Raw genomic sequence first — 115,343 nt, forward strand, 5'->3', positions numbered from 1 at the left:
CCTAAGCATCATCGTCTTGGTGAGCCGTTACCTCACCAACTAACTAATGCTACGCATGCCCATCTTGTACCCCCAAAGGTTTAAATCATCTCCCATGCGAAAAATGATTGTTATGCGGTATTAATCCGGATTTCTCCGGGCTATCCCCCTGTACAAGGCAGGTTGCATACGCGTTACTCACCCGTGCGCCGGTCGTCGCCTGGTGCAAGCACCATCGTTACCCCTCGACTTGCATGTGTTAGGCCTGTCGCTAGCGTTCATCCTGAGCCAGGATCAAACTCTTCGTTGTATAAAAGTTTTTATAAATTCTGTCTCATTCAGATTATCAAAGTTTAATGGTAATTTTTAATTGACAAGGTTTTATTCTTGTATTTACCTAACTTCTTGTTTTCAATATTTTCAAAGAACGTATCGTTCTGTTTTTCCTTAGTTATTCACCCGAAAAAATCAGGCGGAAAAGCGAGTGCAAAGATAAATAAAACTACATCCAAATTCCAAATAAAATTTGAAATATTTTTGAAGTTTTTTTTCAAGTCGTGATTTCCATCAAATCATCAACTACACTCCCAAAACTCTTTCTAACTCCTCCCGTTGAAGAAGCGGCTGCAAAGATAAATACTTTTTATTTAATTTTGCAAATCATTTTTAAAACTTTTTTAAGATTTAAATCCTTTCGAAAGCCTCATAGATACTAGTGCTCCAAAGAATCGCTATCCCTGTCAAAAGCGGCTGCAAAGATAAATAAATTACTTCTACAATTCCAAATGCTTTTGAAAAAAAATTAAAAAATAAAAAATTAAAATTGGATGCTTAGTAGGTGTAAATAATCAATTAAAAAAAGATTCCTACGACCACCCTACCGCTGCCTATAAAATACTACTAAACAACCATTTTATAAATCCACTCTCCGTTGAAAGTGGATGCAAATATAATAGACAGAAGTCCAAAGTTCCAAACATTTTTAAAAGAAAAAGTAAAGAAAAATCACAAAGGCCTGATTTACAAATACAAAAAAATCACAATAAGATTGTGATTTTACAATAGGCTTATTCTATGATGTAATTTCTAAATTCCATTCAATAAAAGTTCCTTTAAACTATTTACCTGGTCTTTATTCCCAAGAACAAACAAATGATAGTTTTTCTCTAGCATCAATTCGGGAGATGGATTGTAAATATACCCCCCCTCTCCATCTTTCAATCCTATGATATTAGCACCTGATCTATTTCGTACATTTAATTCCTTTATTGATTTTCCGACAAAACAACCAGACAAATCCTGACAACTTACCTCTTCCAGCTTTACACCTTTGGTAGATTGCAATAGGATATTATCCAAAAATTCAACCACATCAGGTTGGGCAACCAACTTTGCCATTTGCTGACCTCCCAAACGATCAGGCATTATTACATTATTAGCTCCAGCTCTTTTTAGCTTACTGTCAGATTGACTATTGGAAGAACGAGATATAATTTTTAAACCAGGATTCATTTCACGAGCGGTTAAAACCACATAAACATTTTCTGCATCATTGGGAATTGCAGTAATCAATGCTTTAGCTTCAGAGATATTAGCCATATCAAGCACCTCTTCCATGGTAGCATCACCTTGGATAAAAAGAAGATCAGAAAAAGCTCGGACTCTCTCAATCGCAGATTCATTTGAATCTACAACAACAACATCCTCACCATGCTCTATCAACTCCAAGCTTGCTTGCTTACCATTTCGGCCAAAACCACAAACAATTACATGACCATTTAATTTTTCAATTTTCCTCACAATCCTATAATCTTTTAAGTTTCTACGAAATACGCCATCTAAAATAAACCTGGTTATTGCAGAAGCCAAATAACCAAAAATTCCAAAGCTTATAAATATTAAAAATACGGTAAATATTTTTCCTGTTTCAGACAAAGGATGAACTTCTTGAAAACCAACAGTAGAAATGGTTATAACCGTCATATACAAGGCATCAACAATGCTGTAAGCCTCATTTATATACATATAACCAGCTGTACCAACCAAAACAGTTAGTACAAGAAAAAACATGGCAATACTTAAAGTTCGGATATTCTCTTCCCAAATTTTTTGTCTATTCATAGGAGCAAGTCAATAATAATCTAAGATAATCAATATCCTTAAATAGAATGTAGCTGTGTAAACTTATTTGGTATGTGTCTGATAATTTTTTATTCGAATAATTCGATTACCGAATTCACACTGCAAACATCTGTGCTCATCGCAATAGTTCACCTTCAACTGCAATAAAGCTTGAGAATACCAAGATGATTTTACCTCTACTCCACATTCTTTCCACCTATCAATTATAGAATTCTTTTCTTCCGGGATTTCTTCCAAAAACTTTAAAGCTTTTTCTTTCATCAACTCATCACCATTAATATCACCATAGCAAAACAAGATGGGAACAATCGAATTGATTACAATTGAATTGATTGTCATTTTTCCAATTTGCTTGCTTTTGTTTTTTGATTCACCCCCAAATTGATAATGAGTCTCCCAATAGCTAGAAACCTGAATTTCGAACAAATGCTGAATATCTTTATAAGATCCACAATCCAGAATTTTTGAAAATAAAGAGGAAGATTTATGAATAAGAGCTGCCAACTGTGCAATTCGGATTGTTGGAAAATTACCTGGCCTTAACCTCAACCATTTCCATCGATGCAAAGGCAAAGGTTTTAACTCATATTTAATTGCAAGAAACAAGTATTCCTGCTGTAGGTTTTTATAATAAGCATCATCAATAGAATCATTCAGCAATCCAGCCTGACCAAACAATAAAGCTTCCAATTGTAATAGTGAATTCTTTTGTCGAGCCAAAATCTTTAATGGCAACACTTGCGCCAACTGCTGAAAAGGATCAGCGTTGACCTTCATCCCAAAATATCTAGCAATAATCTGATAAAATGTTTCTTCCCATGAATTCTTATTCAGTTTCAGCATTTTCTTCACATCAGCAGATTTTCTCTCCAAGCGCTCCAATATCATTCTATCCAACCAGTTTCGCACAAAGAATTTTTCAACCGAACTGATTTCATCATAACAAGGAATCCACTGAGTGGAATACATAAGTTGATTGTAATTCTGCAGCAAACCTGAATCGAATTTTAGAATCAAACAAGGCAATTTTCTAGTTTCATCTATAAATACATCTGCATCATCTTCATAAACTACATGCAAAATCACATTATTATAGGCTGAATCTTGTTGATGCTTGTGCTGATACCAGAATGATGATTTGATATGAACCTCTATATTTCCAGCCCACATCACATCATTAATCTTAACCCGAGCATCAAAAAAGTCCGGACCAGCATCTTTATTTTGCTTCCCAATATTTATAACTTCTATTTTATCTCCTCCAGTAGAGAACAGGTTTTGACCATCAAAAAGCTTGTGCTTCCAAATAAACTGCAGAAATTCCTCATTCATACCATAATATTTTTACAGTAAGTATTCGAAATTTAATAATTCGCTCAGTAAAAGACAATAAAAAAGCGACGTTTAATCAAACGTCGCTTCAATATCTTTAAGGAGTGCTTACTACAATACCGATTTCTCCTTCAATAGATCTTCCATTTCCAATTGTAACTCTTTAGCTTTTTCACCAGCTACTTTTGCAAAATTCTCAGAAGCATCAGCAAAAATAACTCCTCTCGAAGAGTTTACAAGCAAGCCACATGATTGGTTCATTCCATACTTTGCAACTTCCTGAAGGCTTCCTCCTTGAGCACCAACCCCTGGAACCAACAAGAAATGATCAGGAGCAATCTTGCGAATATCACCCAACATTTCAGCTTTTGTAGCTCCAACAACATACATCATGTTTTCTTTAGTTCCCCAATCTTGAGATTTTTCAAGGACTTTCTCGAACAACTTTTGTTCTCCTTCCTGGAAAAACTGAAGATCGAAAGCTCCTTTATTCGAAGTTAACGCCAATAGAATAACCCATTTGTTTTTATACTCCAAAAATGGAGTTACAGAATCCTCTCCCATGTATGGTGCAACTGTAATTGAATCGAATGGCATATTTTCCAAAAATGCACTTGCATACATTTTCGATGTATTTCCAATATCTCCTCTTTTCGCATCAGCAATCAAGAAAATCTCTGGATATTTTTCTTTGATATAGTTTACTGTTTTTTCAAGACTATTCCATCCTTGAGCTCCTCGGCACTCATAAAAAGCAATGTTTGGCTTGTAAGCAACGGTAAATTCTGCAGTTGCATCAACAATTTCTTTGTTAAACTCAAATACAGGATCCTCAGAATCTAATAGGTGAGAAGGAATTTTTTTGATATCGCTATCTAAACCTACACATAGGAAACTTTTTTTCTTTTTGATTTGCTCAAATAATGCCTGATAATTCATATTGAATAAAATTGGTTGTTTAGTAATATTTTAACAAAAAAAAGGCAGTGGAAAAACCACTGCCAATATCTTTATAAACCACTTTCTTTAAGTCGCTCTGCGTTTTCTTCAATTTGAAGTTTGTCGATAATTTCCTGAACATCGCCATCCATAACTGCCGACAAATTATATAACGTAAGGTTGATACGGTGATCAGTAACACGTCCTTGCGGATAGTTGTAAGTTCTAATCTTAGCCGAACGGTCACCTGTAGAAACCATAGTTTTACGTTTCGATGAAATTTCATCCAAGTATTTTTGATGCTCCATTGCATAAATACGCGAACGAAGCTCTACCATTGCCTTTGCCAAGTTCTTCAACTGCGATTTCTGATCCTGACAAGTTACTACAATATTTGTAGGAATGTGAGTCAATCGGATTGCAGAATAGGTAGTATTTACCGACTGTCCACCAGGACCAGAAGAACAGTAAGTATCTTTACGGATATCGCTTTCTTTGATATCAACATCAAACTCTTCAGCTTCTGGCAATACTGCTACTGAAGCAGCACTGGTATGAACTCGTCCTTGAGTTTCTGTTTGTGGAACACGCTGCACACGGTGAACTCCCGACTCATACTTCAATACTCCATAAACTCCATCACCATTTACATTCATTACAATTTCCTTGTAACCACCAGATGTACCTTCACTAAAGCTTGAAATGGAAACCTTCCAACCTTTAGATTCACAATATTTGGTATACATTCTCGCCAAGTCACCAGCAAAAATACTTGCCTCATCACCTCCAGTACCAGCTCTGATCTCAAGAATTGCATTTTTAGAATCCTCTGGATCGGCTGGAACCAGCAACAACTTAATGTTTTGCTCCATATCCGGAAGTTTCACTTCTAAATCTTCCAATTCCATCTTTGCCATTTCTCTCAATTCCTCATCTGATTCATTTGCAATGATATCTTTCGACTCAGCAATTGTATCAACGGCATTCTTATATTGCTTAGCAGCCTCGGTAACTGCTTCCAATTCTTTATATTCCTTGCTAAGCTTTACAAAGCGCTTCATGTCTCCCATCACTTCTGGATCGGTGATCAACTGACCAACCTCCTTAAATCTGATAAAGACACCTTCTAATTTATCTAGGATCAAATTATTGCTCATGCTACAATATTCTAAATTTTGCACAAAATTAGAAAAATAAAACGACTTTAATACTGAAGTATGAAATTATAGTTCATCAGCTGTTTAATTTAGATAAAAGCAGAGCAAAATACGGCAAACAAAAAGCTTACCAAAATCAACCTATTTTAAACAAGAGTGCTTAAATTATCATGATTTTAAATTGAAAAAAAAATCATGCTACCTATTTACTTTTTAATCGTCAAAAACTATTTTTATTTAAAGAGAAGAAGCACAAATTCAATAAACCTGTTTACAAAACCAAATACCCTTTAACCAGAATGGTTTTATTGAATTTAAATTTGCAAAAACAGCAAATTGCAACTTCTAATTTTACCTGTAACAACAAATTTTTGGATTGTATTAATTAGATTAATTATCACCGCCTAATCCGATGCTTATGGTTAAAGTTAGAATACCCCGAAACGAAGATCAATTATTGGGATTGTTAGGAAAAATCAACAAAAGACACGAATGCAATAAGAAAAAAAGTCTTTTGAACGGAGCTGTCAATATGGATCGCCTAGTTGAAAAATCTAAAAAAATTAGAAATTTTAAGGATCTAGAGTCAGAACCAAGTGCAAAAAAACAATCTTTTGATCACTCAAAGAGCAATGATTTAAAGTTTATCTCAAGCGAAATTCGCAGCATCAAAAATTTATTGCTTGCTGTTTATCCTGATGAGCCCAAAGTGATTAAAGAATGGGGCTTCGAAATAAATGATTAAGTCTGCAATCAAATTACAGACACCAATAAGAAAATGCCATTCAACTCTTTGAGTGGTATTTTTTATTTGAATATCAGAAGGTCAACCTCTTCTAATTTATATATTGAAAACTGAACATTCACTCTTAAAACCTGAAGTTTTAATATCAAAAACTCAATAATTAATATTAAAAGTAGACCTTTTAACATTGAAGAGTGATGTTTCAATATTAAAACATGGCGTTTCAACGTTGAAGATTGAAGTCGCAACATTAAAAGTTAATGCGTCAACTTTTCTTACTCTCTTTTTAGCCCTACTGGACATCATTTTTCATTAAAAGTTGAAGTTTCAACGTTAAAACTTTATGTAACCACATTGACACCACAATTGTCAACGTTGAAAGCTGAGCTATTAATGTTAAAACCTGAACTTTTAACATGGAAAGTTCAGGTTTTAATATGTATTTATGAGATCACAAGTTTGAAACTTGGATCTTTAAAGATCATCTTTAGTAAACGAATTCTCCAAATTCGCTTTTGATCGTTAATTTCTTGCCTTCATAAGCCTCACATCTACCAACAATCTGAGCATCTACATTAAACTCTTTTGAGATTGCGATGATATCTTCAGCAATTTCTTGTGGAACATACAATTCAAATCTATGTCCCATATTAAAGACTTTGTACATTTCGACCCAAGCGGTTCCACTTTGCTCATGAATTAATTTGAACAATGGTGGCACATCAAACATGTTGTCTTTTACCACATGAATATTATCCACAAAGTTCATAACTTTGGTTTGAGCTCCGCCCGAACAGTGAATCATTCCATGAATTTGAGAACGATATTTATCCAAGATTTTTTTGATAATTGGAGCGTAGGTTCTGGTTGCTGACAATACCAATTTACCTGCATCAATATCTACCCCTTCAACCGAATCGGTTAATTTGCAATTGCCTGAATAAACCAAATCTTCAGGAACAGCATTATCGAAGCTTTCAGGATATTTTTCCGCCAAATATTTCGAGAATACATCGTGACGAGCAGAAGTTAATCCATTTGAACCCATACCTCCATTGTACTCCGATTCGTAAGTTGCCTTACCCGATGATGAAAGACCAACAATTACATCACCATCCTGAATTTTCTCATTGGTGATTACATCTTCACGTTTCATACGGCAAGTAACGGTAGAATCAACAATAATGGTTCTTACCAAATCACCAACATCAGCAGTTTCACCACCAGTTGAGTGAATATTTACGCCAAGCTTGGCATACTCGGCAAGCAACTCTTCGGTTCCATTAATAATTGCAGAAATTACTTCTCCCGGAATTAAATTCTTGTTTCTTCCAATTGTAGACGACAAAAGAATATTATCAACTGCACCTACACAAAGCAAATCATCAATATTCATGATTAAGGCATCCTGAGCAATACCTTTCCAAACGGAAATATCACCAGTCTCCTTCCAATACATATATGCCAAAGATGATTTTGTTCCAGCCCCATCGGCATGCATAATATTGCAATATTCATCATCACCAGTTAAATAATCGGGAACCACCTTACAAAAGGCATTCGGAAATAGGCCTTTATCAAGGTCTTTAATCGCACTATGTACATCTTCCTTCGAAGCCGAAACGCCTCTAAGATTGTATCTTTCGTCTTTTCTCATGGTTGTTTAGAATAAAAGGTAAAAGTAAAAAGGTAAAAGCAAAAAGTCATTTTTGTCCCAAACGAAACATTCACAATCATTTGCCGATCTTAAACCAAGATTACTCCTTCAATTTTTTAGCTTCGGCAAAGGTAATCTTTTTCCCTTTATAGTATGCGATTACAAATGCTTTAATTCCTTTCTTATTGATCTTTTGCGATTCCAATTTAGCTTCTTTGTAGCTATCGTAAATTCCCGTGGTATATCGAACGGCCGATTGATTAACCGGAGCTTTAAAAACCACTTTGAAATTTTGAATTACTCCGGGAACCGTTTTCTTCCCAAAAGCACCAATCTGAATGGTATAAAACACACCTTTTACTTTATTTAAATCTTTAATTTGAGTATTTCCAATCTGATTAGGATCACTTCCTGGTTTCACTTTGGAGTTGGGGCCAGGTACATAATCGGTTGATAGAACTTTAAACTCTGTTCTCCTGTTCAACTGATTGGCAATTTCTTTTTGCTTAGAGGTAAACTGCCAAATATTTTTCTCGGTAAGCACTGTTTCTTCCAACAAGAAATCATATTCATCAGCAATTTCTTTGCTCACCACCCTAGGTTGTGACTCTCCATATCCGTGTGCAACCAAACGATCCCAATATATTCCATTTTCAATTAAATAATCAACAACCGACTGTGCTCTTTTCTGAGAAAGGTCCTTATTGGTGGATTCACTCCCAACAAAATCGGTATGTGAACCCAATTCAATTGTAATTTTCGGATTATCATTTAAGGTTTCAACCAAAGCATCAAGAGCTTCTTTCGATTCTTCGCGAAGACTCCACTTTCCAAAATCGTAGAAAATATTTGGCAACTCAATTGGTTTTTCTATTGCCTTCAAGCCTATCATCGATTTAAAATTTCGACTCACTTGAATTCCCACTGTACTTACCTGCTCTTTGCCATTCAAATAACCATCTTTCGAAACCATAGCTATATATTCCAAGTCAGGTTTCAATTCAAATCGAAAGTTTCCTTTGTCATCTGTTTTCACATCCAATTGTTCTCCATCAGATGAAACCAAATTAATACTAGCTCGTTCAACAGGAGCTTTAGACTCCGAATCAACAACTTGCCCTATAAATGCAAATTGCAAAGGCACATAATCAAATCGGTAGATGTTATCATTCCCTTTTTTTCGCGAAGACGAAAACATTCCTTTCTCTTTATTGGGCTGAAAATGAATTGCAAAATCATCGGCAGTAGAATTGATCGGATATTTCATATTCTCTACTTCCCACAAACCAGACTCAGCTCTTTGTGCCATATAGATATCCAATCCACCTATTCCTCCTTTACGATCTGAGGCAAAATAAAGCTTACCGTTGTCGCGGATATGTGGAAACAATTCATCTTCTTCAGAATTGATTGGCTTACCTAAATTTTGTGGCTCTGTCCATCCACTTCCACTTTTTTTACTCATCCAAATGTCATTTCCTCCATAACCACCTGGCATATCCGAAACAAAATATAAAATTGTACCATCTGCAGAAATGGATGGGTGTGCAACAGACAAAGAATCGGGAACCAATTCCTGAAGAGCTACCCTGCCCCACTCTCCATTCTGCCTTTGTACAGCAAAAATTTTCGTTCCTTGATTGTCCTTATTTATTTTTCGTGAAGAAGTGAAGTAAAAAATATCTCCACTTGAATTAAAACAAGCTGCACCTTCGTTCCAATCTGAATTGATCGTATCGCCAATCGTAGAAGGCTTACTCCACTGATAAGTATCAGTAATTACAGTTCGAGTTGTGGCCTTTCTTCCTTTTTTCTTTCGTGATTTTCGAACCACCTCATTTGAATAGTGCGACTCTAATAAATTTGTAAAGTACTCACCAGTAACACCATCTTTTTTTACCTTATCTTTTAATTTTCGATTTGATGTAAAGAAAATCACATTGGTATCTTGTCCCATATATATTGGAGCAAAATCACTAGATGCAGAATTAAATTCTTTCAAAACTTCCACTTTATACCTTCCTGGAAATTCCTCCCAATAAGAAACTCTTTTCAGAATTTTAGCTGCATCATCGGTTTGTTCGGCCTCAGGTTTTAAATCCAAATATTCCCAGAAATTCTCTTCCGCCTCCTCAAGTCTGTAGTTTTTAAGCTCGGCATAGCCCAAGCCTTTTACTGCATCCACGAAAGTATCCCTATTCATAATAGCCTTTCGATACCATGATGATGCTTTTCGCGGTCTATTAATCTCATCAAAACAATTTGCATTCATAAATGCAATTTCTGCTTTTCGCTCCCTGTCTTTCTCTTTTTTATATGCCTTTTCATACATTTCCTGCGCATGAAAATACCTGCCGGATTTTAGCATTTTATTTCCACGATTAACGTAAGATTGCGATGAACAAGATATTAACAAGCCTATTATACAGAGTAATCCTGCGAAAGAAAGAATTTTCATTATGTGATATGTTCGATTATAAAGTATAAAAATAAATATTTTATTCTATTGTCAACCTATCAAAACAGAAAAGGATGTCCATTATATATGAACATCCTTTTTCTAAAAATATTATAGATCGAACTAGTTATTGAATAACAATTCGCGATATTTTGGCAATGGCCACATTTCATTATCTACAACAAGCTCTAACTTATCAATATGGTAACGAATATCTTCCAAATACGGACGCACTTTCTGATCATATGCAAATGCCATTTTGTGTCCATCCTCGATAACATTACATTCTTTACGAGCTTCAACCATTCCTTTCACTTTTGCTTTAATAGAAGAAATGTGACCTGAAATTTCTCGAATTAGCTCTTTTCTTGCTCCTGCTAAATTTTCAAACTCTTCAGCTGAGAAGATATCTCTTAAACCTTGAACATTCTGAATCAATTTGGTTTGATAAGCAACAGCTGTAGGAACAATGTGGTTGATTGCCAAATCACCTAATACACGTGCTTCAATCTGAATCTTCATGGTGAATTTTTCCATTTCAACCTCAACACGAGCTTCCAATTCTTTCTCTGTCATTACTCCACTCTCAATCAATGATCTTTTAGCAGGTGCTTCAAGATATTTAGAAAGAGATTCCGGCACACTTGTGATATTAGTTAGTCCTCGTTTTTTCGCCTCAATCACCCAAGCTCCTGAATAACCGTCACCGTTAAAACGGATTGGTTTAGATTCAATAATTAATTTTTTAAGAACCTGGAAAATCGCTTCATCCTTTTTAATTCCTTCATTGATTAATCTATCAACAGCAGCTTTAAAATCTTTCAACTGAACAGCCATTGCTGCATTCAAAGCTGTCATTGCTGCAGCATTATTTGCAGAAGAACCAACAGCACGGAACTCAAAACGATTACCAGTAAAGGCAAATGGAGAAGTACGGTTACGATCGGTATTATCCAAAATAATTTCAGGAATACGACCAATACCTAATTTCAATGCTGTTTTTTCGTCTGGAGTCATTTTCTTCTCACCAACTTCCTCAACAATTTTTTTCAACATCTTAGAAACCTCATCACCTAAGAATACAGAAACAATTGATGGCGGTGCTTCATTAGCTCCCAATCTATGACTATTAGATGCTGTAAGAATGGATGCGCGAAGAAGATCCTGATTCTTATATACAGCCATTAATGTATTCACAACAAAGGTAAGAAACTGCATATTTCCTTTAGGATTCTTACCTGGAGCCATTAACACAACACCAGTATCGGTACTCAACGACCAGTTATTGTGCTTACCTGATCCGTTAACACCAGCGTATGGTTTTTCGTGGAACAATACACGGAACTTGTGGTTTCGAGCAACTCTCTTCATTACATCCATCACCAACTGATTGTGGTCATTTGCCAAGTTAGCCTCTTCGAAAATTGGAGCCAACTCAAACTGAGAAGGAGCAACCTCGTTGTGACGAGTCTTCACAGGAACACCTAATTTGTGACACTCTACCTCCAAATCCATCATAAATTTAGTCACACGCTCAGGAATAGATCCAAAATAGTGATCATCTAACTGCTGATCTTTAGACGAAGAGTGTCCCATTAATGTACGACCTGTTAATGCAAGATCAGGACGAGCTTGATACAATGCCTCATCAATAAGGAAGTATTCCTGCTCCCAACCTAGGTTAGCATGAACTTTAGTAACATTTTTATCGAAATATTGACAAACATCAACAGCAGCCTCATCAACAGCAGCCAATGCCTTCAACAAAGGAGTTTTATAATCAAGAGCTTCACCTGTATATGAAATAAATACTGTTGGAATACAAAGTGTTGTTCCAATAATAAATGCTGGTGAAGAAACATCCCAAGCAGTATATCCACGAGCTTCAAAAGTCTGACGAATACCTCCCGAAGGGAATGAAGAAGCATCAGGCTCTTGCTGAGCCAGTAACTTCCCTGAAAAATTTTCTATCATGTTACCACCATCACCATAATCAATAAAGCCATCGTGTTTTTCTGCAGTACCATCGGTTAAAGGTTGAAACCAGTGAGTATAGTGAGTAGCTCCTTTTTCAATTGCCCAGGTTTTCATTCCTAAAGCAATACCATCGGACATTTTTCGATCGATAGATCCTCCCTTTTGGTTCGCAGCCTTAACAGCTTTAAAAGCATCTTTTGACAGATACTTTCTCATGGATTCTACATTAAAAACTAAATCGGCATAATAATCAGTCGCCTTATTAGAAGGTAACGTCACCGATTTTGGCTGTCTTGAAAGCAATTCACTTAACGCTTGAAATCTAATGGTGGCCATAAACTTAAAAATTTTAGTTAATAGTTAATGTTATATGCAATATTACAGGGGCTCTTTAAAAAATTAGTTGTTTTTTTCACCAAACACCCCCCTCAACTGCACAGTACAAAAATGAAGAAAAAAAACTATTTCTGCAACACTACCCATGGATTACAACAGGTATGTCACAAAAAAATCGATAAAAATCCAGGTTAAACCCTAGATTTTTATCGATTGCGCAAATATTTTAAAGTTTTTTTCGGTAGAAGTGTATTTTTTATTTCGCCTTAGGGATTTTTGGTGCTTTTTTCTCAATTACCTCTTTCACATCCTTCCTGGAATTGATTAAATGGTAAAATTCTTCGATATATCCGATGAGTTTATATCGATTTGTTTCTTTCAGGTGTTCACATTGATTCAGCAATTCTAAAAATAAAGGTTTAAGCTCATTAAAATTTGTAAAAGCCTGTTGTAACTCTTCTGAACTCCACCTCATCCCTTTGTACAATCTTTTGTATTTGGCATCTGATTCTATTTTGGGAGATAAGGTAAAGTAAGAATGGTTAATAATACCCGACCAGTCAAAATCATAGGGAACCACAACAGGAATACTGTATTCGCTAACCGACATTATATCTATATTATGCAATCTACCAACATCCCAATCGGCATTACCTATCATTAATTGAAACAAAGAGAGCATCACCATATTTTCTCTCAAAATCTCATATTGCTTCATGTTCTTGAAGTTTAAAATGTGCTTTCCGTTTCTTACGGCCACATCTTCCTTATCTTCAAGAAAAAACCCAAACTTTGTCAAGGTATCCGAAGAGTTAATATCTATAAATGATACTTGAGACAATCGAACTCGATAGCTGTGATTCGAAATCAAATTATACATTTTATAAATAAGATATTCCTCAATGGTATGCTGCTCATAATCATCCACAAAAGATTGACAATGACTCACATACTTTAATTTTGACTGCCCTTCAAACTCCGTTCCCACAGCTTCTTTTACGGTAATTTTAAAACGCAATGGTGGAAAATTGCAATTTTGCTTTCTGCGACGAAAATTACCTCTGGTTTTTACTTTCACCTCCATCACATCAGCCTTACCATTCTCTGAAAACACCTTTAATTCACTTTTATGGTATTTCCTTTTTTCTGCAATATCATTAATTAATAATGCCAAGTCTGTTTTTAACTCTATTTTTAACAGATCCTCATTTTTAAACAATGGTAAGTTTAACAAACTATCTCGGTCTTTCGCCGTTATTGGATTTGCACTTAAAATATTCCCCGTACAAACTAACAATAGTAATAATAAAGCAAGATTTTGTCCTTTTCTTATTACGCTCCCATTCTCCATTTTGCAATTATATTTATTCAATACTTTCTTTCTTCCCATCAATAAATATGCGATAATAATTATCATTTTCAATAAACAACACCTGTGGCTTTATTTCATCATATCCCATAGGAACATTCATTGCAACCAACCTTCCTTCTTTTAACAATCTAATTGCTTCCACCTCAGTATGTCCAAAAAATATCCTTTTTACCTTATAGTAATTTAACACCTTATCCAATTCTTCATCAGTAATTATTGAATAGTTACGTGTTTTCATTAAATATCCCCTGTACCAAAGTGGGTTGCCTGGAAAATAAACTTCTTTCATTAATTCGGCCTGCGTCTTTCCATGGTCAGGCTTTAAACTCATCCTTATTTCTTTATTAATCTGATTCAAAGTCATATCTTTCTCAATCATCTCAGGAGAAATTCCTCCATGAACAAAAAGAAGGTCATTAATTTTCACAACTGAATTAAGCGATCTTAACCATTTTCCTAACTCAGTATCCTCCTTAAAAAAACGCGGATAATTTATCATTAAACGTTTGCTCATTTTTTTATATTTAGGAGCTATATATCGGGCATCATTCATCAGTACCATAATTTCATGATTACCCAATAAGAAATGCAATCTACCTTTGTATGCTTTTGCCTGTCGCTGCAGTTTTTTAATCAAATAAAGGCTTTCCGTAACCTTATCTCCTCTATCGAAAATATCACCAATAAAAACCACATGTCCATCACCCCACAACCAATTTAATTCTTCATCAATAACTTTTGCTCCCCTTAATAGTTTAATCAAAGCATCATATTCCCCATGAACATCTCCAACTACCAATATTTTTTTAACATTTTCAAACTCAGCCCCCTGTACAGGGTAATCTCCTTTTCTGAGCCAATATCTATTTTTATCACCCTTAAGACCTTTTACCTGAACTGAATCAGACTTTATTTTTAATCTTTTCTCTCTGATACTAATACTATTTTCTTCATGCGAATGATCCACATACCACATCCTAACCTCTTTTGAATCAATCCAGGAAAAATGAGGGCCATCAGAGTAATCTGGCAAGTTTATGTCATCAATATTTCCTCTAAAAACTTTATCGTATTTAGAAAAAGCACCTGAACTTAATTTCTTTTTTTGTGCACTAAGTGGAAACAAAACACAAATGCATAATAAGAACAATACACATTTTACATACCGATATGAAATCATAAAATATATCTTTTAGTATCAAACCAAATACCATTTTCTTCAGCTTGCTTTAAATCAAAAACTAAACCAAAATTTTATAGAAAATAGTACATCCATAATGTTCGAAAGCAAAACACAGGCTGCCCGAAATCGAACAAGCAATGAACTTGCATGAAGTTAGTAAAAATTATTAAGAGCTAATCATACAAAAAAACAGGAGCCCTTTCGAACCCCTGTTTCACTACTACTACAATGTACCTGATTTAGTATCCAGGATTTTGATCTATTTCACCTGTTGTTTTATCAATTTCTGCTTGAGGTACAGGCCAATATTTTTTTGCTTCAGTCCAATACGGAAGGATATTTGCACGATTTGTACGAACAAGATCGTGATAACGATCATTCTCACCAGCTAATTCTAAACGACGTTCTGCATAAATCGCATCAATTAGCGCAGAACCAGAAGTCGTAATATCTCCCAGACCTACTCGATTACGAACTTCATTCAATGCTGTTCTTGCACTTCCTTCGTCAGAAGTTTTAGCACAAGCTTCAGCATACATTAACAACACCTCTGCATAACGCATAATTCTAGTATTATTAGCATTATTACGAATAGCAGCTGAACGATCTTCAGGAGCTACATAAATTTTCTCCTGATAGTACCCGGTTCTGTTAAATGTTAACTTTGCTTTCCACTGATCCAATGAATCATTTGCAACTGTCATATCAGTCTGATCATTATACCAATCCCATACTCCTTGAGGAATTTCTTTTTCATATACCTCATCAGTAGTTAGTAGAGTGGCAGCTTTTCTAACAACATCACCGGCTGCATCAAAAGCATCAGCTAAATTTTGTGTTGGTTGATTGATACCGTAACCATATGTAATATTTCTTGGTAACTGGAACAATGTCTGGAAGTTTCCATTATTACGGAATGCCGATGTTTCCGTATCCGAATTAATAAAATCAATTTCAAAAATTGATTCTATACCATTTTCTCCATCAAAAGAAAAAACATGTGCATAGTCAGGATCTAATTCGTACTCTTTTGAATCTATTACTTTTTTCGCCCAAGATTTTGCTGCATCAAAATTTTCTGCATACAAATTCACTTTTGCCAAGAATCCTTGTGTAAAACCTTTGGTTATGCGTCCTAAATCACTTGTTGAGTAAGCACTTTTTAAAGGAAGATTAGGTTCAGCTAATTCCAATTCTTTGATAATAAAAGCATACACCTCAGCAATTTCGGATTGGCTGATTTTTTCATCTGCAGTTCTTATTACGTGATCTAATACAGGAATTCTACCGAAAGCTCTAACTAACTCGAAATGATAAAAAGCTCTTAAAACTCTTGCTTCAGCAATAATTCTTGCTTTCATACCAGTCTCAAATAGCTCATCATCCATTTGTTCAGTTCCTTCAATAGTCTGACTAGACTTATTTATACCTCTGTAACAAAGTTGCCACTTGTAACGCACCTGAAAAGCATCAGCTGTTCCGTTAAACGTTTTTAATGGTTCAAAACCTGCATTATCACCATCACTACCACTATATACAGCATTATCACTTAATGTTTCACCAAATGCCCAAAAGAACCATCCAAAACGGTAATCTTTTAAATCCGAATATGCTGCAGTTAAGGATGCTAATGCTTTTTCTTGACTATTAAAATATACATCAGAAGTTTCTTCTCCCAATTTGTCCTGATCAAGAAAATCATCACTACAATTGGTCAGCAACAAACCTGCACTTACAACCAATAGTAATCTGCTTATTGATTTTATATTTATTTTCATACTATTCATTTTTACAGCTTAGAAGCTTAATTTAACACCAATAACATAAGTTTTTGCCTGTGGATAAGTACCAATATCAACACCGCGACTTAAATAATTACTTGATGAAACCATTCCAATTTCAGGATCAGCTCCTGAGTAGTCTGTTATAGTCCATAAGTTTTGACCAGAGAAATACAACTTAGCCGAAGTTAACTTCACCTTATCTAACCAACGTTTTGGGAAATTATAAGCTACCATTAAATTCTTTAGTCTCATATAAGAACCGTCTTCAACAAATCTATCTGACGTTCTATTTGTATTGTTCTTATCGTTACCATTTAATCTTGGCATGTTAGTGTTGGTATTAGATGGAGTCCAAGAGTTCAACATATCCTTGTGTTTATTCGTCTCATCAAACTTGTACAAGTGAGTTTTCATTGCATTAAAGATTTCATTTCCTTTTGATCCCTGGAAAAATGCACTGAATTCCCAATTCTTATACTCTGCTCCAATATTAAATCCATAAGTATAGTCTGGATCAGGGCTACCAATTTTGGTTCTATCATCTCCATTTACCACACCATCTCCATTTACATCCACAAATCTCATATCACCGGGTTGTAAATCTGAATTGTCACCTAATTGATCAGCATGGGCATCAATTTCTGCTTGATTTTGGAATACTCCATCAGTTTTATAACCATAAAAATAACCTATAGATTCTCCAACTTCCGTTCTGGTAGCAGATCCTCCATAATAAGAACCTCCACTAATAGGTTCTCCTGATCCAAGGCTCTTCATCTCGTTTTTATATGTAGAGATATTGAATCCAAGGTTATATGAAAAATCGGAACCGATTTGATCTCTCCAATTCAAAGAGAATTCCACACCTCTATTATTAGCCTCACCAACATTTACTACCGGACCACTTTCATATCCGTAATAATAAGGAATTGGAATACTTAACAACATATCTTTGGTGTCTTTATCGAACCAATCAAAAGAAACTTCCATTCTTGCATCAAATAATGCAGCATCTATACCAAAGTTAATAGACTCAACAGTTTCCCACTGAATGTTCTTATCTTTCATTGCATTCACAACGTATCCCTGATATATATCCTCATTTTCGCCGAAAATATAGCGGTACTGAGAATTACCACTCATTGTTGTTTGATACAGGTAATAGCTACCAACATTTTCATTACCTATTTGACCCCAACCTCCACGAAGTTTTAAAATAGAAAGCCAATCAACATCTTGTAAAAAGTCCTCTTCAGAAATTTTCCATCCCAATGCCACAGAAGGAAAATACCCCCATCTATTACCATCTGCAAACCTCGAAGATCCATCTGCCCTAAAGTTAGCAGTAAACAAATACTTATTATCATAAGCATAGTTGATACGCCCTAAGTAAGACATCATTGTTAATTCAGAAGCTCCTCCTGATGTATAATATCCATCAGCACCTGAACCAACAAATCGCATTGCCTCATCTTCATTTGGAATATTTGTAGCACTTCCAAACAAATCTTCATATCTGGTTTTTTCTTTTGTAAAACCTGCTAAAACCGTAAAATCGTGCTTATCAATCGATTTGTGATAAGTCAAGGTGTTTTCCCAGGTTTGCTTAACTGTCTTATAGTATCCTCTTGAAACTTTGTTAATCAAATTTCTCTGATTAGCATTAACAGTAAATACAGGATCAAAATCATAAGTATCTGTAACAGTTCTATTCAAACCATAACTTGTCTTAAACTTTAAGTCTTTAATTGGTTCTAATTCTGCATAAACATTTGCAAACAACCTGAAACTTTCACGCTTCGCATTATCGTAATTAATTTGGGCAACTGGATTTGGATAATCTGTGAAGTATGAATATCCATAATTTCCTGCTTCTTCGTTAAACCAAACTGGAGTTACCGGCTCTAACTTAATAGCGGTATTGATTGTACCTGTATGATAACTTCCTTCAACTACAGATTTTTTCTCATTACTTTGGATGTTCACATTGGTACCAATCTTCAAGTAATCCTTTACCTGATAATCAGACTTAATTCTTGCAGTTAATCTTTCGTATTCAGAACCAATAACCGTTCCCTCTTCATTGTAATATCCTCCAGACATAGAATAGGTTAACTTATCTGTTCCCCCATTAATATTGATATTATAATCCTGAACAGTTGCAGTTTGAGTTAACTCATCAAACCAATCAGTATCAACATCTTTATCCACCTGATCAAGATTTAAAGGAGCAGTTCTTGTTTTATTCAATTCATTTTGAACAGACAACCATTCACTAGCATTTGTTGTTTCCCAATTATTAATTACGCTCTTCGCTCCATAGTAAGCATCTACACTAACTTTTGTTGGCGTATTTTTCTTACCACTTTTAGTTGTAACCAACACAACTCCATGCGCACCTCTAGAGCCATAAATAGCTGATGCTGAAGCATCCTTTAAAATATCAAATGAAGCAATATCATTTGGATTTAAAAAAGTAATATCAGTTGTTGGAACACCATCAACAACATACAATGGATCAGATCCATTCACACTACCAACGCCTCGTACTCTAATTGAGATTGAACCTCCTGGAGCACCACTGTTAGAAACTACCTGAACACCTGCAATACGACCTTTTAATCCATCAACAGCCGAATTGACTGGCATCGCTTCCAAATCTTCATAACTAACAGTAGCTACAGAACCAGTTACATCACTTTTTTTCTGAACACCATAACCAACAACTACAACCTCATCCATGGCAACATTGTCAGCCTCAAGTTTCACATTTATTTCTGTTTGAGTGCCAACAGCTATCTCAAACGTTTTCATTCCAATATAACTGAATACTAATGTAGCATCAGTTCCAACATTGATTTGATAATTTCCATCAAAATCAGTTGTTGTTCCATTGGTTGTACCTTTTTCTACAACCGAAACACCTGGGATTGTCAGCCCATCTTCTGCACCGGTAACTATACCTTTTACCAACACATCCTGTGCCCAGGATACCTGCCAGCCAAGAAGCATAATTAACGCAAAGCATGCAATTTTTCTCATTGTGTTAAATTTAGATTAGCAAAATTATCTTAATTAGATTTAATTTATTCCAATACCAGAACGCTTAGGAAGTATCACCTTACCATTCTGAACCGTTACTCCTTTATATGGGTCATTCGAAATCAAAAGATTTCCATCCAAATCGGCCCAATCGACCATTGGTGAAAGTTGAGCTGCAGCACTTACTCCACAAGAAGTTTCTGTCATACAGCCTATCATTACTTTCATATCTAGAGCTTTGGCCAAATTCATCATTTTATGAGCTTCTCTCATTCCGGTACATTTCATCAACTTGATATTAATTCCTGAATAAGCTCCTTTTAATTTTGGAACATCAACCAAACGTTGAACTCCTTCATCGGCAATTGTTGGAAGCGGACTATGCTGAGTTAACCAAGCCATGGTATCCAAATCATACTTATCCATTGGTTGTTCAACAAAAACAACTCCTTGTTCTTTCAACCAATGAATCTTATCCAATGCTTCACGCTTGTCTTTCCATCCCTGATTTACATCTACACACAAAGGAATGTCGGTAACTTTTCTGATAGTATTAATCATTTCCTCATCAGTACCACGACCAATTTTTACCTTAAGTATTTTATATCGAGCAGCTTCTTTAACTTTCTCAGTTACTACTTCCGGTTTATCAATTCCAATAGTAAACGTGGTTAAGGGAGTATCCTCCTGATTGTATCCCCAGATCTGAAACCAAGGCTTATCTACAATCTTGCCAATCAAATCATGCAAAGCAATATCTACCGATGCTTTTGCGGCACAATTTCCTTCTGCAACACCATCAACGTAAGATAAAATCTCGTTCAAACGAAACGGGTCGGTAAATTGATCAAGCTTTAAACTGCTTAAAAACTTTGTAGCGGTCTTATGAGATTCACCCAAATATGGAGGCATAGAAGCTTCACCATATCCAACAAACCCTTCCCACTCAATCTTCACCAACATTACTGGCGTTGTAGTTCTGGAAAATGATGCTATGGTAAAAACATGTTTTAATTGTAAGTCGTATGGCTCAAAACTCAACTTAAGACCAGAACCGGAATAATTGGCTTTAACTCCTTCCTTTCCACTATTACATGCACTAAACAAAGGAAGCAAACACGCTCCTCCTGCAAGTAATCCACCACTACCTATAAATTTCCTTCTATCTAACTTCATTTCTATTTAAATCTTAATACCAAGGATGTTCAGAAACTTTAATAATTCCTTCTTCCCCTATTCTATTTAAAACTCTGCGACCACCCAACCATGAAACTGTTCTGTAGTTGCTGAAATTTTTTGCTTCAGGATCAAAACTGTTTATTTTTACTCTACCCGAGGAATGAATAAACTCTCCATCCCTAATATACATTCCTACATGAGTAACTTTTTGCTTGTGGTTTTCTGTAGCTTTTCTACCAAAAAACACCAAATCTCCTTCTGCTAAATTTTCAAACCCTTGTTCAGGAGATATGGTGTCTCCATGAAGAAACTGCAATGAAGCATCACGAGCCAATATTATTCCGTTCATGAAATACACGGATTTTACAAAACCACTACAATCAACACCTTTCGATGATGTTCCTCCCCACAAATAGGGTCTCCCCATAAATTCCTTGGCTAATTGAGTAAGCATTGACGGCTCTTTGATTTCTTTTGACTTCCATAAATCAAAATCGATACAATCTGTCTTATTTAACCTGATCTCTCTTTTATCTGGTAGGTTTAACAACAAATACTTTGAATTTTCACTCTGAACTTCCAGAATTGATCCTGCTACAATATCTGTTATTATTTCCTTGCCTTGTTCATCTTTTGCTATCTGAAAATGTGACTGAAAAATCACTCTTCTAGCATTTCTCCAATTCGTCATTTCTTCCTTGGTTCGTAGATTCAATGCAGCTTCATCCACCCAAGCTATATACTTATCAGGGGTTTGAATTTGATACCAGGAATTCTTTTTATTTAGGATCTTAACCGGAGCTCCCATAATTGCTTGCGAAACAAGCTCTGCCGAATGCTTTGGTTGAGACCTAAGATTTACAACACTTAAGTTTATCAATCCCCAAATCTTATTTCCCATTTTATCCTTTGGAAGTAAAACCAAACTATCTACCAAATGAACATTTAAGCCCTCCAAAGAAGAAAACAATGCTAACTTAGCTTCCGGCAAAGATGTTTCTCCACTAACCACCAGACTACCATTGCTGCTCATAGAAAAACTTGTAGTATAAATTGCTTCTCTACGATCTGGCGCAAAACATTTACCAATTTCCTGCGATAACTTATTTGCTTTTTGAATAGCATCATCTTTACTACCACAAGCAAATAGCATCAATATCATCAAAATATAATAGGTGTATTTCATTTTTTACTCTTAAATAATTGGTATTACATATTACATGAATCCAAATTTAAAAATGATCAGTTAATTTATTGGTTAACACACACATGTTTAAAAACACATATTTGTAATACAAGTAAACACATTGTAAGCAATCAAATTAAGAAAAGGAGCTATTCTATTACTATTTTATTACTTTCCGAACTCTCCGAATGCCCTCTATTCACTGCCACTACAGAATAATCACCCACACTTTGCGCCGCTTCCAAATTCAACTCACATAAACTTGTAATACAAAATATTTTCTTATTTGATTTTTTCTCTTTTTTATACACAACATAGTAAGCAGCATTTTGCTGTTTTGTCCATTCAAGCTTCATGTTCTCTCTTTTTAACTTGGGACGATTGGGAACCTCTCCTTCAAACAGTGGGTTCTTCATGTGCATAGCCGGATCTTTATACATTTCTTTTACCAGCGCTTCATTTATCCCCAATTTGTTTTCTAAAAAGCTTTTTGCAGAGAAAAACATACTTCCATCAACATTTTTAAGTTTTCGGTTCAATTTAACCTGACGAATAATTTCATTTGCACTATGCCATGACTTGATACTTGATTCAGAATTTAATCTATATGCTCCTTGACCTATATAGCATGGTTTACCATATGAATTTTTGTTCCACCACTTTGCTATTACTCTATAATTGGCCACTCTTTTACCAATATGCCAGTAGATTTGTGGTGCCACATAATCGATCCAATCATTCTTTAACCACAACAACACATCAGCATACAAATCATCGTAATTGGTTTGACCAGCTTGAGTTCTTGATCCAGACTTGTCAACACTTTTGTTTCGCCAAACTCCAAATGGAGAAATACCAAAAGGCATCCATGGCTTTATTGATTTAATCGTGTCGTTTATTTGTTTGATTACAAGATTTACATTCTCTCTTCTCCAATCATCAATTCGATCTGGATAAAATTTCCCACCATGATTTGTGAAACTTTCTGAATCAGGGAAAGCCTCATCTTTTATTTTGTATGGGTAGAAATAATCATCGAAATGAATGGCATCAACATCATACCTACGAACCACGTCACCAACAATTTTCGACACGTAATCTCTGGTTTCCGGCAATCCGGGGTTAAAATATTTGTGCTTTCCATAGGTCAGAAACAATTCTGGTCGAGTATTGGTAATGTGATTTGGATCTGTTTTGGCATCCTTATAAAGAAATACAGCTCTGTATGGATTCATCCATGCATGCAATTCCATAGCTCTTTTGTGACACTCTTCAATTGCAAATTGTAAAGGATCATACAATGGATCCGGAGCTTTTCCTTGCTCACCACTTAGCCATTGTGACCATGGTTCGTATGGCGAATTGTAAAAAGCATCAGCAGCTGGTCGAACCTGAAATATCACCGTATTCATTCCATATTTCTTGTGTTGATCCAAATGAGCAATCAATTCCTTTTTCTGTTCTTCCACACTTAAGCCAGGTTTCGATGGCCAATCGATATTATCAACCGTTGCGATCCAAACTGCACGCATTTCTCTTTTAGGAGATTTCTTCTTGGCAAAAACTCCACAACTCATAGAAATAAGCAATACCAATGCTATAACTTTCTTCATATTATTCATAGCTAACTTTCATTTTGTAAGACCAATCACTGAAATACAGGTTTCCACCATTCCACTCTAATTCTCCTCTCTGAAAATCGATAGGTTCACTTCTTGGCCAATTTTTCTTTGGGTAAAATTCTCTAGAGAAATCATCGTTAACAATTAACCGATGTGCATCAATACCCGTTTTATAGAAATGACGCACGCAATGATCCTCACTTTTTTGCATCTCAAATGATTGATCAAGTGGCACCCAACCAATTCCCTCATAATACACCTCGCACCAATCATGAAGATTCACCAATCCAGGATGCAACATATAGCCTGATTGCCATTTGGCAGGAATCCCTCTGTATCGTGCCATACTTATAAACAGTAAGGTTTGCATCCCACAATCTCCATGCATATTATCCAAAACGTAACCTGGAATATGAGACATGATTCCATACTCTAATGCACTTGCCCATGGAATATTGATATCAATCCAATTGTACAATAAATCAACTTGTTTTAAAGGATCAGTTTCATCACCACAAATCTCGTCAGTCAACTTTTTAATTCTGTCTGTAAATACAATTTGAGGAGCTCGTTCCTTCGTATTCTCAATATAAATTTTGGAAGTTTTATCGTACTCTTTCAATTTCATTTTTTCAGGAAAGAATACCTGTGCATAAGATGTAGTTTTAAACTTTACATTGAATCTGGTTTCTTTGCCAGCTTCTGCTATTTTTTCACAGTAAATACTTCTTTGTGGCAATGAATCTGGAGCAATCATGTAATACTCCGAATTAATCGAAATGAATTCTACATTTTGCTGTCTTGTATGATTTTCTTTAGGATATGGCATCCAACAGCGAATGATTTCACCTGCTGGCACAGCATCAGCTTTTAACTTTATGGCGTAGTCGAATATATTCTTAACCGGATTAATTAACTCTCCTTCTCCGTTTGTTTTTTTAACCAGTTCAGTTGTATGATCCAAACAATAGGCATCCAAAGGATCAACACTCTTTCCTTTTAGCTTTTCTTTTCTGGCTTTGGCAAACTCATTTACTCTAAAAAGATTCCAAACACCATTCTTAAAATACTTCTTCTGATCATTAATTAGCCTAAACTCTAAAGATTTATCTGCTTCCCATTTGAGCATATAAAGAGTCGTTGAATCTCCAAAATATTCACTCAAGCGATCAATCACATATTCCTCGGATAAAGAGAACTCTCTTTCTATTCTGCGCATCATATCCAGCTGATGCAAAAACTCTCTTCTCTGTGTTTCTGTGAGAAATTTGTCTTCTAACTTATCATTGATCATGTTAGAAGCAACGCTATAGTCACCTCTTTCAATTAAAAGACTTAACTTGCCATTTTGCTGATCCTTTGAGTTACAAGAGAAACAAAGTAACACAATGACAATAATTAAATAGCGGGGTATGGGCTTTGTCACTCTAATATCCTATTAATATGTCATACATGTTACAAAAGTAAAAATTTTATTAGTTTTGCAATGAAAAAATGTAAAAAACAACATTCTAAATTGTTAAAACCGTTATCTACACTATGAAACTGAACAACAAAAAGATGCAAACACAGAGCATACCTCTACGAGGACTTGTAATATTAATGCTGATTTTTGGACTACCCCAAGAGCATTTAAATGCTCAAAGAGTAGAAACTGGAATAGATGTACTACAAAAATCCAACTTTAGAATTTTATCTGGAAAAAGGATTGGTATTATCACAAATCCCACAGGAGTGAATAAAAATATCGTTTCAACTATCGATTTGCTTCATGAGGCTACAAATGTTGAGGTAAAAGCTTTGTACAGTCCCGAACACGGAATTAGAGGAGATCATGCTGCAGGTGCTAAAGTTGGAACATATACTGATAATAAAACTGGCCTAACCGTCTATTCTCTTTATGGCAAAAACAAAAAGCCAAATTCTGAAATGCTAAAGGAACTAGATGCCTTAGTTTACGATATTCAAGACATTGGAGTAAGATCGTACACCTATATAAGTACGATGGGGCTAGCAATGGAAGCCTGCCAAGAAAACGATATTGAATTAATTATTTTGGATCGTCCTAACCCAATTGGCGGTTTAAAAGTTGAAGGCGGTTTGGTTGAACCTGACTATATTTCCTTTGTAAGTCAGTTTCCCGTTCCTTATGTTTATGGCCTAACTTGTGGAGAGCTTGCCAATTATTTAAACGAAGAAGGCTTATTAAAAGATGGCAAAAAATGCAAGCTAACCGTTGTAGAAATGGATGGCTGGAAACGAGATATAATTTTTGCTGAAACAGGTTTACCATGGGTCCCAACATCACCTCATATCCCAAATTCGAATACTGCAATTTACTATGCAATTTCAGGAATTTTAGGAGAACTTTACACAGTATCAATTGGAGTTGGATACACGCAACCTTTTGAACTATTTGCTGCCGAATGGATCAATGCCGACAAATTAGCATCTAATTTAAATAAACTATCTCTACCTGGAGTAATATTCCGTCCGGTACATTACAAACCATACTATTCAGTTAGCAAGGGAGAAATGATTCATGGTGTACAGTTACATTTTACCGATGTGACAAAAGCGCCACTTTCTTTAATTCAATTCTACGTTCTGCAAGAACTACACAAATTAAATCCAGACAAAAATGTATTTGAAATGTGCGATAAAGCTCGTCTGAACATGTTTGATAAAGTTTGCGGAGACAAGAAAATCAGAGATGAGTTTTCGAAAAACTTCCTTGTGAAAGACATTGAGGATTTATGGAATATTCCTGCTGAAGATTTTAAAGAAAAATCGAAAAAATATTGGTTGTACTAATGCATTTATATGGTCGCTAAAAAGCGACCATTTTTTTTACGCTTCCGCAAAAACTTGCGCACCGTTGTGCAAAAAATTGTGCAAACTTCCGCAACTTTTTGCGAAAGGTACATTTTAATAAGAGGGAAATTTGCTTTGGGTTTTGCAAACAGTTTGCAGATACAATTTCGTGCTTTAGCTCACTTCAACATTAAGCCTTAAACGAACTTCTCATTAACTATAAGCAAAAAAGAAAGCTTCGGAATTCCGAAGCTTTCTTTTTATATCTTAATAAAAATGCGTTTTCGATACAGGTACAACACAATTAACCAGTATACTATGATATGAGAAAGTGCAAAAAACAAAGATCCATTTAATGGTCCTGCCCAGGATACAAATGCATTTTGATACAGCCAGGCATATCCCGTTATCGATTTTCCCGAGACATCAGAAAAGTGAACCAAATAGATAATCACCTTTACCCAAACTACAGATAGTACAAAAATGAAAAGTGGATTCATTCCGAAAACCAAAAATGGATGAGCCCATTTTTTATAATCCAGTATATCGATAAAGAAAATCATTACGGCCATTACCAATTGAGCCAATCCTGCTGTATAAAACACATAGGAACTTGACCAAATTGGTTTATTAATAGGAAATCCAATATTCCAAATCAAACCTGCAATCACTCCCAACACACCAAAAATTAGTAATCCAGGAACAATCATTTTTCTATCTGAAGAAGAAATTAAACTACCGGTAAGGTATCCTAACAAAACGGTTACAATTGCAGGCAGTGTACTAAACAGTCCTTCCGGGTCGAAAGGAATTCCAAATCCTTTAAACAAATGACTTTCGCCTAAAATTGCAGTATCGAAAGCAATTGTTGAATTTCCTTCCAGACTATAAGGCTGATCACCACCAAGGAAATAAACCAATCCCCAATAGGCAAAAAGCATTGCGCCTGAAACAATCAACAACCTGGTTTTACTTAGAGCAAGACACAACAAACTACCCAAGCCATAGGCAAGTGCAATACGTTGCAGAACTCCCATTATTCTAAGATTCTCTAACTTTAAATGATAAAAAGGGAATGCATTTAGTAACAATCCGATTCCAAAAATGATTACTGTTCTTTTCAGAATTTTTTTCCCTGCATCGGCATTTAGTTCATGATTAAATTTTCCGAATGCAAAGAACATTGCCACCCCCACTGCAAACAGGAAAAAAGGAAATACCAAATCTGTTGGTGTGCAACCATGCCACTTAGAGTGCAAGAGTGGTGCATACACATGCCTCCAACTACCTGGAGTGTTTACCGTAATCATTGCAGCAATGGTTAATCCCCGAAAGGCATCCAAAGCCATTAATCTTTGCGATTTTCCCATGATATTAAATTATACCGATTTGTTTATAAATTATATCAAATCTTCAGATTGCAAGCAGTTTTTCCAAACCTTATATCCTGCATCATTCAAATGAAGTCCGTCGTAAGTGTATTCTCTCATCAACTCATTGGAATAAGTAGAAAAAGAAGGATATAAATCCACAAAAGTGATATTTTCTTCTTCGCACAGACTTTTCAACAACTTGTTAACATCTCTGATTTTTACAGAATCAAACACATTGCTTGGAAACATTTCAAAATTAACCGGCAATAAAGACTGTATAACCAATTTGCTACCGGTTTCATTCTTTACTTTTAGGATCAGCTTCGAAAAGTTCTCAATAATTACACTTGACTCAATACCATCTCCCAAATCGTTAACGCCCATCATTAAAAAAATCAGATCGTTTTTTTGATCCAACACTGCAGGCAGTCGCATCAGTATATCATTCGATTTTTCTCCCGGAACACCATGATTGTAGACTTCATGATTGGGAAAGAAATCATCCCATCTTCCTGCGTATGTTAGACTATCTCCTAGAAATGCGATTTTCATGATTGCTATTGTAAGCCATGGGTTAAAACCCATGGCAATTCATATTTACACAAACTATTCTTGCAAGTAATTACTTCTTTTTTATCCCATATTTAGGGTCAATCTTAATGAGTTTAACCATTATAAAACTTGGAATGGTACAAAGGATTACCCAGATAAAGAAATGCTGATATCCTATCATTTCCTGAATCCACCCAGAAATCATACCTGGCACCATCATTCCCAAGGCCATAAATGCCGTGCAAAATGCAAAGTGAGCAGTTTTGTGTTTTCCTTCAGATACATAAATTTGGTACAACATGTAAGCCGTGAAACCAAACCCATAACCAAATTGCTCAACCGCAACCGATGCACAAACCAAAACAAATGATTCAGGCAATGCATAAGACAGGTACACATATACTAAATTTGGAAGATTAATAGCAATTACCATTGGCCACAACCAATATTTCAAGCCTTTTCTTGAAGCTGCATATCCCCCAAGAATTCCTCCTATGGTTAAGAATAAAACTCCAATGGTTCCATATACAATCCCCACATCACTGGTTGATAAACCTAAACCTCCTACTTCTCTTCCATCTAGTAAGAAAGGTGAAGCCATTTTTACCAATTGTGATTCACCCAATCTATAGGTTAACAATACTCCCAAAATCACCCAAATGTCTTTTTTCACAAAGAAACCAACTATCGTTTCCCCAAACTCTTGCATCACATCAGAAAAACTTTTCACGTCTTTATCTTCATCTTCCTTTGGATATGGTAATGCGAATTTGTGATAGAAAGTAAATAAGAAAAACAAGACTGCCAAAATCACAAAAATCATCGACCAGGCCATTGGGATATCTTCTCCCTTTCCAAACAAATCTGTTGTTTCAAAAATCCCGGCAAGGTATACCAATGCACCTTGTCCAACAATCATAGCCAATCGATAAAAAGTACTTCGTATTCCAATAAAATAAGCCTGTTGACTATCGTCTATTCCATACATATAAAAACCATCAGCAGCAATATCGTGAGTTGCTGAACTAAATGCCAACAACCAGAAAAATGCCAGTGTAGATTGAAAAAACAATGATGTTGGAACGGTAAAGGCTACTCCAGCCAGGCCTGCTCCAATAAACAATTGCATGGTCACAATCCACCAACGCTTGCTTTTCAGAATATCAACCAATGGACTCCAAAATGGTTTAATTACCCATGGCAAATACAACCATGATGTGTACAAAGCAATATCGGTATTCGAAATTCCCAATCGTTTGTACATGATTACAGCTACTGTCATCACTACCACATATGGAATTCCCTCAGCAAAATACAAGGATGGAATCCATGCCCAGGGCGAGCGAGTTTTTGATTTTGTTTTAGACATTTTTTATAATTTTTCAATCTGACTAATAACTTTCAATTTTATAATCTCCCCTCTTAAAAATTAGGGGCTTTTGATGTTTAGTTTTGGTGCTCTCACTTAGAGTGAGAATCTCAAATAAGCAATTAATATCTTTTCTCTAATTCTGCTCCTCTAAAATAGTGAAGCAAAATTTCATCGTGCTTATACCCTTTTGCACCCATTACTGCAGCACCAATCTGACAAAGTCCTACTCCATGTCCCCAGCCTGCGCCAATCAGTACAAATTTCGAAGGTACTCCATTAACCACATCTAGCTTGTCTACCACAAATTCTGAACTGTAAAGGTGCGATTCAGAAAGCACTTTGCGGATTTCCAATTCTTTCCCGATAGTTAATGTACGCTTGCCACCAACAATTTTCAGGCTGATTAATCTACCTGATTCTCCACGTTCGCCTGGAATCAAATCCAAAATCTGACCAAATTCTTTTCCTGTTTTTCTTTCAATCAGTTCCGCAATTTCCTCTTGGGTATATTCAACTTTCCAGCGATAAAAATCCATGGTTTCCTGATCGTAATCGTTCAATACCTGAGATAAAATTTCCTTATCAGTAGTATTACAGAATGCTTCTGGTGAAGTACGAATAAATTTGTCTGCAGCTTCCTCCCTGGTCAAATCCATATCATATCCCTTTGGAGCTTGAGGATTATCGATTACAGCTTGCAAATATTTATGGTTTTCAGGCTCCCAAACATTCTCAAAGGTTTCTGCTACACCTCCGCAACATTTTGAGAATCTCGCATCACAGATTTTTCCTTCACTGGTCAATATAAGACCGCGTGTTTCATTAATGGCATCCACCACCAATGGAGTAGACTGCTTTGTCATTCCCTGGTAACGCTGACAATGATCGTCAGCACAAACATCAAAACTCACATGATCTTCTCTGTCATACCAACGAATGAATGAATCTTCTGTTTCTACAATGCTTTGATATTGAGCGTTTGACTTCTGCAACTCTTCACCCTTTATAACCTGGGCCATTAGCCATGAACGAGAAATAACCGCATGCGCCTTTAACAACTCAAAACTACTGGTCGCACTCATTTCTGAAGAAATCACACTTACCAAATAGTCTTCAAGTGATAAAACATTGATTGCAGTTAACTTCTCATCTTCACAAATAAAATGAAGACTTCCTTTAAATCTCTGGTCTTCTTTACGCTCCCAGTGAAATTTAATTCCAATGGTAACTCCAAACAGATCAAAATTCCCTGTTTCATACTCTTTAGGATCGAAAATCAACTCCTCATCAATAATTCCATCGAAAGAGATTTTGCCATCCATGTATTTTACTTGCTGTTCTCCTGTATATTCTTTTCCATTTTGCTGTAGTACGTAGGCTCCATTCAATTGAAAGGAGATTTCCTTTTCGTACATGATTCCAACTCGTAATTGTGGTTCCATAATGTTTAGGTGTTAAACTTGCTACTCTCACTCTAAGTAAGGGTACCAATATATTCTTATAACCTCACCCTAAGTTCCTCTCCTCGGGGAGAGGAACTTTTGAGGCATCTTTGTTTTTAGTTCAATTTTTTCTCGTATCTCCAAAATATTCTTTCTACAACAGCACCGGTATGATGCGAATAGAAATCAATTGGGCCAACCCAAGGAATGATTGCTGTTTTATACCCTAGATTTTTCAAATCTTCCAAACAATGATACAATAGCACTCTTCCCATTCCTTTACCTCTTAAATCGGGGTGCGTCCCCATTGGACCAAACCAAGGCAAGCCTTTATTATTTGCTGAATGCGCCGAAAAAGCACGAATCTTACCATTTAGCTTTGCGATATGAATACCGATTGGTTCAGTTTTGTACGCCATTTCCAACTCATATTGCCACAACTTCCACTCTTCTTCAACAAAATCCATTAACTCTTGTTTGTCTTCTGGAGTAGCTCGACAAACTTCAATTTTATCTGCCTTTAAAGCTTCTATCTTTTTGCGATCATTCCAATCTCTATTATCCAGATCTACCAAAAGATTTGAGGTGTCCATGAATCTATCGAATCCCATTCGAATGGCGAAACAAAGAGATGGAGTATATCTTGGATCGATACCTGGCATGAAATAATTCATTGGCACATCCCCCAAACGCATTACATCTACTTTTCTTTGTTTCAGCTCTGTTTCCAATAACTCATACATCGATCTTGCAATTCGATTTCTTCTGTATGCATTATCTACAGCCATCATTTTTACATAGCCATAGTTCACTCCTCGAATATCCATTCGACAGGTTCCCATCAGGAATCCAACAATTTTATCCTGATCGCATGCAATCCAAACTAATTCTTGCTCATAAAATGGATCCTCGTAGATTTTCTCTCTAAGTAGATCCTTACTAATCACATCCAGATAATAGCTTTTCTGACACAATGGTAATACCTGTTCAAAATCGGAATCCTGATATTGGCGAATGGTGTAATTCATAGTTTCTTTATCCTTTCACAAAAGGTTAGGAATTTTGGGGCAAGGTTGTTGTTTTAAAATTTGATACTCTCGCTTTAAAATGAGGGTGTCAATATGTTTTTACTGAGAGCCTCACTTAGAGTGAGACCCTCAGATCATTAACTCTAACTAAGCTTTTATTTTTTCGCAAAGCAATGAGAAAACATCCTCATCAACACAAACTTGTTTGAAAATGTCTTCTATATCCTCAGCCGTTATTTTCTCGAAGTCCTCTCTTCTTGGCGTAATAAATACACCACCAAAATCAACAGATGCAGGACTAATTAGTATCTGATCATCTCCTTCTGCAAAATATTGAGTTGGGCGATGTAATTTTCTTGGGAACAAATGCATCATGTATTTTCCATCTACATAAGAGCAAATCACATTCAACATTGGCTCTTTTTCTTCTGCTTGCATTGCTGCAAATGCGTTGTAAAATTTACTTACAACAGCGATCAATTCTTCAGTATTAGTTGTCTCAACACTAATCATCTTTCTTAAATAATGATTGAATGCACAAACCTCTATCTCTTCTGATTTCACAAGCAAGTCAGCCTTGTCTTTTAATGCAAAACACTCTTCTTCAACTGGCATAAAACCTTTGTTTCCTCCCTGGAAATGCATGTGGTCTGGTGCCGAAGCTCCACATTTAGGCCCATTATAGAAAAGCGTATACCCTTGCATATCCTTCACCAAAGACAACATTCCTTCCAAATTATCCATGAATGATTGATCTACATGATCAACTTTTGGAATGGTAAAATGTTGAGGAATAATTGGAAATGGATTCACCAAAATAACATACTCTTTGCCTTGAGCAATTCCTCCCTGTTCTGCTGGTAATTTATCCAAACACAAAAAACAAGCTCGATTTTCAATGCTTTTCTTGTCAACTTTAGCTGCAGAAGAACGAATTCTTTCTGGATTAAATTGAACTTTCATTTTAAATCCATCAAAACCAAATTCTTTTTCCTCTACTTTTTCCAATCCTTTAAAATTCCCATTGGCAAGTGGCCAATCTCTTACTTGTTGATTTAAAAAACCACTTAGTATTTCAACTGAAGATTTCTCTTTCAGTAAATCTTCAATATTATCTATACTGTGTACATCCATTTCTCTGAACAAACTATTATTTATTGTACTCTGGCAACCATTATCCCCGATTGCAATTTGCTTTCCTTTAATATATCGGCTAATGGAATATCTGAAATCACAACTTCTTTTGCCAAGCTGGATGCATGCATCAAGTGCAATCTATCATTTACATGAATCGCAATGCCCACATGCGAAATATCCAAGCCTTTAATTTTTGTAGTTATGGCAATTAAATCTCCATTATGAATCTTATTCTCTACATTCTGAACATTATCCTCTGGGATATAGAACAAATCTCGCCCATTGATTGCATTTTCAGTATCCTGAATCGATACAATCAATGAAGAGTCTGCTTTTAGTGCCGAATATGAATCAACATGCTTGCTCATAAAATTGATTTCTTTCTTGTATTCAACACCACCAATTTCTGAACTAACATTCTTCACAATCCCTTTCTGCTCGTTCTCATAAATCCAGTCAGAAAAGTAGTGTAATCGGGAGGTGTAATCCTTAATTTTTCCTTTTCGATAACGCAGTTCTTCTAGCATTTTCAGAAAATCATTTTCAGAAAATTCATTTTGCTTCGAAATTGATGAAAGCACAACCACATTCTCAAGATAAGTAGTGCAGTCCAGTTCTCTTAAGTTCACCACCAACCTCTCGCCCCCTTCAGTTTCAAGAGTTCCACCAATATAAGGAGTTTGCAAAAACAACTTTCCTACTTCCAGTATTCGATCGGCATTTTCGAGCTGAGAAAAAGAATTTTCCCTCGCCAAATCCTTGATCGAATTAAAAATTGACTGATCAAGAGTATCTGTAAACTGAACTACTTTACTGTCTTCATTTTTCTGAACAGCTTTCCCTTTACAGGCCACAAGGGCAAATAAAAGGATTAACAATTGCAAACTCAATAGTTTCATAAGTCTAACTTTTACGGATAAATATTCCAAAATTCAATTTGCTTAAAAGGAACCAGGAGAATGCTCCCCCGATTCCCAGCCAAGCTTATATTTTGTTATTTCGCCAATAATTTTCTTGCTTTTAGCTCAATCGTGCGAACTCTATCTTTGTAAGTGTTGTGTGCGTTCATTTTCTCGATATCCAATGATGCATCTGAATTATCTTCCCAACGACGACATAGGTAAATCGTATTATAAATTCTACCAATTTGATAGTTACGAGAGATTGCCAAACCAAGTGCATAATCTTCACCATAGTTCACATTTGGAATAGGATTATTACGAAGAACAGGAGTGTAGAAAGCACGAGGTGCACCCAAACCGTTAATACGAAGCGCATTGTTTCTGCCATTCTCAGGTGTCCATTCTCTGTGATCAATAATTCCCGGAGGAATTTCTTCCAATTTGAAATTCACCATTTGGTAGGTTCCAACAACCATTGCACAGTTTTCTCTGTAAAATGCATCTACCACTTGTTGTACTGTTGTTTCATCAGCATACAAATCATCACTATCTAACTGAATGGCAAACTTACCACAAGCTTCATGATTTACTGCCTCGTTCCAACATCCTCCAATTCCCAGGTCTTTTCTTTCCGGAATAATATGAATCAACCTCTCATCTTGCTCTGCATATTTTTCAATGATTTCTGTAGTTCCGTCTGTTGAGTAATTATCAACGATAATCAAGTTGAAATCTACATTTGCCTTTTGAGAAAGAACTGATTTGATTGCATCTTCAATTGTTTTTACACGATCGCGAACCGGAATTACAACAGAAGCCTCTACTTTAAAGTCTCCTTCATTAAAAGCTACATCCTTAAATTTAGGCTCTAAATAAGCACCAATTCTCTTCAAATGCTCAGTACATGCTTCTTCCATCTCTATTTGTACTGAACGGTTTTTAGGATCAACATAGTCGAAAATCTTTTCACCTGATTTTCTGGTATCCATCTCTTCCTCTGTGTACAATACTTCAGGAATTCTCATGAATTCAGAACGAGCCGCTACAGCCAAACGCAATGCATACAAACCTGCATGTTCATATTTTACATCCACATCTTCTACTGCATACTTAAACATTTTGGCATCATAAAAAAGAACTGAACCAAAGTTGAAATCATCTCTCAAGCTACCTTCCTGGTAATCGATAACCGGTAGATTTTCTACTTTACCTTCTTTAATTGCACGATGGTTTGAATACACCAAACCACTATTGGTATCAGTTGCTACTTGATAAAAACGCTCAACTGCCAATTGTCCCAAAGTCAATGCACTGGTTTTAGTGTAAAGTAAAACATATTCTGAATCTGACTTCTCAGCAATTAACTGAATGGTTTTTCCATTCGTCAATGCCTCACAATTCAAAACTTCTGCACCTTCAACTTCTTCAGCATTGTTTCCAACAATAAAGATGTTAGACACCAATTCTGATTTTCTTAACTCACTTACCGTAATTGTTGTTTCTTCTTTTGTTCCAAAAGGCAGAAAACATGTAATTTTTGCACTCATTCTTTTATAATTAGGCTTTTGTTATTATTCTTATCTACATTAGTTCAACACATTAAGTAATAGATATTTTGCATCCTCCAAACCTTAAGATTCAAGCTATTGGCTCTTAACAGTTAGCTATTGGCATTTAAAAACTCAAATCTATGATTTGAAAGCTAACAGCTAAAGGCTAATTTCTTAAAGCCTTTTGAGATGAAACCTTACTTGCAATTTTTTCAGAATCTTATATCATATTGCTCAAATCGAACTTTACTTATTAAAAAATCGAAAAATCTTATTCATCAAATCATTACGATCTTCCTTTGTTTTAAGTGTTTCAAAAGGAAATCCTAAAATGATTGACTGATAGTCTCCATCGTAAACAACACCAGCACTTTTGGTATTGTTAGTGTATCGTAGAAACACCTTAGCATTCTTACCTACAGGCTCGATGGCATCCGGAGCTTCTACCTTGTATATCTGTTCATTCAATCCTGTTTCGAATTGATAATTTCCTGTAAAATTTTCTTTTACTTCATTGGGATGAGATATGGCACCAGATTTACTTGCATAATTGGTTCTGAATAAGAAATGCAGCTCTTTTTCTGCAAACTCTTTGATTAATGTATCTCCACATTCTACAACATCTGTTCCCAGGTATGCTCCCGAAAGAATCAATTTTGCTTCTTTTGATTGAATGTATTTTCTGATTGCCTTCACCATTTCCGGAGTGTAAATCGTAAAATCCTTATTCTCTTTCCCGTATAATCTTTTGGTGGTTTTCTCTTCACCAAAAATCAAATCCAGTGCTTTGTAATCAGAAGCTTCCCAATTTCCACTTTCAAAAGATTCATCACTCATTGATACAAAACCATATCCGACAGCTTTAATAGCTTCGCCATGCACATAAGGGTAATCAAAACTATTCCCGGCAATGATCTTTTCTTCCTGGTCAGCATAACTTGAACCATGACCAGAAGCATCATCATCCAACCATGGTGATTTTCTATCGAAATCGTACTGATCACCTACATAGGCGATATTTCTTTTATAAGCTACCCCTTCATCCACAGCGCTATTGAAACCAGCATATTTACCATCATCAAAACCTTGTGGCGAAGCAATTCTGTCAAAACCATTTACAATCAAAACAGGCTTTTCACCATTTTCCGATTTGCGATAAGACAAAATCTCGGATGGGAAACTTTCACCTCCTTCGTTTAAAGCTGTTATCTTAAAACTGTAAATATTTTCAGAACTTAAGTTTTTAAGCTGTAATTCCTCTTTTTCAACCAGTACGCCATTGTCAAATCCACCATCATTCAACCGGGTGTAAACTTTATATTTCTTTGCCACTGCACTTTTTTCCAAAGGATCGACAACAGCTTTCCAGCTCAGTCTGATTCCATTTTCATTTTCATCAATTCTAAAATGATCGATAGGCAATGGTTGTACCACATACTCTTTCCCTTCCTGCGAAGTCAAAAATCTCAACACTCCCTTATAATAGGCACGACTAATGTGAAATTTAAATTTCGGATCCATTCCCTGGTACATATCAGCAAAATTGTGATGCGAAAGCATTTCCGACAACATGGTTGGCACTTTAGGTCGGTAAGCTTCTGAATATTGTTTATTCCACATTCCTCTTCTTGTCCATGTTGGCTCGAACAGTTTTCTGATATCTTCTACCACCTGTGTTTGCACAATATCTGTTAAATCTCTACTAGCCCATTTCGACTGTCCATTTACAAATTTATCTGTATTATCACGAGTAGTATTATAAATTGCTAAAGTTCCAATAATGGAATCATTCGGTGTAAAGCCAGCGTCGGTATGAAATGCCAAAGCCATATCAACAGGAATTCCAAGTCCTTTTGCATTTACATGCTTTGTGGGTCCGTTAGGTGCACCAATTAAATAGTCTACCCATTCACCACGACTCATATAATCATCTTTGTAATCAGTCTTCCCACTTTCTCGTTTTTGAAACTTTACAGCATCCTTTCCTCTGTTGCTATAATCTGCCTTGTAATTTTTATTGATACTATAAACCGTTGAGTCTGGCATACCAGCATATTGCAAATAGTAACGGGCAGCTTCGTGATATCTCGGACGATTACTGGTGTATTTTTGCCACTTGGCTGAATCCATGGCAAAAGCAAGTTGATTTCTTTCCTGAACCAATTCATTCAGTTCATCTACCTTACCCCTGGCAATATTTCCCATTCCTCCGCCAAAACGAACAGCATCAGCAGAAACCCAATTTCCTTCTTCCTTACTTTCATTTGTAAGTACTACTTTACCGCTTTCCGGATTTTTGCCCTGATCAAACAAGAAAGTTCCTAGGTAAATCCATGTACTTCCACCCATACTCTGATTTACAAGAAAATCTGTTTTGCCTCCGGCATGATAAACTGAATAATGAGCATCACTTACATTATCATCATCAACTGAATAAGATACATAAACAGCATATTCTCCTTTTTCAGGAATATACGGTGTGTATTCTACTCTTGCAGTCTCCGCTGTAACAGCCTCTGTCTGCAAACTACTTCCCATTTCGAATGGATTTTCACCCTCAACATAAAACGGATACTTGTTGTTAAAACCAGATTGAGAATTGGTTTCCCAATTTCCAGATTCTTTATAATCCGACAGAATCGAACACCAGTCAGCATCCACAATTACTTCATTGGTTTGAACATCACGCTCTCTTGGAAATAAAACGTTTGCACCTGCATTTTCCAACATAGGCGCTATGTAAGGAACTACAAATTCCATGGTCCACATATCTTCAACGGTAGTATATACTCTGGCTCTTTGCCACTCCCAACGATCTAAAGTGTTTTCGTAATACCATCCATGCGAATGCCATAAGGCAATGTGTTTATTCTCTAATCCATTTGAATAGATATCATTACCAAGTTTTCTAACCAAAGGCTTCGTATTAATGTTTTCAACAGACAAACGATCTTTTGCCAAAGGAGATGATTCATCTCTGTAGTAATTAGGAATCAATTCCCCAATTTCCATTCCCATACTTTCGATACGAACATCGTATTTCTTGAACTTACGACCAAGAATCTCTCTTAATTCAGCTCGATACTGCTTTACCGTATTGGGTCTGAAAGGGATATAGGAAAAAGTTGAATTCACATATACTGTAATTTCTTTTTTGCTGGAATTCACGTTCAAACTGTCCAGTTTAAAACGATACACAAACTCATTCGAAGCTTGTTTTAAAAATTCTAAAGCAGCCTTCTCAGCTTTCTTATTCAAACGATCGGATTTCTCCGCCGCCTGAAGCGAAAAACCAATCAGTAAAAAAGCAAATAATAAAAGTAAATTCGACTTCACAAGTCTGTTTGATATAGAACTCATATTCCTAAAATTCAGTACAATATTATCAATCTATGTATGATTGGGCAGAAGAAATTCTGCCCAATAAAATGTAATGATAAATCTAAACAATAAACCTGACAAAAGCTTCGATTGCTTCATATTCTGCTAAGCCTAATTTATTAAACAAATTGGCCGTTGCTCGATTTCTGTCTTCTGATCTCTGCCAGAACAATCTTGAATCGTTCCCCATATATGGGGCACTTTCCATTTGCGATTGATGACGTAAAATTGCATTTCGTTTGTGTTGCAATTCTTCCGGGCTGATTGGCACTGCCATTTGAATTTCATCCAAATCCCACTCTTGCCAAGCTCCTCGATATAACCACACATAGCAATTCTCCATCCACTCTTCATCTTTTACAATCTGAAGTGCCTGGTAAATTCCTTCCCAACAAACTCGGTGAGTTCCGTGTGGATCAGACCAGTCTCCAGCTGCAAAAATCTGTTGTGGCTTCACCTTTCTCAGCAAATTCACAACAATTTGAACATCTTCTTTTTTTAGCGGATTTTTCTTCACTTTACCCGTTTCATAAAAAGGCATGTCAAGGAAGTGAAGATTTTTAGAACGAAGACCAACAAAACGACAAGCAGCTTTTGCTTCACCTCGGCGAATCAAAGATTTCATTCTGCGAACTTCAACAGTATCCATCTCGCCCGGAGATTTGTTCTCCAATAAGAATTTGCGAATATCTTCAATCACGCTTGGCAAATTGCCTTCATTGGTGTCGTGAGTTTGCGCAAAACTTTTCACAAACGACAAATATCGAATCGCCTCATCATCAGCTACCGCAATATTACCCGATGTTTGATAAGCAACATGTACTTCATGACTTTGATCCACCAATCTCTTTAGGGTTCCACCCATCGAAATCACATCATCATCAGGATGCGGACTAAACACCAAAACTTTTTTCTGAGCTGGTTCAGCTCTTTCCGGGCGATTCGAGTCATCAGCATTAGGCTTACCACCAGGCCAGCCAGTAATTGTATGTTGTAAATCGTTAAAAACTTTAATATTTACTTCATAAGCCGATCCATACCAGGCAAGAAGTTCGCTCAATCCATTATCATTATAATCTCTATTGGTCAACTTCAGAACTGGTTTCTCCAATTTATTACAAAGCCAAACCACAGCTTTACGAATCCAGTAACGATCCCACTCTACACTCCCTACCAACCACGGCTGTTTCACTCTTGTTAGCTCATTAGCTGCAGGCACATCTAACACAAATTGCACATCATTATGGCGTTGCAAATAACTAGCAGGAACAGAATCACACTGCCCTTCCTCTAATGCTTTTTTTACAATAGGTGCTTTACCTTCTCCCCAAGCCATCAGAATTACACGCTTTGCTTTAAATATGGTACCAACTCCCATTGTGATTGCAGCCTTAGGCACCTTGTTTAATCCGTTAAAATCCTTTGCAGCATCACGCCTGGTTAAAGCATCAAGCATGATCAAACGAGTTTTCGAATCCAATTGAGAACCCGGCTCATTAAAACCAATATGCCCTGTTCTACCAATACCTAATATTTGCATATCAAGTCCACCAAAAGAATCAATCTTTGCTTCGTATCCAGAACAGTAATTAAAAATTCCTTCTTTGCTCACTTCCCCATCTGGAACATTGATTTGATCACGAGGAATATCTATATGATTGAAAAGAACATCATCCATGTAATAATTATAGCTCTGTGCGCTTTTATTATCCATTGGATAATATTCATCAAGATTAAATGTAATTACATTTTGAAACGACATGCCCTCTTCTTTATGCAGTCGTACCAATTCGGAATACACTCCTAAAGGTGTTGCTCCCGTAGCTAATCCAAGTACACAGGGATCATTATTCTCTGCCTTCTCTTTAATAAGGTTTGCGATTTCATGAGCCACCCACTTTGCACCCTTTTCGGCCGTAGCAAAAATATCAGCAGGCATTTTCTCATATCTTGTTTTTACCGTTTTATCGAACTCATCCGATGGTTGGTAATACAACTTAGCTTCATCCAGCTCTCCTCTAAATTGTAGTATTTGATTTTCCATATTGCTAACTCCTGATTTAAATTACTTTCGCATCAAAAATAGAACAGAATTTCAAAAAATCCAAAATTGGTATTACATGTTATATAATACTTTTTGAATGGAATTTATTTTTCTATATTTGTATCATGAAAATGAAGTTCCTTTTAATACAAGACTTTTGACGAGATTAATTTTAAGAAAAGCCTCCAGAAAACAATTGTAAATCGTATATTAAATTGAAATTTCATTTTTCTTTCATACTCATCATACATGTTATAAAAGCAAAAAAGCGGATATGATTTTAATTGCCGAAAGCGGATCAACAAAAACAGACTGGGTTTTTTTAAAGGAGGGCAAAATTCAAAAGCAACAACAGACTTTAGGAATAAATCCTTTTCACATGGACATCAGTTCGATTATTGATAATATCAAATCACTTGAAAATTTTCATTTGGTTGAGCAAATCTTTTTTTATGGTGCTGGTTGTGCGACTGACGAAACAAAACAAAAGGTGAAAGATGCATTGCTGGAAGTATTTCCTTCTGCCTCTTGCGAAATTCATAGCGATGTACTTGCAGCAGCAAGATCGGTATGCGGAAGAGAAAAAGGAATTGCCTGCATTATAGGAACAGGATCAAATTCATGCTTATATGATGGTAAGGACATTACTCACAATGTTCGTCCTTTAGGATACATTCTGGGAGATGAAGGAAGCGGAGCCGTGCTGGGGAAAAGACTTATTGCCGACATATTAAAAGGTGTTGCCCCTGAAGACATTGCTACTGCTTTTTATAAAAAGCATGATCTGGAATATGCTTATATCATTAATAAGATTTACAGAGAAGAAGCTCCAAGTCGATTTTTGGCTCAGTTTACGGTTTTCCTTTCGGAAAATATTGAGCATCCATATGTATCAAACCTACTTCAGGAAGAGTTTACTAAGTTCTTTGAACGAAACATCAAACAATACAATGACCATTCTAGCCTTCCAATTCATTTTATTGGTAGCATAGCATACTATTTTAAAAAGGAATTAAATAAAGTGGCTGAAAAATTAAACTTACAGACTGGAAAAATCATCAAAAGTCCACTTGAAGGCTTGATTGAATTCCATATTGCAGAATAAAATTTGAATCATGAATAACACACCAAATAAGAAAACCGATAACAAAATAACAGAAGCACCTTCAAACTTTTCCAACCTGGAGCAAATGTCGGTGAGTGAATTATTGTATGGAATTAACCAGGAAGATGGACAAATTCACATAGCTGTTAACAAAGCCATTCCTACTATTGAAAAATTTGTAAGCCTGTTGATTGATAGAATTAAATCAGACGGACGGTTGTTTTATCTTGGAGCAGGAACAAGCGGAAGGCTAGGTGTTCTTGATGCATCCGAACTGCCTCCAACATTTGGTGTACCTGCAAATATTGTGATTGGTTTAATTGCCGGAGGAGAAAAAGCACTAAGAAGCGCCGTTGAGTCTGCCGAAGATGATCCAGAAAAAGCTTGGCAAGAACTTCAAGACTATGATATCAATGAAAATGATTCTGTTTTAGGAATTGCAGCCTCCGGAACAACTCCATATGTTATTGGCGGTGTGAAGAAAGCCAGGGAAAATGGATTACTTACCGCTTGCATTACTTGTAATCCTGATGCACCCGTTTCAAAAGAGGCAGAAATTGTAATTGAAGCTGTTGTAGGTCCTGAATTCGTAACAGGAAGTACAAGACTGAAAGCAGGAACTGCTCAAAAAATGATCTTGAACATGATTACAACCAGCTTAATGATTAAATTGGGAAGAGTAAAAGGCAACAAAATGGTAAACATGCAACTAACCAATAAAAAATTAGTTGAAAGAGGAACCTTAATGATTATGGAGGAACTAAAACTCGATAAAGAAACTTCTAAAAGTTTATTGCTTGAACATGGTTCTGTAAAAAAAGCAATTGAAGCTTATAAGAAATCTTAAATAAGTACCACACATATAAATACGAAAAGCGGAGTCTGAAAAATTATTTTCAAGCTCCGCTTTTTCATTTACCCAAACTTCTAGAGTTACTTCAAATATTGAGTATATATTTCTAAGGTACGATCAATTTGTCCAGCCATTTCCTGGTAAGCTTGCTCACCATTCTTATCACGAATGGCTTCAAAAATTGCACGATGTGCTTTTATAGTAAAATCCTTTTCACCGTCAACATTGGCATAAATTAGATTACGCATTCTTGGCAGTAATGAATAGATAGGTTCCATCGAAATAATCATCACTTTATTACCTGTTGCCTTAGCTACATTCAAGTGAAATTTATTGATTATATCCGCTTCCAACTGCGTGTTATCAGGATCACAATCTGCAAGATCCGTAATGTTTTTATTCAAGGCAGTTAAGTCTTCATCAGTTCTATTTGATGCAGCTATTCTTGCTATCTCTGGTTCAAACACACGACGCACTTCTATAATCTGAGAAATCAAATCGCTATCGAAGCTAAGATCGTAATATAGATTTAAAGATTCAATTGCATCTTCAATCTTCAGTTCACTAACGAACATTCCACTACCCTTTTTGATTTGAATTAATCCTCTTGCACTTAATCGACGTAATGCCTCACGTAAAGCTGTTCTACTTACAGCAAACATTTCGCAAAGCTCACGCTCTGATGGCAATTTGGTCCCTACAAGTAATTTTTTTTGTCGAATTGCCTCTTCAATTCTACGCTCAATTTTTTGGCTGAGAGTTTGAGCAGTACCAATTTTTCCAAATATTTCGTCCATGTATTAAAATTTACTACAACTTGTATGATCTCTGATGTTCCCTACCTGTCTTCCTGTTTAATTTACGATAAATTGAGAATCAAATCACACAAAAGATCTTACTACTAATTTAGCTATAAATATGACTAAATCCAATATTATCAACACATATCGAATCATTCAATTTATTTACATAGGAAATATAATAATTATATTCTAAATATTCTGATGAATGTCACATACTTTATAGCAGCATGCAAAGTTATCATACCAAAATGTTTTTTCCAATAAAAAAGGGTATTTCAATTAGAAATACCCTTAATTTATAGTTATTTAACGAACTATTTTTTCAACAATTCAGCATAATGCTTGTAGAACAAAGGAATTGTATTAATTCCATTAAAGAATTGCTCCAATGGATAGTTTTCATTTGGCGAGTGAATTGCATCACTTTCCAAACCGAATCCCATCAACACTGATTTAATACCTAAAATCTCTTCGAAAGAAGAAATAATTGGAATAGATCCACCTGAACGAACAGGAACCGGACGCTTACCATATACTTCTGTATACGCTTTTTCAGCAGCAATGTAAGCTGGGAAATCAATTGGACAAACATATCCTTGACCACCATGCAATGGAGTAACTTCAACTTTAACACAATCAGGAGCAATTGCTTCGAAATGCTCTTTAAAAAGAACAGAAATCTTTTCCCAGTTTTGATTAGGTACCAAACGAGTAGAAATTTTAGCATGAGCTTTTGAAGGAAGTACAGTTTTAGCACCTTCACCAATGTAACCACCCCAAATACCACAAACATCAAATGATGGACGGATACCAGTGTGTTCCGATGGAGTATATCCTTTTTCACCAGCCAAAGCTTTTACATCAATAGCTTTCTTATACTCTTCCTCATTAAAAGGAGCTTCAGCCATCATTGCTCTTTCTTCAGCAGATACTTCAATTACATCATCGTAGAATCCAGGAATGGTAATGCGACCATTCTCGTCAACCATTTGAGTAATCATTTTTGCCAATACGTTAATAGGGTTAGCAACAGCACCACCAAATAATCCTGAATGAAGATCACGGTTAGGACCAGTTACTTCAACTTCCCAATACATCAAACCACGAAGACCTGTTGTAATAGATGGTATATCCGGAGCAATCATTCCAGTATCAGATACTAAAATAACGTCTGCCTGTAACATCTCTTTGTTATCTTCACAAAACTTAGGAAGGTTTGGCGAACCAACTTCTTCTTCACCTTCAATCATGAACTTCACGTTACATGGAAGACAATCGTTCTTCACCATATATTCGAAAGCTTTCGCGTGCATGAATGCCTGACCTTTATCATCATCAGCACCACGAGCCCAAATTTTACCATCTTTAATTACTGGCTCAAATGGATCAGTATCCCAAAGATCAATAGGATCAACTGGCATCACGTCCATATGACCGTAAACCATTACAGTTGGTAAACTTGGATCGATAATTTTCTCACCATAAGTAACAGGATTTCCTTCTGTTTCCATTACTACAGCCTTATCTGCACCTGCATCAAGCATTAACTTTTTCCAGCATTCAGCAGCTCTGTACATATCTGGCTTATTAGCTTCAATCGAGCTAATAGAAGGAATACGAATTAATTCGAATAACTCCTCAAGGAATCTTTCCTTGTTCTCTTCGATATATGATTTAATATTTTCCATACTAAAGTGTGTTTATTGGATTTAAATATTTTCGGAAGGTAAATATACAATAGATCGTGATATTTTAGATATGCAAGTGCAGAATTATTTACAAATTCCAACCAAACAATTCATTACAAAAAAAAACAGCAACCAAAATGATCACTGTTTCTTTAAAATATTATCGTAAAAATTCTATTATCTCATCTTCATGATTTCGCCAATATTCTCAGCTGCATATTCCAATTCATTATACCAATCTTCACCATATTTACGAATTAATGGTTCTTTTAAAAATTTATATACAGGTGTTCCTTTTTTAAAACCAAGTTCTCTTGCTGGTTTACAAATATCCCACTTGTTATAATTTACGGCGTCAAATTCGGCATATTTATCTATTCGAATTGGATATAAAGAACATGAAATTGGCTTGCGATAAGAGATTTTTCCATCAAGATATGCCTTTTCGATACCACACAAAGCCGATCCATTTTCAAATACCGTATAAACACACTCTTTATCATTAATGATAGGAGTGACCAAATCGTCATCCGAATCAATTACCGAAGTCCCTTGTTTTTCTATCTCTTCTATTCCTTTTTTAGTAAGATATTCTTTAATATCTGGATAGATTTCTTCCAAAATAGCTTTCTCTTCCTCATCCAAAGGTGCACCTGAATCTCCTTCGATACAACATGCGCCTTTACATTTGCCAAAATCGCAAATGAATTTCTTCTCGATAACATCAAGACTAACTATGGCTTTTCCTATCTGTAACACTATTTCCTTATTTAAATTGTATCAGTTATACGGACAAAAAAATCCGTACTATCGCGCAAAGATAGTACGGAATGTTTTATATACGGTTACAATCTTTTATTTTATCAAAGATTTTCCAGTCATATCTTCAGGCTTCTCAATCCCCATGATATCCAACAAAGTTGGAGCAACATCGGCCAAAATACCATCTTCAATTTGTTTTGGATTTTCAGTAACCCAAACACATGGAACCGGATTCAAAGAGTGAGCGGTATTTGGAGAACCATCAGCATTTACCGCAAAATCAGCATTACCGTGGTCTGCAATAATAATCACATCATATCCATTTGCTTTAGCAGCTTCTACAACTTGCTCTACACAGTTGTCAACAGCTTGAACTGCCTTGGAAATTGCTTCATACACTCCTGTGTGTCCAACCATATCGCCATTAGCAAAGTTCAAACAAACAAAATCAGCCGATTGAGCATTCAACTCTGCAGTAATTTTATCAGCAACTTCAGGAGCTGACATTTCTGGTTGAAGATCGTAAGTTGCTACTTTTGGAGATGCAACCAACAAGCGACTTTCACCTTCGAATTCATCCTCACGACCACCCGAAAAGAAGAAAGTTACGTGAGCATATTTTTCAGTTTCTGCAATTCGGATTTGCTTTTTACCAGCAGCTGCTACAACTTCACCCATTGTATTCTGAACGTTCTCTTTATCGTAGATAACATTCACACCTTTAAAGTTAGCATTATAACAAGTCATTGTATACCACTCAACATCCATTGTGTGCATACCAAATTCCTTTTTGTCTTCTTGTGAGAAAACAGTAGTCATTTGACGCAAACGGTCGGTACGGAAGTTGAAACAAATCACTACATCACCTTCTTCGATTTTTGCCAAAGGAGCTCCAGCTTCATCAACCACCACAACAGGTTTGATAAATTCATCGGTTACACCCTCTGCATATGATTCTTCGATAGCAGCAACAACATCCGTAGTAGCTTTACCTTCACCTTTGGTGTAAAGATCGTAAGCCAACTTCACACGATCCCAGTTGTTATCGCGATCCATACCAAAATAACGACCAATTAAAGAAGCAAATTTTGCAGTTCCTTTGTTTGCAATATCATTTACGAAAGTCTTAACGAATTCTAATCCTGATTTTGGATCAGTATCACGTCCATCTGTTAAACCATGTACGAATACATCTTCCACTCCGAATGCTTTAGCAGCATCACAAAGAGCCAAGGCGTGCTTACTTAAAGAGTGCACTCCACCATCACCAATCAAACCGATTAGGTGAACTTTCTTTCCATTTTCTTTAGCGTGAGTAAATGCCTTAACAACTTGCTCGTTATCTTTTAAAGTATCCTGCTCAACCGCCATATTGATCTTTACCAAATCCTGATAAACAACACGCCCTGCACCAATATTCAAGTGACCTACTTCTGAGTTACCCATCTGTCCTTCTGGTAATCCAACAAATCTACCTGCAGCTTGCAATTGTGAATTTGGATATTTTTCCAATAATTCATCCATATAAGGAGTTGCAACTGAAGAAATCACATCTGAATTCGATTTGTCTCCGATCCCCCATCCATCAAGGATCATCAATAAAGCTTTTTTGCTATCTGTCATTTTAAAGTATTTTATATCTTAAATTCTGTTTTACTTGATCTTAGTCATGCAAAAATATCTTATTAATTCTAATAAAAAAAGCACTTAGACAGTTGAAAGTCTTTATTTTAGATCGAAAACGTTTGTAATTTAAAAATTGTTCAAAGACGAACAGAATAAGTGTCAGAAAGTGAGGAGAAAATACACAAACGAATATGCAAAAAGAGGAGAAGATTTTATTAATCTCCCCCTCTTTCGTGGTACCACCTGGAATCGAACCAGGGACACATGGATTTTCAGTCCATTGCTCTACCAACTGAGCTATGGTACCCTTTGTTTTCGTGCTACAAAAGTAAGGAAAAATCCTTTTCTGCAAAATAAATTATGCTGTACATTTTAAAAAGATACAGATGCAATTCCGAAAACAGTTCAAAATCAATTTTTTCTACACAATTTAGAATTATTTCAAATATTTATTTTTTTTTAAACAATACACAAGTTCATCATTCGTTTAAATAAAACCAGGTACAGTTTTTGTTATTTTTAAAATCCGTTCATTAATCACTAAATCAACAAATCGATGACTGAAAATAGATTATTAAAATCATTTAAATTTTTTCTTACTCTTTTTATCGTTTCTTCATTTTTCATTGCCTGCAGCGATGATGACAACAATAACTCTGAACGAGAAACCAAAACCATTTACGAAACCATTGATCAAACTATGAGTGAATGGTACTATTGGAATGAAGAATTACCAAATATTAATACTTCAAATTATTCTTCTGTAAATGACTATTTCAAAGCATTACTGGTGAGCCAAGACAGGTGGAGTTATATTGCCAATCTTGATGCTCTTTTGGCATATCTTGAAAACGGAACCTATAAAGGCTATGGCTTAGCATTTAAATATGATTCTGAGGGAAAACTTAGGGTAAAGTTGATTTTCGATGAATCTCCTTTAGCATCAGAAGGAATTACTCGAGGTTGGGCATTAATCAATATTAATGGTGCTGCAGTGGTTGACTTAACTGAAAATCAAGTTTTAGATGAACTGGATAAAACTACCTCTACCTTTATTTTTGAAAATAACTTGGGGGAACAAAAAGAAATTACCGCTAGTCAACAGGAAATTGATCAAAACTCAGTATTAAGTCGAAAAATTATTGATCACGAAGGAATTAAAGTAGCCTACCTGGCTTTTGATAGTTTTATAGGAAGCTCAGAAGATGCTCTGAATGAAGCATTTGATTATTTCAAAAATAATGAAGCTAAAGAATTGGTTCTAGATTTTCGTTACAACGGAGGAGGAAGTACCACCATATCAAATCAACTTTCTAGTTTAATTACTGGCAATCTATTCGAAGGAGAAATCTATTCTAAAGTATTCCACAATAATTCTAAAAGTGATGAAGACTTCACATACGCATTTAGTAGCCAATCATCTGCCCTTGGCTTTGAAAGGGTTTTCATAATAACAACAGACAGAACTGCATCTGCGAGCGAAATGGTAATAAATGGCTTAAAACCATACCTGGGTGATGATAAGGTAATTTTAATCGGTAGTAAAACACATGGCAAGCCAGTAGGAATGTACGTTTTCGAAAACCAAGATTTTAACTTGGCAATTGTTCCAATCAGTTTCTCTATTACCAATGCAGATGACGAAGGCAATTACTTTGAAGGAATTCCTGTGGATTTTGAAATTTCTGACGACTTAAGTCATGATTTTGGTGATCCAGAAGAGAGCAATCTGCAAGCAGCACTCCAATACATTAGTCAAGGTAATTTCCCAGCAATTACTGCTGCAAAATCTTTATCTACAACCGAGAGAGAATTTAAAAAGAAAGGATTCGATTTATTGATTGATGCAAACTAATAACATTAAGAGAAATATTTTTCAGAATAGAGACAACATAAATGCTGTCTTTACTGTAACCAATTAAAATATCCGATATTTATAAGTCACCGAATCAAGGTTAACAGATAAAAAAAAGCCGATCGTTTGATCGGCTTTTTTCGTGGTACCACCTGGAATCGAACCAGGGACACATGGATTTTCAGTCCATTGCTCTACCAACTGAGCTATGGTACCCCTTGGTATTCATTACTCGAAGAAAAAGATGTGGTACCACCTGGAATCGAACCAGGGACACATGGATTTTCAGTCCATTGCTCTACCAACTGAGCTATGGTACCCTCTTTACTTGAGCGATGCAAAAGTACGTAAAAAATTTACATCACCAAATAAAATCAAGAAAAATAGAAAGGAATTTTAATCGGATTCTAAACTTCTTGTTACCTTTGCAGCCTAATAAAAAAGTATATGGTATTCGAAACTTACACATTATCAAATGGTATCCGGTTAATTCATCGACCGGTTAAAGCAAATGTTGCACATTGCGGAATTATTTTGAATACCGGTTCCCGTGATGAGAAAGAGGACGAATGGGGAATTGCTCACTTTATAGAGCATGTTGTGTTTAAAGGAACAACAAAACGTAAAGCATATCACATACTTAGCCGAATGGAAGATGTAGGTGGAGAACTAAATGCCTACACTACCAAGGAAGAAACATGCGTTTACACTACTTTTTTGGATAAAGATTACAAAAGAGCTCTTGAGTTAATAAGCGATATCACATTTAATTCTGTTTTCCCGGAAAAAGAACTGGAAAAAGAGAAAGAGGTAATTCTCGACGAAATCAATTCATATAAAGATTCTCCGTCAGAACTAATTTTTGATGATTTTGAGGAATTGATTTTCAAAAAAGATCCGATTGGAAGAAATATTTTAGGTACACCAAAGCATATTAAAGCCTTCAAACGCGATGATATCTTAAACTTCATCAGAAATAATTATCACACCGATCAGATGGTAATTAGTTCTGTTGGAAATATTCCTTTCAAGAAATTGGTTAAGATGGTTGAAAAGTATTTTGGAGGAATTGCCGAAAACATACGAGTAGACAAAAGGAAAAAGCCAAATTCCTACAAACCAAGAACTCAAACATTGGTAAAAAACACTTACCAAAGACATTGTGTTTTAGGAAATGTTGCCTACGATGCAAATGATGATCGAAGAATTCCATTGTCGCTTTTAACGAATATTTTGGGTGGGCCAGGAATGAATTCGCGACTGAATCTTTCATTGCGTGAAAAGCATGGCTTAGCTTATAATATTGAAGCAAACTACACTCCTTATGCCGACACTGGAGTTTTTAGCATCTATTTTGGCACTGATAAAGGATATTTGGACAAGTGCCTTAGTCTGATCCATAAGGAAATGGATTTGCTTTGCACAAAAAAGCTAGGACCAGGACAGTTGACCAAAGCAAAAAATCAGATGATTGGACAAATTGCTATATCATCGGAAAACAACGAGAACTTGATGCTTAATGTTGGCAAAAGCTTCTTGTTGTACAATCGAGTTGATTCTTTGGAAGAGATTTACCAAAAAGTAGAATCGATAACTGCAGAGCAATTAATGGAAGTTGCCAACGAAATTTTGAATAAAGACAAATTAACCACTTTGATGTATAAATAAGTCATGTTGGAGATTAATAAAGAGCTGGAAGAATACATCCTTACACATACTGAAAACGAAGATCAGGTTTTAAAGGACCTTACCCGTGAAACTCACGTAAAAATGCTGCGCCCAAGAATGCTATCAGGACACATGCAAGGCAAATTTTTGAAGATGATTTGTCAAATGATGAATCCAAAACGAGTTTTAGAAATTGGAACTTATACCGGATATTCAGCAATTAGCATGGCCATGGGAACATCAAATGATTGTGTGATTCATACCATTGATTGCAATGATGAATTGGAATATTTCACTCGTAAATTCATCAAACAATCGGGTTGCGAAAACAAAATCGAATTCCACATTGGAGAGGCTTTAGATATCATTCCAAATATCGATGAAGAATTTGATTTGGTGTTTATAGATGCCGACAAAAGACAGTATATTGAATATTTCGAAGCGATTTATCCAAAACTAAAACAAGGTGGCTTTGTATTGGCTGATGATGTTCTGTGGGATGGAAAAGTTTTAGAAGAAGTAGAATCAAAAGACAAGCAGACGCAAGGTATTTTAGCCTTTAATGATTTTATCCAAAATGATGAAAGAGTGGAGAATTTAATGCTTCCTATTCGTCATGGTCTGATGATGATTAGAAAAAAATAAATTTCTACTTTAAGTCAACAATCTTAACAAGAACAGTTGCTCCCAGGTTGGTTTGTCCATTTTTTTGAATGACTTGCCAGCCTTGTTTTTTCAACTGTTTCTCCAATCCATGGTTCAACATGCCATGAGCAACAAGCACTGCTGTTTCTTCTTTTTCTGCAACCTTTATCAGATTTTCAACTGCATACTTTACTCTTTGCTTGGCCTCTTTATTGCTTTCAATTCCTTTGTGATTAAAACCCAACAACCAACTACCACGGCTAAAAAATTGCCAAATCGGTAAAGGCAATTTGATAATGCTAGCGGCTTTTACCATTTTTATTTCATATTCTCGAAATATGGAATCGGAAACAACAGTATAATCTTTTCCAAATATTGCCAATGCAGTTTCTTGTGAACGTGGCAAGTTGGAACAGTAAATGATATGATTCGGGTTTAAATTCACCTTCACCATTTCAGGATCGAAAGGAATAATTGGTGCTGAATTGTAATCGTAAACATACTGTTGAGCCTGTTTTGCAGAATAAAACAGTTTCTTTTTTAGGTTTGGTTTAGCATGGCGAATCAAATAAATCTGTAATTTTCTCTTGCCTTGTTTTTGCAATTCCAACTGCTCACCTGCATCTACCTCGTTAACACATGTAAATGCATCACATGTATTTACTGATTGCAGATACCTATTCTGAGTAACACATGATTGCATTACAAATCCACAAATAATCAGTAACAAATAATTTATCGGAACAAACTTTTTCAATTCTCTACTATCTAATTTCACAAACACCAAATTTACAAGATTTAAGTGATCATGAGCAAATAAATATTGTAAAAATTAGACCATAAGTTGGATGACAATCAATACTAAAAAGTGATATCTTTGCCGGATCATTTAACAGATTACAAAAACAATGGAAACAAAGAAACTGACACAGTTTAGTCCGGGAGCCGGATGTGGATGTAAAATCTCACCGAAAGATTTAGAATGCATTTTAAAAAGCAGCACACCAAGAATTCCCAATCCGAACTTGCTGGTTGGTAACGATACTAAAGATGATGCGGCTGTTTACGATTTGGGTAATGGTCAGGCGCTAATTAGTACAACTGATTTCTTTACTCCAATTGTAGATGATCCATACGACTTTGGAAGAATTGCTGCTACAAATGCCATAAGTGATATTTATGCAATGGGTGGTAAACCAATTATGGCCTTGGCTATTCTTGCCTGGCCTTTGGAAAAACTTTCTACCGATATTGCTCAGAAAGTAGTTGAAGGTGCAAGAGATGTGTGCGCAAATGCAGGCATTCAATTGGCGGGAGGACACTCTATTGACATTGGCGATCCTGTTTTTGGTTTATCGGTAAACGGAATTGTAGCCACCGAAAGAGTAAAGAAAAACAATACAGCCAGTCCAAACTGTACCTTATTCCTAACAAAACCTCTTGGTATTGGTGTTTTAACCACTGCCGAGAAAAAGAAATTAATCGCTCACGAAAACAATCAAATTGCTGTTGATTTAATGTGCAGTTTGAACAAAGTTGGAGTTGTGTTTGGCGAGCAAGAATACATCAAGTCGATGACTGATGTTACTGGTTTTGGTTTGTTGGGTCACCTAAGCGAAATCTGCGAAGGCAGTAATGTAAATGCAATAATCAATTACAATGATGTACCTAAAATTGAAGGCGTGGAAGAATTGATTCAGCAGGGAAGTACTCCTGGTGGAACCAGAAGAAACTGGGCTTCATACGGACATTTGATTGGTGAAATTACCGAAGATCAGAAAGCATTGCTTTGCGATCCGCAAACAAGTGGTGGATTATTGGTTGCTGTTGACGACAATCATATTGATGAGTTTATCAGCATGGCTAAAAATGAAGGATTTGACCTAAATCCAATTGGAGAATTGGTAGAAAGAACAAACAATAACGAACCTTATATCAGCGTAAAATAATCATGCACAGAAATACATTAATTCAAGTTACTCAAAACGGAATGGGTAACGGAAGTGAAGAATTGGGCGTAAAATTGGCAAGCAATTACTTTAAATTATTGGATGCAGAAAACAGATTACCAAAAATAATTGTATTCTACAATGCTGGTGTAAAATTGATTTGTGAAGATTCTCCAGCTTTGGAAGGATTGCAAAATCTGGCAAACAAAGGAGTAAGCTTGCTGGCTTGCAAAACCTGTCTTGATCATTACAATTTACTGGATAAAGTAAAAGTTGGTAATGTTGGTAGCATGCCAGACATTATAACGCTTCAGGCTGATGCCGATAAGGTAATTAATTTATAAACCGAGTTCAACTAAAAATATCCGAAGCTTATCACATAGTGTGGTAAGCTTTTTTTATTGTCTTGATATTCAAAACTGGCTTTTCGAAAAAATTGTGCATTTCCAATGACAATTACACATCCGTTCGAAAAGTCAGCCTCTTTCCAAGTGAAAAACTACTTTCATTCAAAAAGTTGGCCTTTTTCCAGTGGAAAATCTACTTCCAACCAAAAAGTCAAGCTTTTTCTATTGGAAACATCAATTCATTTAAGAAAATTGTTTGTGGATACCTTCCCTAAATTCAAATTCCTACTCGTTGAATAATAAAATATTCATTGGATAGAATTATCTATATGGATAATCTTTCGAAAGTTTCCAGAATGATTACATCCAAAAGATTTGTATATTTAATACATATTAGTCTGTTATTATTCCTATTGAAAAGATTATTCACATACTTACTCCTGCTTTTATTCTCATTCCAAACTTTTGAGATCGCTTTTGTAGTGTTGAATTTCAAAATTAATCAGGATTTCTTTGCCGAGATTTGTGAAAACAAAGACAAACCAGAAATGAAGTGTAATGGGAAGTGTCACCTAAAAAAGCAAATCAAAAAACAAGAAGAGCAAAAATCGAAAAAGGAAAAAATAAACATCGAAAAAGAAATTCAGAACTGCATATTAATCACTAGCAAGATACTTCCACAACCTAAAACTAAAGTTATAGATGCTTCTTCCTTGTATAAATTCAATCACAAGCCAAGAAACTGCATCTCCGATGTTTTTCATCCTCCCCGAGTTTAATCCTTTCAATTTTATCGAATAACGATGGCCTATTTTGTCCATCGTGTAATTGTATGTACCCAAAACTAAATACATACTACGATATCAATCGCTTAAAATTTTAAGGAAAAAAAATACAATCAGATGAAACACATATTACTGACCTGTTTTATACTTTTAGGTATACAGGTCTACTCACAAAAAAGCATTCAGCTTTTAGATCAGGAAACTGAACATCCCATTGCATTTGCCCACTACCTTTATCAAAACCAGAAAGGAAATACCAATGCCAATGGTGAATTTTCAATCAACTTTGTTAAAGGAGAAAAGCTTTACTTATCGCATGTAAACTATGGGAAAATTTCGTTTGCCGATAACGAAATAAAATCGGCCTTGCAATCGGGCAAGATTTATATGAGTAAAACCTATGTTAGCTTGCTGCCAACCACAATTATTGCCCGAAAAAGAACTGCAAAAGAATCGGAAACCATGCAAATTAGTTCAAACGATAAACTTTCGCATGATGCTGGCGAATTCTTAAGTCAATCAGGTTTAATTGGTGGAATCCGTAAGAGCGGCAGTTACGGATTTGATCCTGTGATGAGAGGTTTTAAGTACGATCAGTTAAACATTGTAATGGATAATGGAATGAGCGCTACGGCGGCTTGTCCCAACCGAATGGATCCCCCCATTAGTCAGGTTCCTTTAAACATGGTGGACAGGGTAGAAATCACAAAAGGACCGCATTCGCTGCGATATGGGAATTCCTTTGCAGGTAGCATCCATTTCAAATCATCTACCAATGGATTTGCTGATAAAGCCAGTGCATTTGGTCGTGCAACCGGAAGCTACGAAAGCAACGGAGAAATATTCAGAACCGAAGCTTTAGCAGGTGCAAAAGGCAAGTTCTACAATTTTGGAGTTTTTGGAGCCTACAGCGAGGGTTCGGATTATGAAGATGGCAATGGCGATAAGGTGGCTTCAGGTTTTAACAGAAGAAACATTGGACTTGCAGCCAATTTTAAACTCTCCAATTCTCAAAATATCCAAGTATCTGCCAATAGCAACTATGCCGAAGATGTTGATTTTCCAGCTTTAAATATGGATCTTCGAGAAGACGACACCAAAATGATAAGTGTGGGTCACAAAATAACTTTTAAAAATTCAGCCTTGGCTTCTATCTCAACATCGGCAAATGCATCATTCGTTGATCATGAAATGGATAATCTTACAAAGAATTTAAATCCGCGAAAAGTGAATGCCATTACAAAAGCCGAAACGAAAAATTATGCTTTTAGATCGGAAGCGGCTTTTCAATTTAAGGAAAGTTCATTGTTTGCAGGTATCGATTACAAATCGGAAGAAGCAGATGGAACCCGTTCTCGTGAAATGCTGATGGGACCAATGGCTGGAAAAACAGCTTACGATAATATTTGGCAAGACAGTAAAATTGAAAAACTGGGCTTTTTTGGTGAATATCATTTCTCTTTAAATGAGACACATTTTATTGCCTCAAGCAGATTGGAACACAATTCCGCGAAAAGCAATTTTAGTTCTGTAATAAATGATCCTTCCGACGAAATAAATTTTTCATTTAGCATTGGTGCAAGTAAAAATTTATCGGAAAATATTAGAATGGGGATTTGGTTTGGAAAAGCTGAAAGAAGTGGAAGTTTAACCGAACGATTCATCAATCATATTCCCGTTGATGTGGATCCTTATGAAAGAATTGGTAATCCTGATTTAGATCCGGAAATCAATTACCAAATTGACTACAATTTCAATTGGAACACTAAGTATTTTTCATTGGATATTAACCTGTTTAATTCTTGGTTGAGAGATTATATCAGCTCCGAAATCAGTTCGGATGTTCAGCCATTAATGGCAAGTGCTCCTGGTGTTAAACAATTTGTAAACATCAACAAAGCTGTGATGCGAGGATTCGAAATCGGTTTTAATCAATCCATCACAAATCTTTTGTATCACCGATTGAACCTGGCTTATACCTACGGTAAAAACAAGGAAATCAATCAGCCATTGCCTGAAATTCCTCCTTTGGATATCCGATACAGCCTGGGGGCTAATTTGTGCAAGCAAAAGTTTACTCCTGAATTGATGCTAAGATATGCAGCCAAACAGGGACGAATCGCGGAAAATTATGGCGAAACGGAAACGCCTGATTTTACCGTTCTAGATTTTAAAGCAAGCTATCTGTTTTCCGATCATTTTCAAATTATTGGAGGAATCAGAAATTTATTCAATGAAGCTTACTACGAACACTTGAGTCGATCGGTAAAAGGCAGTAATCAGGCAATTTATGCACCAGGCAGAAGTTTTTACCTTACACTTAGCTTAAATCTGTAAACTACTCACGAACAATCACGAATCGGCCTTGTACCTTTGGGTGCAAGGCTTTTTGTTTTTTGCAGTAATTACGCAATACTTCGTAGTCTTCTTTGGCATTTGCATCGGTTTCATCTATTAAAACATCACATTCCACATCAAGCTTTTTCAGAAAATAATTGTTCAAGGAAACAGTTAGCAATTCATCATCAGAAAGTACCTTATCTTTCCATTTTACTTGAATTGAATCTGTTTTCTGATCGTATTGATACGAAATGCCTGACACATGTAGCAATTGTCCTTTGGTATTGCCAGCAAATTTCTTTAGCAAAGATTTGAGCCCCTTTCCTTTTATCAGAATCTGGCAAATTTTATTACCAAATGGCAATAAGGATCGGGCCGACTTTAAAGTAAAATCACCTTGGGGAATATCAGCTCTAATACCACCTCCATTTATCAGGCCAATATCTGATTTGTGCCATTCTCTATAGGCATCAGTCACCAAGTTACCAGCTACACTTTCTTTGGTAATTCCATCTCTAAAATTCAATGGAACTTCCAAATAAGAAATCTTCTCTGCTAGTTTTAGTTCCATATCTTTCTTATAGTAGATTTCCATATCATGCAAATACTTCTCCGAGGCAATATTTTCATCTAGTGGAATGATATCAATCAAAGGCCTTACATCTTTTTGCAAACTGATTTTGGCAACAGAACTCATGTTGCCTGCCGTAGCCACAATGGGTTTGTTTCCTTTGTAAAATACATTGCTTTCGTATTCGTATTGCTCCTCGGTAAGCACCAAGTCGATATCGGGAAATTGCTCCAAAAGTTTTCGGTTGGTTTCCAAATCTGTTTGAGTAATGGCAATTAAGAAGTCAACATTTTGCAAGTCTTCGATAATATCAGAAATCGCAATTGATAAATCTTCCTGTATTACTCGATTGCTTTTCATGGTAGAATTCATTGCATCGGTTAAACCGATAAATGCAATTTTAATTCCTCCAATTCTCTTCATTAGATACTTTGGTAACTTGCCAAAAGGCTCCCCATCTCGGTTTTTCAGATTAGAGCTAAACCATTCCGATTTTGATTTACTTAAAAGTTCCAATATGTGATCTACACCAAAATCAAACTCGTGCTGACCAAAGTTACAGATGTCGACAGGAATTTCATTGAAGGCCTCAACCATAGGCAAACCTTTGTACATGCCTCCGAACAGAACGCCACCACACAAATCGCCACCATGAATTACCAGGGTATTTGAATTATCCGATTGGCTTTCATCTACAACGGTCTTCAAACGAGCCACTCCTCCTCGTCCACCTTCTACATCATCAACAGGAAATATACGGTGAGCATCGGTAAAGTAGAGAATGTCTACCTTTTGAGCTGATAAATTGACATTTATCAGAAGTAATAGTAGTAAAATTAAAGGTCTGTGCATTGGAGTTTATTTTTCACTAAAATTACAAAAATGATAAGCTTATTGTATTAATGAATTATCAATTTTATTTCACGATAATCATTCCCTCATCGCCAACCAAAAGAAATAATTGAAGAGAACAAGAGTCATTCAGTAGTTGTTGACAATTTTTCAAGCATTTCTGAGCTACCAAATTGTAGAATGATTCATTCTCTGAGAATGGAATGATGTCTAAAATTGCATTGCCCAATTTCAACTCCATAATTTGTTTTTGGATTATATCAGAATATCCAGCTTGTTTGGCCAAATCAGCAACAAAGTCAGCATTAAAAACCACATTCTTGCTGTGGGTATTCAAGTTTCCTTCTGCAAGCTTTACTGATTTACCGAACATGATGGCCACATTGATTTTCTCCATTCCCTCATCAACTGCCAACTTTATGGTATCACCAACCAAGTTGCCAAAGTGAATGTAAGCTACCTGTGGCAAGTGTGGAAATTTATCTTTCAGCCTGTTTTCACTTCTCTTTCCTGAGGTTAAAACAATTTCGGTGCACTGGTTTCCTTTGGCCACTTTCACCTGTTGTTTAATACTGGCCAAAAAAGCTTCATTCGATAAAGGTTTTACAATTCCCGTTGTCCCGATAATTGAAATACCACCTTCCACTCCAATTCTTGGGTTAAAGGTAAGTTTGGCCAACTCTTCTCCTTCAGGAATATATGCCTTCACATTAAAAGCCAAGTCCATTTCGTATTGATCAGACAATTTTTCCAAAACATTGGAAACCATTTTTCGGGGAACCGGATTAATGGCTGGTTCACCAACAGGAACCTGTAGACCAGGCAAAGTAACCACACCTAAACCTTTTCCTCTTACAAACTGAACTCCTGACTGATCCATAACAGACAATTCACAACCAATTTCTTTGCCATGAATCACATCCGGATCATCACCTGCATCTTTTATTACCACACAAGAAGCTGATTTACTTGATAAATTCTCTGGAAAAATAGCATACCTGGCTTTTTCTCCTCCCGGTAGCTCCACCTCAACCCATTTGGGAAATTCCTTTTCTGCCAAGGCAATAAGGCAAGCTTTTGTAGCCGCAGTTAAGCAAGTTCCGGTAGTAAATCCACTTCGCAATTGTCCATCAATTTTTAGGCTCGTTTTCTTTACCTGGTAGAATTGCTGCAGGAAAGATTTGGCATCATCCACCACATAATCGAAAGCAGGCAACTCTGGTCGCTTCACTACCCATAAAGGTATATTCAACTGTTCGGCAACGTTCTCTTTTGTTTCAAACAAACCCGATTCTCCACTCTCTTTCGAAAGTAAAATTTCAGCATTCAACTTCTTTGTTAAAATCGCCAATTCCTCTACTCCTGCCTTTGGATCCATTGGAATTACATACTGATAATCCAAATCGGTTTCCCTAGCTTTTTGGCGACTAAGGTCGGTATCTAAAATTCTAAAATGACAAATTCTTTGAGTCCAGAGCGGTTTTAATTTGTTGATCGTTTGAACACCTGTTAAGGCCAATATATTCTGATACTCTTCTTGCAAAAGTGCCTCTGTCATGCACTCGTAGGAATCGAACAAGCGCACCTGATTGGATGATTTAATTTCTGGAAACTTTCGCTCGTAACGTATGGTTGAAATTCCTAACTCCTGAGCGACCTGGTAGATGTTATCATGCAAATGAACGGCAAAAGGGTGAGCCGCATCAACAATCAATCGAATATCCTTTTTTTGACAGAACTCCTTAATTTTCGAGCTGTCCATATCTCCAAAAATACGCTCGCCTTTAATTTGTTTGTGCGAGTCGTTTTTTGTGGAATAAAAGTACTGCTGATCGATAATGTCGAATAGTTCAGCAACTCTTTTTCCTTCTGTTGTTCCGCCAAAAATCAGTATCATATCAGTAAAGTCTTGAATAGTTGAAATAGTGAAAAAGTAGAAAAGTCCTGAAATGTAAACTCAAAATAATTAGCTCAATCAAGTAATTCTCATTCCTAATTCACACAATAAGGTAAAACTTTCATGACGGCAGGTGATTCTCATTCCATCATGAAAGTATTTACAATCTATTTTCCCTCACGAAATGCGTGAGTAAATTTCTTATCGTACAGTTTTGAAAATCCCGATCGGTTGTCTATGGCTTTACCCACAACAATCATAGTAGTCATTTTCAAATTGTTTTCTTCTACTGTTTTTGCCAAAGTTTCCAGTGTACAACGATAGATTTTTTCATCCTTCCAGGTAAGTTTGTAGCAAACTGCCACAGGTGTTTCCGGTGGATAATGCTCTAAAAGTTGCGCCTGAACTTTTTCGGCAATGGAAGCACTCAGGTAAATACACATGGTACTTTGCGATCGGGCCAACTTGTTCAATTGCTCGCGATCTGGCATTGGCGTTCTTCCCTCTCCACGAGTCAAAATAATGGTTTGCACCTCTTCCGGGATAGTAAACTGAGATTCCAAAGCTGCTGCTGCTGCCTGGAATGAAGAAATTCCCGGGGTGATGTGATAGTTCCATTTCAACTGATCCATAATGGCCATTTGCTCTTGAATAGCACCATAAATACAAGGATCACCAGTATGCAAACGCACCACAAACAATCCACGATCGTAATATGGTTTCATGCTTTCAATCTGAGTGATCAAATCCATGCCTGCCGAACTTTTCACCACACATCCAGGCTTTGCATAATTGGTCAATTCTTTTGGAACCAAGCTGCCTGCATACAGAATCATATCTGCCGTTTGAAGCATTCTTTTTCCACGAACCGAAACCAGTTCCGGATCGCCGGGACCTGCCCCAACAAACTCTACAAAACCTTTACGCTCGCTATTCTTATCCATTGCCAAAGCAAACGTGAAATGCTTATCGCCAGCTTTTGCTTTTTGTTTTTCTACTAATAAAGCATTTCCTGAAAGATGCATAGATGCTGCCTCAGAAACGCTGTAACTTCCCGTTACCTCGCTTACTTTTTGCGATGGGTTTGGAATATCATATTGTGATAATACTTCTTCGCCAAACGGATTCAATGGAATGTTCCATTTTTCGGATAATTCAATCAATGCCTTTTCATCGGCTTTTAAGTCAACCGTTCCGATTGCAGCAATAGAGAGTGGAGAAATTTGCTGCTCTGCCAATTTCGAAAGCAATTCTGTTTCGAAAGCCTCAAATGGAAGATCGCGCTGACAACCTAGGCCCAATTGCAAAACTTTAGGACGGTAATAAATCACTTTGGCTCCAAAATCATGAACGAATGGAGTTACTGCCAAAACTAACTGGTACTCTTCCAACTTTATTTCATCCGCACTAAAAAACACATCTACATGATCTGGTTTTTCCGTCTCCAAAACCAAGCTTCCTTTATCGCGTACCTCAAGCAGCAAGGCAGTTTTTTGTTTGTTCACAAAGGCTGCCATCAATTGAGTAAGCTTGCCCTTGCAATCAAGAGTCCAATTGTGTTTTTCCGGCAATAAATCCAATGCCCACAAGCCTGATGTATCGCTAACAGTAGTAAGAACAGGAGTTGCTCCCAACAGGCGAGAAATATCTTCCGACAATTGATTTGCCCCACCCAAATGTCCTGAAACAACAGGCTGAACAAATTGTCCGTTGGCATCGATATTGATCACTGCAGGATCTGTTTTTTTATCATTTAAAAATGCAGCGATCTCGCGCACGCAAATGCCCAAAGCTCCAATAAAAATTAGCGCTTCGTATTTGTTCCAAAGCTCTTCGTAGTTCTTTGGCGAGCGCATAATATCAGCCTCCAAGCCATTATTGGTAATGTGCTTGGCAAGCGCCTCTCCCTTATCGGAATGTGTGATTATTATTTTTGACATGATGTATTTTGTTCTGTTTTGGTCTTTATCTAATGCTTATTCTTTCTCGTTGGTGACTGCAAAAAAGCATCTCCCGTTTCAAATTCAATTTTTCCCTCTTAGGGAAAATGTCGACAGACAAAAGGGTGAGTTTTGGAAAACAATACACCCCTCTCCCTGTCGGGATCTCCCCTATAAGGGGAGAATCTCAACATTCTGCTGCGTGCCGAATTTCAAATGGCACCCTCAAAATATATCTAATTTTCCTTCTTTTTCTCGGCTATTAATATCGTTATCGGATTAAATTCATCAACACTCACCAGCATTTCATGTGTTAGCTGATAAGATTTTATTTCGCACCATTGCTTAAATCCCAATTTGCTTTTTTCGCTCACCGAGTTAAAAGCTATGATTCCCCCTTCCAACAAGCGCAAATGAATGTCATCCAGTACCTCATCCATTTTTCCACCATAACCGCCAACAAAAACGGCATCTGGTTTTTCTATTTCTGCCTTATCGGTTTGCAAATAATCCCCAATAAAAATATCGATTCCCGGCGTTTGAAAGGTTTCTGTATTGCGCTGAATAATTCCTCTGGACTCTTCACGAATCTCGAAAGATTTTACCTTCAAATGCGGATGATTCAAGCGAGCTTCGATAGATACACTTCCCGTACATGCTCCCACATCCCAAAACACCTTTTTGTTTTGCAATTCCATTAAGGCAAGTGTTGCCAAACGAATGGGCATTTTGGTGATCATTTTTGGGCGGCCTTCCAAGGGTTCAAAATCACTTTCCTTAATTCCCTTTTTAGGAATCGCCTTATCGGTTTTTTCCAGGTAAAAGCAATTCGGGTGATTAAAATCCAAACTCAAGGCTTCTTCCAAACTCAACTCCTTCACCACTTCTCTTTCGCCACCCAAGCGTTCACCATAGTACATTTTGTAGTTCGAATATCCGTATTGTAACATTCGCTCGGCAATGCTTTTTGGCGTATTTTTTCTATCGGTAAGAACTCCCATTCTCTCCTGACCTCTAATCAATGCCTGATCGAATCGCTCGAAAGATCTGCCGGTAAGCGTAATGGTTTGAAACTCGCCGTAAGGCAATTTAAAACGATGTGCCAGCAATTGCAGGGAATTAAAATCAGGAAGAATATCAAGCTCTGCATTTGGAATCTCGCGTTTTAATGTGATGCCAATTCCATAAAACAATGGGTCGCCCGACGCAAACACAATCCAATCGCTATTGGAGTGGTTTATGGCATCGTACAATGTTGACAAAGGCACTACAATATCATGCCAATGGTGTTGCTCTGGCAGATAATCTCCCACCAATTCACGGTGACGACTTCCTCCTGCAAAATATTTTCCCGATTGAATCAGAGTCAACTCCTTCTTTGTAAAATCAGGAGTTAAATCTGATATTCCTATGATGCTTATTTTCATTTCGTTCTCGCTGATTCACGCAAATCTACACGCAGATTTATGCTGATAAATATTTTAAAGCTTATCTACTACTCATTTCATTTAGGTCTCGCTGATCTTCTCAAATTTTAATTTGATGTTCTGACTCTAAGTCTGGATATCAATAGTTCACTTTATCTACTCATTTTCAAAATGAGTGTTTCCCTTTTAGGGAAACTGTCCACAGACTAAAGGGTGAGATAAGACAAATATAATCCAAAATACACCCCTCTCCCTGTCGGGATCTCCCCTAGAAGGAGAGAATTCAAACATTTAACTGTCTACAAATTATTTATTCATAGATTCCCAACAATATTCTGCGAGACACTTACAATTCCGATTTAGGTAAAGCTTTTTTTCATTTTTTACGATGCCAGTATTGGTAAAGCTCAAAATATTCAATTTTGGCTTTTGCGAGTTTAGGCAAAGCTCTTTTTCATTTTTTTCAGTGCCAGTTTAGGCAAAGAAAAAAATGAACTTTTCCAATTACCTAAAATCTACAAACCTTCACCCGGATGCATTTGTTCCGCTTCGCTCCAGCTTAAAATGGCATTGATAATGGTTGCTGCCACATTGCTTCCTCCTTTTCTGCCATTTACAAAAACTGCAGGAACATCGGGACAACCATATTTTAACTGCCATTTGCTTTCTTTTACATTTACAAAACCAACCGGAGCTGCAATTACACCCGCAGGATTTGCTTTTCCGTTTCGGATTAATTTGATCAACTCGATTAATGCAGTTGGTGCATTTCCGAATGCAAAAATGGCATCGGGATGCTCTTCTACTGCCAACTGTATTCCGGCCTGAGTTCTTGTAATATTTTTCTGCGAAGCCATTTCAGCCACGCGCTCATCATCCAAATAGCATTTAATTTCAAGACCTAATTTGGCTGCAGTTGCTCTTCGAATTCCCCTTGTAACCATCGAAACATCGGTAACAATAACCGGTGGTTTTCCCGAATAAAATTTCTCGTGCAATTGCTCCACCACATTATTGCTCAGCTCAACCGATTCGTTCAATTTAAAATCGGCAGTCGTGTGAATACAATGCAATGCCACCCAAACATGAGCCAATGATTTGTCTGTGATATCGATATGATCCAAAATGGTTTGGAAACTTGCATTCATGATGCGGCGTCCAAGCTTGTCCTGGCTATTGTTCTTGTTGGCATAGTAACCTCTAGGTGTTACCATCTTACCTTGAGCCTTAAAAGTTTGACTGTTACCAATCACAATAACGGTAAACATATCGGCTTTGGTCACATCCAATTCGGCAAGGGTAATTACCTCAATGCTCTCATCTTCTCTTCCCACATTTCGGGCAATTCCAACAGGAGTTTCCGGCGAACGTACTTCCAGGAACAATTCCCTCAGCCTCATCAATTGCCAGAATCTGCCTTTGCTTAAGGGATTGTAAACCGCTGTTACAAAATCGGCATTAGCTGCTGCTACAATTCTTTTCTCAATTTTTTCCCATGGGGTTAACAAATCCGACATGGAAATGGAACAAAAGTCGTGTCCAAGAGGTGCTCCCAATTTTGACGCAGCCGCAAACATGGCAGAGATTCCCGGAACTACTTCCAAATCAACATCCGAAGCTTTTTCCGCTTTCATTTCCCAAAGCAAAGGTGCCATTCCGTAAACACCGGAATCACCACTACTAATTACAGCAACGGTTTTTCCCGATTCGGCTATTTCGAATGCTTTCTCTGCTCGTTGGCGCTCTTTTTTCATACCCGTATCAATCAGCTCTTTTCCTCCTGACAACTGCTTGATGTGCTCAAAATAAAAGCTATAACCAACAATTACTTCTGCTTCCTGAATGGCTTGCAAAGCCTGTGGAGTAAGGAATTTCTCATTTCCCGGTCCAATTCCTATGCTATATATTTTCTTAGGCATAAATTATAATTAATGAAAAGTAAGGTATTGTTCGCAACTTTAAATCCTGAACATCACTTGTGGAATACTGTTGCGGTGTTCCCACACGTTCGATATAAAAAAATGATCTATTTTGTTTTTCAAGAAAATCGCTCCAGTTATCAAGCACACTCATTTTCATTACAACCAGTGTTTGATTTTCTTTCAAAGCTTCTTCAATTTCTTCAAAACCATTTGGTCGGGCAATTACCTTTAAGGCCTGATTCCCTTCGGTAACCGGTTTTTCGCCTTCGGCACCTGTAGCAATAAAAGCAGGTATTCCCGGAATTACTTTACAGTCAACATTTGCTTCTTGTGCCATTTTTAAAATGTATCCAAAAGTGCTATAGAAAAGAGCATCTCCTTCGGAAACCACGGCTACATTTTTTCCTTTTTTCAATTCCTCATGAATCTCATCAAAGGCTTTTTGGTAGTGCATCTCCCTGTTTTTCCCTGTCATGGGAATCACAAGCGGCAGACTCTCGGTTTCTACATTCAACTGCTTTAATATATCGTATGAAAAAGAAATTACTTTCCATTCCTTTATGCTCGATGCCGGATAAAAAATAAGATCCGCATTCTGAAGTGCCTTTAAGCCTTTAAGAGTGATCAATTCCGGATCACCAGGTCCTAATGCCACTCCAATTAATTTTCCCAAACTCATAATCCCAATTCTTTTATCATTTGCAACATTTTCTCTCTTTTTCCCAAATACAGGTGCATGTAGGAAGCCCAACAATTCTCTCTTCTGAATACAGGCATTTCCACATCGCGCCCTCTTGCCGTTTTGGCCTGATAATCGGCACTGGCTTTTTCTTCTCCAATTAAATTGGAATAGTGAAACTCGTGGCCTTTTATACTGATATCCTTTCCTTTCAAATCGCGATATCCCAGGTGCAACTTCATATTTTCAAAGGAAGTATCAAAGTCAAAAACACCAGTCATTTGGTATGTTTCCCCTTCTTTGGTAATGATATTTTTTCCCAGATACATCATTCCACCACATTCAGCTATTAAAGCTTTACCACTTTCAATATACTCGGTAATGGCCTGTTTCATTTTTTCATTGTTCGCCAATTGCTCTGCAAACAACTCCGGATATCCACCTGGTAACCAAAGTAAATCTGCCTCGGGCAATTCTTCATCATTCAATGGGCTAAATTCTACTAAGTCTCCCAATTCGGCCAAAACATCACGGTTTGCCTGATAGGAAAAATTGAAAGCCTCATCGTGAGCCAAAGCAATTTTGAATTGCTTCTTTGTATCTATATTTTGGTTTGTTAATGGCTGAATCTCCTTCTGCGTAATTTCCAGGAGCAAATCAATATCAACATGATTCTCCAGCAATTCAGCCGCAACATTTACGATTTCTCGATTTTGATTCTCACCCGGAAGGTGCAAGCCCAAGTGTCTTGATTCTATGGCCAATCTCTGATCTCGTGGCATGTATCCCAATACATGAACACCAGCATCGATGGCAGCCTCTTTTAAAAACTGAAAGTGCGACTGGCTGGCCACCTTATTAAAAATAACACCTGCCAAATTGATGCTTTTATCGAAGTTCTTGAATCCATATAACAAGGGAGCTACCGAATAAGCCGTACTCGATGCATCCACCACCAGAATAACTGGCAAATCAAGCAAACGTGCAACTACCGCCGAACTCCCTACATCTTTTTGAGCACCATCGAACAAACCCATTACCCCTTCGGCAATGGAAACATTTGCCTTGGCAGCATGCTGGGTAAATGTTTGCTGAACATGAGCCTCATCGGTCATCCACATGTCCAGATTATAGGAAGGCTGCCCTGCAATTTTAGTATGGTGCATGGGATCGATATAATCTGGTCCGCATTTAAAGGGCTGAACCTTCAATCCTCTATTCACCAAGGCCTGCATCAAACCAAGTGTAATCATGGTTTTACCCGAATTACTCTTTGGTGCAGCAATTAAAAATGCATTTGTATCTATTTTATTCATAATATTCTCTTAACCATTCTGTTCGTTTATGAGCATTAAAGAATGCCATCTTCGATTCTTTGATCCTGTTGATTTCACTGATATCAATTTCTGCCACAGCAAATTCATTTTCTTCAACAAATGATTCTGACATCACTTTTCCCTTGGGATCTATAATCAAACTGGCACATGGAAAAACCGTTCCTCTATCATTTGTGGTCACCTGATTGCAAATCATGGCAAAACAAGCATTATCGTATGCCCTTGCGGGGATATATCTTTTGAACCTTTCAATTTTATCCTGACAAGTTTCTTTTGGAGATGCAAAGGCCATTGCCAATACATTGGCTCCTTTTTGTGCTTGAATGGCACTAATTTCAGGAAAGTGAGTTTCGTAACAAATCTGAATGCCTATGCGCATATCCTTTACGGGAAATACATTTATCTCATCGCCTTCTGAGTAAACCTCTTTTTCGCTAATGCTTACATGTGTTTTTCTATGCTTTCCTACAACTTTCCCTCCTTCAAACACAAAGTGAGTAATAAAATATCTTTCTCCTTCTTGTTCTGGAAATCCTACTGCAAATGCTAAATTCGTACTCTTCGATATTTCCAATAAAGATGTAAACACCTGCTCTTCCTCATTCAATACCGTTTTTAGAATCTCAATATCTCTTATATAGCCAGACAAATTCAACTCCGGGAACAAAATAAAATTAACTCCCTGTTCATCGAAACTTTTAATCCATTCCATCGTGGTGGATAGATTAAACCCCACATCGCCAATTCTACATTTTGAACTTACTACTGCAACTATCATTACCGATTATTTAAAGTTAGAGTTAGTAAGTTTTCAATGGTTTTCTCTTGTCCCACACATTTTCCATTCTCGAAGTATTTAAAACTTGTACTTACATTTTTACACACTTCTAGCCATGTGGTATCTTTTTCTGCTTTGCGGATGGTTTTTATTCCATTTCTGGCAAAGGCTCTTCTAAGCAATACATACTCAAAGCCGTGACCTTTTACTGGAATCTCATGATTGTAGTCATAGCCTACTCTGAACAATCCTGTTTTGTTATCAAACTCAATTCCTTTGTTCTGAAAAATGGTTTGAAATTCATTTCTCAATAACAAATCTTCAGGTGTTCCTGTTAGCAAGCCTTTCTCGGCAGATAACAACCATAGTTTATCGGCCATTTGTAAGGCCAAATCCAAATCGTGGGTTGACATCAAAACTGATTTTCCTGAATTGCTTGCAATTTGTCTTAGCAATTGCATGATCTCAACACGAGCAGGCATATCTAAAAAGGCGGTTGGCTCATCAAGAATAATGATTTGGGTATCCTGTGCCAAAGCTTTCGCTATAAAAGCCTTTTGTTTTTCCCCATCACTCAAGTTCGATAATCGTTCCTTTTTCTTGTGCAGAATCCCACATTTCTCAATCGAAGTATGAACAATATCTTTATCCTCATCATTCAAGATGCCAAATGTTCCGGTATACGGACTTCTTCCCAAACCTACCAATTCCTCTACTGTTGCATTGGGTACAATTACCCGATCGGTAAGTACTACGGCTGCCATTTTCGACAATTCCTTTTCGGAAAGCTGTAGCAGATCTTTACCCATAAGACTTGCTTCCCCTCCCAATGCAGGTTGGAATCCGCAAATTGTACGAATTAAAGTACTTTTTCCTGTTCCGTTCTCTCCCAGTAGACAAACCAATTCGCCAGTAAACATTTTAGCTTGCAATTGATCATGCACCACCTTCGCACGCTTACCTTTTCCGTAACCTATACACAGCTTGTTGATATCTAGAATCTCTTTCCCTGCCATAACTATTCCAATCGATTTTCTTTCCTACGCTTCCAAATTACCCAAATCACAACTGGTGCTCCAATAAATGCAGTTACCGAATTGATAGGCATTTCCTGCTCCATTCCTGGCATTCGTGCCAAAAGATTACACAATAAGGCTGTTGCTGCTCCCAGCAAAGCTGCATTCAATATCAAATAAAAATGGTTTGAAGTTTTCGATAACAACTTGGCCAAATGCGGTACTGCAACACCTATAAAAATTATGGGGCCACAAAATGAAGTCACAATGGCGGTTAAAAATCCCGAAAAGGCAATAATTAAAAAACGTGCCCTTTTGATATTCAATCCCAAGTTAGAAGCATATCGATCTCCCAAAGCCAATAAATTTAACGACTTGCTTAAAAATGTTGCCAAGATAGAAGGAATTACGGTAATTAAACCAAACATCATGGCACGTTCGGTTGCCAAACGGCTAAAACTACCCAAACCCCAAATCACGTAATTGTATACATCTTCTTCAGGGCTATAGAATTTTAGCAAACTTACCAATGAACTGCTTAGGTATCCAATCATCACACCAATAATCAGGACACTTAAAGTTCCTCCTATGCGATGCGAAATAAACAGGATCAAAGCCAAAACCAAGGCTGCTCCAATTAAGGATGAAAAAACAACTGCAAAATCTCCCCAGGCTCCCAAACTGGTAAAAGTAAATCCCAGAATATTCCCTGTGAATAGCATTACAAAGGCAACACCCAAACTCGAACCTGATGAAATCCCCAAAACCGAAGGTCCAGCCAGTGGATTTCGAAACAAAGTTTGCATTAATAAACCAGCAACTCCCAAAGCCATTCCTGCACCCAAAGAAACTATGGTTTGAGGCAATCTTGTTTTAAGAATAATGTTCTCATAAATTCTGTTTACCTCTTCTCCGGTAAACAAAATTGCTTTAATCTCCGACAAAGGGATGTGTATCGATCCCAACACAAGGTTCAATAAAACAAGAAAAACCAGCAACAGAGTTGCCAGTGTTATTACAATTGATATTCTTCCTAATTTATGGATCATTTCAGCTTTTCGTAAAAATAAGGTTTATGCCCCGGTAACAATTCCGGATGAAAAAAGTGAATGTAATCTGCCAGCAGAACATCAGGTTTCATACCTGCCTGTTCGTAATATGGCTTTTCACGAATGTTGCACAAAATTACATTCTTATTCTGAAATGCACTAAAGTCCATATATCTTGGATCCTGATCACCCAAATCTTTTAAGCTTAATCCTGATTTTTCGGGATGAATAATTCTCCAAAAATCACAATTGGAAGCCTTGCTGTATATGGTTTCAAAATCTACCGGGTAAGCGCCTTGTTTATTGTCCTTGATAATGTAATCAGCTCCTGCATCGCGAAAATAGTGCGCATAAAAACTATTTCCTCCAGGAACATACCAGCTTCCCGATCTCATTTTACCAGAGAAAACTGTTGGTCGTTTTTCAACATTCGAGGCAATTTTTTTTAGGTTTTGATATCGCGATTCAATTCCATTAAAGATAGAATCTGCTTTCTCTTCCTGCCCTACAAAAAGAGCAAGCATTTTAATCCATTCTGCGCGCCCCAATGGAGTTTCCTCATTATAGGCAGCCATTGGTACCAAAGGAATCCCAAGGTTTCTCAACACATCGAAACCTCCAACTTTAAATGGAGATACAAAGATTACATCCGGATCTAGAGCCGCAAGCATTTCAAGATTAAAGTTTCCTTCTTTTCCAATTCTTTTCACCTTTCCGGCTTCAACCAAGGCTTTCATTCCTTCGTGTCGCAGGTATCGACTGCTGTTTATGGCTACAATATCATCGATATCATCCAAGGCAAAAAAGTAACTTAACTGCGTACTCGACAAACAAACAATTCTTTTACAAGGAACCGGAATATCATTTGGAAGGCCTTTTGCCTTTGCTTTATTCTTCACAAGACTGAAGGTATCAAAAACACCATCTTCTCCTTTTTTATGAATCTTTACAAGTGTCTTGTCACCATGCTTTTCAATCTTGAATTCTTTAGCATGCTTTAATGATATCTCAATGACTTCATCTTGTTTGTTTTCTTTTGTTGCATTTGATGACTTGTTATTGCAAGCATTCAGAAACAAGCTTAAACTTATAGTCAGAAGAAAAATAATCTTTTTCATGATTCAGATTTTAACGAATTCCTAGCTCTTGACAAATTGCTTTCAAATGTTCAACCCAAATTCCAACAACAGAATCATATTCAGCCAAACCTATCATTGCAACTTCTGTTTTAAACCCTTCCTTCTCAAGATTGGTTTTCCAACTGTCCTCCTCGTTTCCTGCCATATCATTTCGCGCGTGATCACCAGCTACCGACATAAAAGGAGTTAATATTACCTTTTTAATTCCATTCGATTTTAACTGAGGAAGAATAGCATCCAAAAGAGGAAATCCTTCTACCGTACCTACAAAGTATTGATCTGATTTTTGCTTTAAATAGTATTCAAATCCAGGATAATAAATATTCGACTGGTGATGTGAACCATGTCCCATAAACAGAACTGCTGTTTTAGAATTCAGTTTACTTTTAAACTGTTGGTGAAGGGCATCCGCCAATTGCATCTGATCATGATCTAAAAATAGCAATGGAGCTCCTATCTCAGTTACTTTAATTCCTTTAGGCATTCCATTAAAGGCTTCAACTGTATGCTTCAAATTATCGTACTCTTCGCCAGGAATGATATGTAAGGATTGAACCGCAACATGAGTAAATCCATCCTCTCCCATTTTAGCCAATGCTTCAGCAGGAGAATCAATATTTTCACCTCTTTTCTTCAAAATCTTTCTAACGATTTTGGAAGTATAAGCCCATCGAATCTCCACATTGGGAAACTCGGCTTTTACAATTTTATCAATATTCTCGAATGCCACTCTGGTCTCAGGATAGCTACTTCCAAATGTTACCAAAAGAATGCCTTTTTTGTCCTCTGCTTTTTTATGCGCATATGTCATTTGCACATTCAATATCAACAAGAAAAATATACTTAAATGCAATATTCGTCTCATAGTGCTATAATTTTTTAGTTTTAATTAGTTTGTTGTAATTTCTTTTAAACCATTTAAAAGAAAGCCTCATTCCTGTAATGCTAACTGCTAAACCAATTAGCGATAAGAGAACCAAAAGAGTTTTTCGTATCGTGTCATTTTGCTTTAGTATGGCCAAATCGAATGTGTGAAAAAAGCGATACAGCCAGCGTCGCAATCGAGTATTTTTAGTTAATTTTTTAATGCGTTCTCCACTTGCCGGATCAATATACAGCCAGGTATTAAGCGCATCAGAAAGTTCTATTTTATAGGCCGAAGTCGGTAAATAATACATCGCTGATCCAGAATAATAATTGTCGTAACCTTTCTGCTCAACTACAGAGAATTTAGTATCCTTAAATTTCTCTTCAGACTCTTGTTTGATATCCGCTAAACTAAATTTCTTTTGCGGAATCACTTTACCATGATCTAAAGAGTAAATCTCAGATTTTTGATAATCGTCGTAATAAACCCTGAATTGAGGAGAGTTTAAAACGCTTTTCCACTCAACTTTGCGAACTCCTTCCTTCTTGTCGAGAGCTGCAAAAATTTCCTTTGGCAATATATTTTTATGACCCGATAATTCTAACTTTTGATTCCATTCAATGTCAACCTTCTCTTTAGAATTTACACCAACCATCCAGTCGGGGATTGAAGTAACAGAAACCAATCCACTCAAAATAAAAGTGAACACAAATATACCAAAGAAAAAACCTGTTAGGTGATGCCACTTGTACCAAAACTTCTTGTATGGACTGATTCCCTTTTCTTTTCTCTTTCGAAGTCGAACCAATCCAGCATAAATGCCTGTTACAGACATTAAAATTCCTAATGAGGATAGAATGATAATGACCAATCTCCATGTATCTTTCGCCAAGCGAAGTTTTTTAAAGTAAATCCAATGCGGAATTGCTCCAAAACGCGCACTCCATCTGGCTCTTCTGTTGGTTTCCTGTACAATTTCACCTGTTTTTTCTGAAATGTATAAAACAGTGTGAGCCGGGTCATTCATTTTGCATTTGTACAATGGCAATAAAGGTCGATAGTAAGACCATGGCATCCAATCATCCAATTCATTCATCTTTTCTATTTCCTTCACAGGATATCCGTTAAAAGATGAGCTTAGTTTTTTGGCATGATTTTCATCAAAAGAAGCAATCTTTTTTAAACTTATCGCATCATAAGTTTTTTGAGCTTTTCGGCCTGATTTAACTCTATAAACAGGTTTTCCATCACACAATTCCAATGTAACTTTACCATTGAAAGAATTTGGAGGAGCTTGTAAATTCTCAAAATCCTGTTTATGAAACTCGGTAAGATGTAAAAATCGATCTTTGCGAGAAGCATGAGGAAAGCCATCGAAAATAAGAACGATACCAGAAATGAACCAAACCACAAACATCAGGCTCAATAGTGAACCTGATATGTTGTGGATTTGAATGAGATATTTATTTAATTTTTTCAAAACTATTGAGCAAAATTGATTTTAATACCAGCAAAAAATGTACGTCCAGGATTAATGGTTCCATAATGAGAGCCATAAGGACTATCATCTACATAGTCGAAAATGTTATCAACCCCAATCTGAGCTTCTAAAATGAATGAACCCAAGTTTAAAAACTTGTGATTGGTGGTTAATTTCCACAAATCGTATCCTTTGGCATTATCTTCTCCATTGTCATATGATTTTTCATCCTGAATACGTCCCAAAATCGTTGCATTAAAGGAATAGTTCTTCCATGAACGATCGTAAGCCAAACGAACATTTCCATAGTTTTCAGCAACTCCATCTAATTTTTCGCCTGTAGTTTCATCTTTGGCATCAACATAGCTGTATCCTCCTCCAAGCGTAAAACCTGCTCCTAATTTTGCATTCAGTAAGAAATCAATCCCTTGCGATTTCGATTCCTCAACATTGTAATGTTTTCGTCTATTCTTAATGCCATTATCAGCATCTCCAGGTTCAAGATCAATGGTTTCATAGGCAATCAAATCATCTACATTATTAATGTATCCTGTAATGCTTGCAGTTAGAAAATCATTGTGAAACTCTACGCCCAAAGAAGAATATTGTGATTTCTGAGGATCCAGCTTTTCATTACCCAAATAAAGAGTTCCTCTTTTTTCGTAGGCATAATACAATTCTTTTACTGTTGGGGCTTTAAAACCATATCCATAAGTTCCCCTAAAATTGAAATGGTCTAGTTTATAAAGTAAAGATACTTTAGGAGTAAAAGCGCTACCAAACTCATTATGCTTTACGTAACGGGCTCCTGCTACCAACTGAAATCTTTCCAGGAATTTGATTTCTTCCTGTGCATACAAAGCAATTGTTTTAGCATCAGCCTTTCCATTTACCAATCGATCTTCCGAAACCATTTTCTCTTTCAGATAATCAGCACCAAGAGTAAGCGTGTTACTCTTAGAAATGGCATTCACATACTTCATTCTAAAATTGCTCATTCTTTGATCATTCTGAATGTCTTTATCGCTTTTCTTGTAACTCTTGAACTCTTGATTGTATCGATAATAGTATCTGTATTGATCAAAGTTATAATCAACAGATATATAATCTTTCTTATTCAATAAGTACTTGGCTCCTGCTTCAAAAGATTTGTCGGTATAGAAATAACCATATTTATAGATAGAAGTAGGCCTTTTTACATGTTTTTTGAAAAATGAATTTCCGGCATATACTTCCAATCTTTTAGTGGCACGAAACTTTAAGGTTTGAGCAAATGTAAAGTCATTGTACTCATATTGTGCTTTTTTATCCGTTTCAACCAATTCATCATCATCAATTTCAAAAGGGCTTAATTTCCAGCCATCACTTCTTTTGTGATTAAAGTTTCCATTCCATGAGAACTTACCCAGGTTAAGATCAACCGTATTGCTTTGCTGATAAGTTCGATATTCACGAATACGACTCGTATTTGAAATATTAATCTTCTGCTTTGATTTTTTGGTAATGATATTCACAACACCCGCAATCGCATCCGATCCATAAAGCAGAGAAGATGCACCTTTTAAAACTTCAATGCGCTCCACATCATCAGGATTAATTCTATTTAGGTCGGTATTTCCACCAACATCTCCATACATGCGTTTGCCATCAACAAGAACCAGAATAAAATCGTTCCCCAAACCATTAATGGTCATCATACCTCCCATGGTTCCTGGGTTAAAATCGAATGATGGACTCACACTCATCATCAGCTCATTAAAATCTGAAGCTCCTGCACTTGCAATGGCTTTTTTACCAATCAATTCAGTTTGAACCGGAGCTGTTTTCAAATGGTGAGCGGTACCTGTTCCGGTTACAACAATTTCTCCCAACTGACTTTTGGATTCAACCATTGCAAAATTTAGAACATTAATACCTTCTTTAATGGTAATTTTCTGCTTTTGACGGCTATATCCCGAAAAGGATACAACCAAATCGTAATCACCCGGCGATAAATTTTTAATCTTATATTCACCTTTGTTGTTTGTTGCTGTACCTGTAGTAGTGCCTGAAAAATATACACTGGCACCTGGCATTGCTTGTTGGTTGCTTTTTTGGGTTACCACCCCTTTTAGCACAGCATTCTGTGCATTAACGAAAGTCACTGAAATCAGTAGCATAATAGCTACAACATAAATCTTTTGCATAGCAAGATATTAAAACATTAATAACTTCACTTTGCAATCCTTAATAACGACGAGAATAATTCAGAACATTAAAACCAATAAGTCCCAAACACAAACTTCTGTCCCGGAAGCAAAATGTTTAATCACTGTGATGGCAGGTCTTCTGACTTATCCTGATTTTTATGCCTTCCCATTCAATCTAAAACCGAACAGTGGCTGTAGTATAAAAACCGCGATCCCGAAACTTTGGAACCAGACTTACAGCAGCGGGAACTGTTGCAGATTTTCACTGCATTCCCTTTTAATCCTATTGCACAAGAAGATGCAACTAGAACCATTACGATCGCAAAAGTATATATTATTTTTTTACTGACAAGTGTGCTATTGAGCAGGAAAGTTTATTGCATAAAAAAAGCCGTTTCATTTCTGAAACGGCTTTTACCCTGGTACCCGGGGCGGGACTTGAACCCGCACGGCCGTGAAGCCACTGGATTTTAAGTCCAGCGTGTCTACCAATTCCACCACCCGGGCATCCTTATTGGATTTGAGCGAGAAACGAGACTCGAACTCGCGACCCTAACCTTGGCAAGGTTATGCTCTACCAACTGAGCTATTCTCGCATTTTGCTTTTTAAAAGTGAACCGTTGTTCTCTCAATTGCGATGCAAATATATGCGTATTTTTTTATTCTGCAAAAGAAAAAAAACAATTATCTCATTTTTTTTTGATCCCTATAAAAGCTTTCATCGCCACAGCATTTCTGACTTGTTGAAATTCAGACAATAGGCTCCAAAAGCCTTTAATAATGGGAATCTCACTTTTTTTATTTTTTTTTTATAAAGCTAAGATCAAATAAAAATATTGTCACAGTTTGAACTGATTTTTTAAAGTAAATTTCAAATAAATCTGACTTTTTGTGGCGGATATTTTTAATCGAGCTCAGCTTATTACAATCCTGAGATCTTTTTTATCTCATTTAATTTGTTCAAAGCTTCAATCGGAGTAAGATTATTTACATCCAAATCCGATATTTCTTCACGAATTTGTTCCAATACCGGATCATCAAGCTGGAAAAAACTCATTTGGTAACCTTCTCTTTGTTGTGCAATATCACCAACAGGTTTTGCCAAGGACTCTCCATTCTTGTTTCCTTCCAACTGAATTAGAATTTCATCAGCACGTTTCACTACCGATTTTGGCATACCAGCCATTCTGGCAACATGAATCCCAAAACTGTGATTTGAACCTCCAGGAACCAATTTTCTTAAGAAAATCACCTTATTGTTGACTTCCTTTACCGAAACATTGTAATTTTTTACCCTATTAAATGCTTTCTCCATCTCATTCAATTCGTGGTAATGGGTTGCAAATAAAGTTTTTGCCTTTGCTTTTGCATTTTCATGGATATACTCCACAATTGACCATGCTATGGAAATACCATCATAAGTACTGGTACCTCGTCCCAATTCATCCAAAAGAATCAAGCTTCGCGATGATAGGTTATTCAAAATGCTGGCAGCCTCATTCATCTCTACCATGAAAGTTGATTCCCCCAAAGAGATGTTATCCGAAGCTCCTACACGTGTAAATATCTTGTCAACATATCCTATTTTTGCTGATTCGGCCGGAACGAAACTACCAATTTGCGCCATCAGAACAATTAATGCAGTTTGCCTTAACAAGGCAGATTTCCCAGCCATATTCGGACCTGTAATAATAATTACCTGCTGGCTTTCATTGTCAAGATAAACATCATTGGCAATGTACTGCTCATCAATTGGCAATTGCTTTTCGATTACCGGATGTCTTCCTTGTTTTATATCTATTACCGATGAATCATTAATTTCCGGACAAGAATAATGATTGTCTCTTGCCAATCGCGCAAAAGACAATAAACAATCCAAGCGACCAATCATTGCTGCATTTAACTGAATGGAAGAAATATAATCCGCAATACTTAAAACCAACTCATTGTAAAGTCTGGTTTCCAGAGCTAATATTTTCTCTTCAGCACCAAGAATTTTCTCTTCATACTCTTTTAATTCCTGAGTAATATAACGCTCAGCACTCACCAAAGTCTGTTTTCTTATCCATTCTTCAGGAACTTTATCCTTATGCGTATTTCTTACCTCAATATAGTATCCAAACACATTATTGAAACCTATTTTTAAGGAAGGAATTCCTGTTCTCTCACTCTCGCGAACCTGCATTTGCACCAGGTAATCTTTACCTGAGAATGCAATTTTTCGCAATTCATCCAATTCTTCAGAAACACCATCAGCTATTACACCACCTTTGCTTACCATATTTGGAGGATCAGCTTTTATCTCCTTCTCAATTTTCTCACGAACACTAATGCATGGGTTCAACTGCTCTCCAATTTTTAGCAGGCCAGCATTTCCGGAGTTCAAACAGAAACTCTTGATTGGTTCAATGGCTAACAGAGCATTTTTTAACTGAACCACTTCGCGAGGACTCACTCTTGCCACAGCCACTTTGGAAATAATTCTTTCCAAATCTCCAATTTGCCTGATTTCATCCTCAACACTAAAGGCTTCATTGTCCTTTTCGTAGAAATATTTCACTACATCCAATCGGGTATTGATACGAGCGGTATCTTTTAATGGCAAAGCAATCCAACGTTTCAGCAAACGAGAACCCATTGGACTCAAAGTTTTGTCCATGATCTGAGAAAGTGTATGCGCTCCATCATTTAAAGCACCAAATAGTTCAAGGTTTCGAACCGTGAATTTATCCAACCACACATATCTGTCTTCCTCAATTCTGGAAAGCTGAGTCACATGTCCGGCCTGGCTGTGTTTGGTAATATCCAGATAATGTAAAACCGCACCCGAAGCAATGATTCCACTTCTTAAGTTTTGCACTCCAAAACCTTTTAGCGATGTGGTTTCAAAGTGTCTTAACAATCGATCATTAGCTGCACTTTCGGTAAACACCCAATCATCCATTGTGAAGGTATAGAATTTACCACCAAACAATTCATGAAAGACTTTCTCTTTGCCTTTTTGATATAGTACTTCCTTGGGTTGAAAGTTCCCAAGCAATTTATCGATGTATTCAAAATTTCCTTCAGCAGTTAAAAACTCACCTGTCGATGCATCTAAAAAAGCAATCCCAGCAGTTTTCTTCTCCAAATGCACACAGGCCAAAAAATTATTTTCTCTATGCTCAAGTACATTATCATTATAGGAAACACCAGGAGTTACCAACTCGATAATTCCTCTTTTTACCAGCTTTTTGGTTTTTTTAGGATCTTCCAATTGCTCACAAATGGCAACGCGCATTCCTGCTCGAACCAATTTTGGCAAATATGTATCTATCGCATGATGTGGAAATCCGGCAAGTTCAACATATGATGCCGAACCATTGGCACGTTTGGTTAAAGTAATCCCTAAAATCTCCGATGCACGAATCGCATCACTCTCAAATGTCTCGTAAAAATCGCCCACTCTAAATAACAATATTGCATCAGGATGCTTTTCCTTCATCTGATAATATTGTTTCATTAATGGTGTTTCGACAGCTTTCTTCTGTTTTGCCAAGGGAATTCTATTTTGTGTGTTTGGTAATCTATTCTTTATCTCGAACAAATATACTCATTCCACAATAAAGTAATTGAGAGAATTTATGATTCAACAAAAGAAAAAAAGCTAAAATCTCATGGGATTTCAATATACAATGTTGTAAATTTAAGCTGATCGCATCTAAAATTTGACACATAAAATCATGACTAATATTCTTATTATTGGAGCCGGTCTTTCATCAACAGATCTAATTCAGTATTTGTTAAAACACTCTGATAAATACAATTGGAAAATAAATGTTGGTGATATGTCTCTCGAACTTGCCCAGCAAAAAGTTGGTAATCATCCTAATGGATCAGCATTCCGATTTAATCTAAAAGATTTGGAACAAAGAGCTTCAGAAATTTCTGCAGCAGATATCGTTATCAGTATGGTTCCTGCGTCTATGCATATTATTGTTGCTCGCGAATGTTTACAGCATAAAAAACACATGCTTACTCCATCCTATGTAAGTCAAGAGATGATGGACTTACATGAGGAAGCAAAAGAACTTGGCTTGTGTTTTTTTAATGAACTCGGTGTTGATCCTGGAATTGATCACATGTCGGCAATGCAGGTTATTGATCGCATAAAAGCTGAAGGTGGAAAGCTATTATCTTTTAAATCGTTCTGCGGAGGATTGGTTGCTCCTGCCTGTGATGACAATCCCTGGCATTACAAGTTTTCCTGGAATCCCAGAAATGTTGTGGTTGCCGGACAGGGAATTGCGCAATTTAAAGAAAACGGACATTACAAATACGTTCCGTACAACAATCTTTTCCATAAGTTAACTAAGACCAATGTTAACGGATATGGTGAGTTCGAAGTTTATCCAAACCGAGATTCATTGCAATATTGTGAGTTGTACGATATAGAAGATATTCCAACCATTATGCGTGGAACCATGAGACGCCCAGGATATGCCGAGGCTTGGAATATTCTGGTTCGTTTGGGTTGCACCGATGATTCGTATGTGATGAAAGATTCGCATAAATTATCAAATATGGATTTTATAAAAAGTTTCCTTCCCGAAAATGGATCCTCTACAAAAGAGAGCCTGGCAAATTTTGTTGATATCGATTCTAATTCACAAATCATGGAGAAATTAAACTGGCTGGGATTATTCTCAAACGAGGTAATGGAAATTAAAGAAGCTACTCCTGCTTTTTTCCTTCAAAAAATTCTGGAAAAAAAATGGGCTTTAGGTGATAAAGATCGAGATTTATTGGTCATGCAACACCAATTTGAATATGAAAACACTGGTATGAAGAAAAGGATCATCTCCTCGATGACTTATGAGGGTAAAGATCGTGAACATACAGCAATGTCGTACACAGTTGGAACTCCCCTGGCTATTGCAACCAAGCTATTGGCAACGGGAAAGATTAACTTAACCGGAGTTCATATTCCAACCATGCCAGAACTTTACCAACCCATCTTAAAAGAATTAGAAGATTTGGGAGTTCAATTTATAGAGGAAGAAAGTATTATTCAGTGAACAATGATCAGTAAACAGTTACCAAATGGGTAGCTGTTTTTTTATTTCTAAGAATGATGATAATCTCGATACTAAAACTTAGTTTTGTTAGCATTCAAGTTTAATCATCCGATATGATCAAGAGAAATACATTACTGATTTTTATAGCAATTATATTACAAGCCTGTGCAGGTTCTAAACCATTCACTGCTTATTGGAATGCGAAGACGAATACTCAAACCAACAAATTCTCAGAAAAGGAGGCGTTGTATTATCAGCCTGCAGATCAAATTTCAGTTAAAGTTTTTAACAACAATGAGTTTATCGATATTTTTCTTGAAACCAACTCCCCGGGAACACTTAAAAAAATATACAATTTAGGATTAAGCCTTTGGATCGATCCAGACGGAAAATCGAAAAGGGTTTTTGCCATAAATTATCCGATGCCCGCAGAAATACCTTATACCGACAAACAATTTAAATCCTACCTGGAAAGATTCACTAGAGTAGAATTTCAGGAAGAATTAATCGATCGATTTCAGGATTACGAACTGATTGATACAAGAATCAATGAGAGTGTTTTAACCTCCACTACTGTAAAAGAAGAGAGAGTTAAAGTTCAACTAAAAACTGTTAATCAGATCCTATTTAGCTATCATGTGCAGATTCCAATAAAAGTGTTATATCTGAATAATGCAGAAGCTAAAGAAATCAGTATTGGTATTAATAGCATAAACGTAGCCAATAAACAATACTATTCAGCGATGAGTAGCAAAGAGGTGATTCAAAAAAATCTGGATGAATTAAAAGTAGGAGCTTACCAAAACAAATATGAACTGGAAGAATGGTGGGTGAACTTTACTCTTGCTAACGAGTAAGTTTAAAGAATAATTCAAGAAAGCAATAGTTGTTAAAGACAGAGTTAATGCCGTCTTTACAATGCCTCATAAAAATTGTTTTTTATATACTGACCGAGATTAAAACTTTAGATAGAAATCTTTAGTCAATTCAATATATTGTGGAGAATATATATGTCTTTGTCCATTTTCAACAATAAGGTCTTCCTCTTGGGAATTGCATTCACTCAACGAAAATTCGAGCAAATACCTTTTTGCTGGCTTTCCCGGATTGGGCAACACACAACACTTTCTTTTCAAAAAAAATCCTGTAAGCTTCGCTAACCTCATGAAGTAATTTCCTTCCTCGATAGGCAAAACCACCGAAAAAGTTCCTTCAGGATTCAAAAGTTTTTTGGCACCCTCCAGCAATTCTTCAAATGGCAAGTGATCTGCATTTCTGGCCTTGGTTCTCGATTCCTCTTTTGCATCCAAACCATTCATAAAATAGGGTGGATTGCTAACAATGGCATCATACTTTTCTTCGCTACGAGCACAAAATTCCTGGAAGGATTCGTGAATACCACAAATTCTATTGGTCCAAGGACAAGCATTGATATTTTCCATAGCTTGTTGATAAGCCGAGTCATCAATTTCAACAGCATCGATTCTAACCTCTGAATTGGTTCTTTGCGCCAACATGATAGCAATCAATCCTGTTCCTGTTCCAACATCAAGTATTCTTTGCGATTTTTCCACATCGGTCCATGCCCCCAATAGCACACCATCGGTACCCACCTTCATGGCAGATCCATCTTGATGTATTGTAAATTGCTTGAATTTGAAATAATTGTTAGGCATGTTTCTTTCTAATTGAGTAATGATCAAATGAGTGAATAGGTAATGTAAGAATCAAAATTTCTCGAATATTCCCAATCCGAAAAGCGCATAATCATATTTTACAGGATCATTGGGATCAAAGGTGCGAAGACTCTTTGTTATTTCTTCCACAGCTAACCAATCGCTTTGCTTACGGGTTAATAAACCCAGTTTTCTCCCAACATTTCCGGTATGAACATCCAATGGCAAAAATAAATCCTTGGATTCAATTCCTTTCCACAAACCAAAATCTACATCGCGTTCATCATCGCGAACCATCCAACGCAAATACATATTAATTCGTTTTGCAGATGATTTCTTCAGTACATTCGAAATGTGTTTCTGAGTTCGATCCAAATGTTCAGGTTCAAAAAATACTTCTCGAAAATAGGCAATTGCCGATTTTACATCTCCTCCTTTATTAAATCCTTTAGTAAAAACACTTTCGAGTCCATCATGTTTCTGGTAAATGTTCTTTAGCGATTTGATAAAGAAAATACAATCATCACCATTAAAGGTTCTGTGCTTAAACTCTCTGAAAACATCCAAGTTTGCCTCTGTAGAATTCATTAGAAACTCATAAGGCTGTTGATTCATGAACTCCATCAATCGCTTTGCATTGCGAATAATGGTAGGTCTTTGTCCCCATGCAATACTTGCACTCAAGAATCCGGCAATTTCAATATCTTCTTTGCGCGAAAATTGTTTTGGTATTTGTATGGGGTCAGATTCTATGAATGATTCTCGATTGTAGAGATCATATTTTTCTTCCAGGAAATCCTTTAGGTCAGCAAAAATCATATTGCTTATTTTTCGATCAGCCCATCAGATATCACAATTTTTCGATCAGACATTTCAGCCAATTCCAAATCGTGTGTTACAATTACAAAAGTCTGATCGAATTTATCTCTTAGCGTAAAAAACAGTTCGTGCAATTCCTGCCTTGTTTTAGAATCAAGATTTCCTGAAGGTTCATCGGCAAGAATCACCAAAGGATCGTTTATTAGTGCTCTGGCAACTGCAACTCTTTGTTTCTCTCCTCCCGATAATTCTGAAGGCTTGTGGTCCATTCTGTGTCCCAGGTTCAACATTTCCAAAAGTTCCTTCGCTCTTTCTGTAGCTTCCGCCTTCGATTTTTTGGCAATGTATGCAGGAATACAAACATTTTCCAAGGCAGTAAACTCAGGCAATAAATGATGAAACTGGAAAACAAATCCAATATTGGAATTGCGAAATGCAGATAAATCCTTTTCGTTTAATGTAGCCACATTGGTTCCATCATAAACAATGGCTCCACTATCAGGTCGATCAAGGGTACCCAGAATTTGAAGTAGAGTGGTTTTACCTGCACCGCTGGCTCCCACAACTGATACAATCTCTCCTTTTCCAATGGTAAGGTCAACCCCCTTAAGAACATTTACTTCGCCAAAACTCTTTTTGATTTGTTCTGCACTAATCATACTCATCAATTATTTCATCTGTTTATAATTTTCTTTTAATTGTCAGATGGAAGTCGCAAGATCAAAATAATTAATGTTTGTATTTTTACTAATTATTTTAATCATGCTTATTTCATGAAAACCAAATATACATAAAATAGGTAAGATGAAAGCAATAAAACACCCTTCCATCTATGCAGTTTTCCTTTTTTCAAAGGCAAAATCAGTAAGAATAGCAGCACCGATACTGCAAGCATAAACAATGCATCAAAAGAAATAATTTCAGCACTTACTCGTATATTCTTAATGATAGATGTTACACCTAATACACCAAGAATATTAAAGATATTTGATCCAATAATATTACCTATCGAGATATCCATCTCCTTCTTATAGGCAGCAACAGCCGAAGTCGCCAATTCAGGAACCGATGTTCCGAAGGCAACAATGGTTAATCCAATTACACGTTCGCTCACACCAAAATCGATGGCAATATTTTTTGCACTTCCTACTAAAAGGCTGGCTCCAAAATACAATCCTAGCGATGATGCAGCTATTAATAATCCTGCAACCGGAATAGATTGTTTAGCTGGTTTTGCTTCCTCAGAAAGGTTTCTGTTTTCTCTTCTCGAATTCCAAATGGTCCATACCATAAATGAAATCAACAATACGATAAACATAATTCCTTCTATGGTTTGCAGCTTACCATTTAGTGCAAATATATAGAACAGAAGCGATGCTCCCATCATAACCGGCCAATCGTATTTAATAGAATTACTACGAACCGGCAACGGCAATAAAATAGCTGTAAAACCAAGTACTAAAGCAATGTTGGAGATATTCGATCCAACCACATTTCCAATAGAAATATCCGGACTACCACTAAGAGCTGCGTCTAAACTAACAAAGAGTTCAGGAGCCGAAGTTCCAAAAGATACAACGGTAACTCCAACCACCAAAGTTGAAATTTTAAAATGCGATGCAAGGGCAACTCCTCCTTTTACAAGAAGATCACCACTATACAATAGGATTACAAATCCTAATAATAAATAGATATAGTCCATTGATATGAAGATTTATCCATGAAGGATAAGGAAGGCTTTTGCCTGTTTAAAGCTTTTTATTGATATCATCCTTAAAATCCTTGATGTTATCAAGAATTTCTGTTTCATCTTTTATTTCTTTTTTGATATCGTCGGCCGCTCGTTTGAATTCCTTCATTCCTTTACCAAGGCCTTGGGCCAATTCAGGAATTTTTTTCGACCCAAAAAGTAGAAGAATTACAACCAGAACAATAACAATTTCCGCTCCACTAATAAATAAAAGTATGCTTTCCATCTGATGAATATTTTTCACAAATATACCTAAGAAATTTCAAATTAATACGATAGTTGTTCATACTTGTATGCGAAAGTATTATTTAGAGATAAAGTATTAATTGAACCACCAATGTTTTTTATCAGGAACTGATTACAAATCGAAGATCATTCAATCTTTCCAGGTAGATAAAAGCCATTGCTATTCTTTATTTAAAAGCATTTTTAAGCTCCAGATAGGTTCCGTGCATAAAGCGAATCATTCCGAAACAAATTATAACTGTTCCGTTACAACAATCAGAACTTGCGAACACAATTCCTCTACCTGCGTTCGCCAAGTGGATCCTTCCGTATGCTAAATGAATAGTTCCGAACAAATTTTCAGCATTACTTTTTATGTGCGGAAGAACCAAAACTGCGTGCGGAACAACTTCCTGTGTGTGCGGAAAGGCCACTTTTGTGTTCGGAAGGATCTCCTTCGCGTTCGGAAGAAGAAAATGAGCGTGCGGAAGGGGTACCTTGATGTTCGGAAAGGGTATTCCAGCGTGCGGAAACCATTTCTTTGCGTGCGGAAGCAATTCCTTATCGTACGGAGCAATATCCTAAAACAAAAATCCCCCGAACCCAAAGGCCGGGGGATGAAATTTATTGAAAGTTCAATTATTTCTTTCTCTTGTCTGCTACTTTCTGAACACGTAAGCTTGTGTCGTAAGCAATAGGAGATGCAATAAATAGTGATGAGTATGTACCTACCATAACACCAATTAACAATGCAAATGTAAATCCTTGAATTGAAGTACCACCAAACAAGAAGATTGCCAACAATACTACCATTGTAGAAAGCGATGTACTAAATGTACGACGCATAGTACTGTTCAAGGCTTTGTTTACAACCTCTTCGCGATCGCGCTTAGGATATAATCCCAAATACTCACGGATACGGTCGAATACTACCACGGTATCGTTAATAGAGTAACCAACTACCGTAAGGATTGCAGCGATAAATGCCTGATCAATCTCTAATGAAAATGGTAACCATCCGTAAAAAATAGAGAAAATCCCCAATACGATGATCGAGTCGTGAGCCAATGCAGCAACTGCACCTAAACCATACTGCCAGTTCGAGAAACGAACCATGATGTATAGGAAGATCACGATCAGTGCACCTAAGATAGACCACAATGCAGAAGTACGAATATCATCAGCAATGGTAGGACCTACTTTCTGAGACATTTTACGGTTGTTTTCCAAGAAATCAGCTTTAGTTGTTCCATTAGCAAGATATGGTTTCAAACCTTCATAAAGTAGATTTTCTACTTCATCATCAACTTCTGTTCCTGATTCTTCAATCTTGTATTTTGTAGAAATTTTAACCTGGTTAGCACCACCAAAAGTTTTTACTTCTGGAGCATGACCATATACAGTTTCCAATGATTTAGCAACATCTTCAACACCTATAGCTTTATCGAAAGCTACAACGTAAGTTCTACCACCAGTAAAATCGATACCTTGGTTCAAACCTTTTGTAGAAAGTGATACAACACTTAATACAATAGCAATACCAGAAACTACATAGAATACTTTTCTTTTTTGTAGGAAAGTAACTGCTGAATTTCTCAACCAGTTATCGGTAAATTTAGTTGCAAAAGTTACTTTACGGTTACGAGCTGTTTGTGCTTCAAAAATTAATCTTGTAATAAAGATTGCAGCAAACAGTGATGAGAAGATACCGATTACCAATGTAGTTGCGAAACCTTTAATTGGACCTTCACCGAATAAGTAAAGAATGATACCAGTTAATAAGGTAGTGATGTTACCATCGATAATTGCAGAGTAAGCATTCTTGTAACCATCAGAGATTGCAAGGCCTAATCCTTTGCCTGATTTCAACTCTTCCTGAATACGCTCATAAATCAGTACGTTCGCATCAACCGACATACCGATTGTTAATACAATACCCGCAATACCTGGTAAAGTAAGCACAGCTCCTAATGAAGCCAACACACCAAAGATGAAGAACAAGTTCGTGATCAATGCAATGTTAGCTGCTAAACCAGCACCTCTACTGTAGAAGAAGAACATGTAAACCAATACCAACACGAAAGCAATGATAAATGAGTACATCCCTTTTTGGATTGACTCTTTACCAAGAGATGGACCAACAACTTCGTCGGCAATAATATGCGCTGGAGCAGGAAGTTTACCTGACTTCAAGATGTTTGCCAAGTCTTTTGCTTCAGCAACAGAAAAACCTCCTGTTATACTTGATTGACCACCTTTAATTTCACCTATTACGTTTGGTGCAGAATATACATATCCGTCCAATACAATTGCAATTGCACGGTTTACATTGTCTTTGGTTAAACGAGCCCATGTTTTAGCACCTTCACCACTCATACTCATCGAAACTTCGTATTTCGCAGTTTGTTGGTCAACCTGTTCACGTGCTGAAGTAACAGCATCACCATCCAATGGAGCTTTTCCATCGCGGCTTGTTACTTTAATTGCAAATAATTCGAACCAGTTAGCTCCTTCATCAATTGCTTTTACTCCCCAAAAGAATTTCAAATTACGAGGCAATACCGATTTGATAGCAGGCATTGCCAAAATACGGTTTACATCAGCAGTATCCTTAATATGAGATCTACCCACAACTGCTGTTGGACGTCCACCTGGTTGAGTTGGATTCAAGATTGAGAATAATGGATACATTTTAGCCATTGCTTTTGCATCTTGCGATGTAGCCAATGAATCTTGAGCACCTTCTTCTTCAATTTTATCTAAAAGAGCAACCTCTTCATCTTTTGCTTCTTCTTTTACCTCTTCTTTAGTAGCTTCTTCTTCAACATCACCTGCATTGTTAATTTCAGCAAGTTTTGTATTGGCTGCATTTAAATACTGCATTACTTCAGAAGCACTGTAAGTTTCCCAGAACTCAAGACTTGCAGTTCCTTGAAGAAGCTTACGTACACGAGCAGCATCTTTAATACCTGGAAGTTCGATGATGATACGACCCGACACATCAGCTTTTTGGATGTTTGGCTGAGCAACACCGAAACGGTCGATACGAGAACGAAGAATATTGTATGTATTATCAATCGCTCCGTCAGTTTCTTCCTTGATCACCTTTAACACCTCTGCGTTTGAAGCTCCAAAAGGAATCTTGTCTTTCATCTCAAGGGTACCGAAGATATCAGGAGATGATAACTGAGCATTAGGATCGATTTGCTCGAAAGCTTCGCCAAACAGCTCAACGAATCCTTTACCACTGTTTGCCTGCATTTTTTTAGCCTGAGCTATTGCAGCATTAAAAGTTTCATCTTTCGTATTGTTGGCCATCGCTTTGATGATATCAACAACAGAAACTTCCATCGTAACGTTCATACCTCCCTTAAGGTCAAGCCCTAGGTTCATTTCCAACTCCTTACACTCTTTGTAAGTGTAATTCTTCAACCATAAGAAATTGTAAACACCTTCTCCTCTAATTGAGTCAAGGTATGTTTGTTCTTTCTTAATGTCGCCAGCTCCGAATTCTCGAGCTTCCTTTTCAACTTTTTTCGTTACGTAAGTAAAAGTCAATTGATACAAACTCACTAACGCAAAGACAATAGCGAGTAGACGAATCGCTCCTTTATTTCGCATGTGTTTAGGTTTAAATAAATTCTTACTTTATGTGGTATTTTATATTTTCAACCGCAAATTAACGCACAAATATATTAATTTTTTTCTAATTCCTTTGTTCAATAATTACTAGCATTTTATGGATTTTCAGTCCTTTGTAAATCTAGCATGCTTACTCTTTGTTTAATTGCAAAACTCTCCTTCTGTAATCAATAATTCCATTATACATTAAAAGGAAGTCGCTACCCAGCAATCCACAAATCTCCCGATTGCAATACTGGCGGTACATTTCATTAATTCCCGATAGGTCAATCAAGGCACATAAAAAGTCGTTTATACATAGAGTCCCAATCTGAAAACGATCGATTTTAGCCATCTCTGTTTCTATGCTACCCTCGCCTAATCCTCTTGATTTTACTTCAGATTCTTCTTGCGCGGCTTTTTGATAATTGTCAACAAAATTTTTGTCAAGTACCGTTTTAGAAGCACCGGTATCGATCACCATTTTACCCTTCTGACCAGTGTTAATTTCACACTCAATCATCAGATGAAAACTATTCTCTTCCAATTCTACAATCTCTATCGGTATCTCTATCATTTTCTTCAATTTCAACAAAGGATAGCAAATATACCAAAAGGAAAGCTATTTTACCGCATGATTACTGAACAAAAGTGAGTGAGAGTTAATCAACAAATGGATTAATGAGTAAATGAGTATCCATTTGATTTAGGAGAGTTTGACAATTAGACAAAAAAAAGGTCATCTCAAATGAGATGACCTCTTCCCTTTAATAAAATGAACCGATTAGGCCATAATGTTCATTTCATCTAAAACTTTCATTACAGACTTAACAGCTTCTGCTGAATCTTTCAACAATGCCATTTCGTCTTCATTCAATTTAACTTCAATAATTTCTTCGATACCGTTTTTACCCAATTTAACAGGTACACCCAAGTAAATATCTTTCATTCCGTATTCGCCATTCAACAATGCACAAACTGGGAAAATTCTTTTCTGATCGCGAACGATAGCTTCAACCATTTGAGCAGCAGCAGCACCTGGAGCATACCAAGCAGAAGTACCCATTAGGTTTACAAGCTCACCACCACCGAATTTAGTTCTTTCGATAATAGCGTTCAATTTTTCTTCTTCAATCAACTCAGTAACTGGAATACCTGCTACAGTTGTGTAACGTGGAAGTGGTACCATAGTATCACCGTGTCCACCCATTAACAATGCTTGAATATCCTTTGGATTAATATCTAATTCTTCAGCAAGGAAAGCACGGTAACGAGCTGTATCCAATACACCTGCCATACCAAATACTTTGTTTGATGCCTTCTTAGCAGTTAAGAAAGCTGCATAAGTCATTACATCAAGTGGGTTTGATACGATAATGATAATTGCATCAGGAGAATGAGCAATAACATTTTCAGTAACTGATTTTACAATACCAGCGTTAGTAGCGATTAAGTCATCACGACTCATACCCGGTTTACGAGGAAGACCAGAAGTAATCACAACAACTTCAGACCCTGCAGTTGCAGTATAATCATTAGTTACACCTTTAACTCTTGTGTCGTAATAGTTGATAGGAGCAGTTTGCCACATATCTAATGCTTTACCTTCTGCCAATCCTTCTTTAATATCAACAACAATAACTTCGTTTGCCAACTCTTTCTGAGCGATACAATTTGCACAGGTTGCCCCCACGTTACCTGCTCCAACTACGGTAATTTTCATATCAGTAAGTTTTTAGTAAGGCGCTTTACAATTTACTTTAGATAAAATTAGTCTATGCAGCAAATTGCGTAAGCAATATTCATTGATTTATTAATTATTTCTCTAGCTTAATGTAGAATTTTTTCTCTATTCTGAGAACAAATATAAGTACATTGCCATATTTGCAAGTATAAAAACAACTGCTTTCCAACAGCTATTTCTAAATATATAAAAAATCCTCAACAAATATCGAACTTACCACATATTTAGAGGTTTTAAAATTGGGTAAAAACACCCATACAGCAGGTTTCAAGAATAAACGATAATCGGGTCTTCTAGTATTATCAGTAATTTCAGCATAAAATACAGAACCTTTTTTTTATTTTTAGCTTATTGATATTAATGAAAATTGTAAGTCTAGAGTCAGAATTCACAATACGCAAACGATTACGGAATTTTTTCCGTTATAAATAAAAAAAGTGCATTGACTGACATCAATGCACTTTACTTAAAATATATGAGTTTTTACTATTTAATGATCTCTTTAATCTCTGAAATGATTTTTTCCGCTAATTGATTTGCAGTTTCTTCATTCTCACTTTCCGAATAAATTCGAATAATTGGTTCAGTATTAGATTTTCTTAAATGAACCCATTCGTTTGCAAAATCAATCTTCACACCATCAATATCATTCACTTGTTCGTGTTGATACTTCTCTTTCATCGCTACAAGAACCTCATCAACATCAATTTCTGGTGTCAATTCAATCTTGTTCTTAGAAATAAAATAGTTTGGATAAGAAGCTCTCATTTCAGAAGCTTTCATTCCTGTTTTTGCAAGGTGGCTCAAAAATAAACCGACACCAACTAAAGCATCGCGACCATAATGACTGGCAGGGTATATAATTCCTCCGTTTCCTTCACCACCAATTACAGCATCGTTGGCTTTCATTTTAGTTACAACGTTAACTTCACCTACAGCCGAAGCTTCGTATGATCCATTGTGCTTTTCGGTAACATCACGAAGAGCACGTGTAGAAGATAGGTTTGAAACCGTATTTCCTGGAGTATTTCCAAGCACATAGTCAGCACATGCTACAAGAGTATACTCTTCACCAAACATACTTCCGTCCTCGTTAACAATAGCAAGTCTATCAACATCTGGATCGACAACGAAACCTAAATCAGCTTTGCCTTCTTTCATTACCTCAGCAATGGCTGTTAAATTTTCAGGAAGTGGTTCTGGATTGTGTGGGAAGTGACCATTTGGCTCGCAGTACAATTCAACTACATTTTCAACTCCCAATGCACGAAGCATACCCGGAATCGCAATACCTCCTACAGAATTTACAGCATCAACTGCTACTGAGAAATTTGCTTTTTTAATGGCTTCCACATCTACCAAATCCAATGATAGGACATGGTCAATATGCTTTTGAGTATAATCATCAACGTTAGTGATACTTCCTAAATCATCAACATCTGCGAAAAAGAAATCTTCTTGCTCAGCAATACTTAGCACTAACTTTCCATCCTCATCATTAAGGAATTCACCTTTTTCGTTCAATAATTTAAGAGCGTTCCATTGTTTTGGATTGTGACTTGCAGTTAAAATAATACCTCCATCAGCTTTTTCTTCTGTTACCGCAAATTCGGTTGTTGGCGTAGAAGCCAAACCGATTTCCACAACATCAATCCCTAAGCCAATTAATGTACCTACTACAAGTTTATCTACCATTTCACCTGAAATTCGAGCGTCGCGACCAACAACCACTTTAATTTTTTTGCCATCATGTCTTCTGATTGCCCAAGTTCCATATGCAGCTGAAAACTTTACCACATCTAAAGGACTAAGACCTTCGCCTACTTTTCCTCCAATTGTTCCGCGTATCCCGGAAATTGATTTAATTAATGCCATTTTTTAATTTTTGTTAAATGTTTACAGTCACACACACAAATTTAGTGTCGAAAAAAACAATGAATTAATTTTCGATTGTACAAATGTAAAAAATCTATCAGGTATATTTTACAATCAAAATGAACTTTTTGAAATGTTACTCAAATATATTCTTTGATAATTAATACCTTTGCAAGTTCAAAACATTGATCATACTGTCAGAAAATGGAAGAAAAGACTTACGGTAAGCCTAGAAGAGGAAAGACAAACTACCGATCAAAAAAATATAGCGGAAACAAATCAGAAGAATCAAAATCCGATTTTAGAAAAGATTCTAAAAGCAGAGAAGAAAAAAAAGATTTTTCTGAAAATCCAGAGAAAAAGAAGCGATTTTCGAAGCAATCGGATCAAAAAAGACCTTTTAAATCAAAAAAACGATTTAACGAAAATGGTCCTGACAAGGAATCGTTGCGAAAAAGACACTACAGCAAGAAAAAGCAGCTTGAACATGCTCGAATGGTGGGCCCAAAAGATGGTATCCTAAGGTTGAATAAGTTCATTGCCAATTCTGGAGAATGTTCAAGACGTGAAGCCGATTCTAGGATAGCAGAAGGTCGTGTTACCGTAAATGGTGAGGTTGTAACTGAAGTTGGAACCAAGGTGAATTTGAAAGATAAAGTTTGCATGGATGGAGTTTTACTTCAACCAGAATCGAAAGTTTATCTTGTTTTAAACAAACCAAAGGATTTTGTAACAACTTTGGATGACCCAATGGGGAGAAAAACGGTTGTCGACTTGATTAAAAACGCTTGCAATGAAAGAGTTTATCCAGTTGGAAGATTAGATAGAATGACAACAGGAGTTTTGTTGTTTACCAATGATGGCGATCTTACCAAACGCTTAACACACCCAAGCTATAACAAGAAGAAAATCTATCATGTATTCTTGGATCGTGAAATTTCACAAGAGGAACTTGACATGATTGACACAGGCCTGGAGTTGGAAGATGGTTTCATCAAATCGGATGCCATTAGCTTTGCCGATCCTAAAGACAAAAAACAAGTTGGAATTGAAATTCACTCTGGAAAAAACAGAATCGTTCGTAGAATTTTCGAACATTTAGGATATACGGTAGAGAAACTTGATCGTGTTTTCTTTGCAGGAATTACCAAGAAAAATATCCCAAGAGGAAAATGGAGATTTTTAACTGCAGAAGAAGTTCGAATGCTAAAGCTATTCTAAGAAAATCCCAAATTCCCTTTAAGAGCATAGATATTACAATCCTATATCTCATCAACAAAAGAGGCTGTCTCATTACCAAAAAGACAGTCTCTTTTTTTTATAAAATTGGATAAGCTTAAAGCTTTGTCATAAAAGAATTTAATATTCATGTTAGAAAATATTATATTCAGACCTTAAACCACTAATCAATCTAATTTTAACATGAAAAAATTTGTATTAACACTTATTGTAGGGTGCCTTTTCATTGGGGGAATTCATTCACAAAAAAAACTACCTGATGTAACCATTAAAACTTTAAGCGGGGAAACCATATCCTCAAAAGACTTTTTTAATAATGGTAAACCCATAATTATTAGTTTCTGGGCTACTTGGTGTAAACCTTGTCTTAACGAATTATCATCCTTTAACGATGAGTTTGAAGATTGGTACGAAGAAACAGGATTAAAAATAATTGCTATTTCAGTCGATGATACCAGGGCAAGTGCAAGAGTTAAAAGTTTAGTATCTGGTAAAGATTGGCCATTTGAAGTATATCTCGATCAAAATCAGAATTTAAAACGCGCGTTAAATGTTGTGAACGTACCTCACACATTTGTTTTAAATGGCAATGGCGAAATTGTATGGGAACACACCAGTTATAACCCAGGAAACGAAGAAGAAGTTATAGAGCAAGTGCGCCGATTAATGAAATAACTCCAAATATCTTACCTGAAAATTTAAATAAAATGAATAAAGTATATACATACCTTATATTACTCTCTTTATGCATAAGTAATAGTGTTTATTCTCAAAATAAAGGAACCTTAACCGGTAGCTTTGAAAGTAATAACCAGATTTATAAAAATGATAGCAAGATAGGTGCTAGGGCACCAAAAGATAAATTTGGATCAAATAATTACCTGAAACTAGATTATACGTATGGTAATTTTAGAGCAGGAATTCAATATGAGGCATATTTACCACCATTATTGGGATATGATTTTAATTTAGAAGACAATGGAATTGTTCATCGATTTGTTACATATGAAGACAATGATTTGGCAATTACGGTTGGTAACTTTTATGAACAATTTGGAAGCGGATTATTATTTAGAGCATGGGAAGATCGACAATTGGGCTTAAATAATGCTTTGGAAGGGGTAAATATTAAATTTAAACCAACCAACTATATCAGTTTAAAAGCTGTTTATGGTAAACAACGAAAATATTTTGATACTGGTGATGGAAGAATAAGAGGAATTGATGGAGAGATAAATGTTCTGGATGCGCTCAAAGCAAGTTCTAATTCTACATTTCTACTTGGAGTAGGATATTTAAATAGATATCAAGATTACACTGGTCCTTTAGAAGATTATCCATCAAGTGTTGATGCTTGGTCAGCTCGTATGGATTTTTCAACTGGGCGAAGTGCTTTCCAATTTGAGTATGTTAGAAAAGGTGAAGATGGCAATGCAAGCACTCCACAAATTGTTTCAGAAGGAGAAGCCCTTTTGGCAAATTACAGCTATACCCAAAAAGGTTTGGGATTTAATTTCTCATTTCGCAGATTGGAGAATATGATCTTCAGATCGGAAAGAGAAGCAGTAAACAACGAATTACTGGTTAATTATTTGCCAGCCAATACCAAACAACACAAATATAGTTTGGCTAATATTTATCCATACTCGACACAGGCAATGGGCGAAATTGGTGGTCAGATCGATTTCGTGTATACCTTTAAGAAAAAAACTGCTTTAGGTGGTAAATATGGAACAAACGTAGCTCTTAATTACTCTCATTACAATAAACTTGAAGGTACTCTTGTCGATGGAATTTTCTACAGTGATTCTGATTTCTTAGGTCTTGATGGTAGCAAGTTGTATCGCGATTTTAATGTTGAGATAAGCAAGAAATGGTCGAAAAAGTTAAAGTCAACATTTGCCTTTATCAATCTGGAATACAATAAGAGTGAGCTCGAAGGTGGTAACAAAGGTATGGTAAAGAGTAAGATTTATGTTGCTGATATATTGTATAAATTAAAGAAAGGAAAAGCACTGCGAACTGAATTGCAATATTTGAATACCGATCAGGATATGGGTGATTGGATAGCAGGAGCTCTGGAATATAATATTGGAAGCAAATGGTCGTTCTTTGTTTCTGACATGTACAATTCTGGAGTAAGCGATACGCATTACATTAATGTAGGAGGAAGCTATGTGAAAAATGCAACTCGCTTTTCTGTAAGCTATGGTCGACAAAAAGAAGGATTACTTTGTGTTGGAGGAGTTTGTAGAATGGTGCCTGCCGCAAGTGGACTTACCATAAGTTTGAGCAAAAGTTTTTAACTGAAATTCTATAAAAAAAGAGCTGTTTATTATCGAAATAAACAGCTCTTTTTAAATTTATATCTTGCTTCTAGTCAAAGTCCTGATTTGAACCCACTTTTACCATTTGGACGTTTAAAATATTTTTACCGCCTTTTTCAAGTACAAAAGCTATAATATAGCAATTATCAACTACATAATTATCCAGGTTTATTTCAAAATCAGCTTCACACACATTACCTGTTTTGGTATAATCTTCAGGAATAATATCACCAAAAATGTCGGTAGCAAACTTCCTAAGCACGTTGGCATGCTCATAATCTTTTAATGGTGTAGGTTGTGAATATAAAGGGTGATTTGTAAAATCATCATTACCAGAATAAAAATTCTTCTGATCAGCTTTTACTTTATCTTCAACAAGGAGAATTACATAATCTAAACTCTCCGAAATATCAGAATTAAAACCGATTTGAATTTTACCCTTAACTTTTTCATTTTCAACACTAGCATTAAGTGCAATTCCCAGATTCGATTTTTTTTCAAGATAAGACTCTAAGGATGAGTAGTTTTGATTCCATGTAGCGGATCTATTTATTTTAGCATTTGGATAGGAGCTAACATTAAATTTTTTAGTCAAACTTTCAGCATAGGTTGATTCCATGTTATCTCCAACATGGATTCCAATTCCTATAATGTTACTATTTTGCTCAATGGCATTTTCCATTTCAAGAGCTAATCCAGGACACCATCCACACCATGTACCCGTATAATCTTCCAAAAGAATTTTGGTCGTGTAATTAGCAGGAGCGTCAGTAGAACTCACACTTACATTTGAATTCTTTCTTGATTCCTTTGGTTCAGGTTCGGGATCTGGATTTAGAGAATCATCACCACTACTGCTACAAGAGCTAATTAAAAGCCCTAAAAATAACATACTTAGAAGAAAGCATTGTTTGAAATTTTTCATGTGATTGGTTAGTTTAATTAATAATAAATTGTTTTTCTTTAAAATAAAAAATTGATAAGTATTAAAAATAGTAACAAAGTTTAAAAAGTCAAATAGTTTAAGTATTCAAACAATAGACACAGGGAATTTTAAGGCATAAAAAAAACGGCTCCCAAATTGGGAACCGTTCTATATTTTTGGAGTCTTACTTGACTTATAAGGTTCTTCCTGGATAAACCTTTAATGCTTCTGCTAAAGTTTCCATTGCATTTGCAAGATCTTCTTTCTTCAATACGTATGCAATACGAACCTCGTTTTTACCTAAACCTGGAGTTGCATAGAATCCGGTAGCAGGAGCAACCATAACTGTTTGGTTTTTGTGCTCGAACTCTTCCAAAATCCACTGAGCAAATTTATCAGCATCATCAATCGGAAGTTTTACTACTGTGTAAAACGCACCTTTAGGAATTGGACAATAAACACCTTCCATCTCATTTAGGGCAGCAACCATAAAATCGCGACGAGCAATATACTCATCGTAAACTTCAGTAAAATATTCCTGTGGAGTATCCAAAGAAGCTTCAGCTGCAATCTGACCAAATGCAGGTGGGCATAAACGAGCCTGAGCGAATTTCAATGCAGTAGTAATTACCTCTTTGTTTTTGGTAATCATAGCACCAATACGAACACCACATTCCGAATAACGCTTCGATACCGAATCCATCATTACTACATTTTGCTCTAATCCTTCAAGGTTCATAGCTGAGAAGTGCTCTTCGCCACCGTAACAAAATTCACGGTAAACCTCATCAGAGAATAAGAACAAATCGTGCTTCAAAATCAACTCACGCAATTGGTTCAATTCCTCTTTAGAATACAAGTAACCCGTTGGGTTGTTTGGGTTACAAATTACAATCGCCTTGGTTTTTGGAGTCATCAATTTTTCAAACTCTTCGATTGAAGGCAAAGCAAAATCATTCTCGATACTTGAAGTAATAGGCACAACCTTAACACCAGCTGAAATTGCGAAACCATTGTAGTTAGCATAGAAAGGCTCAGGAATCAAAACTTCATCACCAGGATTTAAACAGGTCATCAATGCAAAAGTGATTGCTTCTGATCCACCTGTTGTAATCAACATCTCCTCTTCGTTAACATCAATACCAATATTTTGGTACATTTTAGCCAACTTCTTACGGTAAGATACATTACCTGCAGAGTGAGAATACTCAATAACTTTCTCCGTACAATTTCTAATAGCATCCATTGCAACTTCCGGAGTTTTAATATCAGGCTGACCAATGTTCAAGTGATAAACTGTTCGGCCTTTAGCTTTTGCGCCTTCTGCGAAAGGAACCAATTTACGAATTGGTGATTCAGGCATCAATCTTCCTTTATCTGATATCTGTGGCATTTGTTATGTGTTTATATATTTTATGAATAAGGTTTTCTATTTCGCCAAAAGTATATAAAAAAGCAGGTAAAAAAAATGATTTTTAATGCTTTTCAGCATCCATTTAAAAAACTGACCATTAGGAAGTAGCAGACGATTGGTTTCAATGATAAAACGATTGCGGACTCTTATTTACTATTTCCCTCATTTTATTGTCATTCAGTGAAGTAATATCCCATAGAATTTCTTAATTTTGACCCAAATTTTTTTGAAAATATAGAATTATTAAATTATAGTTAAACAAATGGAAATCCCAACTAAGTACAATCCTGCAGAATCGGAGGACAAGTGGTATAAGTATTGGATGGATAAAGGATTCTTCCACTCAGTACCAGACGAGAGAGAGGCGTATACAATTGTAATTCCGCCACCAAACGTCACCGGTGTGTTACACATGGGGCATATGCTAAACAATACAATTCAAGATGTATTGGTCCGCAGAGCCAGATTGCAGGGTAAAAATGTCTGTTGGGTACCAGGAACCGACCACGCGTCGATTGCTACCGAAGCTAAAGTTGTAAATAAACTAAAGCAAGAAGGCATTGCCAAGGCAGATATCACTCGCGACGAGTTCATGAAACACGCTTGGGAGTGGAAAGAAAAGCATGGTGGAATCATTTTGGAGCAGTTGAAAAAATTAGGTGCTTCATGTGATTGGGAACGTACTGCTTTTACCATGGATGAATCTTTGTACGAATCAGTGATTGATGTATTCATCGATTTGTATAAGAAAGATAAGATTTACCGTGGTGTTCGTATGGTAAACTGGGATCCTGCAGCACAAACTGCTGTATCCGACGAAGAGGTAATCTACAAAGAGCTACAATCAAAGCTTTACTATTTAAGATATAAAATTGAAGGAACAGAAGATGAGTATGTAACCATTGCTACTACTCGTCCGGAAACCATTTTAGGTGATACCGCTGTTTGTGTGAATCCAAACGATGAACGTTTTACTCACCTAAAAGGCAAGCGTGTAATTGTTCCTTTGGTAAACCGTTCTGTACCTATTATTCAGGATGAATATGTAGATATGGAATTTGGTACTGGTGCATTGAAAATTACACCAGCTCACGATTTGAATGACTACGAAATTGGTGATCGCCATAACTTGGAGTCTATCGACATCTTTAACGACAATGGTACCATGAGCGAAGCTGCTCAAATGTATATTGGCAAAGATCGTTTTGAAGTTCGTGATTTGATTATTCCTGATTTGGAAGCTGCCGGTAACCTGGTAAAAATGGAAGATTACGTGAACAAAGTTGGTTTCTCAGAGAGAACTGATGCAGTAATCGAGCCTAAGCTAAGCATGCAGTGGTTCTTGAAAATGAAGGAACTTTCGGCACCAGCATTGGAGCATGTAATGAATGATGACATTCAATTACACCCTGCTAAATTCAAGAACACATACCGTCACTGGATGGAGAATGTGAAAGACTGGTGTATTTCTCGTCAGTTGTGGTGGGGACAAAGAATTCCTGTATACTATTTGCCTGAAGGCGGATATGTAGTTGCCAAAACTGTTGAGGAAGCTATTGAAGAAGCAAAAGCGAAAACTGGTAAAGAATACAAAGCTGAAGACTTGCGTCAGGATGAAGATGTATTGGATACCTGGTTCTCTTCTTGGTTGTGGCCAATTTCGGTTTTCGATGGTATTCGCAAGCCTGGCAACGAAGAAATTAAATACTATTACCCAACAAATGACCTTGTATCTGGTCCGGATATTCTATTCTTCTGGATTGCACGTATGGTAATTGCGGGTTATGAATATATCGGCGAAAAGCCATTTAGCAATGTTTACCTAACAGGTATCGTTCGTGATAGCCAGCGTCGTAAAATGTCTAAATCATTAGGTAACTCACCAGATCCATTGGATTTGATTGCCAAGTATGGTGCTGATGGTGTTCGTGTAGGTATGTTGCTTTGTTCTCCTGCAGGTGGTGACTTGTTATTCGACGAAAACTTGCCAGAGCAGGGACGTAACTTTACTACCAAAATCTGGAACGCATTCCGTTTGGTTAAAGGTTGGGAAGTTGCAGACATAGAGCAACCAGAATCAGCAAGAATTGCAACAGAAGTGTTCCATGCACGTTTGAACAAAACCATGGAAACATTGGATGAGCAGTTCAAGCAATACCGTATCAGCGAAGCATTGATGACTGTCTACACATTGTTCCGTGATGAGTTCTCATCATGGTATTTGGAAATGGTGAAACCAGGATATCAGCAGCCAATCGACAAGAAAACTTACGAAGCTACAGTTGGCTTGTTCGAAAAATTGATGCAGTTACTACACCCATTCATGCCATTCTTAACTGAAGAAATCTACCAGTTATTGGCTGATAGAACCGAAGAGGATAGTATCATGATTTCTGTTATGCCTAAACCTGAAGCTTACAATGCTGCATTATTGGAGAAATTCGAACAGGTGAAGGAAGTGATTGTTGCAGTTCGTAACATCCGTAAGCAGAAAAACATTGCATTTAAGGATGAATTGGCAATGAACTACATGGTGAAAGAAGGTAATTACGATACAGCTTTCGACACTGTAATTGCTAAAATGTGTAACCTCAGCGAGATTTCTGCTGCCAACGGCGAAATGGCTGGAGCAATGTCTTTCATTGTAAAAGCTGTTGAGTATTTCATTCCTCTTGGTGATTTGGTTGATGTTGAAGAAGAGTTGAAGAAAATGGAAGAAGAGTTGAAATACACTCAAGGATTCCTTGCTTCTGTTCAGAAGAAAATGAGCAACGAACGCTTCGTAAACAACGCTCCTGCCAAAGTGGTTGAAATGGAGAAAAAGAAAATGGCAGATGCCGAAGCCAAAATCAAAGTTTTGGAAGAGCGTATTGCAAGCATGAAGTAATAGACGCAGATGATCATGATTTATTTATGATCCTCGCAGATTAAATATTTAGATGCCGTTTCATTCATTTGAAACGGCATTTTTTGATTACTTTCTTAAAAAGATTATTTTGACTGAAACAGTTATCTCTGATTCAGAGCTAATGTTCTCATTAAATAATTTTTCAAATTCAGAAAAACTCATCATTCCTTCTTCTGGATATTCATCGGAATTATCTATATCAAAATCATTGTCTACAAATATCAATTCATTACCTGATAGTGTAAATGGCAAAACTTGCGTGTCAACATCGGGTTTACCTTCTTCTTTGTCTTCCTCTTCGATAGGAAAATACAATTCGATTGCAGTTTCGTTGTTGGTATACTTCCAATCAACAACATCGCCATATATTAATTTACAGGTACCGTTCTCATAGAATTCCATACTGCCATTTATATCTATCAAATCAGTAATGTCGTAGTTTACAGACTTATTATTGATTTTTGTGACAATGGTTTTGGTATACTCCCAATTTCCAATAATACTTGTGTCAGAATCGTCATCACTGCAGGAAATGAATGTAAATATTGACAATACTGCCACAAGGAAAAGTTTGATTAATTTGTTCATTTGATAAAATTTAAAAATTAGAACTCAAGTGTGGGAATGGAATATAAAAATGAATGCATTTGTGTGCAAATATATCTATTATGCTAATTTGGATGAATTAATTCATTGTAAAAAGCATTAAGTATCCTGTTTTTTTTATTTTCGCTCTCAAAATAACTTAAACATTAATCAAAATGAGTATCAAAAGAATCGATTCAACTCCAAGAATGAGCCGTATTGTAGAGCACGGCAACACCATTTATTTGTGTGGACAAACTGCAAAAGATGCGAATGCAGATATTAAAGAGCAAACCGTAACTACACTTGAAAAAGTAGAAGAGTTGTTGGAAAAAGCTGGTTCTGATAAGAAGCACATCCTTTCTGTAACCATTTACGTTCGCGATATGAAAGATTTCGCTGCCATGAACGAAGTGTGGGACGCTTGGGTAGTTGACGGATACCAACCAGCCCGAGCTTGTGTTGAAGCGCGCATGGCTCGTCCTGAACTATTGGTTGAAATGTCTGTTGTTGCAGCCAAGAAAGAAGCTTAATCAGAGTATAATCATAATAACAAATCCGAAATACCTTGTAGGTGTTTCGGATTTGTTGTTTTTGGGTAATTGTATGTTGTTAGCTTTTGGCTATTATTTCTTTTAATGAATCATTTTCATGAATGATATTGCGTGAGACCTACCAATGTGTTCTTAAGACCTGCCAATGTTTCCCTCATTGTTAATAAGTGCACGCTCCTGCCTGCCATCCGCGTCGTGAGACCTGCCAAGTGCACGCTCAATGTTGATATCTGCACCGTCAATGTTAATAACCGCACGCTCCCACCTGCCATCTGCATCGTGAGACCTGCCACCTGCATGCTCATTGTTGATATCCGCACGCTCAATGTTAATAAGTGCAATGCACTTGGCAGGTCTCACAACACTTCTTTTAGGTCTGAGGGCTCAGATGACAGGTGCGACGGTGCATTTCGCAGGATTCACGATACAGATGGCAGCTGTGACACAAACATTGGCAGGTCTCACGGTCACATTAACAGGTATGAGAATGCAGATGGCAGGTAAGAGCGTCGCATTTGTATAAAGAAGACAACCTTTAATTGTGATTAAGTAGAAACATAGCATTGCTACGTCTTTGCAAAAAAGAAAATTCCTTACAGATGATGATCAGAAATTTCAAATGTTAATTCCGAAGTGATTATTGAGAGAATTTAATAGTAATAAGTTTAAAATGACGATGATTTTAACTGCTTTTAAAATAAATTTTCTCACGCAATCGGTTGAAAAATAATATCAATTAGAATATTAAAGAATAATTTCTTTAATTTGTAGAGGATAAAAGAGTCTTTAATCCGAATAAGAAGAAGCAGACGGATAATATGACAAATTTTCTTAATACAAATTCTAATATGGATACCATAAAACACATACCCGAGAACGGGAAAACCAGAGTAGTAATTATTGGCGGTGGATTTGCAGGCTTGAAACTGGCAAGACAGTTGGCCAACACAAAATACCAGGTAGTACTAATCGATCGAAATAACTTTCACCAATTTCAACCCCTATTTTATCAAGTAGCAACTTCGGGACTCGAGCCAAGTTCCATATCATTTCCTTTGCGCAAGATATTCCAGAAAAAAAGCAATGTACATTTCCGAATGGCTGATTTATTGGAGGTAAATTCAGAAGAAAATGAAATCTACACCAGCTTGGGAAAATTGAAATACGATTACCTGGTGTTGGCAACCGGAGTAAGCACGAATTACTTTGGAAATAAAAATATCGAAGAGTTTTCCATTCCTATGAAATCTGTTTCGGAAGCCATTTTTCTCAGAAACTCCATTTTAAGGAATTATGAGAAGGCTTTGAACGAATTGGATCCAGAAAAAGCAGCCAATTACATGAACATTGTACTTGTAGGAGGTGGACCAACAGGTGTTGAGCTAGCTGGAGCTTTGGCAGAAATGAAATCTGAAATTCTTCCGAAAGATTATCCTGAGCTTGATTTTAGCCTGATGAATGTATACTTATTCGAGGCTTCGGACAAATTACTGAATGGCATGTCGGAAAAAGCATCAACCAAAGCTCAAAAATTTCTCGAAAAACTTGGCGTGATTGTTAGAACCAATGCAAGGGTTGCCGATTACGATGGCTTAACCATTCGTTTGGATGATGATGAAGAATTTAAATCATACACCATGGTTTGGGCAGCTGGTGTTGCAGCACGTCCTATTAAAGGAATCAGTGAAAATGTGAGTGTTCGTGCAGGAAGGCTTCAGGTAGATCAATATAATAAAATAGTAGGCCTAGATAATGTATTTGCAATTGGAGATCTAGCCTACCAAACCGAAGGTAAGTTTGAAAATGGACATCCACAAGTTGCTCAAGTTGGATTACAACAAGCTGGAAACCTGGCAAGCAATTTTAAAAGGTTGCTACAAAATAAAGAGATCAAAGCATTTCATTATACAGACAGAGGATCGATGGCTACTATTGGAAAGAACTTAGCAGTAGCTGATCTCCCTGGAATTAAAATGCAAGGATTTTTTGCCTGGGTATTATGGTTATTTGTGCACCTGATGGCAATTGTTGGTGTGAAGAATCGTTTTTTTATTCTTATCAATTGGGTTTGGAATTATTTTACTTCCGATCAATCCTTAAGAGTTTTAATTAGACCTAAAAAAAGAAGTTTTACAGATAAGGCCAGTCTAAAAGTGAAAGCTGATAATATGATAGCTTAAAAAATTGCAATTATCATATCCACAAAAGTGCCTAATACAAAGCTATTTGGCACTTTTCTATTTTTTGGCACAAGCTTTGCAAAGATCTATTCAAAGTATACCGGTTATTTACTTTACGGATTCATCCCTACCAAAGGATGACGATATTTTGCCAGAAACATTTGCAAACTGTAACAGTTTGCTACTGCCACTCAAAGGAGAGCAGAATGGCTTTCACCTTTAAATACCAAAACTATGAAAACGACAAAATATTACAAGTTGCTTGCCAGTATAGTATTGGTTTCAACACTTACCACATATACAACTAGTTTATTTGCTCAAAGAAGAACTTACAATGAAGAGGCTACCCGTTACGAAGAAAGAAAAAGGAACAAGTCTTTTCATGAGAACCAAAATAGAGACAGATCTAAACGAAGCAGTTATAACTATAAAGATGATCGCAAATCACAAAGACATGATCACAAATACAATAGCAAGAAGTCGCATTACAGCAAACACGATCATTATTCACACAAAAAACACAAGGGACATAAGTATCATAAACATGGGCATGTAGAATATAAACATTATCATGGAGATCATTATAGAGGTCATCATGGATATCATCATAAACATCATGGACAATATTATAGACACAAGTACTACTATACTAAACATGGACATAGTTGTTACAATCACTCAAAATATGGTCAAGTAATTTGGAGATTTTCTTGTGAACCTAGAGTAATTCATCATCCCAATGGTGATTATTACTATACCAATGGACATTATTACAAATACTATCCAGAATTTGGTTATATTCATGTTGAGGCACCAAGAACAGTCTATTTTTCTCATCTACCCAATGATTGTCGACGGGTTAATATTCATGGAGGAGTTTATTATACCGATGGAGATTTGTGTTTTATAAGGCATAGAAAAGGATTTAGATTGGTCACTAGGCCTGAAGGAATTCACTTTTCCATACGATTCTAGTTTCATTTAACAGTATTGAATCACCATTAATACTCTTAAAGTTAAAATAAGGGGGTTGAATTTTAAATTGCACCAAAATACATTGTGTTTTTTACAAAAACTACACCCCTAAAGTGAGAAAAATGACGTTTTGAGCATAGGTTGATTAAAAACAGGGCATTTAAAAAATCAAAATATATTCTTTTAAATGCTACCTCAACAAAAAAGAGGACTCATTGAATAAATAATGATGATTTTAAATTAGGATCACCTTTGGAAAGGGGGTAGTCGAAAAAAATAGAAATTTAACCGTCGAAAACGGTTTCGGAAAGCTGTTGTAAAACAGCTTTTTTTGTACTTCACAAAAAGCACAAAACCTCTCCAAACACCTGATTTCACAGGTAGTTTGATAGATTTTCAATCATCATTCTAAAAACGCAAAACTTTTTGGAAAATAAATGGGTTCAGATCTATTTTTATCACAAGAACTAAAACACAACAACAAATATTTATAAAACGCGGTATTATGACTAGGGAAGATTATAAATTAGATCCTAACAAACTTGTTCAGTTTCTTAAAAAACCAAGTTCAGAGTTTACAAAGGAAGATTTAATTGAATATGTAGTGGAGAATGATATTAAAATGATCAACTTCCGCTATGTTGCTGAGGATGGAAAATTAAAAACACTAAACTTTATTATAACTGGTTTAGATCATCTTGATAGTATTTTATCAACAGGTGAACGTGTTGATGGATCAAGTTTGTTCTCATACATTGGAGCAGGATCAAGTGATTTATATGTAATTCCAAGATTTAAAACTGCATTTGTTAACCCTTTCTCTGAAATTCCAAGTTTGGATATTCTTTGTTCTTTCTACACTGCAGAAGGAAAACCTCTTGAAAGTGCTCCTGAGTACATTCTTAAAAAAGCTAACAGAGAATTTGAGAAAGCCACAGGTCTTACATTTAAGGCAATGGGTGAGTTGGAGTACTATATTAAAAGTGCGAACCATACACTTTACCCTGATGTTGATCAAAAAGGATATCACAGCTCGCAACCATTTACAAAATGGGAAAACTTGCGTCGTGAAGCAATGGTATTAATTGCTCAGTGTGGTGGTAAAATTAAATATGGTCACTCTGAGGTAGGAAGCTTTACCACTGGTGAAGATGGATATGAGCAGCACGAAATTGAATTTTTGCCTGTAGAAGCTGAAGATGCAGTAGAACAATTACTAATTGCGAAATGGATTGTTAGAATGCTTGCTGCAAGAGAAGGTGCTTTGGTAAGCTGGGCTCCAAAAATCACTGTAGGTAAAGCAGGTAGTGGTCTTCACATTCACATGTTGGTTGAAAAAGATGGTAAAAACATTTGTATTGAAAATGGTAAGTTAAGCGATACGGCTAAGAAAATGATTGCTGGAATCATGGATCTTTCGGGTGCATTAACTGCATTTGGTAACACCATTCCAACATCTTATTTAAGATTGGTTCCTCATCAAGAAGCTCCTACTTATGTATGTTGGGGAGATAGAAACAGATCGGTATTGGTACGTGTTCCACTTGGATGGGTTGGCGCAACTGATATGATTAAGGATGTGAATCCACAGCAGGATGCTGATCCAAGAGACTTCTCAAGTAAACAAACATTCGAATTTAGAGTTCCTGATGGATCTGCAGATATTTATCAATTGATGGCAGGTTTGATTGTTGCAGGACAACATGGATTACAAATGGAAAACAGCTTACAAAAAGCTGAAGAATTGTATGCTGATGTTGATATTTTCGCACCACATTACAAAGAAAAATTAGAGAAATTAGAACAGTTACCAACTTGCTGTTGGGAAAGTGCTGATTGCCTATTGGAGAAAAGAGAAATTTTCGAGCAAAATGGAGTTTTCCCACAAGGAACAATCGATTCTGTTGCCAAGAATTTAAAACTTTATGAAGATAATGGCTTAAATGATAGAATTCTAGGCAAAGTAGATAAAATTATGGAAATCGTTGAAAAATATATGCACTGCATGTAATGATTTTAGACTAGAAATTAATTATACATTAAAAGATCTGACAGGAATTTCTTGTCAGATCTTTTTTTATAATCTGATATATTGAAAAATTAAGCATTGATATTATCTTCGAAAGAAAATTATTCTCATGAATGTACAAATTGAAGAATCCTGGAAGGAAAAACTAAGTGGTGAATTTTCGAAAGAATATTTTCAACGCCTAGTTCATTTTGTAAAAACAGAATATCAAAGCAAAAAAATCTATCCGCCAGGAAAATTAATTTTTAATGCCTTTAACAAGTGTACATTTGATGATGTGAAATTGGTGATCATTGGACAAGATCCTTATCATGGCTTTGGACAGGCTAATGGCTTATGCTTTTCCGTGAATAATGGAGTTGCCTTCCCTCCTAGCCTGCAGAATATCTTTAAGGAAATTAATTCTGACCTAGGATTAAACATGCCAAAAAGCGGAAATCTTGAAAAGTGGAGTTCACAAGGTGTAATGCTATTAAATGCCACACTTACCGTTAGGGCTAACCAAGCAGGTTCGCATCAAAACAAAGGTTGGGAACAATTTACCGATGCAGTTATAAAATGCCTTTCGGAAGAAAAGGAAAATCTTGTTTTTCTATTGTGGGGATCATATGCTCAAAGAAAAGGAGAACAAATTAATCGATCGAAGCATTTGGTACTGAAATCGCCTCATCCATCACCTTATTCGGCTGATCGAGGATTTTTAGGAAACAAACACTTTAGTAAGGCCAATGCATATTTGGAGGAAAAAGGAAAGGCTCCAATCAATTGGAGCCTTTAGTTAATCTTTTTCTATATGGAGCTGGTGAATAATGAATTTTCCGTTTTGTTTTTTCGAAAGAAAGCTTAATCGGAAATTTCCCTTTTTAGTGATTAATTCTCCAGTTGCATATCTAGCACCGGTTTTACCTCCAGCATGCTTCTTTTTAAAATCTGTTGGTGGATAGTCTCTAAAAAACTTATCAAGAATCTGTTTTGCTTGAGATTTGCTATAACTGCCTTCTTTGTCTTGAATCGAAAGTTGGATTCTATCACTAAAATAATTGGACAAACTTGCACAATTTCCTTGCTTGAAAGCAAGTACTAAGTTTTTCGGCAAATCATTCTGAGTTTGCGAACTTACATTCGAAGCAGAAAACAGAACAAATAGAATTCCAACAAATATGTATTTAATAATTCTCATCTGAATAATTTTAATTCATTATCATTTACCTTTACACAAATTCTGTGCGAAAAACATATCGCAAGATAAAAAAAATCTAATCGAGAACCTGATATTGAGCAGATAATTGGTTTTGCCCTATCGATTAAAGGCACAGTATAGCATGGAATTGAAAGGATTTAGGTTTATATTTTTGGGAATACCATATTGTGAAAAAAGATACTTATGAAAGCAACTCTCTTGGTAATTGGAAAAACAGATAAAGACTTTGTTAAAAAAGGCATTGACGAATATCAAAAACGACTTGTGCATTACCTTCCGTTTGATTTTAAAATTATTCCCGATTTAAAGAACACAAAAAATCTTTCTGAAAATCAACAAAAACAAAAAGAAGGTGAATTAATTCTGGAAAAACTAAAGCCTACAGACACACTAATTTTATTAGATGAAAATGGCAAGGAGTTCTCATCAGTAGGATTTTCGAAGTTTATGGAACAGAAAATGATTAGTGGAACGCGAAATCTTGTTTTTGTAATTGGCGGGCCTTATGGTTTTTCTGAAGAGGTATACAAAAAAGCACAAGGAAAGGTTTCTTTATCGAAGATGACTTTCTCACATCAAATGATTCGCATGATTTTTATTGAACAACTTTATCGTGCTATGACCATTATAAAAGGAGAACCTTATCATCATGTTTGATGATTTAATTGAATTATGCTAATTTGTGAGAGGTTTAGCATGAAATTTGTTAGTCCAAACAGAAATTTCAAAACAGTCAGCATTGGAAAATAAACTTCTCAAATACATTCTAGGAATATCAGTACTGGTATTTTTCGGCATAGCAATCACTTCTGATTATCTCTTTAATCGTGAGGATAGTTTGCTACAATCGGCAAAAAGAATACAACATGTTTTTAGTGAAAAGGAACCTTCCCTAAAAAAAGATTTAAATGAGTTACGCAATGCCATTGTAAATAAAAATGGTGGATTAAGTGAATACAATAATTTCACGGAATTTGAACATGACCTAAAAAAAGATGGTTTTGTTTTACTAGCATTTAAAGAAGACAGTTTAGGATTTTGGAGTGATAACTCATTTATAATTCCTAAAGTAGAAAGCCTTAAAGAATCGAATGGGAGTGTTAAAAGATTTGAGAATGGCTGGTACTATATTCAAAGACAACAATTAGATAGCATCGATTTGTATGGCTTACTTCTAATTAAAAAGATATATCCGTACCAGAATAAGTATTTAAAGAACCATTTCGATCGAGAGTTTGATATACCCGTTGAGTTTGAAATATCATTAGACAAAGAAAAGGGTGTTCCGATTTTTGATAAAGATGACAACTTTCTATTTTCATTACAACACAGGGATTATGGCTACAGTGCACCAAAAGCTCAACACCGTATTGGAGCCTTTTATGGCATTTTTATTCTTCTGCTTTTAATCCTAATTAGCATTCTAATACTTGAGATTAGAAATGTACGAATTGGCTTAAGTGCACTCTTTATTTGGGGAATATCATTATTATGCTTTCGATATTTAATGATACAATACTCATTTCCATCTGTCTTTTCCAATTTGGAAATATTCTCACCAACACTATATGCACGATCATTCTTCTTCCCTTCATTGGGAGATTTTTTGCTGAATGTTCTATTCCTTTACCTTTTCATTTACACCTACTCATCTTACGGATGTAAATATCATATTCTTAAAGGAGTATCAAAAACAGGAGCAAGCATACTATTTGTTTTGTATCTAATGTTGTATTGGACTTTTTTTTACTCAATCCAAGGATTAGTAAGCAGTTTGGTACTAGACTCTAGTTTCAGTCTACAGATGTTTGTTTTCCAAGATTATGGAATTTATGTATTTGTTGGGTTTCTGATTTTGCTATTGTTAATGTATTCTTTAGGGCACTTTGCTTACCTTATTGCAGCCTTATCAAGATCTAGATGGAATTTGTGGAAATATTTGATTTATGTATTTACAGTTTCCATTCCAGCCATTGTATATCTTTTCCTTTATTCATTCGAACCTCAAAGCTATCTCTTTTTAATCTTACCATTAATCATTCTATTACTTGTAGGATTTGCAAGCTATAAAGCTGCCAAAGGAAGCTACTACTCATTAATGATTGTATTACTACTATTGGTAGCCATAGCTGTAACCGGAATAATAAATGTGCTCTCAGAAAAGAAAGAAGCTCAAAATAGATTGGTAACGGCAATGAATCTTTCTACAGAATACGATCCTACTTCTGAAAATTTGTTGGTTCACTTGCAAAAAGATCTCAATTCAGATAAGAAGTTAAAACAAATGTGTCAACATCCATTTAGAAATGAAGTACGCATAATGGATCACATTCAAGATCGATACTTTTCCGGATATTGGGATCAGTATTATCACCAGATCACAATTTGTAACGAATCTGATGATTTAAGTATTGAACCAGACAATGATGTCAGAAATTGTTTTGAGTTCTTCGAAGAGATGATTCTTCAGTCAGGAGAAGAAATTCCTAATACAAAGTTCTATTATCTGAATGATTTCGACGGAATGATTTCCTATCTGGGGAAACTTGAATTTAAAACCAAAAGAATGGGTTTGGTTCGAGTTTTTATTCGTCTTGATTCCAAACTTGGCAATGAAGGAATTGGATATCCAGATTTATTACTCGATGAAAAAGTTACTTTAAAACAAAGAGGAAATGAATATTCTTATGGGAAATATAGTGATGGTAAATTGATTGCTTCCTCAGGGAAATTCAATTATTACATGAGTGAAAAGGTATTTGGAATCAACAAAGAGAAATCATTCCATGTAAAACTTGACGATTACGATCATCTCGTTTATCGATTTGATAACAATACTGTTGTGGTAAGTTATCCTATTGTTAGCTGGTACAACAGAGTTATAACCGTTCCTTACATTTTTGTATTTCTTTATTTGTTTGGCATGTTTATATGGCTTTTAAGCCGATTCCCCTGGAAATTTAAATTCAACATGAGCTTTAAGTTTAGAATACAATACTCAATTGTAGGATTGCTAATGCTATTTTTTTTACTGTTGGGTGGAGGTACTGTTTATTATACAATTGAAAGATCGGAAGAACTTAATAATAGAAAATTAGAAGAGAAATTACAATTGGTAAAACAAGAAGTAATTTCGAGCTTAGGCGAAAATATAAATGTAAACTTTTTAACAGATCGCTTGCGAAGACTTTCCAGTCTAATTTATGCTGATATTCACTTGTATGATTTATCAGGAGAACTAATCACCTCATCGCGTCGCGAAATATTTGAAAAGAAGCTTCAGTATAAGAAGATGAACTTTGCAGCCTACTACCAATTGTTTTTTAAAGAAAAAACAAGCTTTATTCACAAGGAAGAAATTGGTAAAATGTCTTATTTATCGGCTTACGAAACCATAGTCGATGAAAACAATAAGGTTATTGCATTTGTAAACCTTCCTTATTTTACCAAAAGTCAGGAGTTGGAAAAAGAAATGTTCAACCTCATTTTAACAGGAGTTAACTTACATGTATTCATGATCTTGTTGGCCATATTCCTTTCCGTTTTTATTTCCAACAAGATTACATATCCATTAAGAATTATTCAGAACAGGTTAAAAGCCACTCGATTTGGTTCATACGGCGAAAAAATTGAATATTCAAAAGATGATGAGATTGGAAGTCTGATTAATGAATATAACCAGATGCTAGTTGAGCTTTCAGATAGTGCAGAAAAGTTGGCTCGCTCAGAAAGAGAATCCGCATGGAGAGAAATGGCTCGTCAAATAGCTCACGAAATTAAAAATCCTTTAACTCCAATGAAGCTAAGCATTCAGTTTTTGCAAAAACTTTTCGAGGATAAATCTGAAAATAGAGAAGAGCATTTGCAACAAGTAAGCAAGACGTTAATCGAGCAGATTAATGCTTTGTCTTCAATAGCCACAGCCTTCTCAAATTTTGCAAAAATGCCAACCGCAAATAATGAAGCACTGAATCTTGTTGATATATTAAATCATGTTGTTTCCTTGTTCAGAAATGATGAACTGGATTTAAAACTTCAGCTAAATGGAATTGAAACAGCCAATGTATTTGTTGATAAAGAGCAGTTTATTCGAGTATTTGTGAATTTAATAAACAATGCCATTCAATCCATTCCTGAAAATAGAGATGGACAAGTAATTGTTGAGCTGGAAGAAGAAAAAGAATACTTTAAAGCTTGTGTAATTGACAATGGAAACGGAATTAGCAATGACATAAAGGAAAGACTTTTCTATCCTAATTTCACTACCAAATCGGGTGGAATGGGATTAGGTTTGGCCATCGTTAAAAACATCGTTAAAAACGCAAAAGGTGAAATTTGGGTAGATTCGGAACAAGGAGTCGGTTCATGCTTTAACCTTAGAATTCCTAAAAGAAAAGATGAATAATGAAGCTGAAAATACTATTAGATAATACAGCAGCAGAAGGTTTTGAATCGGTTCATGGATTTTCTGTACTTGTCGAATCCGATAAAAAAATTTTATTCGATGCAGGTCCAAACAAGTTATTTGCAAAGAATGCCAGAAAGTTAGATGAAGATTTTTCTGATATCGATTCTGTAATTCTAAGTCATGGTCATTGGGATCATGGAGATGGTTTAAAGTATTTATCAGGTAAAGAGCTGATTTTACACCCTGATTGTTTTATTGCCAGGCATCGAAAACGCAACAACACCCACGTAGGTTTATCTATGAACAAAGAGGAGCTTTTGAAGAACTTTAAAATAACGGAAAGCAAAAAGCCTTTGTGGATTTCTGAAAATATGGTGTTCTTGGGAGAAATCCCAAGGGTTAATGATTTTGAATCGAAAGAAAGTCCTTTTCTTTTACCCGATGGATCTCCCGATTTTGTTCCTGATGATTCAGCAATTGCAATAATCAGCAGCAAAGGATTAATTGTGATTAGTGGTTGTGCTCACTCAGGCATTTGTAATACGGTTGAATACGCTAAAAAAGTTAGTAAAATAG

The 115,343-nt window shown here is 36.3% G+C and carries 83 protein-coding genes, 5 tRNA genes, 1 rRNA gene and 1 riboswitch (2 of these 90 running past the window's edge); of the genes, 24 read left to right on the top strand and 65 right to left on the bottom strand.

Features of this window, described 5'->3' with window-relative positions:
• The 5 genes from BXY64_RS14710 to prfA form a co-directional block, all read right to left on the bottom strand.
• A 16S ribosomal RNA gene (locus BXY64_RS14710) occupies positions 1 to 289 on the bottom strand (it extends 1,235 nt beyond the left edge of the window).
• A 776-nt stretch (positions 290 to 1,065) separates the two neighbouring features.
• Positions 1,066 to 2,100, bottom strand: coding sequence for a potassium channel family protein (locus BXY64_RS14715; protein ID WP_120240751.1), 1,035 nt, complete (start codon positions 2,098 to 2,100; stop codon positions 1,066 to 1,068).
• Positions 2,101 to 2,163: 63 nt separating this feature from the next.
• Complete coding sequence (locus BXY64_RS14720; protein ID WP_120240752.1) at positions 2,164 to 3,453, bottom strand: DUF2851 family protein; 1,290 nt, start codon at positions 3,451 to 3,453, stop codon at positions 2,164 to 2,166.
• Positions 3,454 to 3,564: 111 nt separating this feature from the next.
• A complete protein-coding gene (pyrF, locus tag BXY64_RS14725) occupies positions 3,565 to 4,392 on the bottom strand; it encodes an orotidine-5'-phosphate decarboxylase (protein WP_120240753.1) in 828 nt (275 codons plus the stop codon).
• 71 nt (positions 4,393 to 4,463) lie between these two features.
• Complete coding sequence (gene prfA / locus BXY64_RS14730) at positions 4,464 to 5,549, bottom strand: peptide chain release factor 1 (RefSeq protein ID WP_120240754.1); 1,086 nt, start codon at positions 5,547 to 5,549, stop codon at positions 4,464 to 4,466.
• A gap of 418 nt (positions 5,550 to 5,967) precedes the next feature.
• On the opposite strand from prfA, the gene BXY64_RS14735 reads away from it, so the two are divergent.
• On the top strand, positions 5,968 to 6,294 hold the full coding sequence (locus BXY64_RS14735; protein WP_147376004.1) for a hypothetical protein: 327 nt from the start codon (positions 5,968 to 5,970) through the stop codon (positions 6,292 to 6,294).
• A 487-nt stretch (positions 6,295 to 6,781) separates the two neighbouring features.
• Here the strand turns inward: BXY64_RS14735 and BXY64_RS14740 are convergent, their stop codons facing one another.
• From BXY64_RS14740 to BXY64_RS14790, 11 genes are all read right to left on the bottom strand, one after another.
• Positions 6,782 to 7,951: an AIR synthase related protein gene (locus tag BXY64_RS14740; protein ID WP_120240756.1), complete on the bottom strand. Its 1,170-nt coding sequence runs from the start codon at positions 7,949 to 7,951 to the stop codon at positions 6,782 to 6,784.
• A 100-nt stretch (positions 7,952 to 8,051) separates the two neighbouring features.
• Entirely contained in the window at positions 8,052 to 10,409 is a 2,358-nt protein-coding gene (gene porE / locus BXY64_RS14745; protein ID WP_120240757.1) for a PorE family type IX secretion system protein, read from the bottom strand.
• 123 nt (positions 10,410 to 10,532) lie between these two features.
• Positions 10,533 to 12,722: a glutamine synthetase III family protein gene (locus BXY64_RS14750; RefSeq protein WP_120240758.1), complete on the bottom strand. Its 2,190-nt coding sequence runs from the start codon at positions 12,720 to 12,722 to the stop codon at positions 10,533 to 10,535.
• A gap of 256 nt (positions 12,723 to 12,978) precedes the next feature.
• Positions 12,979 to 14,073, bottom strand: a complete 1,095-nt coding sequence (locus BXY64_RS14755; protein WP_147376005.1) for a hypothetical protein — start codon at positions 14,071 to 14,073, stop codon at positions 12,979 to 12,981.
• Positions 14,074 to 14,086: 13 nt separating this feature from the next.
• Complete coding sequence (locus BXY64_RS14760; protein ID WP_120240760.1) at positions 14,087 to 15,274, bottom strand: metallophosphoesterase; 1,188 nt, start codon at positions 15,272 to 15,274, stop codon at positions 14,087 to 14,089.
• A gap of 242 nt (positions 15,275 to 15,516) precedes the next feature.
• Positions 15,517 to 17,055 (bottom strand): RagB/SusD family nutrient uptake outer membrane protein, encoded by a 1,539-nt coding sequence (locus tag BXY64_RS14765; RefSeq protein WP_120241030.1) that lies wholly within the window; start codon positions 17,053 to 17,055, stop codon positions 15,517 to 15,519.
• Positions 17,056 to 17,073: 18 nt separating this feature from the next.
• On the bottom strand, positions 17,074 to 20,103 hold the full coding sequence (locus tag BXY64_RS14770; protein ID WP_120240761.1) for a SusC/RagA family TonB-linked outer membrane protein: 3,030 nt from the start codon (positions 20,101 to 20,103) through the stop codon (positions 17,074 to 17,076).
• Positions 20,104 to 20,142: 39 nt separating this feature from the next.
• Positions 20,143 to 21,279, bottom strand: coding sequence for a dipeptide epimerase (locus tag BXY64_RS14775; RefSeq protein ID WP_120240762.1), 1,137 nt, complete (start codon positions 21,277 to 21,279; stop codon positions 20,143 to 20,145).
• A 13-nt stretch (positions 21,280 to 21,292) separates the two neighbouring features.
• Positions 21,293 to 22,468 carry a C40 family peptidase gene (locus BXY64_RS14780; RefSeq protein WP_120240763.1) on the bottom strand — a complete coding sequence of 392 codons (1,176 nt, stop codon included), beginning with the start codon at positions 22,466 to 22,468 and terminating at the stop codon, positions 21,293 to 21,295.
• A 149-nt stretch (positions 22,469 to 22,617) separates the two neighbouring features.
• Positions 22,618 to 24,081, bottom strand: a complete 1,464-nt coding sequence (locus tag BXY64_RS14785) for a glycoside hydrolase family 10 protein (RefSeq protein ID WP_170150676.1) — start codon at positions 24,079 to 24,081, stop codon at positions 22,618 to 22,620.
• A 1-nt stretch (position 24,082) separates the two neighbouring features.
• The gene (locus BXY64_RS14790) at positions 24,083 to 25,477 is read right to left on the bottom strand and encodes a transglutaminase-like domain-containing protein (RefSeq protein ID WP_147376006.1); all 1,395 of its coding nucleotides are present in this window, start codon (positions 25,475 to 25,477) and stop codon (positions 24,083 to 24,085) included.
• Positions 25,478 to 25,629: 152 nt separating this feature from the next.
• On the opposite strand from BXY64_RS14790, the gene BXY64_RS14795 reads away from it, so the two are divergent.
• Positions 25,630 to 26,904, top strand: coding sequence for an exo-beta-N-acetylmuramidase NamZ family protein (locus BXY64_RS14795; RefSeq protein WP_245996673.1), 1,275 nt, complete (start codon positions 25,630 to 25,632; stop codon positions 26,902 to 26,904).
• Between the two features lie 260 nt (positions 26,905 to 27,164).
• On the opposite strand, the gene BXY64_RS14800 is transcribed toward BXY64_RS14795, so the two are convergent.
• The 10 genes from BXY64_RS14800 to nagB form a co-directional block, all read right to left on the bottom strand.
• Positions 27,165 to 28,274, bottom strand: coding sequence for an acyltransferase family protein (locus BXY64_RS14800; protein ID WP_120240766.1), 1,110 nt, complete (start codon positions 28,272 to 28,274; stop codon positions 27,165 to 27,167).
• Positions 28,275 to 28,304: 30 nt separating this feature from the next.
• Positions 28,305 to 28,829, bottom strand: coding sequence for a GDSL-type esterase/lipase family protein (locus BXY64_RS14805; RefSeq protein ID WP_170150677.1), 525 nt, complete (start codon positions 28,827 to 28,829; stop codon positions 28,305 to 28,307).
• 70 nt (positions 28,830 to 28,899) lie between these two features.
• Positions 28,900 to 30,198 (bottom strand): AmpG family muropeptide MFS transporter, encoded by a 1,299-nt coding sequence (locus BXY64_RS14810; protein ID WP_120240768.1) that lies wholly within the window; start codon positions 30,196 to 30,198, stop codon positions 28,900 to 28,902.
• A gap of 122 nt (positions 30,199 to 30,320) precedes the next feature.
• Positions 30,321 to 31,643, bottom strand: coding sequence for a SpoIID/LytB domain-containing protein (locus BXY64_RS14815; protein ID WP_120240769.1), 1,323 nt, complete (start codon positions 31,641 to 31,643; stop codon positions 30,321 to 30,323).
• A gap of 116 nt (positions 31,644 to 31,759) precedes the next feature.
• The gene (locus BXY64_RS14820) at positions 31,760 to 32,671 is read right to left on the bottom strand and encodes a GNAT family N-acetyltransferase (RefSeq protein WP_120240770.1); all 912 of its coding nucleotides are present in this window, start codon (positions 32,669 to 32,671) and stop codon (positions 31,760 to 31,762) included.
• Between the two features lie 147 nt (positions 32,672 to 32,818).
• Positions 32,819 to 33,805 (bottom strand): DUF4922 domain-containing protein, encoded by a 987-nt coding sequence (locus tag BXY64_RS14825; protein ID WP_120240771.1) that lies wholly within the window; start codon positions 33,803 to 33,805, stop codon positions 32,819 to 32,821.
• Between the two features lie 20 nt (positions 33,806 to 33,825).
• Positions 33,826 to 34,707 (bottom strand): N-acetylmuramoyl-L-alanine amidase-like domain-containing protein, encoded by an 882-nt coding sequence (locus BXY64_RS14830; protein ID WP_120240772.1) that lies wholly within the window; start codon positions 34,705 to 34,707, stop codon positions 33,826 to 33,828.
• A 95-nt stretch (positions 34,708 to 34,802) separates the two neighbouring features.
• Positions 34,803 to 36,257 carry a glycosyltransferase family 2 protein gene (locus BXY64_RS14835; protein ID WP_120240773.1) on the bottom strand — a complete coding sequence of 485 codons (1,455 nt, stop codon included), beginning with the start codon at positions 36,255 to 36,257 and terminating at the stop codon, positions 34,803 to 34,805.
• 249 nt (positions 36,258 to 36,506) lie between these two features.
• On the bottom strand, positions 36,507 to 39,620 hold the full coding sequence (locus tag BXY64_RS14840) for a golvesin C-terminal-like domain-containing protein (protein ID WP_120240774.1): 3,114 nt from the start codon (positions 39,618 to 39,620) through the stop codon (positions 36,507 to 36,509).
• A gap of 82 nt (positions 39,621 to 39,702) precedes the next feature.
• Positions 39,703 to 41,685: a glucosamine-6-phosphate deaminase gene (gene nagB / locus BXY64_RS14845; RefSeq protein WP_120240775.1), complete on the bottom strand. Its 1,983-nt coding sequence runs from the start codon at positions 41,683 to 41,685 to the stop codon at positions 39,703 to 39,705.
• A 274-nt stretch (positions 41,686 to 41,959) separates the two neighbouring features.
• Between nagB and BXY64_RS14850 the strand changes: the two genes are divergently transcribed.
• Together BXY64_RS14850 and murQ are read left to right on the top strand one after the other, a co-directional pair.
• A complete protein-coding gene (locus BXY64_RS14850; RefSeq protein WP_120240776.1) occupies positions 41,960 to 42,790 on the top strand; it encodes an ATPase in 831 nt (276 codons plus the stop codon).
• Positions 42,791 to 42,800: 10 nt separating this feature from the next.
• Positions 42,801 to 43,637, top strand: coding sequence for an N-acetylmuramic acid 6-phosphate etherase (gene murQ / locus BXY64_RS14855; protein WP_120240777.1), 837 nt, complete (start codon positions 42,801 to 42,803; stop codon positions 43,635 to 43,637).
• 86 nt (positions 43,638 to 43,723) lie between these two features.
• On the opposite strand, the gene BXY64_RS14860 is transcribed toward murQ, so the two are convergent.
• The 5 genes from BXY64_RS14860 to BXY64_RS14880 form a co-directional block, all read right to left on the bottom strand.
• The gene (locus tag BXY64_RS14860; RefSeq protein WP_120240778.1) at positions 43,724 to 44,440 is read right to left on the bottom strand and encodes a FadR/GntR family transcriptional regulator; all 717 of its coding nucleotides are present in this window, start codon (positions 44,438 to 44,440) and stop codon (positions 43,724 to 43,726) included.
• A 320-nt stretch (positions 44,441 to 44,760) separates the two neighbouring features.
• Positions 44,761 to 46,134, bottom strand: coding sequence for a dipeptidase (locus tag BXY64_RS14865; RefSeq protein WP_120240779.1), 1,374 nt, complete (start codon positions 46,132 to 46,134; stop codon positions 44,761 to 44,763).
• Positions 46,135 to 46,311: 177 nt separating this feature from the next.
• Complete coding sequence (locus BXY64_RS14870; RefSeq protein ID WP_120240780.1) at positions 46,312 to 46,893, bottom strand: DUF3109 family protein; 582 nt, start codon at positions 46,891 to 46,893, stop codon at positions 46,312 to 46,314.
• Between the two features lie 96 nt (positions 46,894 to 46,989).
• Positions 46,990 to 48,519, bottom strand: a complete 1,530-nt coding sequence (gpmI, locus tag BXY64_RS14875) for a 2,3-bisphosphoglycerate-independent phosphoglycerate mutase (RefSeq protein WP_120240781.1) — start codon at positions 48,517 to 48,519, stop codon at positions 46,990 to 46,992.
• 237 nt (positions 48,520 to 48,756) lie between these two features.
• Positions 48,757 to 48,829: transfer RNA gene (locus BXY64_RS14880), tRNA-Phe, on the bottom strand.
• Positions 48,830 to 49,078: 249 nt separating this feature from the next.
• Here BXY64_RS14880 and BXY64_RS14885 point away from each other — a divergent pair.
• On the top strand, positions 49,079 to 50,377 hold the full coding sequence (locus tag BXY64_RS14885; protein ID WP_120240782.1) for a S41 family peptidase: 1,299 nt from the start codon (positions 49,079 to 49,081) through the stop codon (positions 50,375 to 50,377).
• Between the two features lie 143 nt (positions 50,378 to 50,520).
• Here BXY64_RS14885 and BXY64_RS14890 read toward each other — a convergent pair.
• Positions 50,521 to 50,593: transfer RNA gene (locus BXY64_RS14890), tRNA-Phe, on the bottom strand.
• 31 nt (positions 50,594 to 50,624) lie between these two features.
• Positions 50,625 to 50,697: transfer RNA gene (locus BXY64_RS14895), tRNA-Phe, on the bottom strand.
• A 127-nt stretch (positions 50,698 to 50,824) separates the two neighbouring features.
• Here BXY64_RS14895 and BXY64_RS14900 point away from each other — a divergent pair.
• Positions 50,825 to 52,045, top strand: a complete 1,221-nt coding sequence (locus BXY64_RS14900; RefSeq protein WP_120240783.1) for a M16 family metallopeptidase — start codon at positions 50,825 to 50,827, stop codon at positions 52,043 to 52,045.
• Positions 52,046 to 52,048: 3 nt separating this feature from the next.
• A complete protein-coding gene (locus BXY64_RS14905; RefSeq protein WP_120240784.1) occupies positions 52,049 to 52,690 on the top strand; it encodes an O-methyltransferase in 642 nt (213 codons plus the stop codon).
• Positions 52,691 to 52,694: 4 nt separating this feature from the next.
• Here the strand turns inward: BXY64_RS14905 and BXY64_RS14910 are convergent, their stop codons facing one another.
• Positions 52,695 to 53,468: a histidine phosphatase family protein gene (locus tag BXY64_RS14910; RefSeq protein WP_147376007.1), complete on the bottom strand. Its 774-nt coding sequence runs from the start codon at positions 53,466 to 53,468 to the stop codon at positions 52,695 to 52,697.
• A gap of 130 nt (positions 53,469 to 53,598) precedes the next feature.
• Between BXY64_RS14910 and selD the strand changes: the two genes are divergently transcribed.
• The 3 genes from selD (at position 53,599) to BXY64_RS14930 (ending at position 58,108) form a co-directional block, all read left to right on the top strand.
• Positions 53,599 to 54,639 carry a selenide, water dikinase SelD gene (gene selD / locus BXY64_RS14915; RefSeq protein ID WP_120240786.1) on the top strand — a complete coding sequence of 347 codons (1,041 nt, stop codon included), beginning with the start codon at positions 53,599 to 53,601 and terminating at the stop codon, positions 54,637 to 54,639.
• Between the two features lie 2 nt (positions 54,640 to 54,641).
• Positions 54,642 to 54,983, top strand: coding sequence for a sulfurtransferase-like selenium metabolism protein YedF (gene yedF / locus BXY64_RS14920; RefSeq protein WP_120240787.1), 342 nt, complete (start codon positions 54,642 to 54,644; stop codon positions 54,981 to 54,983).
• A 905-nt stretch (positions 54,984 to 55,888) separates the two neighbouring features.
• On the top strand, positions 55,889 to 58,108 hold the full coding sequence (locus tag BXY64_RS14930; RefSeq protein ID WP_120240789.1) for a TonB-dependent receptor domain-containing protein: 2,220 nt from the start codon (positions 55,889 to 55,891) through the stop codon (positions 58,106 to 58,108).
• Between the two features lies 1 nt (position 58,109).
• On the opposite strand, the gene BXY64_RS14935 is transcribed toward BXY64_RS14930, so the two are convergent.
• From BXY64_RS14935 to mutS, 17 genes are all read right to left on the bottom strand, one after another.
• Positions 58,110 to 59,534 carry a bifunctional metallophosphatase/5'-nucleotidase gene (locus BXY64_RS14935; protein WP_120240790.1) on the bottom strand — a complete coding sequence of 475 codons (1,425 nt, stop codon included), beginning with the start codon at positions 59,532 to 59,534 and terminating at the stop codon, positions 58,110 to 58,112.
• A 64-nt stretch (positions 59,535 to 59,598) separates the two neighbouring features.
• Positions 59,599 to 61,431 carry a cobalt-precorrin-5B (C(1))-methyltransferase CbiD gene (cbiD, locus tag BXY64_RS14940; RefSeq protein WP_120240791.1) on the bottom strand — a complete coding sequence of 611 codons (1,833 nt, stop codon included), beginning with the start codon at positions 61,429 to 61,431 and terminating at the stop codon, positions 59,599 to 59,601.
• Between the two features lie 167 nt (positions 61,432 to 61,598).
• Positions 61,599 to 63,371: a precorrin-4 C(11)-methyltransferase gene (gene cobM, locus BXY64_RS14945; RefSeq protein ID WP_120240792.1), complete on the bottom strand. Its 1,773-nt coding sequence runs from the start codon at positions 63,369 to 63,371 to the stop codon at positions 61,599 to 61,601.
• Positions 63,372 to 63,607: 236 nt separating this feature from the next.
• Complete coding sequence (cbiE, locus tag BXY64_RS14950; RefSeq protein WP_120240793.1) at positions 63,608 to 64,798, bottom strand: precorrin-6y C5,15-methyltransferase (decarboxylating) subunit CbiE; 1,191 nt, start codon at positions 64,796 to 64,798, stop codon at positions 63,608 to 63,610.
• Between the two features lie 515 nt (positions 64,799 to 65,313).
• Positions 65,314 to 66,717 carry a precorrin-3B C(17)-methyltransferase gene (cobJ, locus tag BXY64_RS14955; protein WP_120240794.1) on the bottom strand — a complete coding sequence of 468 codons (1,404 nt, stop codon included), beginning with the start codon at positions 66,715 to 66,717 and terminating at the stop codon, positions 65,314 to 65,316.
• Positions 66,710 to 67,399: a precorrin-2 C(20)-methyltransferase gene (cobI, locus tag BXY64_RS14960; RefSeq protein WP_120240795.1), complete on the bottom strand. Its 690-nt coding sequence runs from the start codon at positions 67,397 to 67,399 to the stop codon at positions 66,710 to 66,712. The genes cobJ and cobI overlap by 8 nt, the downstream gene beginning before the upstream one ends.
• On the bottom strand, positions 67,396 to 68,715 hold the full coding sequence (locus BXY64_RS14965; protein ID WP_120240796.1) for a cobyrinate a,c-diamide synthase: 1,320 nt from the start codon (positions 68,713 to 68,715) through the stop codon (positions 67,396 to 67,398). The genes cobI and BXY64_RS14965 overlap by 4 nt, the downstream gene beginning before the upstream one ends.
• Complete coding sequence (locus BXY64_RS14970; RefSeq protein ID WP_120240797.1) at positions 68,708 to 69,514, bottom strand: nitrilase-related carbon-nitrogen hydrolase; 807 nt, start codon at positions 69,512 to 69,514, stop codon at positions 68,708 to 68,710. Before BXY64_RS14970 ends, BXY64_RS14965 begins: the two co-directional genes overlap by 8 nt.
• Positions 69,514 to 70,530 (bottom strand): ABC transporter ATP-binding protein, encoded by a 1,017-nt coding sequence (locus BXY64_RS14975; protein ID WP_120240798.1) that lies wholly within the window; start codon positions 70,528 to 70,530, stop codon positions 69,514 to 69,516. The genes BXY64_RS14970 and BXY64_RS14975 overlap by 1 nt, the downstream gene beginning before the upstream one ends.
• 2 nt (positions 70,531 to 70,532) lie before the next feature.
• Positions 70,533 to 71,579 carry a FecCD family ABC transporter permease gene (locus tag BXY64_RS14980; protein WP_120240799.1) on the bottom strand — a complete coding sequence of 349 codons (1,047 nt, stop codon included), beginning with the start codon at positions 71,577 to 71,579 and terminating at the stop codon, positions 70,533 to 70,535.
• On the bottom strand, positions 71,576 to 72,697 hold the full coding sequence (locus BXY64_RS14985; RefSeq protein ID WP_120240800.1) for an ABC transporter substrate-binding protein: 1,122 nt from the start codon (positions 72,695 to 72,697) through the stop codon (positions 71,576 to 71,578). The genes BXY64_RS14980 and BXY64_RS14985 overlap by 4 nt, the downstream gene beginning before the upstream one ends.
• 10 nt (positions 72,698 to 72,707) lie before the next feature.
• The gene (locus tag BXY64_RS14990; RefSeq protein ID WP_120240801.1) at positions 72,708 to 73,583 is read right to left on the bottom strand and encodes a sirohydrochlorin cobaltochelatase; all 876 of its coding nucleotides are present in this window, start codon (positions 73,581 to 73,583) and stop codon (positions 72,708 to 72,710) included.
• 4 nt (positions 73,584 to 73,587) lie between these two features.
• Positions 73,588 to 75,066: a PepSY domain-containing protein gene (locus BXY64_RS14995; RefSeq protein ID WP_147376008.1), complete on the bottom strand. Its 1,479-nt coding sequence runs from the start codon at positions 75,064 to 75,066 to the stop codon at positions 73,588 to 73,590.
• 2 nt (positions 75,067 to 75,068) lie between these two features.
• Positions 75,069 to 77,252: a TonB-dependent receptor gene (locus tag BXY64_RS15000; RefSeq protein WP_120240803.1), complete on the bottom strand. Its 2,184-nt coding sequence runs from the start codon at positions 77,250 to 77,252 to the stop codon at positions 75,069 to 75,071.
• A 115-nt stretch (positions 77,253 to 77,367) separates the two neighbouring features.
• A riboswitch (cobalamin riboswitch) is annotated at positions 77,368 to 77,585 on the bottom strand.
• Positions 77,586 to 77,675: 90 nt separating this feature from the next.
• Positions 77,676 to 77,762: transfer RNA gene (locus tag BXY64_RS15005), tRNA-Leu, on the bottom strand.
• A 16-nt stretch (positions 77,763 to 77,778) separates the two neighbouring features.
• A tRNA-Gly gene (locus tag BXY64_RS15010) sits at positions 77,779 to 77,851 on the bottom strand.
• 326 nt (positions 77,852 to 78,177) lie between these two features.
• Positions 78,178 to 80,793 (bottom strand): DNA mismatch repair protein MutS, encoded by a 2,616-nt coding sequence (mutS, locus tag BXY64_RS15015; RefSeq protein ID WP_211334509.1) that lies wholly within the window; start codon positions 80,791 to 80,793, stop codon positions 78,178 to 78,180.
• A gap of 184 nt (positions 80,794 to 80,977) precedes the next feature.
• Here mutS and BXY64_RS15020 point away from each other — a divergent pair, with 184 nt between their 5' ends.
• A complete protein-coding gene (locus BXY64_RS15020) occupies positions 80,978 to 82,312 on the top strand; it encodes a saccharopine dehydrogenase family protein (protein ID WP_120240804.1) in 1,335 nt (444 codons plus the stop codon).
• Between the two features lie 113 nt (positions 82,313 to 82,425).
• Entirely contained in the window at positions 82,426 to 83,169 is a 744-nt protein-coding gene (locus BXY64_RS15025) for a hypothetical protein (RefSeq protein ID WP_120240805.1), read from the top strand.
• Positions 83,170 to 83,268: 99 nt separating this feature from the next.
• Here the strand turns inward: BXY64_RS15025 and BXY64_RS15030 are convergent, their stop codons facing one another.
• The 9 genes from BXY64_RS15030 to glmM form a co-directional block, all read right to left on the bottom strand.
• Entirely contained in the window at positions 83,269 to 83,988 is a 720-nt protein-coding gene (locus BXY64_RS15030) for a tRNA1(Val) (adenine(37)-N6)-methyltransferase (RefSeq protein ID WP_120240806.1), read from the bottom strand.
• A gap of 51 nt (positions 83,989 to 84,039) precedes the next feature.
• On the bottom strand, positions 84,040 to 84,807 hold the full coding sequence (locus BXY64_RS15035; RefSeq protein WP_120240807.1) for a TIGR02757 family protein: 768 nt from the start codon (positions 84,805 to 84,807) through the stop codon (positions 84,040 to 84,042).
• A 5-nt stretch (positions 84,808 to 84,812) separates the two neighbouring features.
• Entirely contained in the window at positions 84,813 to 85,472 is a 660-nt protein-coding gene (locus BXY64_RS15040; RefSeq protein ID WP_245996676.1) for an ABC transporter ATP-binding protein, read from the bottom strand.
• 101 nt (positions 85,473 to 85,573) lie between these two features.
• Positions 85,574 to 86,509: a calcium/sodium antiporter gene (locus BXY64_RS15045; RefSeq protein ID WP_120240809.1), complete on the bottom strand. Its 936-nt coding sequence runs from the start codon at positions 86,507 to 86,509 to the stop codon at positions 85,574 to 85,576.
• Between the two features lie 46 nt (positions 86,510 to 86,555).
• Positions 86,556 to 86,783: a twin-arginine translocase TatA/TatE family subunit gene (tatA, locus tag BXY64_RS15050; protein WP_120240810.1), complete on the bottom strand. Its 228-nt coding sequence runs from the start codon at positions 86,781 to 86,783 to the stop codon at positions 86,556 to 86,558.
• Between the two features lie 638 nt (positions 86,784 to 87,421).
• Positions 87,422 to 90,403, bottom strand: coding sequence for a protein translocase subunit SecDF (gene secDF / locus BXY64_RS15060; RefSeq protein WP_120240812.1), 2,982 nt, complete (start codon positions 90,401 to 90,403; stop codon positions 87,422 to 87,424).
• A gap of 151 nt (positions 90,404 to 90,554) precedes the next feature.
• Complete coding sequence (locus tag BXY64_RS15065; protein ID WP_120240813.1) at positions 90,555 to 90,980, bottom strand: retropepsin-like aspartic protease; 426 nt, start codon at positions 90,978 to 90,980, stop codon at positions 90,555 to 90,557.
• Positions 90,981 to 91,187: 207 nt separating this feature from the next.
• Positions 91,188 to 92,126 (bottom strand): malate dehydrogenase, encoded by a 939-nt coding sequence (gene mdh, locus BXY64_RS15070; RefSeq protein WP_120240814.1) that lies wholly within the window; start codon positions 92,124 to 92,126, stop codon positions 91,188 to 91,190.
• 507 nt (positions 92,127 to 92,633) lie between these two features.
• A complete protein-coding gene (gene glmM / locus BXY64_RS15075) occupies positions 92,634 to 94,022 on the bottom strand; it encodes a phosphoglucosamine mutase (RefSeq protein ID WP_120240815.1) in 1,389 nt (462 codons plus the stop codon).
• A 204-nt stretch (positions 94,023 to 94,226) separates the two neighbouring features.
• On the opposite strand from glmM, the gene BXY64_RS15080 reads away from it, so the two are divergent.
• The 3 genes from BXY64_RS15080 to BXY64_RS15090 all read left to right on the top strand — a co-directional run bounded on the left by BXY64_RS15080 (position 94,227) and on the right by BXY64_RS15090 (position 97,567).
• The gene (locus BXY64_RS15080) at positions 94,227 to 95,243 is read left to right on the top strand and encodes a pseudouridine synthase (RefSeq protein WP_120240816.1); all 1,017 of its coding nucleotides are present in this window, start codon (positions 94,227 to 94,229) and stop codon (positions 95,241 to 95,243) included.
• Positions 95,244 to 95,444: 201 nt separating this feature from the next.
• Positions 95,445 to 95,936: a TlpA family protein disulfide reductase gene (locus BXY64_RS15085; RefSeq protein WP_120240817.1), complete on the top strand. Its 492-nt coding sequence runs from the start codon at positions 95,445 to 95,447 to the stop codon at positions 95,934 to 95,936.
• Positions 95,937 to 95,968: 32 nt separating this feature from the next.
• Positions 95,969 to 97,567, top strand: coding sequence for a DUF6029 family protein (locus BXY64_RS15090; RefSeq protein ID WP_120240818.1), 1,599 nt, complete (start codon positions 95,969 to 95,971; stop codon positions 97,565 to 97,567).
• A gap of 70 nt (positions 97,568 to 97,637) precedes the next feature.
• Here the strand turns inward: BXY64_RS15090 and BXY64_RS15095 are convergent, their stop codons facing one another.
• Together BXY64_RS15095 and BXY64_RS15100 are read right to left on the bottom strand one after the other, a co-directional pair.
• Entirely contained in the window at positions 97,638 to 98,513 is an 876-nt protein-coding gene (locus BXY64_RS15095; RefSeq protein ID WP_120240819.1) for an Omp28-related outer membrane protein, read from the bottom strand.
• Positions 98,514 to 98,706: 193 nt separating this feature from the next.
• Positions 98,707 to 99,906 carry a pyridoxal phosphate-dependent aminotransferase gene (locus tag BXY64_RS15100; RefSeq protein WP_120240820.1) on the bottom strand — a complete coding sequence of 400 codons (1,200 nt, stop codon included), beginning with the start codon at positions 99,904 to 99,906 and terminating at the stop codon, positions 98,707 to 98,709.
• A gap of 283 nt (positions 99,907 to 100,189) precedes the next feature.
• Here BXY64_RS15100 and BXY64_RS15105 point away from each other — a divergent pair, with 283 nt between their 5' ends.
• Positions 100,190 to 102,814 (top strand): valine--tRNA ligase, encoded by a 2,625-nt coding sequence (locus BXY64_RS15105; protein WP_120240821.1) that lies wholly within the window; start codon positions 100,190 to 100,192, stop codon positions 102,812 to 102,814.
• Positions 102,815 to 102,901: 87 nt separating this feature from the next.
• On the opposite strand, the gene BXY64_RS15110 is transcribed toward BXY64_RS15105, so the two are convergent.
• Positions 102,902 to 103,423 carry a hypothetical protein gene (locus BXY64_RS15110; protein ID WP_120240822.1) on the bottom strand — a complete coding sequence of 174 codons (522 nt, stop codon included), beginning with the start codon at positions 103,421 to 103,423 and terminating at the stop codon, positions 102,902 to 102,904.
• Positions 103,424 to 103,596: 173 nt separating this feature from the next.
• Here BXY64_RS15110 and BXY64_RS15115 point away from each other — a divergent pair, with 173 nt between their 5' ends.
• The gene (locus tag BXY64_RS15115; protein WP_120240823.1) at positions 103,597 to 103,953 is read left to right on the top strand and encodes a RidA family protein; all 357 of its coding nucleotides are present in this window, start codon (positions 103,597 to 103,599) and stop codon (positions 103,951 to 103,953) included.
• 153 nt (positions 103,954 to 104,106) lie between these two features.
• Here the strand turns inward: BXY64_RS15115 and BXY64_RS15120 are convergent, their stop codons facing one another.
• Positions 104,107 to 104,334, bottom strand: coding sequence for a hypothetical protein (locus BXY64_RS15120; protein WP_147376009.1), 228 nt, complete (start codon positions 104,332 to 104,334; stop codon positions 104,107 to 104,109).
• Between the two features lie 488 nt (positions 104,335 to 104,822).
• On the opposite strand from BXY64_RS15120, the gene BXY64_RS15130 reads away from it, so the two are divergent.
• From BXY64_RS15130 to ung, 4 genes are all read left to right on the top strand, one after another.
• Positions 104,823 to 106,154 carry an NAD(P)/FAD-dependent oxidoreductase gene (locus BXY64_RS15130; RefSeq protein ID WP_120241033.1) on the top strand — a complete coding sequence of 444 codons (1,332 nt, stop codon included), beginning with the start codon at positions 104,823 to 104,825 and terminating at the stop codon, positions 106,152 to 106,154.
• A 234-nt stretch (positions 106,155 to 106,388) separates the two neighbouring features.
• The gene (locus BXY64_RS15135; RefSeq protein ID WP_120240826.1) at positions 106,389 to 107,129 is read left to right on the top strand and encodes a hypothetical protein; all 741 of its coding nucleotides are present in this window, start codon (positions 106,389 to 106,391) and stop codon (positions 107,127 to 107,129) included.
• Between the two features lie 505 nt (positions 107,130 to 107,634).
• Positions 107,635 to 109,140 carry a glutamine synthetase family protein gene (locus BXY64_RS15140; protein WP_120240827.1) on the top strand — a complete coding sequence of 502 codons (1,506 nt, stop codon included), beginning with the start codon at positions 107,635 to 107,637 and terminating at the stop codon, positions 109,138 to 109,140.
• A 127-nt stretch (positions 109,141 to 109,267) separates the two neighbouring features.
• The gene (gene ung, locus BXY64_RS15145) at positions 109,268 to 109,936 is read left to right on the top strand and encodes a uracil-DNA glycosylase (RefSeq protein WP_120240828.1); all 669 of its coding nucleotides are present in this window, start codon (positions 109,268 to 109,270) and stop codon (positions 109,934 to 109,936) included.
• Here the strand turns inward: ung and BXY64_RS15150 are convergent, their stop codons facing one another.
• A complete protein-coding gene (locus BXY64_RS15150) occupies positions 109,937 to 110,338 on the bottom strand; it encodes a DUF4783 domain-containing protein (protein WP_120240829.1) in 402 nt (133 codons plus the stop codon). It abuts the gene before it with no gap.
• A 204-nt stretch (positions 110,339 to 110,542) separates the two neighbouring features.
• On the opposite strand from BXY64_RS15150, the gene rlmH reads away from it, so the two are divergent.
• The 3 genes from rlmH to BXY64_RS15165 form a co-directional block, all read left to right on the top strand.
• A complete protein-coding gene (gene rlmH / locus BXY64_RS15155; protein ID WP_120240830.1) occupies positions 110,543 to 111,016 on the top strand; it encodes a 23S rRNA (pseudouridine(1915)-N(3))-methyltransferase RlmH in 474 nt (157 codons plus the stop codon).
• 82 nt (positions 111,017 to 111,098) lie between these two features.
• On the top strand, positions 111,099 to 114,764 hold the full coding sequence (locus tag BXY64_RS15160; protein ID WP_147376010.1) for a sensor histidine kinase: 3,666 nt from the start codon (positions 111,099 to 111,101) through the stop codon (positions 114,762 to 114,764).
• Positions 114,764 to 115,343, top strand: partial view of an MBL fold metallo-hydrolase gene (locus BXY64_RS15165; RefSeq protein WP_120240832.1) — the 5' portion only. 197 nt of this gene lie beyond the right edge of the window; 580 of the gene's 777 nt are visible here — the first part of the coding sequence; its start codon is at positions 114,764 to 114,766; the stop codon falls past the right edge of the window. The genes BXY64_RS15160 and BXY64_RS15165 overlap by 1 nt, the downstream gene beginning before the upstream one ends.

It is taken from the genome of Marinifilum flexuosum, assembly GCF_003610555.1.
GTDB classification, from domain to species: domain Bacteria; phylum Bacteroidota; class Bacteroidia; order Bacteroidales; family Marinifilaceae; genus Marinifilum; species Marinifilum flexuosum.

Bases quoted from the DNA above. Each gene is read 5' to 3' on its own strand.
- BXY64_RS14715 (WP_120240751.1), bottom strand. From the start codon at position 2,100: ATGAATAGACAAAAAATTTGGGAAGAGAATATCCGAACTTTAAGTATT.
- BXY64_RS14720 (WP_120240752.1), bottom strand. From the start codon at position 3,453: ATGAATGAGGAATTTCTGCAGTTTATTTGGAAGCACAAGCTTTTTGAT.
- pyrF (WP_120240753.1), bottom strand. From the start codon at position 4,392: ATGAATTATCAGGCATTATTTGAGCAAATCAAAAAGAAAAAAAGTTTC.
- prfA (WP_120240754.1), bottom strand. From the start codon at position 5,549: ATGAGCAATAATTTGATCCTAGATAAATTAGAAGGTGTCTTTATCAGA.
- BXY64_RS14735 (WP_147376004.1), top strand. From the start codon at position 5,968: ATGGTTAAAGTTAGAATACCCCGAAACGAAGATCAATTATTGGGATTG.
- BXY64_RS14740 (WP_120240756.1), bottom strand. From the start codon at position 7,951: ATGAGAAAAGACGAAAGATACAATCTTAGAGGCGTTTCGGCTTCGAAG.
- porE (WP_120240757.1), bottom strand. From the start codon at position 10,409: ATGAAAATTCTTTCTTTCGCAGGATTACTCTGTATAATAGGCTTGTTA.
- BXY64_RS14750 (WP_120240758.1), bottom strand. From the start codon at position 12,722: ATGGCCACCATTAGATTTCAAGCGTTAAGTGAATTGCTTTCAAGACAG.
- BXY64_RS14755 (WP_147376005.1), bottom strand. From the start codon at position 14,073: ATGGAGAATGGGAGCGTAATAAGAAAAGGACAAAATCTTGCTTTATTA.
- BXY64_RS14760 (WP_120240760.1), bottom strand. From the start codon at position 15,274: ATGATTTCATATCGGTATGTAAAATGTGTATTGTTCTTATTATGCATT.
- BXY64_RS14765 (WP_120241030.1), bottom strand. From the start codon at position 17,055: ATGAAAATAAATATAAAATCAATAAGCAGATTACTATTGGTTGTAAGT.
- BXY64_RS14770 (WP_120240761.1), bottom strand. From the start codon at position 20,103: ATGAGAAAAATTGCATGCTTTGCGTTAATTATGCTTCTTGGCTGGCAG.
- BXY64_RS14775 (WP_120240762.1), bottom strand. From the start codon at position 21,279: ATGAAGTTAGATAGAAGGAAATTTATAGGTAGTGGTGGATTACTTGCA.
- BXY64_RS14780 (WP_120240763.1), bottom strand. From the start codon at position 22,468: ATGAAATACACCTATTATATTTTGATGATATTGATGCTATTTGCTTGT.
- BXY64_RS14785 (WP_170150676.1), bottom strand. From the start codon at position 24,081: ATGAAGAAAGTTATAGCATTGGTATTGCTTATTTCTATGAGTTGTGGA.
- BXY64_RS14795 (WP_245996673.1), top strand. From the start codon at position 25,630: ATGAAACTGAACAACAAAAAGATGCAAACACAGAGCATACCTCTACGA.
- BXY64_RS14800 (WP_120240766.1), bottom strand. From the start codon at position 28,274: ATGGGAAAATCGCAAAGATTAATGGCTTTGGATGCCTTTCGGGGATTA.
- BXY64_RS14805 (WP_170150677.1), bottom strand. From the start codon at position 28,829: ATGAAAATCGCATTTCTAGGAGATAGTCTAACATACGCAGGAAGATGG.
- BXY64_RS14810 (WP_120240768.1), bottom strand. From the start codon at position 30,198: ATGTCTAAAACAAAATCAAAAACTCGCTCGCCCTGGGCATGGATTCCA.
- BXY64_RS14815 (WP_120240769.1), bottom strand. From the start codon at position 31,643: ATGGAACCACAATTACGAGTTGGAATCATGTACGAAAAGGAAATCTCC.
- BXY64_RS14820 (WP_120240770.1), bottom strand. From the start codon at position 32,671: ATGAATTACACCATTCGCCAATATCAGGATTCCGATTTTGAACAGGTA.
- BXY64_RS14825 (WP_120240771.1), bottom strand. From the start codon at position 33,805: ATGGATGTACACAGTATAGATAATATTGAAGATTTACTGAAAGAGAAA.
- BXY64_RS14830 (WP_120240772.1), bottom strand. From the start codon at position 34,707: ATGAAACTATTGAGTTTGCAATTGTTAATCCTTTTATTTGCCCTTGTG.
- BXY64_RS14835 (WP_120240773.1), bottom strand. From the start codon at position 36,257: ATGAGTGCAAAAATTACATGTTTTCTGCCTTTTGGAACAAAAGAAGAA.
- BXY64_RS14840 (WP_120240774.1), bottom strand. From the start codon at position 39,620: ATGAGTTCTATATCAAACAGACTTGTGAAGTCGAATTTACTTTTATTA.
- nagB (WP_120240775.1), bottom strand. From the start codon at position 41,685: ATGGAAAATCAAATACTACAATTTAGAGGAGAGCTGGATGAAGCTAAG.
- BXY64_RS14850 (WP_120240776.1), top strand. From the start codon at position 41,960: ATGATTTTAATTGCCGAAAGCGGATCAACAAAAACAGACTGGGTTTTT.
- murQ (WP_120240777.1), top strand. From the start codon at position 42,801: ATGAATAACACACCAAATAAGAAAACCGATAACAAAATAACAGAAGCA.
- BXY64_RS14860 (WP_120240778.1), bottom strand. From the start codon at position 44,440: ATGGACGAAATATTTGGAAAAATTGGTACTGCTCAAACTCTCAGCCAA.
- BXY64_RS14865 (WP_120240779.1), bottom strand. From the start codon at position 46,134: ATGGAAAATATTAAATCATATATCGAAGAGAACAAGGAAAGATTCCTT.
- gpmI (WP_120240781.1), bottom strand. From the start codon at position 48,519: ATGACAGATAGCAAAAAAGCTTTATTGATGATCCTTGATGGATGGGGG.
- BXY64_RS14885 (WP_120240782.1), top strand. From the start codon at position 49,079: ATGACTGAAAATAGATTATTAAAATCATTTAAATTTTTTCTTACTCTT.
- BXY64_RS14900 (WP_120240783.1), top strand. From the start codon at position 50,825: ATGGTATTCGAAACTTACACATTATCAAATGGTATCCGGTTAATTCAT.
- BXY64_RS14905 (WP_120240784.1), top strand. From the start codon at position 52,049: ATGTTGGAGATTAATAAAGAGCTGGAAGAATACATCCTTACACATACT.
- selD (WP_120240786.1), top strand. From the start codon at position 53,599: ATGGAAACAAAGAAACTGACACAGTTTAGTCCGGGAGCCGGATGTGGA.
- yedF (WP_120240787.1), top strand. From the start codon at position 54,642: ATGCACAGAAATACATTAATTCAAGTTACTCAAAACGGAATGGGTAAC.
- BXY64_RS14930 (WP_120240789.1), top strand. From the start codon at position 55,889: ATGAAACACATATTACTGACCTGTTTTATACTTTTAGGTATACAGGTC.
- BXY64_RS14935 (WP_120240790.1), bottom strand. From the start codon at position 59,534: ATGCACAGACCTTTAATTTTACTACTATTACTTCTGATAAATGTCAAT.
- cbiD (WP_120240791.1), bottom strand. From the start codon at position 61,431: ATGATACTGATTTTTGGCGGAACAACAGAAGGAAAAAGAGTTGCTGAA.
- cobM (WP_120240792.1), bottom strand. From the start codon at position 63,371: ATGTCAAAAATAATAATCACACATTCCGATAAGGGAGAGGCGCTTGCC.
- cbiE (WP_120240793.1), bottom strand. From the start codon at position 64,798: ATGAAAATAAGCATCATAGGAATATCAGATTTAACTCCTGATTTTACA.
- cobJ (WP_120240794.1), bottom strand. From the start codon at position 66,717: ATGCCTAAGAAAATATATAGCATAGGAATTGGACCGGGAAATGAGAAA.
- cobI (WP_120240795.1), bottom strand. From the start codon at position 67,399: ATGAGTTTGGGAAAATTAATTGGAGTGGCATTAGGACCTGGTGATCCG.
- BXY64_RS14965 (WP_120240796.1), bottom strand. From the start codon at position 68,715: ATGAATAAAATAGATACAAATGCATTTTTAATTGCTGCACCAAAGAGT.
- BXY64_RS14970 (WP_120240797.1), bottom strand. From the start codon at position 69,514: ATGATAGTTGCAGTAGTAAGTTCAAAATGTAGAATTGGCGATGTGGGG.
- BXY64_RS14975 (WP_120240798.1), bottom strand. From the start codon at position 70,530: ATGGCAGGGAAAGAGATTCTAGATATCAACAAGCTGTGTATAGGTTAC.
- BXY64_RS14980 (WP_120240799.1), bottom strand. From the start codon at position 71,579: ATGATCCATAAATTAGGAAGAATATCAATTGTAATAACACTGGCAACT.
- BXY64_RS14985 (WP_120240800.1), bottom strand. From the start codon at position 72,697: ATGAAAAAGATTATTTTTCTTCTGACTATAAGTTTAAGCTTGTTTCTG.
- BXY64_RS14990 (WP_120240801.1), bottom strand. From the start codon at position 73,583: ATGAGACGAATATTGCATTTAAGTATATTTTTCTTGTTGATATTGAAT.
- BXY64_RS15000 (WP_120240803.1), bottom strand. From the start codon at position 77,252: ATGCAAAAGATTTATGTTGTAGCTATTATGCTACTGATTTCAGTGACT.
- BXY64_RS15020 (WP_120240804.1), top strand. From the start codon at position 80,978: ATGACTAATATTCTTATTATTGGAGCCGGTCTTTCATCAACAGATCTA.
- BXY64_RS15025 (WP_120240805.1), top strand. From the start codon at position 82,426: ATGATCAAGAGAAATACATTACTGATTTTTATAGCAATTATATTACAA.
- BXY64_RS15030 (WP_120240806.1), bottom strand. From the start codon at position 83,988: ATGCCTAACAATTATTTCAAATTCAAGCAATTTACAATACATCAAGAT.
- BXY64_RS15035 (WP_120240807.1), bottom strand. From the start codon at position 84,807: ATGATTTTTGCTGACCTAAAGGATTTCCTGGAAGAAAAATATGATCTC.
- BXY64_RS15040 (WP_245996676.1), bottom strand. From the start codon at position 85,472: ATGAGTATGATTAGTGCAGAACAAATCAAAAAGAGTTTTGGCGAAGTA.
- BXY64_RS15045 (WP_120240809.1), bottom strand. From the start codon at position 86,509: ATGGACTATATCTATTTATTATTAGGATTTGTAATCCTATTGTATAGT.
- tatA (WP_120240810.1), bottom strand. From the start codon at position 86,783: ATGGAAAGCATACTTTTATTTATTAGTGGAGCGGAAATTGTTATTGTT.
- secDF (WP_120240812.1), bottom strand. From the start codon at position 90,403: ATGCGAAATAAAGGAGCGATTCGTCTACTCGCTATTGTCTTTGCGTTA.
- BXY64_RS15065 (WP_120240813.1), bottom strand. From the start codon at position 90,980: ATGATAGAGATACCGATAGAGATTGTAGAATTGGAAGAGAATAGTTTT.
- mdh (WP_120240814.1), bottom strand. From the start codon at position 92,126: ATGAAAATTACCGTAGTTGGAGCAGGTAACGTGGGGGCAACCTGTGCA.
- glmM (WP_120240815.1), bottom strand. From the start codon at position 94,022: ATGGCATTAATTAAATCAATTTCCGGGATACGCGGAACAATTGGAGGA.
- BXY64_RS15080 (WP_120240816.1), top strand. From the start codon at position 94,227: ATGGAAGAAAAGACTTACGGTAAGCCTAGAAGAGGAAAGACAAACTAC.
- BXY64_RS15085 (WP_120240817.1), top strand. From the start codon at position 95,445: ATGAAAAAATTTGTATTAACACTTATTGTAGGGTGCCTTTTCATTGGG.
- BXY64_RS15090 (WP_120240818.1), top strand. From the start codon at position 95,969: ATGAATAAAGTATATACATACCTTATATTACTCTCTTTATGCATAAGT.
- BXY64_RS15095 (WP_120240819.1), bottom strand. From the start codon at position 98,513: ATGAAAAATTTCAAACAATGCTTTCTTCTAAGTATGTTATTTTTAGGG.
- BXY64_RS15100 (WP_120240820.1), bottom strand. From the start codon at position 99,906: ATGCCACAGATATCAGATAAAGGAAGATTGATGCCTGAATCACCAATT.
- BXY64_RS15105 (WP_120240821.1), top strand. From the start codon at position 100,190: ATGGAAATCCCAACTAAGTACAATCCTGCAGAATCGGAGGACAAGTGG.
- BXY64_RS15110 (WP_120240822.1), bottom strand. From the start codon at position 103,423: ATGAACAAATTAATCAAACTTTTCCTTGTGGCAGTATTGTCAATATTT.
- BXY64_RS15115 (WP_120240823.1), top strand. From the start codon at position 103,597: ATGAGTATCAAAAGAATCGATTCAACTCCAAGAATGAGCCGTATTGTA.
- BXY64_RS15130 (WP_120241033.1), top strand. From the start codon at position 104,823: ATGGATACCATAAAACACATACCCGAGAACGGGAAAACCAGAGTAGTA.
- BXY64_RS15135 (WP_120240826.1), top strand. From the start codon at position 106,389: ATGAAAACGACAAAATATTACAAGTTGCTTGCCAGTATAGTATTGGTT.
- BXY64_RS15140 (WP_120240827.1), top strand. From the start codon at position 107,635: ATGACTAGGGAAGATTATAAATTAGATCCTAACAAACTTGTTCAGTTT.
- ung (WP_120240828.1), top strand. From the start codon at position 109,268: ATGAATGTACAAATTGAAGAATCCTGGAAGGAAAAACTAAGTGGTGAA.
- BXY64_RS15150 (WP_120240829.1), bottom strand. From the start codon at position 110,338: ATGAGAATTATTAAATACATATTTGTTGGAATTCTATTTGTTCTGTTT.
- rlmH (WP_120240830.1), top strand. From the start codon at position 110,543: ATGAAAGCAACTCTCTTGGTAATTGGAAAAACAGATAAAGACTTTGTT.